Origin of the sequence: Streptomyces sp. NPDC050703, from assembly GCF_040654435.1 — a bacterium.
Classification (GTDB): Bacteria; Actinomycetota; Actinomycetes; order Streptomycetales; family Streptomycetaceae; genus Streptomyces.
Genome location: NZ_JBFAHX010000005.1, coordinates 111,655 through 226,997 on the forward strand (window position 1 = coordinate 111,655; position 115,343 = coordinate 226,997).

80 protein-coding genes, 1 tRNA gene and 2 pseudogenes (1 of these 83 running past the window's edge) are annotated in these 115,343 nt (G+C 73.4%); 66 read left to right on the forward strand and 17 right to left on the reverse strand.

Features of this window, described 5'->3' with window-relative positions; all coding sequences use genetic code 11:
- Both acs and AB0I16_RS06785 read right to left on the reverse strand, forming a co-directional pair.
- On the reverse strand, nt 1-86 hold the start of the coding sequence (gene acs, locus AB0I16_RS06780) for an acetate--CoA ligase (protein WP_363248224.1). The gene continues 1,894 nt to the left of window position 1, outside the view; only the first 86 of its 1,980 coding nucleotides appear in the window; its start codon is at nt 84-86; the stop codon falls past the left edge of the window.
- A 105-nt stretch (nt 87-191) separates the two neighbouring features.
- A complete protein-coding gene (locus AB0I16_RS06785; RefSeq protein ID WP_363248225.1) occupies nt 192-2,540 on the reverse strand; it encodes a SulP family inorganic anion transporter in 2,349 nt (782 codons plus the stop codon).
- 299 nt (nt 2,541-2,839) lie between these two features.
- On the opposite strand from AB0I16_RS06785, the gene AB0I16_RS06790 reads away from it, so the two are divergent.
- Nucleotides 2,840-4,108, forward strand: coding sequence for a hypothetical protein (locus AB0I16_RS06790; RefSeq protein ID WP_363248226.1), 1,269 nt, complete (start codon nt 2,840-2,842; stop codon nt 4,106-4,108).
- 15 nt (nt 4,109-4,123) lie between these two features.
- On the opposite strand, the gene AB0I16_RS06795 is transcribed toward AB0I16_RS06790, so the two are convergent.
- Nucleotides 4,124-5,104: an ATP-binding protein gene (locus AB0I16_RS06795; protein ID WP_363248227.1), complete on the reverse strand. Its 981-nt coding sequence runs from the start codon at nt 5,102-5,104 to the stop codon at nt 4,124-4,126.
- 101 nt (nt 5,105-5,205) lie between these two features.
- Between AB0I16_RS06795 and AB0I16_RS06800 the strand changes: the two genes are divergently transcribed.
- Nucleotides 5,206-6,021: an oxidoreductase gene (locus AB0I16_RS06800; RefSeq protein WP_363248228.1), complete on the forward strand. Its 816-nt coding sequence runs from the start codon at nt 5,206-5,208 to the stop codon at nt 6,019-6,021.
- Nucleotides 6,022-6,360: 339 nt separating this feature from the next.
- Here AB0I16_RS06800 and AB0I16_RS06805 read toward each other — a convergent pair whose 3' ends face one another.
- A complete protein-coding gene (locus tag AB0I16_RS06805) occupies nt 6,361-7,185 on the reverse strand; it encodes an HAD-IB family hydrolase (RefSeq protein ID WP_363248229.1) in 825 nt (274 codons plus the stop codon).
- Nucleotides 7,186-7,751: 566 nt separating this feature from the next.
- On the opposite strand from AB0I16_RS06805, the gene ssd reads away from it, so the two are divergent.
- From ssd to AB0I16_RS06840, 7 genes and pseudogenes are all read left to right on the forward strand, one after another.
- Nucleotides 7,752-8,891, forward strand: coding sequence for a septum site-determining protein Ssd (gene ssd, locus AB0I16_RS06810; RefSeq protein ID WP_363248230.1), 1,140 nt, complete (start codon nt 7,752-7,754; stop codon nt 8,889-8,891).
- Nucleotides 8,888-10,060: a TadA family conjugal transfer-associated ATPase gene (locus tag AB0I16_RS06815; protein WP_363248231.1), complete on the forward strand. Its 1,173-nt coding sequence runs from the start codon at nt 8,888-8,890 to the stop codon at nt 10,058-10,060. The genes ssd and AB0I16_RS06815 overlap by 4 nt, the downstream gene beginning before the upstream one ends.
- An 8-nt stretch (nt 10,061-10,068) precedes the next feature.
- The gene (locus tag AB0I16_RS06820; protein ID WP_363248363.1) at nt 10,069-10,914 is read left to right on the forward strand and encodes a type II secretion system F family protein; all 846 of its coding nucleotides are present in this window, start codon (nt 10,069-10,071) and stop codon (nt 10,912-10,914) included.
- The gene (locus AB0I16_RS06825) at nt 10,911-11,690 is read left to right on the forward strand and encodes a type II secretion system F family protein (protein ID WP_363248232.1); all 780 of its coding nucleotides are present in this window, start codon (nt 10,911-10,913) and stop codon (nt 11,688-11,690) included. The genes AB0I16_RS06820 and AB0I16_RS06825 overlap by 4 nt, the downstream gene beginning before the upstream one ends.
- 138 nt (nt 11,691-11,828) lie before the next feature.
- The gene (locus AB0I16_RS06830) at nt 11,829-12,035 is read left to right on the forward strand and encodes a DUF4244 domain-containing protein (RefSeq protein ID WP_363248233.1); all 207 of its coding nucleotides are present in this window, start codon (nt 11,829-11,831) and stop codon (nt 12,033-12,035) included.
- Complete coding sequence (locus tag AB0I16_RS06835) at nt 12,022-12,474, forward strand: TadE family type IV pilus minor pilin (RefSeq protein WP_363248234.1); 453 nt, start codon at nt 12,022-12,024, stop codon at nt 12,472-12,474. Before AB0I16_RS06830 ends, AB0I16_RS06835 begins: the two co-directional genes overlap by 14 nt.
- A pseudogene (locus tag AB0I16_RS06840) lies at nt 12,471-12,815 on the forward strand (Rv3654c family TadE-like protein); the annotation flags it as partial. The gene AB0I16_RS06835 and the pseudogene AB0I16_RS06840, both read left to right, overlap by 4 nt.
- A 304-nt stretch (nt 12,816-13,119) precedes the next feature.
- Here AB0I16_RS06840 and AB0I16_RS06845 read toward each other — a convergent pair.
- A complete protein-coding gene (locus AB0I16_RS06845; protein ID WP_363248235.1) occupies nt 13,120-15,963 on the reverse strand; it encodes a DEAD/DEAH box helicase in 2,844 nt (947 codons plus the stop codon).
- Between the two features lie 80 nt (nt 15,964-16,043).
- Here AB0I16_RS06845 and bldG point away from each other — a divergent pair, with 80 nt between their 5' ends.
- The 14 genes and pseudogenes from bldG to AB0I16_RS06915 all read left to right on the forward strand — a co-directional run bounded on the left by bldG (nt 16,044) and on the right by AB0I16_RS06915 (nt 35,940).
- Nucleotides 16,044-16,385 carry an anti-sigma factor antagonist BldG gene (gene bldG / locus AB0I16_RS06850; RefSeq protein WP_005475923.1) on the forward strand — a complete coding sequence of 114 codons (342 nt, stop codon included), beginning with the start codon at nt 16,044-16,046 and terminating at the stop codon, nt 16,383-16,385.
- 142 nt (nt 16,386-16,527) lie between these two features.
- The gene (locus AB0I16_RS06855) at nt 16,528-16,965 is read left to right on the forward strand and encodes an ATP-binding protein (protein ID WP_363248236.1); all 438 of its coding nucleotides are present in this window, start codon (nt 16,528-16,530) and stop codon (nt 16,963-16,965) included.
- A gap of 460 nt (nt 16,966-17,425) precedes the next feature.
- Nucleotides 17,426-19,828, forward strand: coding sequence for a sodium-translocating pyrophosphatase (locus AB0I16_RS06860; RefSeq protein WP_363248237.1), 2,403 nt, complete (start codon nt 17,426-17,428; stop codon nt 19,826-19,828).
- A gap of 263 nt (nt 19,829-20,091) precedes the next feature.
- Nucleotides 20,092-20,679 carry a small secreted protein gene (locus AB0I16_RS06865; protein ID WP_363248238.1) on the forward strand — a complete coding sequence of 196 codons (588 nt, stop codon included), beginning with the start codon at nt 20,092-20,094 and terminating at the stop codon, nt 20,677-20,679.
- Nucleotides 20,680-20,972: 293 nt separating this feature from the next.
- Entirely contained in the window at nt 20,973-22,487 is a 1,515-nt protein-coding gene (locus AB0I16_RS06870; protein WP_363248239.1) for a class I SAM-dependent methyltransferase, read from the forward strand.
- A gap of 506 nt (nt 22,488-22,993) precedes the next feature.
- The gene (locus AB0I16_RS06875; RefSeq protein WP_363248240.1) at nt 22,994-23,191 is read left to right on the forward strand and encodes a hypothetical protein; all 198 of its coding nucleotides are present in this window, start codon (nt 22,994-22,996) and stop codon (nt 23,189-23,191) included.
- A gap of 324 nt (nt 23,192-23,515) precedes the next feature.
- Nucleotides 23,516-26,362 carry a type I DNA topoisomerase gene (gene topA / locus AB0I16_RS06880; RefSeq protein ID WP_363248241.1) on the forward strand — a complete coding sequence of 949 codons (2,847 nt, stop codon included), beginning with the start codon at nt 23,516-23,518 and terminating at the stop codon, nt 26,360-26,362.
- 124 nt (nt 26,363-26,486) lie between these two features.
- The gene (gene tmk / locus AB0I16_RS06885; protein ID WP_363248242.1) at nt 26,487-29,735 is read left to right on the forward strand and encodes a dTMP kinase; all 3,249 of its coding nucleotides are present in this window, start codon (nt 26,487-26,489) and stop codon (nt 29,733-29,735) included.
- 479 nt (nt 29,736-30,214) lie between these two features.
- Entirely contained in the window at nt 30,215-31,420 is a 1,206-nt protein-coding gene (locus AB0I16_RS06890) for a DNA polymerase III subunit delta' (RefSeq protein ID WP_363248243.1), read from the forward strand.
- Between the two features lie 124 nt (nt 31,421-31,544).
- On the forward strand, nt 31,545-33,128 hold the full coding sequence (locus AB0I16_RS06895; RefSeq protein WP_363248244.1) for an alpha/beta hydrolase: 1,584 nt from the start codon (nt 31,545-31,547) through the stop codon (nt 33,126-33,128).
- Between the two features lie 95 nt (nt 33,129-33,223).
- A tRNA-Thr gene (locus AB0I16_RS06900) sits at nt 33,224-33,300 on the forward strand.
- Nucleotides 33,301-33,616: 316 nt separating this feature from the next.
- Nucleotides 33,617-34,180, forward strand: a complete 564-nt coding sequence (locus AB0I16_RS06905; RefSeq protein ID WP_363248245.1) for a histone deacetylase — start codon at nt 33,617-33,619, stop codon at nt 34,178-34,180.
- Nucleotides 34,181-34,606: 426 nt separating this feature from the next.
- The gene (locus tag AB0I16_RS06910) at nt 34,607-35,179 is read left to right on the forward strand and encodes a cupin domain-containing protein (RefSeq protein ID WP_363248364.1); all 573 of its coding nucleotides are present in this window, start codon (nt 34,607-34,609) and stop codon (nt 35,177-35,179) included.
- Nucleotides 35,172-35,940: pseudogene (locus AB0I16_RS06915) on the forward strand (glucose 1-dehydrogenase). The gene AB0I16_RS06910 and the pseudogene AB0I16_RS06915 overlap by 8 nt, the downstream one beginning before the upstream one ends.
- Nucleotides 35,941-36,329: 389 nt before the next feature.
- On the opposite strand, the gene AB0I16_RS06920 reads toward AB0I16_RS06915, so the two are convergent.
- The 3 genes from AB0I16_RS06920 to AB0I16_RS06930 all read right to left on the reverse strand — a co-directional run bounded on the left by AB0I16_RS06920 (nt 36,330) and on the right by AB0I16_RS06930 (nt 38,915).
- Nucleotides 36,330-36,983, reverse strand: coding sequence for a response regulator transcription factor (locus tag AB0I16_RS06920; RefSeq protein ID WP_363248246.1), 654 nt, complete (start codon nt 36,981-36,983; stop codon nt 36,330-36,332).
- Nucleotides 36,947-38,281: a sensor histidine kinase gene (locus AB0I16_RS06925; protein WP_363248247.1), complete on the reverse strand. Its 1,335-nt coding sequence runs from the start codon at nt 38,279-38,281 to the stop codon at nt 36,947-36,949. The genes AB0I16_RS06920 and AB0I16_RS06925 overlap by 37 nt, the downstream gene beginning before the upstream one ends.
- Nucleotides 38,282-38,459: 178 nt before the next feature.
- Nucleotides 38,460-38,915, reverse strand: coding sequence for a MaoC family dehydratase (locus tag AB0I16_RS06930; RefSeq protein WP_363248248.1), 456 nt, complete (start codon nt 38,913-38,915; stop codon nt 38,460-38,462).
- 296 nt (nt 38,916-39,211) lie between these two features.
- On the opposite strand from AB0I16_RS06930, the gene AB0I16_RS06935 reads away from it, so the two are divergent.
- The 11 genes from AB0I16_RS06935 to AB0I16_RS06985 all read left to right on the forward strand — a co-directional run bounded on the left by AB0I16_RS06935 (nt 39,212) and on the right by AB0I16_RS06985 (nt 50,537).
- Complete coding sequence (locus tag AB0I16_RS06935; RefSeq protein ID WP_363248249.1) at nt 39,212-40,144, forward strand: 3-oxoacyl-[acyl-carrier-protein] synthase III C-terminal domain-containing protein; 933 nt, start codon at nt 39,212-39,214, stop codon at nt 40,142-40,144.
- A gap of 202 nt (nt 40,145-40,346) precedes the next feature.
- The gene (locus AB0I16_RS06940) at nt 40,347-41,807 is read left to right on the forward strand and encodes a hypothetical protein (RefSeq protein WP_363248250.1); all 1,461 of its coding nucleotides are present in this window, start codon (nt 40,347-40,349) and stop codon (nt 41,805-41,807) included.
- Nucleotides 41,804-43,090: a type III PLP-dependent enzyme gene (locus tag AB0I16_RS06945; RefSeq protein ID WP_363248251.1), complete on the forward strand. Its 1,287-nt coding sequence runs from the start codon at nt 41,804-41,806 to the stop codon at nt 43,088-43,090. The genes AB0I16_RS06940 and AB0I16_RS06945 overlap by 4 nt, the downstream gene beginning before the upstream one ends.
- A gap of 35 nt (nt 43,091-43,125) precedes the next feature.
- Nucleotides 43,126-43,401, forward strand: coding sequence for a phosphopantetheine-binding protein (locus AB0I16_RS06950; protein ID WP_363248253.1), 276 nt, complete (start codon nt 43,126-43,128; stop codon nt 43,399-43,401).
- A gap of 2 nt (nt 43,402-43,403) precedes the next feature.
- Nucleotides 43,404-44,222 (forward strand): hypothetical protein, encoded by an 819-nt coding sequence (locus AB0I16_RS06955; protein ID WP_363248254.1) that lies wholly within the window; start codon nt 43,404-43,406, stop codon nt 44,220-44,222.
- Complete coding sequence (locus tag AB0I16_RS06960) at nt 44,206-44,847, forward strand: hypothetical protein (RefSeq protein ID WP_363248255.1); 642 nt, start codon at nt 44,206-44,208, stop codon at nt 44,845-44,847. Before AB0I16_RS06955 ends, AB0I16_RS06960 begins: the two co-directional genes overlap by 17 nt.
- Nucleotides 44,844-45,971 carry an acyl-CoA dehydrogenase family protein gene (locus AB0I16_RS06965; RefSeq protein ID WP_363248256.1) on the forward strand — a complete coding sequence of 376 codons (1,128 nt, stop codon included), beginning with the start codon at nt 44,844-44,846 and terminating at the stop codon, nt 45,969-45,971. The genes AB0I16_RS06960 and AB0I16_RS06965 overlap by 4 nt, the downstream gene beginning before the upstream one ends.
- A gap of 173 nt (nt 45,972-46,144) precedes the next feature.
- The gene (locus AB0I16_RS06970) at nt 46,145-46,726 is read left to right on the forward strand and encodes a 4'-phosphopantetheinyl transferase superfamily protein (RefSeq protein ID WP_363248257.1); all 582 of its coding nucleotides are present in this window, start codon (nt 46,145-46,147) and stop codon (nt 46,724-46,726) included.
- Between the two features lie 182 nt (nt 46,727-46,908).
- The gene (locus AB0I16_RS06975) at nt 46,909-49,110 is read left to right on the forward strand and encodes an MMPL family transporter (RefSeq protein ID WP_363248258.1); all 2,202 of its coding nucleotides are present in this window, start codon (nt 46,909-46,911) and stop codon (nt 49,108-49,110) included.
- 228 nt (nt 49,111-49,338) lie between these two features.
- Nucleotides 49,339-49,647 carry a helix-turn-helix transcriptional regulator gene (locus AB0I16_RS06980; RefSeq protein WP_363248259.1) on the forward strand — a complete coding sequence of 103 codons (309 nt, stop codon included), beginning with the start codon at nt 49,339-49,341 and terminating at the stop codon, nt 49,645-49,647.
- 185 nt (nt 49,648-49,832) lie between these two features.
- Entirely contained in the window at nt 49,833-50,537 is a 705-nt protein-coding gene (locus AB0I16_RS06985; RefSeq protein ID WP_363248260.1) for an AfsR/SARP family transcriptional regulator, read from the forward strand.
- Between the two features lie 56 nt (nt 50,538-50,593).
- Here the strand turns inward: AB0I16_RS06985 and AB0I16_RS06990 are convergent, their stop codons facing one another.
- Nucleotides 50,594-57,703: an amino acid adenylation domain-containing protein gene (locus tag AB0I16_RS06990; protein ID WP_363248261.1), complete on the reverse strand. Its 7,110-nt coding sequence runs from the start codon at nt 57,701-57,703 to the stop codon at nt 50,594-50,596.
- A gap of 207 nt (nt 57,704-57,910) precedes the next feature.
- On the opposite strand from AB0I16_RS06990, the gene sbnA reads away from it, so the two are divergent.
- From sbnA to AB0I16_RS07065, 15 genes are all read left to right on the forward strand, one after another.
- Nucleotides 57,911-58,951, forward strand: a complete 1,041-nt coding sequence (gene sbnA, locus AB0I16_RS06995) for a 2,3-diaminopropionate biosynthesis protein SbnA (RefSeq protein WP_363248262.1) — start codon at nt 57,911-57,913, stop codon at nt 58,949-58,951.
- Between the two features lie 38 nt (nt 58,952-58,989).
- Nucleotides 58,990-66,900 (forward strand): amino acid adenylation domain-containing protein, encoded by a 7,911-nt coding sequence (locus tag AB0I16_RS07000; RefSeq protein ID WP_363248263.1) that lies wholly within the window; start codon nt 58,990-58,992, stop codon nt 66,898-66,900.
- A complete protein-coding gene (locus AB0I16_RS07005) occupies nt 66,897-74,270 on the forward strand; it encodes an amino acid adenylation domain-containing protein (RefSeq protein WP_363248264.1) in 7,374 nt (2,457 codons plus the stop codon). The genes AB0I16_RS07000 and AB0I16_RS07005 overlap by 4 nt, the downstream gene beginning before the upstream one ends.
- A 17-nt stretch (nt 74,271-74,287) precedes the next feature.
- Nucleotides 74,288-74,491: an MbtH family protein gene (locus AB0I16_RS07010; protein WP_062771482.1), complete on the forward strand. Its 204-nt coding sequence runs from the start codon at nt 74,288-74,290 to the stop codon at nt 74,489-74,491.
- Between the two features lie 4 nt (nt 74,492-74,495).
- Nucleotides 74,496-75,488 carry an ATP-binding cassette domain-containing protein gene (locus tag AB0I16_RS07015; protein ID WP_363248265.1) on the forward strand — a complete coding sequence of 331 codons (993 nt, stop codon included), beginning with the start codon at nt 74,496-74,498 and terminating at the stop codon, nt 75,486-75,488.
- A complete protein-coding gene (locus AB0I16_RS07020; RefSeq protein WP_363248266.1) occupies nt 75,485-76,342 on the forward strand; it encodes an ABC transporter permease in 858 nt (285 codons plus the stop codon). Before AB0I16_RS07015 ends, AB0I16_RS07020 begins: the two co-directional genes overlap by 4 nt.
- Before the next feature lie 157 nt (nt 76,343-76,499).
- Nucleotides 76,500-76,751, forward strand: coding sequence for an acyl carrier protein (locus tag AB0I16_RS07025; protein ID WP_363248267.1), 252 nt, complete (start codon nt 76,500-76,502; stop codon nt 76,749-76,751).
- Nucleotides 76,752-76,864: 113 nt separating this feature from the next.
- Nucleotides 76,865-78,118 carry a beta-ketoacyl-[acyl-carrier-protein] synthase family protein gene (locus tag AB0I16_RS07030; RefSeq protein WP_363248268.1) on the forward strand — a complete coding sequence of 418 codons (1,254 nt, stop codon included), beginning with the start codon at nt 76,865-76,867 and terminating at the stop codon, nt 78,116-78,118.
- Nucleotides 78,119-78,120: 2 nt separating this feature from the next.
- Entirely contained in the window at nt 78,121-79,272 is a 1,152-nt protein-coding gene (locus AB0I16_RS07035) for a beta-ketoacyl synthase N-terminal-like domain-containing protein (protein WP_363248269.1), read from the forward strand.
- On the forward strand, nt 79,269-79,997 hold the full coding sequence (fabG, locus tag AB0I16_RS07040) for a 3-oxoacyl-[acyl-carrier-protein] reductase (RefSeq protein ID WP_363248270.1): 729 nt from the start codon (nt 79,269-79,271) through the stop codon (nt 79,995-79,997). The genes AB0I16_RS07035 and fabG overlap by 4 nt, the downstream gene beginning before the upstream one ends.
- A 28-nt stretch (nt 79,998-80,025) precedes the next feature.
- Nucleotides 80,026-81,741: an NAD(P)/FAD-dependent oxidoreductase gene (locus tag AB0I16_RS07045; RefSeq protein WP_363248271.1), complete on the forward strand. Its 1,716-nt coding sequence runs from the start codon at nt 80,026-80,028 to the stop codon at nt 81,739-81,741.
- A 35-nt stretch (nt 81,742-81,776) separates the two neighbouring features.
- Complete coding sequence (gene sbnB / locus AB0I16_RS07050) at nt 81,777-82,823, forward strand: 2,3-diaminopropionate biosynthesis protein SbnB (protein ID WP_363248272.1); 1,047 nt, start codon at nt 81,777-81,779, stop codon at nt 82,821-82,823.
- Between the two features lie 115 nt (nt 82,824-82,938).
- Nucleotides 82,939-83,703 carry a response regulator transcription factor gene (locus tag AB0I16_RS07055; RefSeq protein WP_363248273.1) on the forward strand — a complete coding sequence of 255 codons (765 nt, stop codon included), beginning with the start codon at nt 82,939-82,941 and terminating at the stop codon, nt 83,701-83,703.
- A complete protein-coding gene (locus AB0I16_RS07060; protein ID WP_363248274.1) occupies nt 83,693-85,699 on the forward strand; it encodes a HAMP domain-containing sensor histidine kinase in 2,007 nt (668 codons plus the stop codon). The genes AB0I16_RS07055 and AB0I16_RS07060 overlap by 11 nt, the downstream gene beginning before the upstream one ends.
- A gap of 234 nt (nt 85,700-85,933) precedes the next feature.
- Complete coding sequence (locus AB0I16_RS07065) at nt 85,934-89,329, forward strand: BTAD domain-containing putative transcriptional regulator (RefSeq protein WP_363248275.1); 3,396 nt, start codon at nt 85,934-85,936, stop codon at nt 89,327-89,329.
- A gap of 238 nt (nt 89,330-89,567) precedes the next feature.
- Here the strand turns inward: AB0I16_RS07065 and AB0I16_RS07070 are convergent, their stop codons facing one another.
- From AB0I16_RS07070 to AB0I16_RS07080, 3 genes are read right to left on the reverse strand one after another with little or no spacing between them, the layout of a single operon-like run.
- The gene (locus AB0I16_RS07070) at nt 89,568-91,268 is read right to left on the reverse strand and encodes a bifunctional 3'-5' exonuclease/DNA polymerase (protein ID WP_363248276.1); all 1,701 of its coding nucleotides are present in this window, start codon (nt 91,266-91,268) and stop codon (nt 89,568-89,570) included.
- Between the two features lie 36 nt (nt 91,269-91,304).
- Complete coding sequence (locus AB0I16_RS07075) at nt 91,305-93,452, reverse strand: ABC transporter permease (RefSeq protein WP_363248365.1); 2,148 nt, start codon at nt 93,450-93,452, stop codon at nt 91,305-91,307.
- Complete coding sequence (locus AB0I16_RS07080; RefSeq protein WP_363248277.1) at nt 93,452-94,282, reverse strand: ABC transporter ATP-binding protein; 831 nt, start codon at nt 94,280-94,282, stop codon at nt 93,452-93,454. Before AB0I16_RS07080 ends, AB0I16_RS07075 begins: the two co-directional genes overlap by 1 nt.
- A gap of 82 nt (nt 94,283-94,364) precedes the next feature.
- Here AB0I16_RS07080 and AB0I16_RS07085 point away from each other — a divergent pair, with 82 nt between their 5' ends.
- Nucleotides 94,365-95,513, forward strand: coding sequence for a DUF2786 domain-containing protein (locus AB0I16_RS07085; protein ID WP_363248278.1), 1,149 nt, complete (start codon nt 94,365-94,367; stop codon nt 95,511-95,513).
- Between the two features lie 68 nt (nt 95,514-95,581).
- Nucleotides 95,582-98,473 (forward strand): FUSC family protein, encoded by a 2,892-nt coding sequence (locus AB0I16_RS07090; RefSeq protein ID WP_363248279.1) that lies wholly within the window; start codon nt 95,582-95,584, stop codon nt 98,471-98,473.
- Between the two features lie 46 nt (nt 98,474-98,519).
- Here AB0I16_RS07090 and rpsN read toward each other — a convergent pair whose 3' ends face one another.
- Both rpsN and rpmB read right to left on the reverse strand, forming a co-directional pair.
- On the reverse strand, nt 98,520-98,825 hold the full coding sequence (rpsN, locus tag AB0I16_RS07095; RefSeq protein ID WP_363248280.1) for a 30S ribosomal protein S14: 306 nt from the start codon (nt 98,823-98,825) through the stop codon (nt 98,520-98,522).
- Nucleotides 98,826-98,853: 28 nt separating this feature from the next.
- The gene (rpmB, locus tag AB0I16_RS07100) at nt 98,854-99,090 is read right to left on the reverse strand and encodes a 50S ribosomal protein L28 (protein WP_363248281.1); all 237 of its coding nucleotides are present in this window, start codon (nt 99,088-99,090) and stop codon (nt 98,854-98,856) included.
- A gap of 71 nt (nt 99,091-99,161) precedes the next feature.
- Between rpmB and rpmG the strand changes: the two genes are divergently transcribed.
- From rpmG to AB0I16_RS07125, 5 genes are all read left to right on the forward strand, one after another.
- Nucleotides 99,162-99,326, forward strand: coding sequence for a 50S ribosomal protein L33 (rpmG, locus tag AB0I16_RS07105; protein WP_363248282.1), 165 nt, complete (start codon nt 99,162-99,164; stop codon nt 99,324-99,326).
- Between the two features lie 5 nt (nt 99,327-99,331).
- Nucleotides 99,332-99,577 carry a type B 50S ribosomal protein L31 gene (locus AB0I16_RS07110; RefSeq protein WP_363248283.1) on the forward strand — a complete coding sequence of 82 codons (246 nt, stop codon included), beginning with the start codon at nt 99,332-99,334 and terminating at the stop codon, nt 99,575-99,577.
- 8 nt (nt 99,578-99,585) lie between these two features.
- Nucleotides 99,586-100,716, forward strand: coding sequence for a GTP-binding protein (locus AB0I16_RS07115; RefSeq protein ID WP_363248284.1), 1,131 nt, complete (start codon nt 99,586-99,588; stop codon nt 100,714-100,716).
- A 2-nt stretch (nt 100,717-100,718) separates the two neighbouring features.
- Nucleotides 100,719-100,958, forward strand: coding sequence for a 30S ribosomal protein S18 (gene rpsR / locus AB0I16_RS07120; RefSeq protein WP_363248285.1), 240 nt, complete (start codon nt 100,719-100,721; stop codon nt 100,956-100,958).
- Nucleotides 100,959-101,198: 240 nt separating this feature from the next.
- Nucleotides 101,199-101,438 carry a DUF397 domain-containing protein gene (locus tag AB0I16_RS07125; RefSeq protein ID WP_198503329.1) on the forward strand — a complete coding sequence of 80 codons (240 nt, stop codon included), beginning with the start codon at nt 101,199-101,201 and terminating at the stop codon, nt 101,436-101,438.
- A gap of 109 nt (nt 101,439-101,547) precedes the next feature.
- On the opposite strand, the gene AB0I16_RS07130 is transcribed toward AB0I16_RS07125, so the two are convergent.
- Complete coding sequence (locus AB0I16_RS07130) at nt 101,548-102,033, reverse strand: ATP-binding protein (RefSeq protein ID WP_363248286.1); 486 nt, start codon at nt 102,031-102,033, stop codon at nt 101,548-101,550.
- Nucleotides 102,034-102,334: 301 nt separating this feature from the next.
- Here AB0I16_RS07130 and AB0I16_RS07135 point away from each other — a divergent pair, with 301 nt between their 5' ends.
- The 6 genes from AB0I16_RS07135 (at nt 102,335) to AB0I16_RS07160 (ending at nt 107,941) form a co-directional block, all read left to right on the forward strand.
- Nucleotides 102,335-103,198, forward strand: coding sequence for a helix-turn-helix transcriptional regulator (locus AB0I16_RS07135; protein ID WP_363248287.1), 864 nt, complete (start codon nt 102,335-102,337; stop codon nt 103,196-103,198).
- Nucleotides 103,199-103,277: 79 nt separating this feature from the next.
- Nucleotides 103,278-104,735 carry an aldehyde dehydrogenase family protein gene (locus tag AB0I16_RS07140; protein ID WP_363248288.1) on the forward strand — a complete coding sequence of 486 codons (1,458 nt, stop codon included), beginning with the start codon at nt 103,278-103,280 and terminating at the stop codon, nt 104,733-104,735.
- Nucleotides 104,736-104,915: 180 nt separating this feature from the next.
- Nucleotides 104,916-105,464, forward strand: coding sequence for a DinB family protein (locus AB0I16_RS07145; RefSeq protein WP_363248289.1), 549 nt, complete (start codon nt 104,916-104,918; stop codon nt 105,462-105,464).
- 96 nt (nt 105,465-105,560) lie between these two features.
- Nucleotides 105,561-106,214 carry a PadR family transcriptional regulator gene (locus tag AB0I16_RS07150; protein ID WP_363248290.1) on the forward strand — a complete coding sequence of 218 codons (654 nt, stop codon included), beginning with the start codon at nt 105,561-105,563 and terminating at the stop codon, nt 106,212-106,214.
- Nucleotides 106,215-106,297: 83 nt separating this feature from the next.
- On the forward strand, nt 106,298-107,056 hold the full coding sequence (locus tag AB0I16_RS07155; protein WP_363248291.1) for a MerR family transcriptional regulator: 759 nt from the start codon (nt 106,298-106,300) through the stop codon (nt 107,054-107,056).
- A gap of 192 nt (nt 107,057-107,248) precedes the next feature.
- Nucleotides 107,249-107,941: a VTT domain-containing protein gene (locus AB0I16_RS07160; RefSeq protein WP_363248292.1), complete on the forward strand. Its 693-nt coding sequence runs from the start codon at nt 107,249-107,251 to the stop codon at nt 107,939-107,941.
- Between the two features lie 39 nt (nt 107,942-107,980).
- Here AB0I16_RS07160 and AB0I16_RS07165 read toward each other — a convergent pair whose 3' ends face one another.
- Both AB0I16_RS07165 and AB0I16_RS07170 read right to left on the reverse strand, forming a co-directional pair.
- Complete coding sequence (locus AB0I16_RS07165) at nt 107,981-109,651, reverse strand: threonine/serine exporter family protein (protein WP_363248293.1); 1,671 nt, start codon at nt 109,649-109,651, stop codon at nt 107,981-107,983.
- A 120-nt stretch (nt 109,652-109,771) separates the two neighbouring features.
- Nucleotides 109,772-110,263 carry an inorganic diphosphatase gene (locus AB0I16_RS07170; RefSeq protein WP_030785786.1) on the reverse strand — a complete coding sequence of 164 codons (492 nt, stop codon included), beginning with the start codon at nt 110,261-110,263 and terminating at the stop codon, nt 109,772-109,774.
- A 133-nt stretch (nt 110,264-110,396) separates the two neighbouring features.
- Between AB0I16_RS07170 and dacB the strand changes: the two genes are divergently transcribed.
- From dacB to hpt, 4 genes are all read left to right on the forward strand, one after another.
- Nucleotides 110,397-111,929 (forward strand): D-alanyl-D-alanine carboxypeptidase/D-alanyl-D-alanine-endopeptidase, encoded by a 1,533-nt coding sequence (gene dacB, locus AB0I16_RS07175; RefSeq protein WP_363248294.1) that lies wholly within the window; start codon nt 110,397-110,399, stop codon nt 111,927-111,929.
- Between the two features lie 327 nt (nt 111,930-112,256).
- The gene (locus AB0I16_RS07180; RefSeq protein ID WP_363248295.1) at nt 112,257-113,387 is read left to right on the forward strand and encodes a zinc-dependent metalloprotease; all 1,131 of its coding nucleotides are present in this window, start codon (nt 112,257-112,259) and stop codon (nt 113,385-113,387) included.
- Between the two features lie 238 nt (nt 113,388-113,625).
- Nucleotides 113,626-114,696 (forward strand): tRNA lysidine(34) synthetase TilS, encoded by a 1,071-nt coding sequence (tilS, locus tag AB0I16_RS07185; RefSeq protein WP_363248296.1) that lies wholly within the window; start codon nt 113,626-113,628, stop codon nt 114,694-114,696.
- 53 nt (nt 114,697-114,749) lie between these two features.
- Nucleotides 114,750-115,310, forward strand: a complete 561-nt coding sequence (gene hpt / locus AB0I16_RS07190; protein ID WP_062771551.1) for a hypoxanthine phosphoribosyltransferase — start codon at nt 114,750-114,752, stop codon at nt 115,308-115,310.
- Nucleotides 115,311-115,343: the final 33 nt, after the last annotated feature.

Here is a 115,343-nt window from a genome sequence, read left to right on the forward strand (position 1 = left end):
AGCTCCGCCGGCGGCGCGAAGCGACGCTCCTCCTTCAGAAGGTTGGCCAGGCTTTCGTTGCTCACGACATCTCCCTTTCGCTGCATTGCCGGCGGCGACCGTTGTGTCCGAAGCCACAGCTCATCAGACACAACCCGGCGTGACAAGGGTCTGCCGAAAATTGGTTTAGACCTTTACGGGGCTCACGGTCCTCACGGCTGCGGCGCCGCCGCCCGCTTGGACCCCAGCCGGGTCGGCGCCACCTGGTCGAAGACCTCATAGGGTGGTTTCCCCACCCCGGAGCCCTCCGTCAGCAGATAGGCCTGCGCCTCTCCGACGTGGAAGTACATACCGTGCAGCTCAAGATCACCGGTCGCAAGCCGACGCGCCACCGACTCGTGCGCCCTGAGGTGCTCCAACTGCTGGATCACGTTGGTGAGGCACAGCTGCTCGACCGGGTCCGCCGGCGCCTGGCCCGCGAGGCGCGCCCAGTCCTCTCCCTGGGCGGCCACCCGCTCCAGGCTCGGCCGGCCGTGGCGCAGCCACCGCCACAGCGGGGTCCGCGCGTCTCCCTGCGGGATGCTGAGCAGGGCCTGCATCGCCCCGCACCCGGAGTGCCCGCACACCGTGATCGACCGCACCTTCAGCACGTCGACCGCGTACTCGATCGCGGCGCCCACCGAGTCGTCGCCGCTCTCGGCACCCGGCAGCGGCACCAGATTGCCCACATTGCGTACGACGAAGAGGTCACCGGGGCCGCTGGAAGTGATCATCGAGGTGACGACCCGGGAGTCGGCACATGTCAGGAAGAGCTGCGCGGGCTGCTGTCCCTCGCGGGCGAGCCTGGCCAGTTCGCCGCGGACATGAGGTGCCGTGTTCCGCTGGAAGGCACTGATACCGCTGGCCAGTTGGTGCCCGCGCGGCTCCCCCGTCCTCCGCTCCTCCTGCGGACGGTCGCAGTGGTGGTTGCGCCACGGGGTCCACGGCCTGCAGCACGAGTGCGCGGCGCTCGCGGGCTCGGCGATGCGCGTCCCCGCGCGGCCGGTGACCTCGACGCTGCCGCCGTGCGCGGCGTGCGCGTCCTGCCAGCACTGCAACGACTCGAAGGCGGCATGGTCCATGAAGGAGCCGTCCAGCTCCACGACGACGTCCTCCCCTTGCGGGACGAGGTGCAGGGTCCTGCTGAGCCGGGGCACGGCGAGGAACGTCAGCTGCCCGCGCACGCGGACATGGTGGACGCCGGCCACCTTCTCGTGGGTGATACGGGTGCGGGCGAGGCGGTGCAGCGCGACGGTGACGGCCACGGCGATGCCGAGCGCCACGCCCTCCAGGACGCCGAGGACGACCACGCCGAGGGTGGTGGTCGCGTACACGACGATCTCGCGGTGACGGGTGATGGTGCGGATGTGGTTCAGGCTGACCATCTGGATGCCGACGGCCATGACGAGGGCGGCGAGGGCCGCGAGCGGGATCAGCTCCAGGGCGGGGACCAGGAGCAGCGCGGCCACTACTACCCAAACGCCGTGCAGCATCGTGGAGTTCCTGCTGACGGCTCCCGCTCGCACATTGGCCACACTGCGCACGGCGACCCCGGCGACGGGCAGGCCGCCGAGCGCGCCGGAGACGATGTTGGCGCCGCCCTGGCCGAGCAGTTCGCGGTCGAGGTCGGAGCGCCGCACGCTGGTGTTCAGCTCGGGCCGCTGAGAGGTCAGCTTGTCGATGGCGACGGCTCCGAGCAGCGACTGCACGCTGCACACCAGGGTGGTGGTGAGCACGGCGGTGACGATGCCCAGTGCGGGGCCCTCGGGGAGCCCGGCGAGCGCGTGGCTGCGCCAAGAGGGCAGGTCGACCCGGTCGAGGTTGAGCCGGGTGACGGAGGCGAAGCAGGTCGCGACGGCCACCGAGACCAGGGCGGCGGGCAGGACGCGGGTCATGCGCCCGGCCCGGCCCGGGATGCGGGGCCAGAGCAGTAGGACGACGAGGGTGAGCAGGCTGATCGACAGGGCGGCCGGGTGCAGGGTGGCCAACTGGGCGGGCAGCGCGCGGAGGTTGTCGAGGACCGCGCTCTGCGGGGTGCCGCCGAGCACGATGTGCAGCTGGGCCATGGCGATGGTGACGCCGATGCCGGCCAGCATGCCGTGCACGACGGCGGGGCTGACGGCGAGGGCCGAGCGGGCCACCCGGAGGCAGCCGAGGCCGAGTTGGGCGAGACCCACGAGGACCGTGATGGCGCAGGTGGTCCGCCAGCCGTAGCGCTGGATGATGTCCGCCGTCACGACCGTGAGGCCGGCGGCGGGGCCGCTGACCTGGAGGGCCGATCCGCCGAGGCGCCCGGCGACGAGGCCGCCGACGGCGGCGGCGACGAGGCCCGCCTGGAGCGGGGCTCCGGTCGCGAGGGCGATGCCGAGGGAGAGCGGCAGGGCGATCAGGAAGACGGCGATCGACGCCGAGACGTCGGCGCCCGCGATGCGGAATCTCTTCGCGGGCGGCGGGGCGTGCGGCTTGTGGGCACGGGGTTCGTGGGCCGAGTCGGGTGTGTCGGTGGGGGCGAAGGCAGTCATGTTCCCGTCTCCTCCGGGGCAGCGCGGTCGCGGACAGAGGGGGCCTCCGGACAGTGTGCGGAAGGCGGGGTCGCGGCCGTGGGTCACGGCGTAAAGCGGCGGGGAGCTATCAACGTTCGGTAAACGAATCGTAATGCAGAGTAAAGGTCGTGGATGGATTTTCGGGGCAAATGGGGCAGGCGATCACCCGGATGAGCGAATAAAAACTTTTATCGGCTTGTCGGATCGGAGATTTCAGGCCACCCGGCGAGGCTGCTGTCCGTTCTGTCCCGACTTGCACGGAAGAAGGTGGGCGGAAGATGGCCGCCACCCGGAGAGTCACCGCGAGCCTCACCGCCCTCGTGGCCTGCGCGGCAGCATTGGCCGGCTGCGCCGAGAGCGGCAATGGCGTGAAGGAGGGCGTGCACGGCGCGAAGGAGGGCGCCGGCGCACCGCCCAAGAGTCCCGTCCGGCTGATCGGGGACGGCTCCACCGCCTACACCGGGAAGCAGCCGCATCTGCCGAGGCCGGAACGGCTGAAGCCCGGCCAGAAGCCACCGCAGTTCGTGGTCTTCTCCTGGGACGGCGCGGGCGAGGACAGCCAGAAGCTGTTCTCCCACTTCCGCGAGGTGGCCAAGCGGAACGACGCCACCATGACGTACTTCCTCAGCGGCGTGTACATGCTTCCCGAGAAGAAGCGGGAGCTCTACAAGCCGCCGCGGCACCTCACGGGCAGCTCGGACATCGGCTTCAACGACCGCCGGGGGATCGAGGACACCGTCGAGCAGCTCCGCGGCGCGTGGCTGGAGGGCAACGAGGTCGGCACGCACTTCAACGGGCACTTCTGCGGCGCGGGCCGCGGTGTCGGCGAGTGGTCCGTCGCGGACTGGAAGAGCGAGATCAGGCAGGCCAAGTCCTTCGTGAAGTCCTGGAAGACGAACACGGGGATGACGAAGGCGAAGCCACTGCCCTTCGACTACGAGAAGGAACTGGTGGGCGCCCGCACGCCCTGCCTCGAAGGCCGGAAGAACTTCATGCGGGCGGCGCGCGAGCTGGGCTTCCGCTACGACACCAGTGGCGTCAACAACCAGGTCTGGCCCAAGAAGAAGGACGGTCTCTGGGATCTGTCGATGCAGCTCGTGCCGGTCCCCGGCCGTAAGTTCGAGACGCTCACCATGGACTACAACTTCATGGTCAACCAGTCCGGCGCGACCTCACAGGGCGACCCCTCCATGCACGAGTACTGGGGCGACCAGATGCGCGACGGCCTGCTCCAGGGCTTCGACCGGGCCTACGAGGGCAACCGCGCCCCGCTGATCATCGGCAACCACTTCGAGTCCTGGAACGGCGGCGCCTACATGCGCGCCATCGAGGAGACCATCGAGAAGGTGTGCACGAAGTCCGAGGTGCGCTGCGTCTCCTTCCGCCAGCTCGCGGACTGGCTCGACGCGCAGGACCCGAAGGTCCTCGCGCGCCTGGAGAAGCTGCCGGTCGGCCGGGCGCCGAAGGAGGGCTGGGCGAGATACCTCTCCGCCCAGCCCGCACCGGCCCCGAAGGGCGTACCGGGCGCTCCGGCGCACAAGCCCTGAGCCCGGCGGCCCCGTTCAGGCAGTGGCCACCATCTGCTCGCACAGGATGAAGGCGGGGTCGACCTGGCCCGCCAGGTCGGCGCCCGTCCGTTCGTTGCCCCAGCTCTGCGCGTTCTTCAGGTGGAAGTGCACCATCTGGCGCGTGTACCGCTCCCAGTCCCTCCGTGCGTACGAGGCGTCCACCGTGTCCTGGAGCGTCCGCAGGGAGCGGCGGTTCTCCTCTTCGAGCAGCTCGAAGCGCGGCGGGCGGCCCTTCTCCATGGCGCGCACCCAGTCCGAGTGCCCGACGGTCACCAGGAGGTCGTCGCCGACCTGCTCACGCAGGAAGTCGACGTCGTCCTGGCCCTGCACCTTGTTGCCCACGACCTTGAGCTCCACGCCGAAGTCGCGTGCGTACTCCTTGTACTGCCGGTAGACCGAGACGCCCTTCCTGGTCGGCTCGGCCACGAGGAACGTCAGGTCGAAGCGCGTGAACATGCCGGAGGCGAAGGAGTCCGAGCCCGCGGTCATGTCGACGACCGCGTACTCGTCGCGGCCGTCGACCAGGTGGTTCAGGCACAGCTCCACCGCTCCCGTCTTGGAGTGGTAGCAGGCGACACCGAGGTCGGCCTCGGTGAAAGGCCCGGTCACCATCAAACGCACGGTGGCGTCGTCGAGTTCCACGGGCCGGGCGCACGCGTCGAACACCGGGTTGTTCTCGCGCACCCGCAGGAGACGCGAGCCTTCACCGGGCGGTGTCGTCTTGATCATCGTGTCGGCGGAGGCGATCCGCGGGTTGGAGCCCCGCAGGTACTCCTTGATCAGCGGCAGGTGCGCGCCGAGGGCGGGCAGCTCGGCGGCGTGCGTCTCGTCGAGGCCGAGGGCCGGCCCCAGGTGCTGGTTGATGTCGGCGTCCACCGCGATGACCGGCGCGCCGGTGGCGGCGAGGTGGCGGATGAAGAGCGAGGACAGCGTGGTCTTGCCGCTGCCGCCCTTCCCCACGAAAGCGATTTTCATAATCACGAAGCGTAGCCGAACGGTCACCACGCGTGCGTGGCCCGGGTGAAGAAGACCACTCCTTCGTGGAGGGTGGCCGTTCAGTACGTAGGGTCGTACTCATGAGTACGACACCCGATCCGCTCGCGGCCCTGGGGACGATCCCCGGCGTGGCCGACTCCGTGGACTCCGTGCGCAAGGCGGTGGACCGGGTCTACGGACACCGGATCATGCGGCGCCGCAGCAACGAGATCACCTCAGAGGCGGCCCTGAGGGGCGCCCGCGGGTCCGCGGCGCTCTCGGGCGCCGAGTGGGCCCTGGAGGAGGTACGCAGGCGCAGCGACTTCAGCGGCGACGACGAGGCGCGCGCGGTCGGCGGGGCCCTGCGGCTGACCGCCGAGGCGGGTCAGCTGCTCTCCATCTGGCGGCAGTCGCCGCTCAGGGTCCTGGCGCGCCTGCATCTGGTCGCGGCGGCCGGCGCCGACGAGGCGGCGGGACGTCCGCGCCTCGCGGGCGAGTCCGTCGAGGAGCCGCTGATAGAACTCCCCCTGCCGGACGCGGACGAGGTGGCCGGGCGCCTGGAGGGGCTTTCGCGGCTGATCATCCAGGGCGGCTCGGCGCCGGCCCTGGTGACGGCGGCCGTCGTCCACGGGGAGCTGATCAGCCTGCGGCCCTTCGCCTCGTACAACGGCCTCGTCGCGCGCGCGGCCGAGCGCATCGTCCTGGTGGGCAGCGGTCTCGACCCGAAGGCGGTCTGTCCGGCGGAAGCGGGGCACGCGGAGTTGGGCCGGGCGGCCTACGTGGCGGCGCTGGAGGGGTACGCGTCCGGCACCCCGGAGGGCATGGCGGCCTGGATCGCCCACTGCGGCAAGGCGGTGGAACTGGGCGTCAGGGAGTCCACGGCGGTCTGTGAGGCGCTCCAGCGAGGGGCGGCGTAGGTCCCTGAACAGGGTTGCGGCGGTACGGAATCCGTACCGCCGCTGGCATGTCCACCGTGTTACCAAGCGTCCTCGATATGTTGCCCATCAGGTCGGGTCTTTGCCCGTCACCTGGTGCGGCTGGCCCGTAATCGACGGGTCGACGTCGCGTGGGTGCTCGGTGTTCATGCTTCGGTCCGTGGGGCCGTTACTGCGTTTGAAGGTGATCCTCTCGGATGTCCTTGGTCTCGCGGGCCGTTGACTCCTTTGTACTCCTGTCCTGGGGTAAGCGGAAGTCCTGGCCGCACTTCTTTACTTTTGGCCTCAAATGCACCTGAATCGGGCGCGGGCGGGGACGGGTCAGCCGACGGGGGCCCGGCGGCGGCCGGCGAGCCAGACGAGGCTCGCGGCGGCGGCCGCGGCACCCACGGCTGCCGCCGCGATCAGGGCGGGCCGCGGCGGAGCCGCCAGGCGCTGCTTCAGCCGTACCGGGCGGTGGAAGTCGAGGATCGGCCACGCGCGCGTGATGGCCTCGCGGCGGAGTGCGCGGTCCGGGTTGACGGCGAAGGGGTGCCCGACCGCTTCGAGCATCGGCAGGTCGGTCGCCGAGTCGCTGTAGGCGAAGCAGCGGTCCAGGTCGTACCCCTCCGAGAGGGCGAGCTCCTTGATCGCCTGCGCCTTGGTGGGCCCGTACGCGTAGTACTCCACCTCGCCCGTGAAGCAGCCGTCGTCCCCGACGACCATGCGGGTGGCCACCACGCGGTCCGCGCCGAGCATCTCGCCGATCGGCTCGACCACCTCCGCGCCCGACGTGGAGACGATGACGACGTCCCGGCCCGCCGAGTGGTGCTGCTCGATGAGGGAGGCGGCCTCGTCGTAGATGATCGGGTCGATCAGGTCGTGCAGCGCCTCGGCGACGATCTCCTTGACCTGCTGCACGTTCCACCCGCGGCACAGCGCCGAGAGGTACTCGCGCATCCGCTCCATCTGGTCGTGGTCCGCGCCGCCCGCCAGGAAGACGAACTGCGTGTAGGCGGTGCGCAGCACCGCTCTGCGGTTGATCAGGCCGCCTTGGTAGAACGACTTGCTGAACGTGAGCGTGCTCGACTTCGCAATGACCGTCTTGTCCAGGTCAAAGAAGGCGGCGGTGCGGGGCAAGTAGTGGTTTTCCACGATGCCGAGCATAGGCGCCCACCATTCGGCGTAAGCTGAGGCGTGTGGGTTTGCCTGAGAAGGCTCTCGGGTACACCATGGAAGTCACGGATCGTTCGCGACCGTGCTAACCCGGTCTGGCTCCTCCCCCCCCCGAGTCGGACCGTGGGGACGACCCCCGCTCTCCCCCCCGGCGGGGGTCGTCGCATGTCCGGATGGGTTTTTGGGCCCTCCGTCGATCAGCTTCCGGCCCCGCGGCTCCCCGTTCCGCCCTCTGGGCGCCCCTCCTCCATGCCCGCAGATGGTAACGGTGTGTAGCCGTCGGGATGCGCTGTGAAAGCCCGGCGGAAGTCGGGCGTAAGTCGGCCGCGGGCCTGTGGGAAGTGGGCGGCAAGCCGACGGGCCGTCACCGGTATGGGTGACGGAAATATTCACAGGTAGCGCCCCGTCCACAGTTATTGAGCAAGATCCACACGATTTCCCGCGCCGCCGCACGCTGATTCCACGCGTTCCGCTTGCGAAGTTCATGGCCGGATTGCTTTGTCCGGTTCTTCGTCGATGCGGGGTGCGCCATTCAGCGGTGCTTGCGGTGAAGGGGGATGGAGATCGTGGACGGAGTCATGGCGCGGGACGGGTCCGCGTCGTCCGACGGGCGGCGGGGCGGACCGCTGATCCTGACCGAGGACGTGGAGCTCCTCGACGACCTGCTGCGGCTGTGTGCCGCGGCGGGTGCGCGACCCGAGGTGCACCACGGAGGGCCGGGGTGCGGAGAGGAATGGGATGCGGCCCCGCTCGTCCTGGTCGGCGACGACGCGGCGGACCGGGTGCGCGGAGCCGCCCGGCGGCGCGGTGTCGTGCTGGTCGGGCGGGATCAGGACGATCCCGGTGTCTGGCGGCGCGCGGTGGAGATCGGCGCCGACCATGTGCTGCTCCTGCCCGACGGCGAGCAGTGGCTGGTGGACCGCATCGCCGATGTGGCGGAGGGCGTGGGGCGGCCCGCGCTGACCGTCGGGGTCATCGGCGGGCGCGGCGGGGCGGGCGCCTCCACCCTGGCCTGCGCCCTCGCGGTCACCGCGGCGCGGGCGGGCCGGCGCACGATGCTCGTCGACGCCGATCCGCTGGGCGGCGGTCTGGACGTCCTCCTCGGCGGCGAGACGGCCGACGGCCTGCGCTGGCCGGCGTTCGCCGCGTCACGCGGCCGGGTCGGCGGGGAGGCCCTGGAGGAGTCCCTGCCGGAACTGCACGCGCTGCGGGTCCTGAGCTGGGACCGGGGCGAGGCGGTGGCCGTCGCCCCCGAAGCGGTGCGGGCCGTGGTGTCAGCGGCCCGCAGGCGCGGCGGCGTGGTCGTCGTCGACCTGCCGCGCCGGGTGGACGAACCGGTCGCGGAGGCCCTGGCCCAGGTGGACCTGGGGCTCCTGGTGGTGCCGCCCGAGCTGCGGGCGGTGGCCGGGGCGAGGCGGGTCGCGTCGGCCGCGGGACTGGTGCTGCGGGATCTGCGGGTGGTGGCCGGCGCCGCGGCGGGCCCTGGCGGGCCGGTCGGCCGAGGCGGGCTCGACTCCGAAGAGGTCGCCCGTCTCCTCGGGCTGCCGCTGGTCGGTGACGTGCCTTGGGAGGCGGGTCTGCCGGCGGCGCAGGTGGCGGGAGTGCCGCCGGGCGGGTTCGCGCGCGGGCCGCTGGCCCGGTTCTGTGACGCCTTCTGGGGCCGGGTGCCGGTCGACGCCGTGGGCGGTGGCGCATGAGCGCGGTCGTCGGGGCGCGGATGCTGGATGGGGTGCGCCAGTGGCTCGCGGAGAGCGGCAAGGAGCCGACCCCGGCCAGGGTCGCCGAGGCACTGCGGGCCCAGGGCAGGGTCCTCGGGGCCACGGAAGTGCTCGGCGCAGCCTCGCAGCTGCGCTCGGAGCTGGTCGGGGCGGGGCCGCTCGAACCCTTGCTCGCGGACGGCTCGGTCACCGATGTGCTGGTGTCCGCGCCGGACCGGGTCTGGGTGGACCGCGGCGGCGGGCTCGAACTCACCGGGGTCACGTTCGAGGGCGCCGACGCGGTGCGGCGGCTCGCCCAGCGCCTCGCGGCCGTCGCGGGGCGGCGTCTTGACGACGCGCGGCCCTGGGTGGACGCCCGCCTCCCGGACGGCACCCGGCTGCACGCGGTCCTGCCGCCGGTCGCGGTGGGCTCGACGTGTCTCTCGCTGCGGGTCGTGCGCCCCCGCGCCTTCACCCTCGCCGAACTGGTCGAGGCGGGCACGGTGCCGCCCGGCGGGGACCGCGTGCTGCGCGCCCTGCTCGACGCCCGTCTGTCGTTCCTGATCAGCGGGGGGACGGGCAGCGGCAAGACGACCCTGCTGAGCGCGCTGCTCGGCCTCGTCGGGCCCGATGAGCGGATCGTGCTGGCCGAGGACTCGGCGGAGCTGCGCCCCGAGCACCCGCATGTGGTCCGCCTGGAATCCCGGCCCGCGAACCAGGAGGGTGCCGGTCACGTCGGCCTGGACGACCTGGTCCGGCAGGCACTCCGCATGCGGCCCGACCGGCTGGTCGTCGGCGAGGTGCGGGGCGCGGAAGTGGTCCATCTGCTGGCCGCGCTCAACACGGGACATGACGGTTCCGGCACCGTCCATGCCAATGCCGCCGGGGACGTGCCCGCCCGGCTCGAAGCCCTGGGGACGGCTGCGGGACTCGACAGGGCGGCGCTGCACAGCCAACTGGCCGCGGCCCTGTCGGTGGTGATCCACCTGGTGCGCGACCGGGAGGGACGGCGCCGCGTCGCGGAGGTGCACGTGCTGGAGCGTGAGCCGTCGGGCCTGGTGGTGACGGTGCCGGCGCTGCGGTGGGGCGCGAAGTCCTTCGGCGAGGGTCCGGGGTGGAAGCGGCTCAAGACGCTGCTCGGTGGCGATCCTTTCGGCGATCCGACGTGAGTACGTCGATGTGGGCGGCGGCGGTCTGCGCGGGCGGCGCGGCCTGGCTGATGGGTGGCCGTGACAAGGGAGCCGGAAGGGTCCACGCGGTGCTGGCGGTGCCGGTGTCCGCGCGAACGGACGACTGGTCCTGGTGGCGTGTCGTCACTGCGGCGCGTGCGCGGATGCGGCACGAGTGGTGGTGCCTCGCGGCGGGACTCCTGGTGGCGTTCCTCGGGGCGTCCGTGGTGCCGCTGGTGGCAGGGCCGGTGGCGGTTCCGCTGGTCAGGCGGGTGCGGCGGGCCAGGGACGCGCGCGTTTTGCGGGAGCGGCGCGGCGCGGCGGTCATCGCGCTGTGCGGGGCGCTCGCGAGCGAGGTGCGGGCGGGACGGCAGCCCGGGGACGCGCTGCGGCTGTCCCTCGGCGGGGAGGCCGCGCGTGGGCTCTCCGAGGAGGCCCGGAGCGCGGCCCTCGCGGCGGCGCGCTTCGGCGGGGAGGTGCCGGACGCACTGCGAGAGGCGGCGCGGGAGCCGGGGGCCGAGGGATTGCTCGGTCTTGCGGCGTGCTGGCGGGTGGCGGTCGACCGGGGCGCCGGTCTCGCTGCGGGGCTCGAACGGCTGGAGGCGGCACTGCGCTCCGAGCGCGATCAACGAGCTGAGCTGCGCGCACAGCTGGCCGGCGCGCGTTCGACGGCGGTGATGCTCGCGGGCCTGCCGGTGCTCGGACTGCTGATGGGCAGCGCGCTGGGAGCCGAGCCGCTGCGGGTGCTGCTGCACACGGGGGCGGGCCTCGGATGCCTGGCTGCGGGCGCGGTGCTCGAAGGCGCCGGCATGTGGTGGGCGCTGCGGATCGTGCGGGGGGCGGAGGGGCGATGAACGATATCCACAGCCTGGGGGTAACGGTGTGGGGAATCTCGGCCGCGCTGTGGGTGGTGTCGGCGCTGCTGGCCGCGCGGCGCGAGAAGACGGCGCGGCACCGCACCGAAGCGGTCCTCGGCGCGGAGACACCGGCTGCGGGGCGCTTGAAGCGGCGGCCGGTGGTACGGGGCGGGGCGCGCGCCTGGCTCACGGCGACGGGCACGGCGGGCGCGGTCTACGCCCTGGTGGGCGGCAGCGTGGGGCTGTTGCCGGCGGTGGCCGCGGGGTACGCCGCGTGGCGCTGGGACCGGAACCGGGCGTCGCCTCACGAGCGCGGCGAGCGGGGCGAGGCGGCCGCTGCGCAACTGCCCCTCGCCGCAGACCTCCTGGCGGCGTGTGTGGCCGCGGGGGCGAGCCCTGTCGTGGCGGCCAGAGCGGTCGGCGAGTCCCTGCGGGGGCCGGTGGGCGAGCGGCTGGCGCGGGGAGCCGCGGAAGTCCGGCTCGGCGGTGAACCGGGCGAAGCCTGGCGCCACGTGCGGGAGATTCCGGGAGCCGCACCGCTGGCCCGCCTCCTGGAGCGCGCCGACGAGTCGGGAGCACCGGCCGCGGAACCGGTGGCACGCCTCGCGGCGGACGCACGGGCCGAGCGAGGCCGCGCGGCCACGGCCAAGGCACGACGGGCGGCGGTCCTGATGACGGCTCCGGTGGGCCTCTGCTTCCTCCCGGCGTTCGTCGCGGTCGGCGTACTGCCGGTGGTGATCGGCCTGGCGGAAGGGCTGCTGGGCGCGGGGTGAGCGCGGCGGGTGCGCAGACCAAGTGCACAGACCGAATAGGCGAACCAGGTGGGCCAACCAAGCGGGGCGACCAAGTGGGCGGACCGAGTGGGCGGACCGAGTGAGCGAATCAAGTGGGCGAATCGATGGAGGTCGGAGATGTTTGGACGCGGGTGTAGTGCGCGGTGGCTGTCGCGGCGGGTCCACGCGGCGCGCGGGGACGCGGGAATGGTGACGTCCGAGTACGCGATGGGGCTGATCGCGGCGGTGGGATTCGCCGGGCTGCTCTACAAGGTCGTGACGAGCGGGCAGGTCAGGGCGGCGCTCCAGGCGATCGTGGAGAAGGCCCTCCATGCGCAGTTCTGAGGTGCGGCGGGCGCGGCGGGCCAGGGGCGGGCTGAGGGGTGGTGCGAGGGTCCGGCCGGGGCTGCGGGGCCGGGCCGGGGGCCGTGGGCGGGACGCCGGGTTCGTGACGGCGGAGGCGGCGGTGGTGCTGCCGACGCTGGTCCTGTTCGCCATGGCGCTTCTCTGGACGCTCCTTGCCGCGTGTGCGCAGGTCCAGTGCGTGGACGCGGCGAGGGCCGGCGCGCGGGCCGCGGCCCGGCAGGACCCGGAGGCGGTGGCCGTCGCGGCGGCACGGCAGGCGGCGCCGCGTGGCGCGCGGGTGTCGGTGCGGCGGGAGGGCGACCTGGTGCGCGTCGAGGTCGAGGCGGACGCCCCGGGGCCCACGGCCCTGGGCCTCGGCCTGCGGCTCCGGTCGACGGCGGTGGCGCTGGCGGAGGAGAGCGTGGGGGTGGGCGTATGACGGGCAGGCCATGGCGCGGGGCGGCAAGGGACCGAGGGACGGCCACGGTGTGGGTGACGGTGCTGATGGCTGTGCTCTGCGTGATCTGCGGGGCGGTACTCGCGATGGGGCAGGCTGTCGTGGCCCGGCATCGGGCGGGCGGGGCGGCGGACCTGGCGGCGCTGGCGGCGGCGGACCGTTGGGCGGTGGGGAGCGCGAAGGCGTGCGAGGGGGCGCGCCGGGTGGCCGAGGCGCAGGGCGCGCGGCTGGTGCGCTGCGCCGTTCGGGGAGAGATCTCCGAGGTGACGGCCTCGGCTTCCGTGGGCCCCTTCTCGCCGCGGGTCAGATCCCGCGCGGGGCCGCGGTCGGGGGTGCCGTTCGAAGGACCGGGGGCAGCATGGCCGCGGGGGCCGGCACCCGCGGCCGAGCTGGGCCGATCGGCCACCCAACCGCCGGCTACCGGGGCGGTCCCGGGGGCGAAGCCGGACCTACGCCAGCGGGCGAAGCCGGACCTACGCCAGCGGGCGAAGCGGGCCCCGCGCCAGAGAGCGAAGCCGGCCCCGCCTCCGAGGCCAGCCCCGCCTCCGAAGTCGGCTCGGAGGCAGGCGTGGGCCCCGAAGCAGACCCCGGCCCGGAAGCCCCCCTTCCCGGAGATGGAGCCGCCCCTCAAGCAGCCCCCGGCTCGGAAGCGGCCCCCGGCTCGGAAGCGGCCCCCGGCTCGGAAGCGGCCCCCGGCTCGGAAGCAGCCCCCGGCCCAGAAGCCGCCCCAGGCCCGGAAACGGCCTCCGTTCCCGGAGGTGGAGCCGCCCCCGGCTCCGAAGCCGCCGTGGGCCCGGAAGCAGCCCTCGGCCCGGAAGCCGCCCCCGGCTCCGAAGCCGCCGCGGACCCGGAAGCGGCCTCCGTTTCCGGAGGCGGAGCTACCCCAGGCTCCGAAGCAGCCCCCGGCCCAGAAGCCGCCGCAGGCCCGGAAGCGGCCTCCGTCCCCGGCAGTGAAGCCACCCCAGGCTCCGAAGCCGCCGCCACCCCCAAGCCACTCCCGCCACTCCCGCCAGAACCGCCAGGACCTTCCGCATCCCGCAGCAACACCGAGAGCAACCGCACCGCCCCCCGCTTGTGCAGCGGTTCGTTGCCGTTGCCGCACTTGGGGGACTGGATGCAGGAAGGGCAGCCGGCCTCGCATTCGCAGGACGCGATGGCCTGGCGGGTGGCCGTCAGCCATTCGCGGGCCGTGTGGAAGGCCCGTTCGGCGAAGCCCGCCCCGCCGGGGTGGCCGTCGTACACGAAGACCGTGGGGAGGAGCGTGTCCGGATGCAGCGGCACGGAGACACCGCCGATGTCCCAGCGGTCGCACGTGGCGAAGAGCGGCAGCATGCCGATGGAGGCGTGCTCGGCGGCGTGCAGGGCGCCGCCGAGGATCTCGGGATTGACGCGGGCCGCGTCCAGTTGGTCCTCGGTGACGGTCCACCAGACCGCCCGGGTGCGCAGCGTACGAGGAGGGAGGTCCAGCTTGGTCTCGCCGAGGACCTCACCCGTGATGACCCTCCGGCGCAGGAAGGAGACGACCTGGTTGGTCACTTCGACGGAGCCGTAGCAGAGCCGCCCCTGACCCCAGGGGACCTCGACGTCGGTCTCCAGGATGGAGATGGCCGTGGTGTCGCGCGCGGTCGTGGAGTACGGCGGCGCGGCCTCCTCGACCAGGGCCACGGAGTCCTGGAGGTCGAGGCGCCGCACGAGATACGTACGGCCCTGGTGGAGGTGGACAGCGCCCTCGTGGACGGTGGTGTGGGCGGCGGACGCGTCGACCGTGCCCAGCAGCCGCCCCGTGCCCTCCTCGACGATCTGGACGGGCTCACCGCCCTCGCCGCGGATGTCCGTGAGGTCGGCGGCCCGCTCCCGGCGGGTCCAGTGCCAGGCCTTGGTGCGGCGGCGCAGCAGCTTCGCGGCCTCCAGCTGCGGAAGCAGTTCCTCGGCGGCGGGGCCGAAGAGGGCCAGGTCGTCCTCGACCAGCGGCAGCTCGGAGGCGGCCGCGCAGAGGTGGGGCGCGAGCACGTAGGGGTTGTCGGGGTCGAGGACCGTGGACTCCACCGGTCGGCGGAACAGCGCCTCGGGATGGTGGACGAGATAGGTGTCCAGCGGATCGTCCCGGGCGACGAGGACGGCCAGCGCGCCCTGGCCGGAGCGCCCCGCGCGGCCGGCCTGCTGCCAGAGCGAGGCCCGGGTGCCCGGATAGCCCGCGATGACGACGGCGTCGAGGCCCGACACGTCGACGCCGAGTTCCAGGGCGGTGGTGGCGGCGAGGCCGAGGAGTTCGCCGGAGTGGAGGGCGCGTTCCAGGGCGCGGCGCTCCTCCGGGAGGTAGCCGCCGCGGTAGGCGGCGACGCGGTGCGTGAGGGAGCGGTCGACCTCGGCGAGGCGTTCCTGGGCGATCACCGAGATCAGCTCGGCGCCGCGCCGGGACCGTACGAAGGCGACCGAGCGGACGCCCTGGACGGTGAGGTCGGTGAGGAGGTCGGCCGTCTCGGCGGTGGCGGTGCGGCGGACGGGGGCGCCCTTCTCGCCGTGGAGATCGGTGAGCGGCGGTTCCCACAGGGCGAAGACGAGGTCGCCGCGGGGTGAGGCGTCGTCGGCGACCTCCTTGACCGGCAGCCCGGTGAGGCGCTCCGCCGACACGGCCGGTTCGGCGGAGGTGGCGGAGGCGAGGAGGAAGACGGGTTCGGAGCCGTAGCGGGCGCAGAGGCGGCGCAGGCGGCGCAGGACCTGGGCGACGTGGGAGCCGAAGACGCCGCGGTAGGTGTGGCACTCGTCGATGACGACGTAGCGCAGGGCGCGCAGGAAGGAGGACCAGCGCGGGTGGGAGGGCAGTATCCCGCGGTGCAGCATGTCGGGGTTGGTCAGTACGTAATTGGCGTACTGCCGCACCCACTCGCGCTCCTCGAAGGGGGTGTCGCCGTCGTACACGGCGGGACGCACGGCGTTGCCGAGGGGAGCGGCCAGTTCGCGGACGGCGCGGCGCTGGTCGGCCGCGAGGGCCTTCGTGGGGGCGAGGTACAGCGCGGTGGCGCCGCGCCCGTTCGGAGCCTCGGAGCCGTCCAGGAGGGCGGAGAGGACGGGGGTGAGGTAGGCGAGCGACTTGCCCGAGGCGGTTCCGGTGGCGACGACCACCGAATCGCCGTCGAGCGCGTGCTCGGCGGCGCGTGCCTGGTGGGCCCAGGGGTGCTCGATTCCCGCCGCTCGGATGGCGGATATGACCTCCGGCCGGATGCGGTCGGGCCAGACTGCATACCGGGCCTCACGTGGGGGCATGTGCTCCGTATGAGTGACGCGCGCAGCACGGCTCGGCCCGGCGGTGAGTCGGTCGAGGACCGCCCGCGGAGAGGCGTGTGCCCCGGCGCCCGCAGAGGGTTCTCCGGGGGGAGAAATGTTGGCCATCGGCATCGAGTGTGTCACTGGTGGGATGGACAATGGTCGTAAGGCGTCGTGCACGCCCGCCGGTAAGTGATTGAATGCCATCGCGGCTGGCGATCCGTCCTGGGGGCTCTGCCGAGGTGTCCCGAGGGATGACCGCTCGATAGCAAGGTGCTGGAGGTTCCGTGGACCTGTCCCTGTCGACCCGTACCGTCGGCGATCGCACGGTCGTCGAGGTCGGTGGCGAAATCGATGTGTATACCGCGCCCAAGCTGCGCGAGCAGTTGGTCGAGTTGGTGAACGACGGCAGTTTCCATCTGGTCGTCGACATGGAGGGCGTGGACTTCCTCGACTCCACCGGACTCGGCGTGCTGGTCGGCGGCCTGAAGCGTGTGCGTGCCCATGAGGGCTCGCTGCGCCTGGTCTGCAACCAGGAGCGCATTCTCAAGATTTTCCGCATCACCGGTCTGACCAAGGTGTTCCCGATTCACACCTCGGTCGACGAAGCGGTCGCGGCCACCGACTGACCGGCGTGCGGCTGAGTGCCGGACGACGGAGGTCCGGCGCACCAGCCGGGCGTCTGGGCCGTTGGCCCGTGTGGCAGTACAGCAGGGGGCCGGGCCTCGGCCCGGTCCCCTGACAGCACGCGTGTAAGTCCGAGGGGGACGTATGGCCACCGTCGAGCTCCGCTTCAGCGCGCTGCCCGAGCATGTGAGGACCGCCCGTCTGGTGGCGGCCGCGGTCGCGCGCAGGGCGGGAGTGGACGAGGCCGTCCTCGACGAGGTCAGGCTCGCCGTCGGTGAGGCCTGCACGCGCGCCGTCGGACTGCATCAGGCCGGCGGCGTCACGGCGCCGGTGCGTGTCGCGCTCATCGAGGACGAGAAGCAGTTCTCCATCGAGGTCGGCGACGAGGCACCCCGTTCGGCCCCCGGTGACCGGGCGCCCGGCACGGCGGGCCAGGGCGAGGGGCTTGAGGCCGAGGGCGAGGACGAGATGGGCCTCGCGGTCATCAGCGGTCTCGTGGACGACGTCGAGGTCACCGCGGGTGAATCCGGTGGCCTGATCCGCATGAGCTGGCCGACGACCCCCGCGCCGCTCCTTTCCTAGGCACGGCGCCCTGAGGGCGCGGACAAGGCCCTGCCCGTCGCCGCAGCGACCGCCTGCCCGTCGCCGCAGTGACCGCCCCCGCGGCACCGCGGTGACCGGCCTATGCAGGGCACCGGGCCGAGCCGTCGCCCCAGCGCCCGCTGCCCCGGAGCCATCGCCTCTGCCCGTACAGGCACCCGGCCCGCGTAGCCCTCACCCCCCGCCATCGCATCCCCTGGCGCCCCGTGATGAACAGGGCTTTTCTTCGGGTGATCTTATTTCTTGTTAGATCGACGATCTTTCGGCAATCACTCGTCAACGGTTTTGAGGCATTACCGCTTTCAGGGCCAACCGGTGACGTGGATCATTTGCTCAGGGGCAATCTCCGGTCAATTGCGTTAGCGGCGCTCTGTTTTGATCAGGTTCCGCTCCCTACAATCCGTCCACATCTTGAGCTCAGGTCAAGCGTCAAGGAGGACGAATGGCGGGGCTTTCTACCCCTCATCAGATTGACCAACCCACAACCTTCGCAGCCGCAGTACTGACGGATGACAACCGTCTCATCGTCATGGTGATCGCGGCCGTCGCGCTCGCGGCGCTCGTCGTCGCGGGCGTGCTGGTACGCCAGGTTCTCGCGGCGGGCGAGGGAACCGACAGCATGAAGAAGATCGCGGCAGCGGTCCAGGAAGGCGCGAACGCCTATTTGGGCCGGCAGCTCCGCACACTCGGTGTATTCGCCGTCGTGGTGTTCTTCCTGCTCATGCTGCTGCCCGCGGACGACTGGAATCAGCGCGCCGGACGATCGATCTTCTTCTTGATCGGAGCGGCGTTCTCGGCGACCACCGGCTATATCGGTATGTGGCTCGCCGTACGCAGCAATGTGCGCGTGGCAGCCGCCGCCCGGGAAGCCACTCCGGCGGCGGGTGAACCCGAAAAGGATCTCACCGCCGTCTCGCACAAAGCCATGAAGATCGCTTTCCGTACGGGCGGTGTCGTCGGCATGTTCACGGTGGGGCTCGGTCTTCTGGGCGCCTCCTGTGTGGTGCTCGTCTACGCCGCCGACGCGCCGAAGGTGCTGGAAGGTTTCGGCCTCGGCGCGGCGCTGATCGCGATGTTCATGCGTGTCGGCGGCGGCATCTTCACCAAGGCCGCCGACGTCGGCGCCGACCTGGTCGGCAAGGTCGAGCAGGGCATTCCGGAGGACGATCCGCGCAATGCCGCGACCATCGCCGACAACGTGGGCGACAACGTCGGCGACTGCGCGGGCATGGCCGCCGACCTCTTCGAGTCGTACGCCGTGACGCTGGTCGCCGCGCTGATCCTCGGCAAGGTGGCGTTCGGCGACTCCGGGCTCGCCTTCCCCCTGCTCGTCCCGGCCATCGGTGTCGTGACGGCGATGATCGGCATCTTCGCGGTGGCGCCCCGGCGCGCCGACCGCAGCGGCATGAGCGCCATCAACCGCGGCTTCTTCATCTCCGCGGTGATCTCGCTGGCCCTCGTGGCCGTCGCCGTCTTCGTCTACCTGCCGTCCTCGTACACGAAGCTGGACGGCGTCACGGACGCGGCGATCAAGAGCCACGACGGCGATCCGCGGCTGCTCGCACTGGTCGCCGTGGCCATCGGCATCGTGATGGCCGCCCTGATCCAGCAGCTCACCGGGTACTTCACCGAGACCAGCCGGCGTCCCGTCAAGGACATCGGCAAGACCTCGCTGACCGGTCCCGCGACGGTCGTCCTCGCCGGCATCTCGATCGGTCTGGAATCGGCCGTCTACACCGCGCTGCTCATCGGGCTCGGTGTGTACGGGGCGTTCCTGCTCGGCGGTACGTCGATCATGCTCGCCCTCTTCGCGGTCGCCCTGGCCGGTACGGGCCTGCTGACCACCGTCGGCGTCATCGTCGCCATGGACACCTTCGGCCCCGTGTCCGACAACGCGCAGGGCATCGCGGAGATGTCCGGTGACGTCGAGGGCGCGGGCGCGCAGGTGCTCACCGACCTGGACGCCGTCGGCAACACGACCAAGGCCATCACCAAGGGCATCGCCATCGCGACCGCGGTCCTCGCGGCCTCGGCGCTCTTCGGGTCGTACCGCGACGCCATCGCGACCGCGGCCAGGGACGTCGGCGAGAAGCTCGGCGACGGAGCCCCGATGAACCTGGTCATGGACATCTCGCAGCCCAACAACCTGGTCGGCCTGATCCTCGGTGCCGCGGTCGTCTTCCTCTTCTCGGGGCTCGCGATCAACGCGGTGTCGCGGTCGGCGGGCGCCGTGGTCTACGAGGTGCGGCGGCAGTTCCGCGAGAAGCCCGGGATCATGGACTACAGCGAGCAGCCCGAGTACGGGCGCGTCGTCGACATCTGCACCAAGGACGCGCTGCGCGAGCTGGCCACACCGGGTCTGCTCGCCGTGCTCACGCCGATCGCGGTCGGCTTCTCGCTCGGGGTCGGCGCGCTCGGCTCGTTCCTCGCGGGCGCGATCGGCACGGGCACGCTGATGGCGGTCTTCCTCGCCAACTCGGGCGGGGCCTGGGACAACGCGAAGAAGCTCGTCGAGGACGGCCACCACGGCGGCAAGGGCAGTGAGGCCCATGCCGCGGTGGTCATCGGCGACACCGTGGGCGACCCGTTCAAGGACACCGCGGGCCCGGCGATCAACCCCCTGCTGAAGGTGATGAACCTGGTGGCGCTGCTCATCGCGCCCGCGGTCATCAAGTTCAGCTACGGGGACGACGCCAGCGTCGGCATGCGGGTGCTGATCGCGGCGCTCTCCATCGCGGTCATCGTCGGCGCGGTCTACGTCTCCAAGCGGCGTGGCATCGCCGTGGGCGACGAGGGCAACTCCGAGCGGGCCGCCAAGCCGGCCGATCCCGCGATCGTCTCCTGAACCCTCCGGTCCCTGTCCAACGTGTGGGCGGGCGGCGCGTCTTGACGCACCGTCCGCCCACACGTCTGTACAAACACTCACCGGCCGCCCGTCACCCGTCCGTCACCCGCCTGCCGTACGCCGACGCGCGCGTGGAGCCGTGAGCCTTCTCTCCCGCTCCAGGCCCTGTCCGGCTTGGTGCAAATGGCTGCAATAGGGGTTGTAGCGGACGCTCGGCATGCGGATGTAGCCCAGTTGGCGTGTAAGTTCCGGGGCCGAGAGCCATGGAAGGGACCAATCCGGTGAACAAGAAGCTTGCAGCCGCACTGTCCGGCGGTGCGGTACTGGTACTCGCTCTGTCAGGGTGCAGCAGCGACGACGGCAACAAGGAGCTGGACGACTGGGCCAAGAAGGTCTGTGACTCCGTTCAGCCGCAGTCGAAGAAGATCGCGGACGCCAACGCCGCGATCCAGCAGGAGACCTCGGACAACAGCTCGCCGGCCGACGTCCAGAAGACGGACTCCAAGGCGTTCCAGGACATGTCCGACGCCTACAAGGCGATGGGCGACTCCGTGAAGAAGGCGGGGGCCCCGCCGGTCGACGACGGCAAGAAGAAGACGGACGACGCCGTCAAGGAGCTCAACGCCATCTCCACGTCGTACGGAGACCTGAAGAAGCAGGTCGACGGCCTGGACACGAAGAACCAGGCGGACTTCGCCGACGGCCTCAAGGACGTCGCGGGCGAGCTGGACAAGCTGAGCAAGAGCGGCAACAGGGCGCTGGAGAAGCTCCAGGAGGGGGAGGTGGGCAAGGCGATGGGCCGGCAGGACAGCTGCAAGAGCGCGTCCGCCACGCCTTCCACGAAGGGCTAGCCCTTCCCGGCGGCGCGTGCGGCGGCCACCACAGCCACCATCGCCGGCACGACTGCGACAGCCACCATGGCCGGTACGTCTGCCACAGCCGCCACGGCGGTACGTCTGCCTCAGCCACCACGGCCGTCACGTCTGCCGGGGCCGCCACAGCGGTCACGACCGCCACAGCCGTCGGCCGCGGTGTACGTGCGCACGCCGTCCGTCCCGCCGCTTTTCGGCCGTACGTTTCTCACGCCCTCGGTGCCCTGTGCGGCGCCGAGGGCGTCGGCGTGGCGGCGGGCCACAATGGAGGGGTGAGTAACGCCAGCCTCCCCCTGCCCTCGTCCGACCGCGCCGACGTGGCCGCCTCCCTGCGGGAGGCCCTGCTCGACGCCGCCTTCACCGCCGACGGGCTGCTCGAACTGCTCGGGGCCTCCGCGTACGCCGCGCTGGCCCGCAGTGAGACCGTCCCCGCGCTGCGCGCCACGCGCGGCGACGGCGCGCTCGCCGCGCTCGTACGCCTCTTCCTGCTCCAGGAAGCCGTCCCGCACGCACGCGTGGCCGGCGTTCTGCCCGTAGACGCCCTCCTGGAGAGCGGTTGGCTGACCGGACGGGACGGTGAGCTCCGGGCGACCGTGGACGTGCGGCCCTACGGCGGGCCGAGCGGCGAGGACTGGTTCATCGTGTCCGACCTGGGCTGCGCGGTCGGCGGCGCGGGCGGCATCGGCAGCCATGACGAAGGCGTCGTCCTCGGGGTCGGCGGGGCGTCCACGACGCTCGCCGGGATCACCGTGCGCATGCCGGTCGAGAGCGCGCTCGACCTCGGCACCGGCTCCGGCATCCAGGCGCTGCACGCCGCGCAGCACGCCACGCGCGTGACGGCCACCGACCTCAACCCGCGGGCGCTGGAGTTCACGCGGCTCACGCTGGCGCTGTCCGGTGCCCCGGCGGCGGACCTGCGGGAGGGCTCCCTCTTCGAGCCCGTGGCGGACGAGACGTACGACCTGATCGTCTCCAACCCGCCCTTCGTGATCTCGCCCGGCGCGAGGCTCACCTACCGCGACGGCGGGATGGGCGGGGACGATCTGTGCCGCTCGCTCGTTCAGGAGGCGGGGGAGCGGTTGAACGAAGGGGGGTACGCGCACTTCCTGGCCAACTGGCAGCACGTGGACGGCGAGGAGTGGCAGGACCGGCTGCGCTCCTGGGTGCCGCGCGACTGCGACGCCTGGATCGTGCAGCGCGAGGTGCAGGACATCACGCAGTACGCCGAGCTGTGGCTGAGGGACGCGGGGGACCACCGCCAGGACCCCGCGCGGTACGCGGAGCGGTACGAGGCGTGGCTGGACGAGTTCGAGGCGCGGGGCACGCGCGCCGTCGGGTTCGGCTGGATCACGCTCAGGAAGTCCGGTTCCGACGAGCCGTCCATCACCATCGAGGAGTGGCCGCACCCCGTCGAGCAGCCGCTCGGCGACACGGTGCGGGAGTTCTTCGCGCGGCAGGACTATCTGCGCGCGCACGACGACGCGGCGCTGCTCGCCGGGCACTTCAAGCTCGCCGACGAGGTCGTGCAGGAGCAGGTCGGGCTGCCGGGCGCGGAGGACCCCGAGCATGTCGTGCTGCGCCAGCACCGCGGGATGCGGCGGGCCACCAAGGTGGACACGGTGGGCGCCGGCTTCGCCGGGGTGTGCGACGGGTCGCTGAGCGCGGGCCGCATCCTCGACGCCATCGCGCAACTGGTGGGTGAGGACCCGGTGTTGCTGCGGGACCGGACGCCCGCGCAGATCCGGCTCCTCGTTGAGCAGGGCTTCCTGCTGCCGGTCGAGGCGTAGGCGCGCCCTCGCGGTCGGCGCAGGAGCGCTGCCGTCCCGACTCCGGGCCGGCGTAGGGGCGGTTCCAGTGCCGGAGGGGTGGCTCCGGTGTCGGCGTAAGGGGTGGTTCCCGTTCGGGACGGGTGGCTTCGGTGTCGGTGCAAGGGGCGGCACCAGTGACGGCGTCGGGCCACCGGAGCCCTGGTGTGCCGCTGTCTCCGGCCGTTCCGGCGGGGCCCTGGGCCGCTTTCGGGCGGTCGGCCGCGGTGTTCCGGCCAGAGCGGGCGGAACCGGCCAACCTGCCGTACAGATCCGGCAATTCGGGTTCGGTAGGCAGAGTCGTCGGGCCGCCTCCCGAGGGCCACGTGGGTCGGGCGGCCGTCGGCCGCCCGTCGGCAGGGGGCGGAGCGTCCGGGCCCGGCGTGGGGCCGCCGACCGTTCACCCCGATTTAGCGCTCCCGATTCCCGCGCGTGTCAGCCTCCGAGCGGGGACCGTGAAGGAAGAGCTGTACGGGGAGGCAAGGGCAATGGAGAGCGCACCAGCGATCTTCGCCGGAACGGTGTTCGCGCTGTTCGGCGCCGGGCTGCTGCTGTGGACCGGGGTGCGCGTCGCGCACCGCGCACCCGTCGCCCAGGGTGTGAGTCCCGTCGCATCGGCGACGCTCGCCGCACTCGCGGGCGCGGTCGCGCTCCTCCTCGCGGCGTGGTGCTTCACGCGGCTGTGAACCCCGTGCGCGGCCGCCCTCCTCCGGTGGGGCGGAACGACGCGCTCCGGTGATCGCGCCGACGGGCCGCGGCCACGACCATGGCACGGCCCCGGAATGGAGGGTCCACCCTCCGGGCGGCAGGAATGGCGGTAGTCGGGTTACCGTTCGAGTGGCCGTTGCGGGCTTTTACCGTTTGACACGGGGGCGGGATGTACCGTCACACTCCGCAGCGTCAGCGCAACGCAAGCCATGCGAGCACTGCCACCGCACTGTCACGAGCACTGCGACCGAGCGGTGCCACCGCGCACTGCCACCGAGTGTCGACCGGAGAGAAGAGCGAAGTTGTCCCCGACCAGCGAGACCGCACAGGGCGGCCGCCGACTCGTCATCGTCGAGTCGCCTGCCAAGGCGAAGACGATCAAGAGCTACCTCGGCCCCGGCTACGTAGTCGAGGCGAGCGTCGGGCACATCCGTGACCTCCCCAACGGCGCCGCGGAGGTGCCCGAGAAGTACACCGGCGAGGTGCGCCGCCTCGGCGTGGACGTCGAGCACGACTTCCAGCCGGTCTATGTCGTCAACGCCGACAAGAAGGCGCAGGTCAAGAAGCTCAAGGACCTGCTCAAGGACTCCGACGAACTCTTCCTCGCCACCGATGAGGACCGCGAGGGCGAAGCCATCGCGTGGCACCTCCTGGAGGTCCTGAAGCCCAAGGTCCCCGTCCACCGCATGGTCTTCCACGAGATCACCAAGGACGCGATCCGCAGCGCCGTCGCCAACCCGCGCGAGCTGAACAAGCGCATGGTCGACGCCCAGGAGACCCGCCGCATCCTCGACCGCCTCTACGGCTACGAGGTCTCTCCGGTCCTGTGGAAGAAGGTCATGCCGCGCCTGTCGGCGGGCCGCGTGCAGTCCGTGGCCACCCGCCTCGTCGTCGAGCGGGAGCGCGAGCGCATCGCCTTCCGCTCCGCCGAGTACTGGGACCTGACCGGCACCTTCGGCACCGGCCGTGCCGGTGACGCCTCCGACCCGTCGCAGCTCGTCGCCCGCCTCACCACGGTCGACGGCAAGCGCGTCGCCCAGGGCCGCGACTTCAACTCCGTCGGGCAGCTGAAGGCCAACAGCACGGGCACCCTCCACCTGGACGAGGCCAACGCCCGCGCGCTGGCCGCCGCCCTCCAGGACACCGCCTTCTCCGTGCGGTCGGTCGAGTCCAAGCCCTACCGCCGCTCGCCGTACGCCCCGTTCCGTACGACGACCATGCAGCAGGAGGCCTCGCGCAAGCTCGGCTTCGGCGCGAAGGCCACCATGCAGGTGGCCCAGAAGCTGTACGAGAACGGCTTCATCACGTACATGCGTACGGACTCCACGACCCTGTCGGACACGGCGGTCGCCGCCGCCCGCGCGCAGGTCACCCAGCTCTACGGCAGCGACTACCTGCCGGACAAGCCGCGCACGTACGCGGGCAAGGTCAAGAACGCGCAGGAGGCGCACGAGGCGATCCGCCCGTCGGGCGATCGTTTCCGCACCCCCGCGGAGACCGGTCTGACCGGGGACCAGTTCCGGCTCTACGAGCTGATCTGGAAGCGGACCGTCGCCTCCCAGATGAAGGACGCGACCGGCAACTCCGTCACGGTCAAGATCGGTGGCCGCGCCGCCGACGGCCGCGACGCCGAGTTCAGCGCGTCCGGCAAGACGATCACCTTCCACGGCTTCCTCAAGGCCTACGTCGAGGGCGCCGACGACCCGAACGCCGAGCTGGACGACCGCGAGCGCAGGCTCCCGCAGGTCGACGAGGGCGACGCGCTCTCCGCCGACGAGATCTCCGTCGACGGCCACGCGACCAAGCCGCCGGCCCGCTACACCGAGGCCTCGCTGGTCAAGGAGCTCGAAGAGCGCGAGATCGGCCGCCCGTCGACGTACGCGTCGATCCTCGGCACGATCCTCGACCGCGGGTACGTCTTCAAGAAGGGGACGGCGCTCGTCCCCTCGTTCCTGTCGTTCGCCGTCGTCAACCTGCTCGAAAAGCACTTCGGACGGCTCGTCGACTACGACTTCACCGCCAAGATGGAGGACGACCTCGACCGCATCGCGCGCGGCGAGGCGCAGGCGGTGCCGTGGCTGCGGCGCTTCTACTTCGGTGAGGGCGAGGGCTCCGGCTCCGCCGCCGAGGCGGGCAACGGCGACGGCGACCACCTCGGCGGCCTCAAGGAACTCGTCACCGACCTCGGCGCGATCGACGCCCGTGAGGTGTCCTCCTTCCCCGTCGGCGACGGCATCGTGCTCCGCGTGGGCCGCTACGGCCCCTACATCGAGCGCGGCGAGCGTGACTCCGAGAACCACCAGCGCGCGGACGTGCCGGAGGACCTGGCGCCCGACGAGCTGACCGTGGAGTACGCGGAGGAGCTGCTCGCCAAGCCGAGCGGTGACTTCGAGCTGGGCACGGACCCGCAGAGCGGCCACCAGATCGTCGCCAAGGACGGGCGGTACGGCCCGTACGTCACCGAGGTGCTCCCCGAGGGCACCCCGAAGACGGGCAAGAACGCGGTCAAGCCGCGCACGGCGTCGCTCTTCAAGACCATGTCGCTCGACACGGTCACCCTTGAGGACGCGCTCAAGCTGATGTCGCTGCCGCGCGTGGTCGGCACCGACGCCGAGGGCGTCGAGATCACCGCGCAGAACGGGCGCTATGGCCCCTACCTCAAGAAGGGCACGGACTCCCGGTCCATCGACACCGAGGAGCAGCTCTTCACCATCACGCTGGAAGAGGCCCTGGAGATCTACTCCAAGCCGAAGCAGCGTGGGCGTGCCGCGGCGAAGCCGCCGCTGAAGGAGCTCGGCGAGGACCCGGTCAGCGGGAAGCCGGTCGTCGTCAAGGACGGACGCTTCGGGGCGTACGTGACCGACGGTGAGACCAACGCGACCCTGCGCGCGGCGGACTCCGTGGAGGAGATCACCCCGGAGCGGGGCTACGAGCTGCTCGCGGAGAAGCGGGCGAAGGGCCCCGCCAAGAAGACGGCGAAGAAGGCTCCCGCCAAGAAGGCCACCGCAAAGAAGACCGCCGCCAAGAAGACGGCGGCGAAGAAGACGACGGCCACGGCCAAGAAGACCGCGGCCAAGAAGACCACCACCAAGAAAACCGCCGCAAAGAAGACGGCCGCTTCCGCGAAGAGCGCTGCTTCGGAGAGCTGACGTCCTGCCGCCGGGCGCCCTGTTTCCGGGGCGCCCGGCAGCAGCGGCGACGCGCCCGGTCACCGGACGTTCGTTTGTTCGGGTGGGGACGCATGGACATCGGGCGTCCGGATAGGCTGGACGGATGACGCGTGCCGAGCAGCCAACGGCCGGAATCCCGGCCCCCGACGACGCCCTGGTCGCAGATTCCCGAGAGCGTGCCGTCCGCGCCTTGCTGCGCGTACCGCAGCTGAAGCGCTTGTGGAGCGCACAGTTGGTGGGCAGCGTCGGTGACGCGCTCGCCCTGCTCGTCCTGGTGATCCTCGCGCTCCAGTCGGCCATCTCCGAAGCCGCCTTCGGCGGTGGATACCGTGGCGTCGCCCTCGCCATCACCGCCGTCTTCGGAGCCCGCGTCCTCGCCACGCTGCTCTTCGGGGCCGTGCTGCTCGGCCCCCTGACCTCCCTCACGGCGCCGGACGGGCCGCTCGACCGGCGCTGGACCATGGTCGGGGCCGACGGCGTGCGCGCCGCGCTGCTCGTCGTCGCGCCACTGTGGATCGACTGGACCCCGGACAACGCCCTCGCGGTGATCCTGGTGACGTCCTTCGTGATCGGCGTCGCCGAGCGGTTCTGGACGGTCGCCAGGGAGTGCGCCGCGCCCGCGCTGCTGCCCGCGCCGCCCCTGGAGGGCGCGACGGTGCGGCCGCTGCCCGACCACATGGACGCGCTGCGGCGCCTCTCCCTGCGTACGGGATTCGTGGCGCTGCCCGTCGCGGCCGTCGTGCTCGTGGCCATCACGCTCGTCGGCAACCTGCTCGGCGCCGGTCTCGAATGGTTCGCACTGCACCAGGCGGGGCTCGCCTCGTTCGTCGCGGCCGGGCTGTTCGCCGCGTCGCTCTCCATCGTCTACTTCCTCGTCCTGCCCGGCAGGCAGACGCCACGCGCGCGTAGCCCGCTCGAAGGACTGCGCAGGCCCCGCACCGGCACCGGCCCCGACAAGGGACGTACGGGCGCCATCCCGCTGCTCGTCGTCGCCTGCGCCGCGGTCGCCACCGCCATCGCCGCGGCCGTCGCCGTGGCCCTGCTGCACGCCAAGGACCTGGGCGGCGGGCCCGTCGCGTACGGCCTGTTCGTGCTCGCCCTGACCGGCGGCACCGTCGCGGGCATCGCCGGCGCGCCGTCCCTGCTGCCCTCGCTCTCGCGCCGCCGGCTGCTCGCGCTGGCGCTGACGCTGACCGGCGTCGCGCTGCTCGTGGCGGGCCTCGTGCCCGACGTGACGACCGTGCTGCTGCTCCTGGCCCTCGCCGGAGCCGCCGCGGGCGTCGCCGCGAACACCGGGCACGCGCTGCTCGACCAGGAGGTCGAGGACTACCGCAGGATGCGCATCGCGGAGCACCTGCAGGCGGTCGTACGCCTCTGCGTCGCGCTCGGCGCCCTCGTGGCCCCGGTGGTCGCCGCCCTGATCGGGCCGCACCGCGTGGTCAACGGCAAGTTCGTCTTCGACCACGGCGGCGCCGCCTTCACGCTGATGCTGGTCGGCGCGCTGCTCCTGCCGGTGGCCGCGCTGCTGCTCGCCAAGACCGACGACCGGCAGGGCGTACCGCTGCGGCACGACCTGCGCGACGCCCTGCGCGGCGGTGACGACCCGGCGCAGGCACCCTGCGCCACGGGCTTCTTCATCGCCCTTGAGGGCGGCGACGGAGCGGGCAAGTCCACCCAGGCCGAGGCGCTCGCCGAGTGGATTCGCGCCAAGGGCCACGAGGTCGTCGTCACACGCGAGCCGGGCGCCACGCCCGTCGGCAAGCGGCTGCGCTCGATCCTGCTCGACGTCTCGTCGGCAGGTCTCTCGCACCGCGCGGAGGCACTGCTGTACGCCGCCGACCGCGCGGAGCACGTCGACACCGTCGTGCGGCCCGCCCTGGAGCGCGGCGCCGTGGTGATCTCCGACCGGTACATCGACTCGTCCGTCGCCTACCAGGGCGCCGGACGCGATCTCTCGCCCACCGAGGTCGCCCGCATCAACCGCTGGGCGACCGGTGGCCTCGTACCGCATCTGACCTGCCTGCTCGACGTGGCGCCCGAGGCTGCGCGCGAGCGGTTCACCGAGGCGCCCGACCGCCTGGAGTCGGAGCCCGCCGAGTTCCACGCACGCGTGCGGTCCGGTTTCCTCACCCTCGCCGCGGCCGACCCGGGGCGCTACCTCGTCGTCGACGCCTCCCAGGCGCCGGAAGCGGTCACCACCGTGATCAGGCACCGCCTCGACATGGTGCTCCCGCTCTCCGAGGCCGAGATCAAGGCCAGGGAAGAGGCCCGCAAGGCCGCCGAGGAGGAGGCCAGGCGCAAGGCCGAGGAAGAGGCTGCGCGCAAGGCGGAGGAGGAGCGCCTGGAGCGCGAGCGCCAGGCGCAGCTCGCCAAGCTCCGCGCCGAGGAGGAGGAGCGCAAGCGCCGCGAGCTGGAGGAGGCGCAGCGCCGCGAGGCCGAGCGGCAGGCAGAGGAGGCGCGTAAGCGTGCCGAGGAGGCGCGCCGCAAGGCCGAGGAGGAGAAGGCGAGGCTGCTCGCGGAGGAGAAGCTCCGCGCGGCCGAGGAGGAGCGGCGCCGCCGCGAGGCCGAGGAGGAGGAGCGCAGGCGGGCCGAGGCGGAGGAGCGCCGCCTGGAGAAGCAGCGCAAGGCGGAGGAGGCCCTGCTCCGGGCCGAGGAGGCGCGGCGGATGGCGGCGGCTTCCGCGGCCGCGGCGGCCGCGGAGGCGGAGACCGCCAGGGCCGCGGCGGCTGCTCGGGCGGCCGAGGCCGCCGCGGCGGCGCCGAAGCGGGCGGACCTCACCAAGGCTTCCGGGTCCGCATCGGGCTCCGCTTCGGCTGCTCCGGCGACCGGCGGTGCGTCCGGGGCCCGGTCCGGTGGCCGTTCCGGCGGCCGGTCCGTCCCCGACAACGAGACGACGGTGCCCACGCCCGTGGTGAAGCCGTCCGCCGGTCCCACCGGCCCTGTCGGCCCCACAGGCCCCACTGGTCCTGCCGACGAGACGGCCGTGCTGCCGCGGGTGCGGCCGGACGGGCCGGGTCCTGAGGACACCGAGGTGCTGCCGCAGCCGCAGGTGCCGGGCGCGGCGGACGAGACGGCGGTGCTGCCCGCCGTTCAGGAGGACCGGGTTCCGCCGGGCTACTTCCGTGACGAGCGGCCCTCGCCCGACGGTCCCAACGAGCGGACGGCGGAGCTCCCGCAGGTCGACGAGCAGGGCGTGCCCCGGCGGCCGCGGCCCGACTGGGCCGAGGAGACCCCGCTGGACGACATGCCGACGCTGGCCGACGAACTGCTCGGCGGCCAGGACGGCCAGGGCGACGAGGGTGACGTGAGCGACGAGGGCGGCCGGCGTCGTCGGGGCGGCCGACGGGGCTGACGGTTCTGGCGCGGGGGCCTTGGGCGGTCTGCGGCTTGGGCCCCGCTTCGGTCCGGCCCCGTCGGGGTCGGGCCGGGCTCTCGCCCGGCTCCCGCCGGGTTCGCGCCGGGGCGGGCACGGCGTCGCTCGGTGTGGGCGGCGTGGGCGTGGCTGGGCTCGGCAGAGCGGGCTTCGCGTGGCGTGAGCGGGCTGCGCTCGGCAGGGCGGGCTTCGCGTGGCACGGCTGGGCTTCGCTCGGCGTGAACGGGCTTCGCGTGGCACGGCTGGGCTTCGCTCGGCGTGAACGGGCTTCGCGTGGCACGGCTGGGCTTCGCTTGGCGGGGGCGTGCTTCGGTGGCGTGGCTGGGCTTCGCTCCGTGCGAGTGGGTTGCGGAAAAGCCCACGTCAGCGTCCGGGCGGCCCGCGTTGTCAGTGCCGTGTCCCACAATGGGCAGTCCGGCAACAGCACAGAGCAGTGAGCGGCGTAAGGCGGTGACCCCATGAGCGTGTGGGACGACCTGGTGGGGCAGGAGCGGGTGAGCGAGCAGCTGGCGGCTGCCGCCCGGGACGCCGACGCGCAGGTGACGGCGGTCGCGGCGGACACCCCGCTGCCCGACTCGTCGAAGATGACGCACGCCTGGCTGTTCACGGGCCCGCCGGGCTCCGGGCGGTCCACCGCCGCGCGCGCCTTCGCCGCGGCCCTGCAGTGCACCAGCCCGGACCGCGCGCTGGGCGGCGCCCCCGGATGCGGGTTCTGCGACGGCTGCCACACCAGCCTGATCGGTACGCACGCCGACGTGGAGGTGGTCCGCACCGACCTGCTCTCCATCGGCGTGAAGGAGACCCGCGACCTCGTGCGGCGGGCCCAGCTGTCGCCGGCGGTGGGGCGCTGGCAGGTCATCGTCCTGGAGGACGCCGACCGCCTCACCGAGGGCGCGGGGAACGTCCTGCTGAAGGCCGTGGAGGAGCCCGCTCCCCGCACGGTGTGGCTGCTCTGCGCGCCCTCCCTGGAGGACGTGCTGCCGACCATCCGTTCCCGCTGCCGGCACCTGACGCTGCGTACGCCTCCGGTGGACGCCGTGGCCGACGTGATCGTACGCAGGGACGGCATCGAGCCGGACGTCGCGGCCGTCGCCGCGCGGGCGACGCAGGGTCACATCGGCCGTGCCCGGCGCCTCGCCACCGATCCGCGCGCGCGTGAGCGCAGGGCCGCCGTGCTCAAGCTGCCGCTGCGGGTGCAGGAGATCGGCGGCTGCCTGAAGGCCGCCCAGGAGCTGATCGACACGGCCGCCGAGGACGCGAAGCAGCTGGCCGAGGAAGTCGACGTCAAGGAGACCGAGGAGCTGAAGGCGGCGCTCGGGGCGGCGCAGGGCGGCCGGATGCCGCGCGGCACGGCGGGCGTGATGAAGGAGCTGGAGGACAAGCAGAAGCGCCGCAGGACCCGTACGCAGCGCGACAGCCTCGACCTCGCGCTCATCGACCTGACCGCGCTCTACCGCGACGTGCTCGCCCTGCAGCTCGGCTCCCGCGTGGCCATCGCCAACACCGAGGTGCAGGACATGCTGGAGCGCATGGCCCTGGGCACCTCGCCCGAGTCCACCCTGCGCCGGATAGAGGCGATCGGTGCCTGTCGCACCGCTCTGGACCGCAATGTGGCACCGCTCTTGGCGGTCGAGGCGATGACGGTGGCGCTGCGGGCGGGTTGAAGCAGCCGCGGCACCACCCAGGGGTGAACTCCGGACACGAGGGGGCGGATGGACGACTCACTCGTACGAGTAACGCGTGAGTACGTTGGGTGATGTGGCGCTGGCGGAGAGTTAGTGTCATCTGATGGACACCAGCCGTCACCGCAGTCGCCGCACCCTCGGCCGTCACCTCACCTTCCGTACGTGCGGCACCCTGCTCGTGGCCGCGGGGCTGCTCGCCTCCGGCTGTTCGTCGGGCGGTACGACGACGGACGCCTCCCTGGTCGCCGCGTTGCCCGAGTCGACGCCCACGGAGCTGGCTCCGTACTACGACCAGAAGCTGAGCTGGCGCGCGTGCGGCGTGGAGGGCTTCCAATGCGCCTCGATGAAGGCGCCGCTCGACTACGACAGGCCCGCGCGGGGTGACATCAAGCTGGCCGTGGCCCGCAAACAGGCCACGGAGAAGAGCGGGAAGCTGGGGTCGCTCCTGGTCAACCCGGGCGGCCCCGGCGGCTCGGCGATCGGCTACCTCCAGTCGTACGCGGCGCTGGGGTACCCCGAGAAGGTCCGCGCCCGTTACGACATGGTCGCCGTCGACCCGCGCGGCGTGGCCCGCAGCGAGCCCGTCACCTGCCTCGACGGCAAGGAGATGGACGCGTACACGCAGACGGACGTCACCCCGGACGACCGGCGCGAGACGGCGGCGCTCCGCACCTCGTACCAGCGGTTCGCGGCCGGCTGCCAGAAGCGCTCGAAGAAGATCCTTCCGCATGTCTCCACGGTGGAGGCGGCGCGGGACATGGACGTGCTGCGGGCGGTGCTCGGTGACGAGAAGCTGTCGTACGTGGGCGCGTCGTACGGCACGTTCCTGGGCGCCACGTACGCGGGCCTCTTCCCCAAGCGGGTCGGCCGGCTGGTCCTGGACGGCGCGATGGACCCGTCCCTGTCGGCGCGCCGGATGAGCCGCGACCAGACGGCGGGCTTCGAGACGGCGTTCCAGTCGTTCGCGAAGGACTGCGTGGGACGCGGCGCGAAGTGCCCGATCGGCACGGGCGGCACCCGTGACGCGGGGAAGCGCCTGAAGTCGTTCTTCGAGGCGGTGGACCGTGAGCCCCTGCCCACCGGTGACGCCTCGGGCCGCAGGCTCTCCGAGGCGGTGGCGACGACCGGCGTGATCGCGGCGATGTACGACGAGGGGGCCTGGCCGCAGCTCAGGGACGCGCTCACCTCGGCGATCAGGGACAAGGACGGCTCGGGCCTGCTCGCCCTCTCCGACAGCTACTACGAGCGGGACAGCAGCGGCGAGTACGCGAACCTCATGGCCGCCAACGCGGCCGTGAACTGCCTGGACCTGCCGCCCGCCTTCACCACGCGGGAGCAGGTGAAGAAGGCCCTGCCGGACTTCGAGAAGGCCTCCCCCGTCTTCGGCGAGGGCCTGGCCTGGTCCTCGCTGAACTGCGCGTACTGGCCGGTCAAGGCCACGGGCAAGCCGCACCGCATCGAGGCGAGGGGCGCGGCGCCGATCGTGGTCGTCGGCACGGTCCGCGACCCGGCCACCCCCTACCGCTGGGCGAAGGCCCTGGCCTCCCAGCTCTCCTCGGGACGCCTCCTCACGTACGAGGGTGACGGCCACACGGCGTACGGCCGCGGCAGCCGGTGCGTGGACTCCACGATCAACGCCTACCTCCTGAAGGGCACGGCCCCGGCCGAAGAAAAGCGCTGCTCATAGCCGCCGGGAGCCGCCCGCGCGGGGGTGTGCGGAGCACCCCCGGAAACTGTGTAGACTTGGGCGCGTTGCCGATCGCATCATGGTGCGGACGGCGCGCCGCCTTAGCTCAGATGGCCAGAGCAACGCACTCGTAATGCGTAGGTCTCGGGTTCGAATCCCGAAGGCGGCTCCATTGAACACCCCAGGTCGGTTTTATGGCCTGGGGTGTTTTTGTGTCCAGATCCACAACGGGTGTCTGCGGGTGTCTGGGCGGGTGTTCGCGGGTGGTGGGCGATGGGCGTTGGGCGTTGGGCGACGGGTGGTGGGTGGTGGGTGGTGGCGTGAGGTCGGGGTCTGTTTGGTATGCGGCTTATGGGTCGAATATGCATGTGGGGAGGCTGGCCGCCTATATCCGTGGGGGGTGTCCCGTCGGTGGGGGGCGGGCGTATCCCGGGTGCCGGGATCGGGCCATGCCCGTCGCGTCCGTTCCCGTGGAGCTTCGCGGGGTCATGTACTTCGCGACCACTTCGGCCGTCTGGGGCGGAGGGCGGGCCTTCTACGATCCCGGGGTGCCGGGGCGGGTGCTGGGCAGGGCGCATCTCGTCACCGTCGAGCAGTTCGGTGACATCGTGGCTCAGGAGATGTACCGGGAGCCGGGCGGGCCGGGGGCCGAGGCCGGGGTGCGGGAGGTGCTTGCTCGGGGGCGTGCCGTGCTGGGGGACGGGCGGTACGAGACCTTGGTGTGCGCCGGGGAGATCGACTCCGTGCCCGTGGTGACCTTTACGGCGCCCTGGGGGGTGCGTGACGTTCCGGGGGTCTCTCCCGCTGCCTCGTACCTGCGTCATCTCGGAGCGGGGCTGCTCGCCACCGGGGCGTGGGAGGACGAGGTGGTCGCTTCCTATCTCGCGGGCTGTCCTGGGGCCGCTGGGTGCTGGTCGGAGCGGGGGGTGCTGGAGCTGCTGCGGTCCGGGGAGTCGGAGTCGGGGGGTCCGCTGAGTGGGCTTGAGGAGGCGGGAGGCCGGGGTGATGTGGCTGTCACGCGGCTTTCGGGGTGGCCGCCCGCATCGTCGTGAGTTCCGCGTGGGCCCGGCGGAGGAGTCGGCTGAGCGTTTCCGGTTCCGTGAGCGCCAGCAGGTGCGGCCTGGGTACGCGGACCAGGCGGGCGGGGTGCCCGCCGCGCGCAGGGTGTGCAGGGACTGGCGTTCCTTGCGGTGGAGGAGCGGGGCGGCGCGGCCGTTGGCCGGGGTGACGGGGGGTGGTCTCCCGGGACGCGACCGCGAGGGCGGCTCAGCGTGACGGTTCGTCGATGACCTCGCCGGACGCGTGCGGCGAGATGCCGTCGGCCGCGAACTTCCGGAAGGTTCCGGAAGGTTCCGGAAGTTCGCGGGTAGCGGGTAGCGCGCGGCGCGGGACTCCTGGGAGCAGCTCTTTTCCTTTTGACGCCATGCGTACGGGGTTGGGGGGTTGTCGGAGCGGGGAGCGATCTCGGCATGGGTGCGATGGGTGAGACGGCGGGGGAAGTGGCCACGCGGTATGGGCTGCGGCCCCTGCCGGTCGAGGGCGGGATGTTCCGGCGGACCTGGGTGGGGGCGGAGGGTGAGGACGGGCGGCCCGCGGGTTCCGCGATCATCGTTCTGCTGAGTACCGCTCCCGGTGACTTCTCCGCCCTGCATCGGCTGCCGGTCGACGAGGTCTGGCACTTCTACCGGGGGGACGCGTTGGAGCTGCTGCTGCTCGCGCCCGACGGTTCCGATCGCCTCGTCCTGCTGGGGGAGAGCGGGGAGGTGCAGTACGTGGTGCCCGCGGGGACCTGGATGGGGGCGCGGGTCGTCGGGGGTGGGCGGTACGGGTGGGGGCTCTTCGGGACCACGATGGCGCCTGGTTTCGTACCCCGGGACTACGAGGGCGGGGACGCGCAGGAGCTGTGCGCGCGGTATCCGGGCCGGGCGGCGCTCATCCGGGAGCTGTGCCGGGATGAGGGGGCGGGGCCGATGCCCGAGGACGTGCACGGGGTGTTCGAGACGCCCGCGGCACCCCCGGCGCGTCGCCCGGGCGGTGGTTCGGATGCGTGACGGGGCCCTGCCCGGGCTGGGCGGTCGCGTCGCCCTCGTCGCAGGGGGCAGCGGCGGCATCGGCGCCGGGATCGCGGTGCGGTTCGCGGAGGCGGGTGCGGCGGTCGTCGTCCACTACCGGGGTGGCGCGGCGCGGGCCCGGGCAGTGGTCGAGCGGATCGAGCGTGGCGGCGGTGAGGCCATCGCCGTAGCGGCGGATCTGGCGCGGGAGGAGGAGTGCCGGCGCCTCGTCGCAGAGGCGTGCGGCTGGCGGGGGCGCCTGGACTCCGTGGTGAACAGTGCCGGGGTGCAGCCCGTACGGGAGCTGCCGGGCATGACGGCGGAGGAGTGGAGGGGCGTGGTGGACGCGAATCTGACGTGCGCGTTCTGCTGTACGCAGGCCGCGGCGGAGGTCATGGGACGGTGGCGGGTCCGTCACGCACGTCGCGTCCATCGAGGGGACGAGCCCGGCGCCGGGCCATGCGCACTACAGCGCGTCCAAGGCCGCGCTGATCATGTTCGCCCGGTCCGCGGCGCTGGAGTACGGGCCGCGGGGTGTACGGGTCAACACCGTCTCGCCCGGCCTCGTCGACCGGCCCGGCCTCGCCGAGGACTGGCCGGAGGGGGTGGCCCGGTGGCGGGCGGCGGCTCCCCTGGGGCGGCTCGGCCGCCCGGAGGACGTCGGCAACGCCTGCGTGTTCCTCGCGTCGGAGGCGGCGGCCTGGATCAGCGGGACGGATCTGGTGGTCGACGGAGGGGTGGGGGCACGGCCCACGTGGTGACGGTTCCGCGCCTGGACCTTGCGGCTCTGGCTCGGGCTCCGGCTCCGGATGGCCGGCCGGCCGAAGCCGCCTTCGTCTGGCGAGGTCGCCTCCGTCGGTGACACCGCCGCTGCCGGGCGAGGCCGTCCTGCCCAGCGAAGCCGCCCTTCAGGGGGCCCGCCTGCTCAGCGAAGCCGCCCTCTAGGGGGCCCGCCTGCCCAGTGAGGCCACCCCGCCCAGTGAGGCCACGCCGCTCGGCGAGTCGCCGCCGTCAGGCGAAGCCACCTCGGCAGGCCAGACCGCCCCGCCCAGTGGAGCCGCCTCCGTACAGCGAGGCCGCCTCCCTCGGGTAAGGCCACCCCCACCCAACGAAATCACCCCGCTTGGCGAAGCCCCCCCAGCGAAGCCCTCTACACCCCATCCGCATCCAGATAAGCCAACACCGCGAGCACCCGCCGGTTGTCCGTGTCCGACTGGGGGAGTCCCAGCTTCGGGAAGATGTTGCTGATGTGCTTCGCCACGGCCTTCTCCGAGATGAAGAGGGCCTCCGCGATGCCCGCGTTGCTGCGGCCCTGGGCCAGGCACTCCAGGACCTCGCGTTCGCGGTCGGTCAGCGTGCTCATCGGCTCGTCGCGCTTCTTGCCGGTCAGCAGCTTCGAGATGACCTCGGGGTCCATCGCCGTGCCGCCGTCCGCGACGCGCTGGATCGTCGATATGAACTCGGCGCCGTTCGACACCCGTTCCTTGAGGACGTAGCCGACGCCCTCCGATCCCGTCGAAAGCAGCTCGTGCGCGTACAGGGGCTCCACGTACTGGGACAGGAGCAGGATCGGGAGGTTCGGCTTGCGCGTGCGGGCCTCCACCGCCGCCCGCAGGCCCTCGTCGCTGAAACCCGGCGGGAGCCGGACGTCGACGATGGCGACGTCCGGCTCCTGCTCGGTGAGGCTGCGGAGCAGCTCGGGGCCGTTGTCCACGGCCGCCACGACTTCGTGGCCGAAGGCCTGGAGGAGGCGGGTCAGGCCGTCCCTCAGGAGGAAGTGGTCTTCGGCGAGGACAACACGCACGGCAGCTCCATCGTCACCATGGTCGGGCCGTTGAGCGGGCTGCTCACGGCGAGGACGCCGTCGAAGGTGGCGAGGCGGCGCTCGATGCCCCGCAGCCCCGTACCGGCGCTGATGTCGGCGCCGCCGCGGCCGTTGTCCGTGATGGTGATGCGCAGCATCCCCGCGTCGTGCCGGACGTCGACCCAGCAGCGCTCGGCGCCGGAGTGCTTGGCGGCGTTCGTGAGGATCTCCGAGACGGCGAAGTAGGCCGCCGACTCCACCGGGGGCTCCGGACGGGCCGGCAGGTCCACCTGGACGTCGGTCTTCAACGGGCTGATCATCGCCAAGGAGCGTACGGCATCGCCGAGTCCGCGGTCCGCGAGCACCGGCGGGTGGATGCCGCGGACCAGGTCGCGCAGCTCCTCAAGAGCCTTGTTCGAGGACTGGCGGGCCTCGACGAGGAGGGCGCGGACCGCCTCGGGGTTGGACTCCAGGAGGTGTTCGGCGGCGTCCAGCGTCATGCCCATCGCGACCAGGCGGGCCTGGGCGCCGTCGTGCAGGTCGCGCTCGATGCGGCGGATCTCGGCCATCTGCGTGTCGACGGCGTCCGACCGCGTGGTGGTCAGGTGCTCGATGCGCGGGGCGAGGAGCTCGCCCTCACTGGGGGACAGCATCGCCCGCAGGTAGCGCGAGTGCTGGTTGACGGCGCGCGGGCCGGCCCAGAGGAACGCCAGCGGGAACTGGACCAGGCCGAGCACGCCCGCCAGGATCGCCGTGCCCCAGCCGTCGACCGGGATGAACAGGTACCAGATGCTGTCCCAGTCCTCGGAGAGCCGCGCGCCGAAGACGGCGGTCGTCAGGCCCCAGAGGCCGCTGAGGACCAGGAGCAGCGGGCCGAAGGATATGGCGCCGCCCGCGATCGGGTCGATCGTGGCCCAACGCCAGTCGCGGTGGACCTGGTTGTCCTTGGCGAGGAGCTGGGCGCGCAGGGCCTTGCCGCGGTCCTGGGCGGGCACGTCCTTGTACGGGGCGGGGATCTCGATGCCCGAGTACTCCTTGGCGAGGGCCCGCTGCCGGTCGGCCAGGCGCCGGACGCGGGAGACCGCGTTCGGCATCAGCTTGACGCCCAGCGGTCCGCTCAGCGTGAGGTAGACGAAGAAGAGCCAGAGGGACAGCCAGAACGCGCGGCACGAGAGGCCCCACAGCACCAGCGAGCGCCGGAAGCCGACGGGTCCTGAGGAGAGGGGGAGGTTCTGGTCGGGGTGGTTCCCGGTGGTGGTCTGCGGCCTGGTGTCCGCGAACTGTCGCGTGCTGTCCATCTGGCCAACGCCTTTCTGCCTGCTTCTCTTGCGGGTGGTGGAGCGACGAGCTGCTGCGGTTCCGCTCGACCATTATGAAAGGGGGCCTGGCCAGGAGTCGGTGGTAATAACTCCCCTCTTGGACCCCTGTGGACAGCGACAAAACTCCCCCCTCCGCCGGTGCCGTGGGGCCCGCGGTTCAGGCGGTGAGGCGCGACAGGGTGTCCGCCGTGCACACCGAACCGGGCTCGCCCTCCACCTCCACTGTCACGCGCATCGCGTAGATGCAGCCGTTGGGCAGGATGCGTACGTTGGTGAGCTTCCCGGAGCCGCGGATGCGGGAGCCGACCTTGATCGGGCGGTTGAAGCGGACCTTGTCCAGGCCCACCAGAATGGCGAGGGATATCCCCTTCACCTCGAAGAAGGGGCGCATGATCTCCGGCAGCATGCCGAGCGTCATATAGCCGTGCGCGATGGTGGTGCCGAATTCGCTCTCCTTGGCAGCGCGTTCGGGGTCGGTGTGTATCCACAGCAGGTCGCCCACCGAGTGCGCGTACTGGTTCACGTTGTCCTGCGTCACGTCGAACCAGCGGCTCGGGCCGAAGGTCTCACCGGTGGCCTTCGCCAGTTCGTCGAGGTCGTTGAAAGTTCGCATGGCGTCGATCCTGGGCGGCGGCGGCCCGGCGGGACAAGCGCCGAGGGCCCCGCGGGGCCGTGTGGTCAGCAGACCGTCACTTGGTTGTCAGCGCACCCGACGAATCTAGTCGTCAGGCCGTGCGCGGCACGTCCGTGCCCTGGCCCCACGGGGCGTCGCGGGGCACGCCCGTGCCCGGCGTCCCACCAGGCGTCGCGGGGCACATCCGTGCCCGGCGTCCCACCGGCCGTGCGCGGCACGTCCGTGCCCACCGAACCACGACCCATCGGCTCTGCCAGGACGACCGGAAGGCTCTGATGACGTCGATCGCGGCAGTCTCCAGCTACCTCCCCGACACCGTGCCGCTCGCCTCGCTCCAGGAGCAGGTCGGGCTGAGCGATGTGCAGCTCCGGCGGTACCAGCGGTTCTACGGCCTCGCGGACGTGTGCAGGGACGAGGGCGGCACCGAGACCGACCTGCTGCTCAGGGCCGCCGCCAAACTGACGGAACTGCGCGGCCAGGAGCAGCGGGTGAAGTACGTGCTGCAGGCGCGCACCATGCCCTCGCCGCTGCCGTACCCGCTGACGTCGGTCGGGCCCCTGCGCGAGGAGCTGGGCCTCGGGCACGCGGCGGGCTTCGTCGTCTCCCACCACGCCTGCGCCTCGGGGCTGCTCGCCGTCGACATGGCGGGGATGCTGCTCGCCGCCGACGGCGACCCGGACGCGCTGGCCCTCGTCCTCGCCGGCGAGAAGGCCTGCACGTACCGCACGCAGTCCATCCCGGACGTGACGGTCATGGGTGAGGGCGCGGTCGCCATGCTGGTGAGCGGGGAGGACGCGGGGCCCAACCGGATGCTGGGGTACGCGGCCCGTACGCACGCGCGGTTCCACTCCGACTTCATCCTGGGCGGCGACGCGGCCAAGGACTTCCAGGCGCAGTACCTGCCGGGGCTCTGCGAGGTCGTCGTCACGGCCCTGGAGGAGGCGGGGTGCGGCCTCGACGAGCTGGCGCTCGTGCTTCCGCACAACGTGAACCGGCTCTCCTGGATGGGCGTGTGCAAACAGCTCGGCATCCCCATGGAGAAGGTCTTCCTCGACCTCGTGGGGGCGGCGGGGCACTGCTTCTGCGCCGACCCGTTCCTCAACCTCCAGCACGCCCAGGAGCTGGGGCGGCTGCGTCCCGGCGACCGCTATGTGATGACGAGCGTGGGGCTCGGGGCGACCTTCTCGGCCATGGTCTTCGAGCACTGAGGCGGCGCCGGGCCGCCGGCCACCGAGCGCCCCGCCCCACCCGTGTCCCCGCTCCACCCGTGCCCCCGCCCCACCCGTATCCCCGCCCCACCCGTATCCCCGCCTCCCGCACCCCACATCCCGCACCCCACATCCCGAGCACCGAGCGCTGCCTACCGCGTACCGCCTACCGCGTACCGAGACGACTGACGAGGTCCCCACCATGACCACACCGCCCCCAGGGCCCGGCTTCACCGGCCGACTCAAGCGCGCCGTCACCGGCGACGCCGGCACCCCGCTGGTGTTCCTCGGCAACTTCGAGGTCGAGAACCAGTGGGCGCAGGGCGAGCCCGCCCTGCCCCGCGTCGCCTCGCACGCGGGCAGTGCCGTGGTGAACAGCATGGACGAGTTCGCGCTGCTGCTCGGCGGCAAGGACGACCACGTGGTCCTCAAGGCCGCGCCCGACGAGGGGTACCGCCGCTATCTGGAGGGCCTCGGCATGGCCCTGCCGACCGTGCACGTCGTCGCGGACGCCGATCCGCGCCGCACGGTCACCGAGGACGCCCTCGCCGACCCCGCGCTGATCGCGTCCCTGGCCGGGCTCGCCGCCGAGGGCGCGCGGCTCTCCGCGCACGGCATCTCCGAGGTCGAGGAGCGGCTCTCGGCGGCCACCGGGCTCGCCGTCGCGGGGCCGTCCGCCGCCCTGTGCAAGCGGGTCAACTCCAAGATCTACAGCCGCCGTGCCGCCGACGAGCTGGGGCTGCGGCAGGCGCGCGGCTGGGCCTGCGACACCCTGGAGGAGCTTGCGGCGGCCGTGGCGGCGGCCGGTGAACTGCTCGCGGCCGGGCGCAAGGTCGTGGTCAAGGACGCCTTCGGGGTGTCCGGCAAGGGCATCGTCGTACTCGACAGCGAGAAGCGGCTCGCGCGGCTGCACCGGATGGCCGTCACCCAGGCGAGGAAGCAGGCCGGGGGCGAGGGAGAGGGCGCGGGTCTTGGCGACGGCGCCGGCGTGCGGACGTCGCTGGTCATCGAGGAGTGGGTCGCCAAGCGGTGCGATCTCAACTACCAGTTCACCGTGGGCCGCGACGGCTCCGTCCACTTCGACTTCGTCAAGGAACTCCTGACGGAGAACGGCGTCCACAAGGGGCACCGGATTCCCGCCCGGCTCTCCGAGGCGCAGATCGGGGAGCTGACCGAGGCCGCCGCGGCGATCGGCGGACGCCTCGCCGCGGACGGCTACTTCGGCGTCGTCGGCGTGGACGCCATGGTCGCGCCCGACGAGAGCCTCTACCCCGTCATCGAGATCAACGCCCGCAACAACATGTCCACGTACCAGTCCGTGGTGCACGACGGGCCCACCGCCCTGGTCGGCCCGGCGGACGTGGCCGTCGCCCGGCACTACACCGTGCGGCTCGACCGCCGGTTCCCCTTCGACGCGATGCGGACCGTGCTCGACGGGCTGCTCCTGACCGACGGGCGGCCCACCGGCCTGTTCGTGAACAACTACGCGACCGTCAACGCGGCGGCGGACCAGGCGTCCGCGCCCGGGGGCGGCGCCCCGGCGGAGGGCTTCGAAGGGCGCCTGTACGGCGTGCTCGTGGAGAGCTCGGCCGAACGCGTCGACGCGCTCGACGCCGACATCACTCGCCGCCTGGCGGCCCTGACAGAACGGAGCTCGGTGTGAGCGTCGCATTCGAGGTGCAGGGGATCGGGATCACCGACCTCGCCGCGGAGTTCGGAACCCCGATGTACCTGTACGACGGGGAGGAGATCCGCGGGCGGTTCGCGAACCTGCGCGCGGAGCTGCACGACCGCCTGGAGGTCTTCTACTCCCTCAAGGCCAACCCCAACGTCTCCATCTGCTCGCTCCTGCACACCTGCGGGGCGCGCGCCGAGGTGTCCTCCCTCACCGAGCTGGTCACCGCCCGGCGCGCGGGCGTCGCGCCGCGGGACATCATCTTCCTCGGGCCCGGCAAGAGCCGCGCGGAGATCGAGGCCTGCGTCGGCGAGGGCATCTACGCCATCGTCTGCGAGTCCGTCGGCGAGCTGGAGCTGATCGACGAGGTCGCGCGCGAGCGCGGCGTCACCGCGCCGGTCGCGCTGCGCGTCAACCCCAGCTTCTCCGTCAAGGGCTCGGGCCTGACCATGGGCGGCAAGCCGCGCCAGTTCGGCATGGACGAGGAGCAGCTCCTGAAGGAGCGCGGCCTCGCGGCGCGCTTCCCCGGCGTGCGCCTCATGGGCGTACAGGTGTACCTGGGCACCCGCATCCTCGGCGAGGAGACCGTCGCGGAGAACACCCGGCGCATCCTGGAACTCGCCGAACGGGTCGGCACCACGCTGGGGTTCGGCCTGGAGATGGTCGACATCGGCGGCGGCCTCGGCATCGCCTACTTCGACAACGAGAAGGACCTCGACGTCGCCGAGCTGGCCCGCCTGGTCAACCCGCTTGTCCAGGAGTTCGCCGCCCGGCACCCCGAGACCCGCATGATCATGGAGCTGGGGCGCTTCCTGACGGCGGCGTCCGGCACCTACGTGACGCGCGTGCGCTATACGAAGACGTCCATGGGCGAGAAGTTCGCCGTCACCGACGGCGGGACCAACCACCACATGGCCGCCGTCGGCATCGGCTCGTACGTGAAGCGCAACTTCCCCATCGTCGCCCTGGAGCGGCTCGACGAGCCCGCCGACGGACCGTGGAACGTGACGGGCCCGCTCTGCACGCCGAACGACGTCGTCGGCAAGAAGGCCCCGCTGCCCGACCTGCGCCCCGGCGAGCTGGTCGGCGTCCTGCGCTCCGGCGCGTACGGGCCCACCGCGTCGCCCGTGCACTTCCTCAGCCACGGCTATCCCGCCGAGGTGCTGGTCGACGGCGGGCGCGCGCACCTGATCCGCGAGCGCGACGACGTCGAGGTGATGCTCGGCCGCCAGCGCCTCTTCACGCACGACGCGGCCTCCGCCCCCGCCTGACCCCTCTGCCCGTACCTCATACCAAGGAGAACGACATGACCGAGAACACCGCAGTCGCCGCGCCCGACGCCCAGCACGTCGACGCCGTGCGCAGCGCCCTCGGAGAGGTCCTGAACAAGGACCTGTCCGACGCCGCGGAGAGCGTGCGCCTCTTCGACGAGCTGGGCCTTGACTCCTCCAGCGCGCTCGAACTGCTCATCACCATCGAGGAGATCCTCGGCGTGCAGTTCGACGCGGAGGAGCTGGAGATGACCCACTTCGAGACGGTCGGTTCGCTGGCCGCCTTCGTGTCGGCGGAAGCGGGCGCGTAGGCATGTTCCGCACGACGGCGCCGGTGCGGCGCAGGGGCGCGGGCCACGCGCCGGACCCCGCCACGGCCGTGCCCCGCCTCGTGCGGGCGGCGTGGCGCACCGCCTCGGGCCCCGGCAGGGCGTACGACCCGGCGGAGGTGCACGAGGACTTCCTGAAGGAGGCCGCGGACCCCTACGGCGTGGAGTTCCGGCGCGATCTGTTCGCCGCGTCGGGCCGCCGTACGTCGGTGGAGCTGGCGGACGCGGCGCTGCGCGGCCTCGGCCCGCTCACCGCCGACGAGGCGCCCGAGGTCGTCGTGGTCGCCTACGCGACGCCCGACTTCGAGCACGGCGAACTGGTCGCCGCCTACCTCAAGCACCACCTGCCGGGCGAGCCGCTGGCGTTCGCCGTCTCCGACCAGGGCGTGCTCGCACCGTTCACCGCGCTGCGCGTGGGCATCGAGTACGCGCGCCGGGGCGGCCTGCGCCGCGTACTGCTCGTGGTCGTCGACCAGAGCTCGCAGCCGTACGAGATGCCGACGTCCGGCCGCGGCGCGGTCACCGAGGACTCGGCGGTGGCGCTCCTGTTCGCCTGGGACGGCGGCCGGGAGGCGCCGCTCGGCGGCTTCGGCCTCGGCCCCGCCGACCGGACCGCGCCGCCCGAAGGGGAGGTGGTCGGGCCGCTGCCGGGGCTGCCGTGCACCGGGGTGTGGGCGGCCCTCCTGGGCGGGGCGCCCGCGAGCGGCCGTGCCGTGCTCGCCGACCGCGACGACAGCCGGGGCCAGGCCGCGTACTGCACCGTCGACGTGGGGGAGTGGAGAGCCGATGCCGGCACGCACTGAGTGGCAGGAGTGCAGGGAGAGAGCCCGCGAGGACGGGCTCGTCCCCGCGCTGACCCTGCTCGGCAGGGCACTGTCCCCGGGCGCCCTGCCGAGGGGCCTCGGCGGCCACGCCGTGGTGCCGCGGGCCCTCCTTGAGGAGCGGGCGGCGGAGCGCGTCGAGACCGCGCCGCACGTGCCCGCGCCCCTGCTCGGCGGGGAGACGGGCCTGGCGGTGCTCGCCCCGCCGGCCGACGGGGCGGCGGAGCCGCCGGTGCCCGAGGAGTGGCGGACCGGCCTCGCCTGGCTGCGGCTCGGCGCCTCCGAGGCGCTGCGGGACGCCTGCGTGGCGTATCTCGCGGGCCGGGAGTCCGAGGGCACGGCCCTGCTGATGAAGCAGATGGTCAAGGGCACGCTCGCCGAGGTCCTCATCGAGCACCTGGAGATCGAGGGCGCCCTCGGCGAGGGCCCCGGCGGCGACGCGGTCCGGCGCCTCCAGGAACAGATCACCCGCACCGACCGGACGATCCTGCGCCTGCTCGGCGCGCACGGCTTCACGGGCGACGGGCCCGGCAGGGACGCCTACGTCTCGGAGCTGCTCGCCGACGTCTACGCCACCACCGAGGGCGCCCGGGAGGAGACCCCGTGATCGCACTGCCCGAACCGCTGGCCGCGCTGCGCGAGCAGGTGGCGGACTGGTCAGGTGAGCTGCGTGCGGGCGCGCTCGACATCGACCGGGACCCCGAGGCCGTCCGCGACCGGCTCGGTCTGCCCGCCGTGCGGTTCCTCGCGGAGCTCGGCGGCGGCAGGCCCGCGGCGCCCGGACACGAGACCCTGGAGCGGGTCGTCGTCGCCGAGGAGCTGGCACGCGGCGACGCGGGCACCATGCTCGCCTCGCCGGGACCGTCCATGAGCGGCGTGCTGCTCGACGTGCTCGGCAGCGAGGAGCAGCGCGCCTGGTTCTACGGGCGGCTCGCCGAGCGGCCCACCTGGACCTGCTTCGCCCTGACCGAGCCCGAGCGCGGCTCCGCCATCGGCGAGATGGGCGCCACGCTCACCCCGCAGGAGGACGGCTCCTACCTCCTGGACGGCACCAAGCGGTACGTGGGCAACGCCACCCGCGCCGGGATCGGCGCCGTCTTCGCCCGCGTCGCGGGCACCGAACGGCTCGGGGTGACCGCCGTCCTCGTCGACACCGCGGACCCGGGCTTCCGGGCCGAGCCGCTGCCGATGCTCGGCCTGCGCGGCGCGCGGTTCTCCGCGCTCACCCTCGACGGCGTGCGGGTGCCCGCGGACCGGGTGCTCGGCGCCCACCTGTCGCCCACGCGGCGCGGCATGTGGAGCATCGTGCAGGTCTTCAACCGGCTGCGCCCCAGCGTCGCCGCCATCGCCCTCGGCATCGCCCGCGCCGCCCACGAGTACGTCGGCGAGGAGCGGGGCACGCTGCGCGGTGCCGAGCGGGAACGCTTCGACGCCCTCGGCCAGCGCATCGACGCCGCACGGACCCTGACCTACCGCGCCGCCATGGCCGTGGACGCCAAGCCGGCCGCGGGCCATCTCGCGTCGGCGGCCAAGGCGCGCGCCGCCGCACTCGCCGAGGACGCCACGCTGGAGGCGCTGGCCTTCTTCGGGCCCGCCGCGCGCCTCGAACACCCGCTGCTCGACAAGCTGGCGCGGGACGCAAGGGGCGTGGAGTTCATGGAGGGCTCGGGCACCGTGCAGAAGCTGAACCTCTTCCAGGGACTGCACTCCGGAAAGGTGGGAAGACCCTGACCGCCGGCGGCGCCGCGGCGGCCCCCGGGGCCCCGGACGTCGTCGAGGTCTGGCGCATCCCGCTGGGCCGGGACGACGCCCCCGCGGACCTGGCGGACCTCCTCGGCGTACTGGACGCGGAGGAGCGCTCGCGGGCCGCGCTCGCCTCCCGCGAGGAGCTGCGGAGGCGGTTCGTGATCGCGCACGGAGCGACCCGGCACGTACTCGGCCGCAGGCTGGGCACGGCGCCGGGCGCGCTGCGTTTCTCGCGCGGGCCCTGGGGCAAGCCGGAGGTCGCCGGCGCCCCCGGGCTGCGCCACAGCCTGACGCACTCGGGGGACCTCGCGCTGCTCGCGGTGACCGCGTCGGGGCGTGCCGTCGGCGTCGACGTGGAGACGCTCAGGCCGGACGGCGACGCGCTGCGGCTCGCGCGGCGGTTCTTCCCCGCCGCCGAGCGCGACCTCGTCACGGGCGGTGCGGCGGGCCGCGTCTTCACCCGGCTCTGGACGCGCAAGGAAGCGTGCGTGAAGGCGGCGGGCGGCCGGCTCACCCAGGGTTTCGCCGTGCCCGTGGGGCACGGCGGGGGACGGGAAGCGGAGGAGCACGCGGAACCGGTGACCGTGCACGGTCCGGATTCCGGTCTCCGCGGCCCCTGGACGCTCTCCGATCTCGTACTGCCCGACGCCGGATACACCGCGGCGGTCGCACTCGACGGTGCGGGCCCCTTCCGTACGCGATTGCGCGGCTGGCACGTCACGGCGACGACGGATCAGTAGTGCCTGCGGAATTCCATAAAGAACTGGCACCAATTCGTCATGGCGGTTGTGCACGGATGTCAAGTAGAAGAAACTCCCCCTCACCTCGGGGTAGTTGTACCCGTGTGTGATCAGCGGCCCATCACTAGTTTTGGGCACATCGGAAGTGCGCGGCAGTACAGCACCGGAGGGGAAAGGTAATCGTGGGCAGCAAGAACCTGATCACGCGGATGGCGCGGTGGAGCGCCACACATCCGTGGTGGGCGATCACACTGTGGGTGGTATTCGTGATCGGCGCTCTGGCGGCCGGCAGTGCGACGGGAACGCAGCGCGCCACCAACGCGGACCTCGCCATCGGGCAGTCGGGACGGGCCGCCGAGATCGCCAAGAGCGGCGGTCTGGAGGACCGGGCCGTGGAGAACATCCTCGTCACCCCCTACGAGGGCAGGAAGTTCGACCGCGAGGCGGCGGGCCGCGCCGCCGACGCCGCGGTCGCCGAGCTGCGGGACGTCAAGGGCATCGCCTCGATCGGTGACCCGGTGCCCGCGCCGAACGGCTCCGCGCTCGTGGTCCCCGTGGTGCTCAAGGGCGACCCCGAGACGGCGGACACCCGGGTGCAGCCGCTGATCGACGGCGTCGCCGCCGCCCAGAAGGAGCACGACGACGTCCGCGTCGAGCTGGTCGGCGCCGGCTCCATCAAGGCCGGTCTGAACGAGATGCTCAACGAGGACCTCGGCAAGGCCACCGTGCTCAGCCTGCCGGTCACCCTCCTGGTGATGGTCTTCGTCTTCGGCGCCATCGTGGCGGCGGGCGTGCCCGTGCTGCTCGGCCTCTCCGCGGTGCTCGCGGGGCTCGGCCTGTGGGGCGTCGCCTCCCAGCTCGTGCCGGACCCCGGCCCGGTGACCCACATCATCGTCCTGATGGGCATGGCCATCGGCGTCGACTACTCCCTCTTCTACCTGAAGCGGCAGCGCGAGGAGCGGGCGCTCGGCTCGAACAACGTCGACGCCATCGAGATCGCCGCCGCCACCTCCGGACACGCCGTGATGGTGTCGGGCCTGGTCGTGATGGTGTCCATGGGCGCCCTCTACCTCGCGGGCCACGTCGCCTTCGAGTCGATGGCCACCGGAGCCGTCCTCGTCGTGGCCATCGCGATCGTCGCCTCGCTGACCGCCCTGCCCGCGCTGCTCTCCAAGTTCGGGCGCTTCCTCGACAAGCCGCGCGTGCCCCTCGTCTGGCGGCTGACCGCGCGCAGCGGCAAGCCGCGCCTGTGGTCGGCCATGCTGAAGCCGTCGCTGCGCCACCCGGTGATCTCGCTGGTCGTCTCCGTCGGCGCCCTGCTCGCCCTCGCGCTGCCCGCCCTCGACCTGAAGCTGAAGGCCACCGGCATCGACGACCTGCCGCGCTCCATCCCCGCGATGCAGGCCAACGACCGGCTCGTGCAGTCCTTCCCGAGCCAGGCCGACACGCACACCGTCGCCGTCAAGGTCCCCGAGGACCGGCGCGACCGGCTCGCCGCGGTCATGGCCGAGCTCGTCGAGAGGGCGGGCAAGGACAGCCTGTTCACCAGGACGCCCGAACCGGAGGTGCGGATCTCCGAGGACGGCACCATCGCCACCGTCGCCATCGGCACCCGCTTCAACAGCAGCTCGCCCGACGCGCAGAAGTCCCTCGCCAGGCTGCGCACGGACATCGCCCCCGAGACGGTCGGCAAGGTGCCCGGAGCCGAGTTCGCCGTCGGCGGCAGCGACGTCGCCTACGACGTGGACTACCGCGCGAACGTGGTCGAGAAGATGCCGTGGGTGCTCGGCATCGCCCTCGCGCTGACCTTCCTCGTCATGGCGATCGCCTTCCGCTCGGTGATGCTGGCGCTGATCACCGTGGTCCTCAACGTCCTGTCCGCGGTCGCCTCGTTCGGACTGCTCGCGCTGATCTTCCAGCGGACCTGGGCCGAGGGCATCCTCGACTTCGAGTCGACGGGCCGGGTGGTGGCGTGGCTGCCGCTGATGCTCTTCGTCATCCTGCTCGGCCTCTCGATGGACTACCACGTCTTCGTCGTCAGCCGTATCCGCGAGGCGGCCCGCGGCGGACTCGGGGTCCGCGAGGCCGTCGAGCAGGGCATCACCCGCACCGCGGGCGTGGTGACCAGCGCGGCCGTGGTGATGGTGTCGGTGTTCGCGCTCCTGGCCTCGCTGAACTTCATCGAGATGAAGCAGATGGGCGTGGGCATGGCCTGCGCGGTGCTGCTCGACGCGACGCTGATCCGCATCGTGGTGCTGCCCTCGGTGGTGACGCTGCTCGGCTGGAAGACCTGGTGGCCCTCGCGCCTCGCCCACCAGGACGACTCGCAGCAGGTGCGGGTACCGGCCGCGGCCCGGGTGGGGGCGTTGGCCGAAACGAAGTGATCCGTGACGGCCGGTGACCGGCCGGCCGCAGGGGGGCCCGAGACCACTCGGGCCCCCCTGAACTGCGTTCATGTGCCATCAGCTCACGATCCGCCGCGCTCGTCACCGTGATCGGGAATGATGGGCATGGTGTGAAACGTGTGTGCCCTGTGGCGAAAGTTGTACACTCGCGGTGCGCCCATTGGCCGATATCCGGGGGTCCGTGCTAGGGCGCACGGGGGTGTTCTCATGGCTGAACCAGCGGCCGATCCGGCCGACGTGACCGCGGCCGCAGCGCGCTGGCGCCCGGAGCTCGACCGGGTGGACCTGCTGTCCGAGCGGGAAAGACAGGTGTTCTCGCTGCTCGGCGCGGGCTTTTCCAACCGGGGTATCGCGAGCAGGTTACGCGTCACCGAACGCACGGTGAAGGCCCATGTCGCAAGCATACTCGCGAAATTGGGAGTCGAGTCGCGCCTGCAAGTCGGCCTCGTCGCGCAGGTTTACCAGCTCATGTACCAAGGTACAGTTTCGGATTCTGCCGCCCTGCCCGAGAATTGAGGTGCGCACCGAATCCCTCACTTCTCTTTCGTAGCCGGACCGCGCGGGCCACCCCCGCAACGGGGACCGGCCCACGGGCGTGAGTTGGGGGCTTATCGATGCGCTGACCGGTTACAACAGGGGGATTAGTGCAGATTTCCATTCTGGGTCCGCTACTCGTGGGGGACGGCCACAAAACGGTCGGCATGCGGGCGAAGAAGATCCGCGTCATGGTCGCCATGCTCGCGCTCAATCCGGGGCAGGTCGTCTCCTTCGACGAGCTGATAGACGAGATGTGGGGAGAGGCCCCGCTCAAGAACGCCAGGAACGCGCTCCAGGCGAACGTGAAGCGCATGCGGAAGTCGCTGGGGGAACTCGGCCTCGACGATTCCGACCAGGGTCTCGTCCGGACCGTCGACAACGGCTACGTGCTCAACGAGACCGAGGACGCCCTCGACGCCTACCGCTTCCTGCGCACCGCCGAACGCGGCGCGGGACTCGTCAACGACCGGCCCCAGGAGGCCATCGGCCTGCTGCGGGAGGCGCTCGGCATGTGGCGGGGGCCGGCGCTCCTCGACGCGAGCGACGGGCCGCGCTGCCGCGCCGTTGCGCTGCGCCTCGACGAACAGCGCAAGACCGCCCGTGAGGACCTGATCTCCGCGCAGCTCCAGGGCGGCGACGCGGCGGTCGTCATCCCGGAGCTCAAGCAGCTCCTCGCCCAGTACCCCGAGCGCGAGCGGTTCAGCGAGCAGCTGATGCTCGCGCTGTACCGCTGCGGCAGGCAGTCGGAGGCGATCGACATCTTCCACCGCACGCGCAAGCAGCTCGACCGTGACCTCGGCCTCAAGCCGAGCCGCCGCCTCGCCCACCTCTACCAGGCGATCCTCACCCAGGACCCGTCGCTCCAGTAGCGGCGCACCCGCGACACCACCGCGCCGGCGGCCCCGACGGGACCGCCGGCGCTCCGTCATGCCCGCCGCAGTGCCGCCTCCGTCGCCTCGCCGATGAGCCGCGCCGCCGCGGGGCCGAGCATCTGCTCGTGTCCGCACGGCACGTCGCGTACGTCGAGCGGCCCGCCGACGTGCGGGGCCCACCGGGCGGGCAGGTCGCCGGCCGGGCGGTCGCCGGTCGCCGCGAACAGGGTGAGCCCGCCCTCGAAGCGGCCGGGCGTGAACTCCCAGGCGATGTCGGTGTGGTGCCGCATCACACCCATCAGCCGCCGCAGGTCGTCCTCGCCGAACGCCTCGGCGTCCCCGAACTCCCCGACGTGCTCCAGGAAGTTCGCGAGGATCTCCTCGTCGGACGGCGGTACGTCCCCCGCGGCCACCGGGAAGCTGTCCAGGGCGCCCAGGAACGCCGTGCGCTCACCGGCCTCCTGGAGCTGCACGGCCATCTCGTGCGCCACGAGACCGCCGAACGACCAGCCGATGAAGTGGTACGGGCCGTGCGGCTGCACCTCCCTGACGCGCGCGACGTACGTGGCGGCGAGGGCGCGCACGTCACGCGGCCGGTCCCAGGCGGCGTCCGGTGCGATGCCCTCCGACTGGAGCGCGTAGACCGGGCGGCGCTCGTCCAGGTGCCGGGCGAGGTTCGCGTACGGCAGGCCGAAGCCCACGCCGCCGTGCACGCAGAACAGCGGGGCGGCGTCCCCGGTGGGGCGGATGGCGAGGACCGGCGTGAGCGCGCCGGAAGCGGAGGCGGAAGCGGAATCCGCCGCGGTGGCGGCAGCGGCCAGGGCGGCCACCGTCTTGTGGGTGAACACGTCCGCCAGGGAGATCCGCAGCCCCGCCTTGGCCGCGCGGCTCACCACCCGCACCGAGCGCAGGCTGTCGCCGCCGCTCGCGAAGAAGTCGGCGTCCGCGTCGGTCACCTCGTGGCCGAGCACTTCACTGAACACCTCCGCGATCACGGCCTCGGCCTCCGTCGCGGGGGACCGCCCGCCCGCGGCGACCGCGGCGGCGGCTGCGCCGGGCGCGGGCAGCGCCGCGGTGTCCAGCTTGCCGTTGGCGGTGAGCGGCAGGGCGGGCAGGGTGACCAGGGCCGCGGGGACCATGTGCTGGGGCAGCGCCGCGGCGACGTGGGCCCGCAGGACGGGGACGTCCACCTGGGCCACGCCGGGGAGCGGCACCACGTACGCGGTGAGCTGGGCGGGCCCGTCACCGTGCCGGGTGACGCGGACCGCCGCCTGCTCGATCACCGGGTGGCGGGTCAGGACGGCCTCGATCTCGCCGGGCTCGATGCGGTAGCCGCGCAGCTTCACCTGATGGTCGGCGCGGCCCACGTAGTCGAGCTGGCCGTCCCCGCGCAGTCGCACCCGGTCGCCCGTGCGGTACATGCGGGTGCCCGGCGGCCCGAACGGGTCGGCGACGAAGCGGTCGGCGGTGATGCCGGGCCGGCCGAGGTAGCCGCGCGCGAGCCCCGCGCCCGCCACGTACAGCTCCCCGGTGACGCCGGGCGGGACGGGCGCGAGCGCCGCGTCGAGCACGTACGTGCGGAAGTTGTCGAGCGGGCGGCCGATCGGCGGCCTGCCCGCGCCGTCGAGGGGGTCGCTCACGGTGGCGCAGACGGAGGTCTCCGTCGGACCGTAGGCGTTGTGGAAGGTGTGCGTCGCCGACCAGCGGCGCGCCACCGCGGGCGGGCAGGCCTCGCCGCCGACGAGCAGCAGCAGGTCGTCGGGGAGCGTGCACGTCTCGGGGATGCCGGCGACCACGGTGGGCGGCAGGACGGCGTGGTTGATCCGCTGGTCGGTGGCGAACGCGGCCAGCAGCTCGCCGGAGAGCCGTGCCTCGGCGGTGGCGAACACCAGGGTGCCGCCCGCGTACAGCGAGGCGCACAGCTCCCACACGGTCGCGTCGAAGCTGAACGAGGCGAACTGCAGGACCCGTGTGCCGGGGCCCGTGCCGAGCCGTTCCCGCTGGCCCGCGGCGAGGTTCACCGCGCCCGCGTGCGGCACGACGACGCCCTTGGGGCGGCCCGTGGACCCGGAGGTGTAGATGACGTACGCGGCGTCCCGCGGGGAGAGCGGGCGGGTCCGCTCGGCGTCGGACAGGGCGTGGCCGGCGAGGTGCCCGAGCCGTTCGCGGGTGTCCGGCGCGTCGAGGACCAGCGGGGCGCGATGCCCGGCGGGCAGCCGTCCCGCGACGGCTTCGGCGGTGATGACCTCGGCAGGTTCGGCGTCGGTGAGCATGTACGCCACGCGGTCGGCGGGGTAGTCCGGGTCGACCGGCAGATAGGCGGCGCCCGCCTTCAGGACGCCGAGCAGCGCGACGGCCGTCAGCGGCGAGCGCGGCAGGGCGAGCGCGACGACGGAGCCGGGGCCCACGCCGCGGGCCACGAGGTCCCTGGCGAGCCGGTTGGCCTCGGCGTCCAGTGCGGCGTACGTCAGCGTGCGCGCGCCGGCGGCGCCCTCGGGGGCCGGGTCGACCAGGGCCGGGTGGCCGGGGTCCCGGCGGACGTGGCTCTCGAACAGGGCGGGCAGGGTGAGCGGTGCCACTTCGGTGCGCGGTCCCGTGCCGGTGCTCAGCAGGGCGGCGCGCTCGTCGCCGGTCAGCAGGGCGAGGCGGCTCAGCGGGGCGTCGGGGTCGGTCGCCGCGGAGGCGAGCAGCGTGACCAGGGACCCCGCGAGGCGGGCCGCGGTGTCGCGGGTGAACAGGTCCTCGCTGTATTCGAGCAGGACCTCCAGGCCGCCGGGTGCGCCGTCCGCGGCCCTGACCTCGGTGACCTGGAAGGACAGGTCGAACTTGGCGGTCGTGGTGGGCGCCTTCTCCACGGTCGCTGTGAGCCCCGGCAGGCCGGGCAGCGGGTCGGCGCCCGCCTGGAAGGCCAGGATCACCTGGAACAGCGGCTGGCGGCCCAGGGAACGGGCCGGGTTCAGCTCCTCCACGAGGTGCTCGAAGGGCAGTTCGGCGTGGGCGTACGCCGTCAGGTCGGTCTCCCGGACCCGGCCGAGCAGTTCCCTGAAGGTGGGGTCGCCGCCGGTGCGGGTGCGGAGGACGAGCGTGTTCACGAAGAAGCCGACGAGGTCGCGCACCTGCTCGTCGGTGCGGCCCGCGACCGCGGAGCCGAGCGGGATGTCGTCCCCGGCGCCGAGCCGGGTGAGCAGCGCCGCGAGGCCCGCCTGGACGGTCATGAAGAGGCTGGCGCCGTCCCGCCGGGCCAGCTCGGCGAGGCGGCCGTGCACCTCGGCGGGGACGGTGCGGGTGACGTCGGAGCCGCGCCGGGTGGCGCGGGCCGGGCGCGGGAAGTCGGCGGGCAGGTCCAGCTCCTCCGGTATGTCCGCCAACTCCCGGCGCCAGTGCGCCAGTTCGCGGGCGGCGAAGCTGTCCGGGTCGTCCTTGTCGCCGAGCAGCTCGCGCTGCCAGCGCGCGTAGTCGGTGTACCGCACGGGCAGCGGCCGCCATTCGGGCGCCCGGCCCGCCGTCCTGGCCGTGTAGGCGGCGGAGAGGTCGCGGGCCAGCGGGTCCAGGGACCACCAGTCGGCGGCGATGTGGTGGAGGGTCAGGGTGAGGACGTGGGTGTCGGCGCCGAGCGCGAACAGCCGTGCCCGCAGCGGCACCTCGGCCGCCAGGTCGAACACCGTGCCCGCCTCGGCGGCGAGCGCGCCGGGCAGCTCCGCCTCGGTCAGCGGCACGTACTCCAGGCGCGCCCCGGCCTCCGCGGCCTCCGCGGGCGTCAGGACGAGCTGCGAGGGCAGGCCGTCCGCCTCGGCGAAGACGGTGCGCAGGCCGGCGTGGCGGGCCACGACGTCCGCCAGGGCCGCGGCGAGCGCGGCGGCGTCCAGCGGCCCGCTCAGGCGCAGCGCCAGGGGGATGTTGTACGTGCCCGCGCCGGAGCCCGCCGTCTCCTCGATGCCCTGCTCCTCCATGCGGGACAGGAACCAGAGCCTGCGCTGGGCGGGGGAGAGGGGCGCGGGGCCGCCCTCGGCGGAGGGGAGCAGGGGCGGGCGGTCCGGGGTGCGCTGCCCGTCGCCCCCGGCGGTGAGCGAGGCCGCGAGGGCCGCGGCGGTGCGGTGCTCGAAGAGCGCCCGGACGGGGACGTCGTCGCCCAGTTCGGCGCGGAGCCGGTTCGTCACCCGCGTCGCCGAGAGCGAGTGGCCGCCGAGCGCGAAGAAGTCCTCGTCGGGGGCGACCCGGTCGACGCCGAGCACCTCCGCGAAGACGGCGCAGAGCAGCTCCTCGTGCGCGCCGGCGGGCGCCCGCCCCGGCCCGGTGCGCTCACGGGGCGGTTCGGGCAGCGCCTTGCGGTCGATCTTGCCGTTCGGGGTGAGCGGCAGTTCGTCCAGAGGGACGTACACGGCAGGGACCATGTGTTCGGGCAACACCGCTGACGCGCGCTCCCGCAGCCGGTCGCGGTCGGCCCCTGCCGGTACGACATAGGCGGCCAGCAGGGCGTCGCCCCGCGGGCCGGTGCGGGCGGTGACCACGGCCTGGTCCACGCCCGGCTGGGCGGCGAGCACGGACTCGATCTCGCCGAGTTCGATGCGGTAGCCGCGGATCTTCACCTGGTGGTCGGTGCGGCCCGCGTACTCCAGGGAGCCGGTGGCCGGGTCCCAGCGGGCGATGTCGCCCGTGCGGTACATGCGGGTGCCGGGCGGCCCGTACGGGTCGGTGACGAAGCGTCCCGCGGTCAGGGCGGGGCGGCCGAGGTAGCCGCGGGCCACGCCGCCGCCCGCGATGTACAGCTCGCCGAAGGCGCCGTCGGGCACCGGCCGCAGGGCGGCGTCGAGCACGTACACCCGGGTGTTGTCGATGGGGCGGCCGATCGTCGGCGGCTCGCCGGGGCGCACCGCCGCCGAGGTCGACCAGATGGTGGTCTCGGTCGGGCCGTACAGGTTCGTCACCGAGGCGCAGCGCTCGGCCAGCGACTCGGCGAGCGCCTCGGGCAGGGCCTCGCCGCCGACGAGCGCGGTGAGCCCGGCCACGCTGGACGGGGCCTCGGCGACGAGCGCTTGCCAGAGCCCTGGGGTGGCCTGCATCAGCGTGGCGCCGGTCGCGGCGATGGCGGCGGCGAGCGCCTTCGGGTCGCGCACGGTCTCGCGCGGCGCGACGATCAGCTCGGCGCCGGCGGCGAGGGGGACGAAGAGCTCCAGGTTGGCGATGTCGAAGCCGAACGTCGTCACCGCGAGGAAGCGGTCGTCGGGGCCGACGCCGAAGCGCCGCAGCATGTCGCAGACGAGGTTGGTGAGCGCGCCGTGCGGCACGACGACGCCCTTGGGGCGCCCGGTGGAGCCCGAGGTGTAGATGACGTACGCGGGGTGGCCCGGGTGGACTCGCGGGGGGCCCGTGCCGGACGCGGCGTCGGCCGGCTCCTCCCCCCGCTGCCAGGCGCCGTCGCCGCCGAGCAGCCAGGCCCCGCCGGGCACGGCGTCCGCGCCGAGGCGGTCGGCGACGGAGGCGCTGGTCAGCGTCACCACGGGCGCGGCGTCGGCCAGCATGTGGCGGAGCCGGTCGGCGGGGTAGTCCGGGTCGAGCGGCAGATAGGCGGCGCCGGAGCGCAGCACGGCGAGCGCCGCGACGACGAGGTCGACGGAACGGTCGAGCGCGATGGCGACCACCCGCTCGGGCCCGGCTCCTGCGGCCCGCAGGTCGAGGGCGAGCCGTTCGGCCCTGCCGTGCAGCTCCGCGTACGTCAGGCTCCGGTCGCCGTCGCGCACGGCGGGCGCGTCCGGGGTACGGGCGGCCCACTGGGCGAGCAGCGGCGGCAGCCAGGGCGCGGGCAGCGGCCGTTCGGCACCGTCGCGCGCGCTCAGGACCCGGGAACGCTCGGCCCCGTCGAGGACGTCGAGGCGCCCGCTCGGCTCGTCGGGGCGGGCGACGGCGGCTTCGAGGAGCCGCACGAAGCGGGCGCCGAGGCGTTCGGCGTCGGCGCGGGAGAGGCGGGCCGGCACATGGTTGAGGGTGAGGCCGGTCTCGTCGCCGGGGAAGACGGTGAGGGTCAGCGGATAGTGCGTCGCCGACCGGATCTCCGCGTGCGCGCCCGCGTCGAGCGGAACCCTGCCCACCGGGAAGTTCTGGAACATCAGCGCGGTGTCGAAGAGCTCGCCCCGCACGTCCGTGAGCTGCTGGACGTCCGCGAGGGTCAGGTGCTCGTGATCGAGCAGCCCGCCCTGGCGGCGCTGCACGTCGGCGAAGAGTTCGGCGGGGGTGCGGGCCGGGTCGACGGTGACCGGGACGGGCAGGGTGTTGGCGAAGAGGCCCACCATGCGCTCGACGTCGGGCACCTGCGCGGGCCTGCCCGAGGTCACGGCGCCGAACACCACCGTCTCCTGGCCGGTGAGGCGGGACAGGAGCAGCGCCCAGCAGCCCTGCACCACGGAGTTGACGGTCAGGCCCCGGTTCCTCGCGAACGCGGCCAGGGCCTTCGACGAGGCGGCGGAGAGCCGCAGCGGCAGCGCCTCGGGCAGCGCGGCGCCGGGCGGTGCCGCCCGCCGGGCGGGCGGTACGAGGCGGGTCGGCTCGGTCACCCCGGCGAGCGCGGTGCGCCAGGCGGCGCGGGCGGCGTCCCTGTCCTGCGCCGCCAGCCAGGACAGATAGGAGCGGTACGGGGCGGCGGCCGGGAGCGCGGCGGCCGAGGCGCCGGGCCGGGCGAGCTCGACCAGCTCACGGCTGAGCGCGGCCATCGACCAGCCGTCGACGACGATGTGGTGCACCGTCCACACCAGGCGGCACCGGCCGTCCGCCGCGCGCACCAGCGTGAAGCGGTGCAGCGGCGGCTTCGCGAGGTCGAAGCGGCGTACGCGGTCCTCCTCGGCGACCCGGTCGAACGCCGCGCCGGTGTCGTCGGCGGCCGGGACCTCCACCTCCCGCCAGGGCGGCTCCACCCGCGTGGGGACCACCTGGATCGCGTCGCCGGACTTGCGGTGCCTGAAGCACGCCCGGAGGTTGGGGTGCCGTTCCAGGAGCGCGCCGGCCGCGGCCCGCAGGGAGCGCCCGCCCTCCGCAGTGAGGCCGTCCAGATCCGCCACCAGCTGGATGGTGTAGACGTCGAGACCTTCGCGGTCGTACTCGCTGAGGAACAGCAGACCCTGCTGGAGGGGCGACAGCGGAAGGACGTCGCTGATGGTGGCTGGCCGTTTCAAGCCGCGCTCCTCTACGTGCGGACAGGGGTGGTCGGATTCAGAATTGACGGCCCCGCTGACCGTCAACTGACGACGGACTGACCAAGTGCCGACGGGCCCGCGGATGCCGTCAGAGCAGTGTCAGCAGTCCGTCAGTGCATGGTCAGCCGGACCCGGAAGTCTCTACGACGAGGTCAAATCGTTGCTGCCGTCGGCCAGGAGACTCCATTGCCAGTGATATCCGCGTCGCATGAATTCGATGTCAGCGACCTCTTCGTCAATCTCCAGCCGTTCTCCGGGCGCCGTCTCTTTCTGAAGGTCGAGGGCTTCAACTTCGCGGGTTCCATCAAGCTGAAGGCCGCGCGCGAGATCGTCGCGCAGGCCGAGGCGGCCGGTGTGCTCGGCCCCGGCACGACCCTGGTGGAGTCCTCGTCCGGCAACATGGGCGTCGCCCTCGCCGTGCTCGCGGCGAGCCGCGGCTTCCGCTTCCTGTGCGTGACGGACTCCCGGTGCAACGCGGTGACCCGGCGCACGATGGAGGCCTTCGGCGCCGAGGTGCACGTCATCACGGAGCCGCACGAGACGGAGGGCTTCCTCGGCGCCCGCATCCGGCACGTCGAGGCGCTGGTCGCGGCCGACGAGAAGAAGGTCTGGCTCAACCAGTACCGCAGCCCCGGCAACTGGATGGCCCACTACCGCACCACCGCCCCCGCCATCGCCGCCCAGTTCCCCGACCTGAACGTGCTGATCGTCGGCGCGGGCACCACGGGCACCCTGATGGGCTGCGCCCGCTACTTCCGCGAGACGCGGCCCGGCGTCCGCATCGTCGCCGTGGACAGCGTCGGTTCCGTCACCTTCGGCGGCCCCGCGGGCACCCGCCACATCCCCGGGCTCGGCACCAGCGTGCGGCCCGCCCTGCTCGACGAGTCGTTCGTCGACGACGTGGTCCTCGTCCCCGAGGCGGACACCGTACGGACCTGCCGGGAGCTGATGCGGCAGGGCTTCCTCTTCGGCGGCTCCACCGGCACCGTCGTGCACGGCGCCCTCGACTGGCTGCACCGCAATTACCGCGACGAACAGGTGACGGCCGTCACCATCTCGCCCGACCTCGGCGAACGCTATATGGAATCGATTTACCACGACGAGTGGGTGCGCAACTCCTTCGCGCCCGGCGTTCTCCCGGGCGGTGCCGGAATTCAGGAAGGGCCGGATTTCGGTGATCCGGCGGACTTCGCCGCCACCGCGGGACTCGAATCCGTTTCCCGCTGAGCCCGCCGTCGAATTTCAGGTCTGAGGAGAGCATTGCGATGAAGACACCCGGGGGAGTGGCGCTGCCGCTCACGGCCGCGCAGGCCGAGATCTGGTTCGACGAGCAGTTCGCCACCGGGCCGCTGGCCTACAACATGGCGGACTGCATCGAGCTGACGGGCCCGCTCGACGCGGGGCTGCTCGGCCGCGCCCTGCGCCGCCTCGGCGAGGAGGCCGAGGGCCTGCGGGTGCGCTTCACCGATGAGGACGGCACCCCGCAGCAGAGGGTGTGCCCGCTCGGCGAACTGCCGCTCACCGTCGTCGACCTCAGCTCCGAGGCCGAGCCGCGCGCCGCCGCCGGCCGGTGGATGGAGGCCGACCTCGCCGAACCGCTGAAGGTCACCGACTTCCCGCTCTTCCGCAGCGCCCTGCTGAAGCTCGGCCCCGAGCAGCACCTGCTCTACCTGTGCATGCACCACATCCTGTCCGACGGCTACAGCCGCGCCCTGATGTACCCGAAGCTGGCCACGCTCTACGCCCAGCTCGCGGCCGGCCTCCACGAGCGCGACCTCGACGCCGCCGCCATCCCGGCCTTCCACAAGCTGGTGGACGCCGAGCGCGACTACCTCGCGTCGCGGCACGTGGAGCGCGACCGCGCCTACTGGACGGGCCGCCTCGTCGACGCCCCCGACTCCTCGCCCGAGCTGGTCTCCCTCTCCGCCCGTGAGCCCGCCCCCGGCCGCGGCACCCTGCGCCACACCGCACGCCTGACGCCCGACGCCACGAGGGCCCTGCGGGACATGGCGAGCGACGGCAAGGTCACCATGCCGGTCCTGATGGTCGCCGCCATGGCCGCCTACGTGCAGCGCGTGACCGGCGTCGCCGAACCGCTGCTCACCCTCCCGGTCACCGCCCGCGTCGGCGCCGTCAGCCGCGAGATCCCCGGCATGCTCGCCAACTACCTGCCCCTCGCGGTCCGGGTGCGCCCCGGCATGACCCGCAACCAGCTGCTGCGGTCCGCCTGGACGGAGGTCGCGGGCGCGCTCAAGCACCAGCGCTACCGGGGCGACCGGGTCCGGCGCGACATGGGCCTGCGCATCGACGACCGCCGGGCGTTCGGCCCGTTCATCAACGTCCTCAACCAGGACCCGGAGCTGGCCTTCGGCCCCGCCTGCCGCGGCGTCGTCACCAATCTGTCCACCGGCATCGTCAACGACCTGATCATGACGGTCCTGAACGGTGCCGACGGCTCCCTGGAGATCCACCTCGACGGCAACCCCGAGCTGTACGAGGACGATGAACTCGCGGCGCACCTGCACCGCTTCGAGTCCTTCGTCGGCCGGCTCGCCGCGATGGACCCGGAGACCCCGCTGGCCCGCGTCGACGTCGTCGCGCCCGGCGAGACGGCGGGCCTGCTGCACGGTCCCGCACGGGACGACGCGTACGAGGGTGTCGTCGAACTGGTGCGCGCCATGGCCGCCCGTACCCCCGACGCGCCCGCCGTCGTGGACCCCGCGGGGACCGTCACGTACGCGGAGCTGGTGCGGCGCGCGGGCGGTGTCGCGGCACGGCTCGAAGCCGCCGCGGTCCCCGAGCGGTCGGTCGTCGCGGTGCTCGCCGATCCGGGGACGCCGTTCGTCGCGGGCATCCTCGGCGTGCTCGGCGCGGGCTGCGCCTGGCTGCCGCTCGACCCGGCGGCCCCGCACGCGCGCAACGCCGGCCTGCTGCGGGACAGCGGGGCGCGACTGCTGCTCGTCGGTGCCGAGCACGAGGACGTGGCGCTGGCCTTCGCGGGCGAGGTGCCCGTGCTGCCGCTCGCGGCCCCCGAGGACGCGCTGAACACCAGGGAACTCCCCGCCCTCGGCGGCGGTCTCGACCTGGCGTACGTGATGTTCACGTCCGGGTCCACGGGCCGTCCGAAGGGCGCGATGGTGCACCGCGCCGGCATGGTCAACCACCTGTGGGCGAAGGTCGGCGACCTGGACCTGACGGCGGGCGAGGCGGTGGTGCAGAACGCGCCGCTGACCTTCGACGTCTCGGTCTGGCAGATGCTGGCCCCGCTCATCGTGGGCGGCCGGGTGCGGGTCTCGGGCGTGGAGATGGCGGCGGACCCGGCGGCGCTCTTCGGGGCCGTACGGGACGAGCGCGTGGAAGTCCTCGAAGTCGTGCCGTCCCTCCTGCGGGCCGCCCTGGACTCCTGGGACGTCGAGGAGATCACCCCGGAACTGCCGGCCCTGCGGTGGCTGATGGTGACGGGCGAGGCGCTGCCGGTGGACCTGTGCGAGCGGTGGTTCGCGCGCTTCCCGCAGGTGCCGCTGATGAACGCCTACGGTCCCACCGAGTGCTCGGACGACGTCACCCATGCGGTGATCCGTGCCGGGGACCGGCAGCCCAGCGGGCGTGTCCCGATCGGCGGCGCGGTGCGCAACACGCGGCTGTACGTGCTGAGCGACGAGCTGCGGCCGGTGCCGGTCGGTGTCCCCGGCGAGCTGTACGTGGGCGGCGCCGGTGTCGGCCGGGGGTACCTCGACGATCCCGTACGCACGGCGGGCACGTTCATGGCGGACCCGTTCGCCGGGGCGGGCAAGCGGATGTACCGCACCGGTGACCGCGTGGTGCAGCGCCCCGACGGGCAGCTGGAGTTCATCGAGCGCCGCGACCACCAGGTCAAGATCCGTGGCCGCCGCGTCGAGACCGGCGAGATCGAGACCGTCATCCGCTCACTCGGCTCCGTGGCCGACGCCGCCGTGGCCGTGCTGCCCGACGCATCGGGCAACCCGCGCCTGGTCGCCTACCTCACCGGCGAGCACGTCGACGCCTCCCGCGTCCGCACCGAACTCGCGGGCCTCCTCCCCGAGTACATGGTCCCCTCGACCTGGCTCGTGCTCGACGCGATGCCACTGACCGCCAACGGCAAGCTGGACCGCAAGGCCCTGCCCGAGCCCGCCGGGAGCGACCAGGCGAGCACCCGGCGCGGCCCCCGCGACGAGCGCGAACGCCTCCTCACCGGCATCTTCGGCGACGTGCTCGGCATCACCGACCTCGGCATCGACGAGGACTTCTTCGTCCTCGGCGGCGACAGCATCCGCTCCATCCAGGTCGTCAGCCGCGCCCGCAAGGCCGGACTCGCCCTCACCACCCGCGACGTCTTCACCCGCAAGACCGTCGCCGCCCTCGCCGCCGTCGCCACCGAGGCGGACACCGCCGCGAGGACCACGGCCGACGACGGCACCGGCGTCGTCGACCTCACGCCGATCGCCGCCCAGCTCCACGAGGACACCCGCACCCTGAGCGGCCCCGTGGTCAAGTACAGCCAGCACGTCGTCGTCCGCGTCCCCGCGGGCCTCGACGCCGCCCGGCTCGACGCCGCGCTGCACACCCTCGTCGACCACCACGACGCCCTGCGCCTGCGCGCCCACGAGCCGGCGCCCGGCCTCTGGCAGCTCGACGTACTGCCGAAGGGGTCCCTCGCGGGCACCGGGCTGGTCACCGAGACCGACGCGTCGGCCGCCAAGGACCTGCCGGGCTTCGCCGAACGCCAGGCCGCCGCCGCCCGCGCCCGGCTCGACCCCACCGCCGGGGTCATGATCCAGGCGGTGCTGCTGCGCACCGGGGCGGCCGACGACACCGACCGCCTCGTCATCGCCGCCCACCACCTCGTCGTCGACGGCGTCTCCTGGCGCATCCTGCTGCCCGACCTCGCCGACGCCTGCGCGGGCCGCACCCCCGAACCCGTCGGCACCTCCTACCGCGCCTGGTCCCGGCTGCTCACCGAGCAGGCCCGCACCGAGGTGCGGGGCCCCGAACTCGCCCTGTGGCAGCGCACCCTCGCCGGCCCCGACCCGCTGGTCGGCACCCGCAGGCTCGACCCGGCCAAGGACGTGTACGGCACCATCCGCACCCTGCGCCTCGAACTGCCGCCGCACGTCACGGCCCCGCTCCTCACCGACGTGCCCGCGGCCTTCCGCGCCGAGGTCAACGACGTCCTGCTGACCGGCCTCGCGCTCGCCGTCGCCGACTGGCGCAGGCGCCACGGCCACGCCCACTACACGCAGACCCTCATCGAGCTGGAGGGCCACGGCCGCGAGCAGCTCGCCGACGACCTGGACCTGTCCCGCACCGTCGGCTGGTTCACCAGCGCCTTCCCCGTCCGGCTCGACCCCGGCACGCTGGACTGGGACGAGGTGTGGGCCGGCGGCCCCGCCCTCGCGACCGCCCTCAAGCGCGTCAAGGAGTGCCTGCGCGAACTGCCCGACCGGGGCGTCGGCTTCGGCCTGCTCCGCTACCTCAACCCGCACGCCGCCCGCACCCTGGCCGCGTACGACAGGCCGCAGATCGGCTTCAACTACATGGGCCGCTTCGACACGCGCGACGCGGCCCTGTGGGAGCCCGCGGGCGGTGACGGCGTCGTCGGCACCGGCGCGCACCCCGGCATGCCGCTGCCGCACCTCCTCGACGTCACCCCGGCGACCGAGGACCGCGCCGACGGGCCGCACCTGATCGCCAACTGGACCTGGGCGGGCGAGTCGGTCTCCGCCGAGGACGCGGCCGACGTGGCGCACACCTGGTTCCGGGCCCTTGAGGTCCTCGCCGCGCACGCCCCGCGCGCCGGCGGCCTGACGCCATCGGACCTGCCGCTGGTCGCGGTGGAGCAGACGGAGATCGAGACGTACGAGCGCGAGCTCGCGGAGCTGGCACCGGCCGCCCGCCTCACCGACGTGCTGCCCCTGACCCCGCTCCAGCAGGGCATGCTCTTCCACGCCGAGCTGGCGGAAGCGGCCGGGGGCGCGGACGGTGCCGACGCCGACGCCGTCGATGTGTACACCCTCCAGATCGTCACCGACCTCGAAGGCACCGTCGACCCCGCGGCCCTGCGCGCCGCCGGCGCGGAGCTGCTGCGCCGCCACCCCAACCTGCGTGCCTGCTTCCGGGCCAGGGAGTCGGGCGAGCCCGTGCAGCTCGTCCCCGACACCGTCGAGCTGCCCTGGTGCGAGGCCGACCTGACCACGCTGCCCGAGGCCGGGCGCGCCGCCGCCCTCGCGCGGCTCACCGAGGAGGAGCGCACCCGCCGCTTCGACCTGACGAGCCCCCCGCTGCTGCGGTTCACCCTGGCCAAGGTGGCCGAGGGGGAGTACCGCTTCATCTGGACGAGCCACCACGTCCTCGTCGACGGCTGGTCGATGCCGCTGCTCGTCCGCGAGCTGTTCACGCTCTGCGAGGACGGCGCGAGCGCCGCCCTTCCGGACGTCGTCCCCTATCGGGACCACCTCGCCTGGCTCGCGGTCCAGGACCGCGACGCCGCCCGCGCCGCCTGGCGCGCCGCGCTCGCCGGGGTCGACGAGCCCACCCTCCTGACCGCGGCCGACCCGCACCGCGTCCCCGCCCTGCCGGACTCCGTGCACCTGGAGGTCCCGCGCGACCTCACCGCGGAACTGGCCGCCTGGGCGCGCGGCCGCGGCCTCACCCTGAACACCGTGGTGCAGGGCTGCTGGGCGGTGCTCGTCGGCCGGCTCACCGGGCGCCAGGACGTGGTGTTCGGGGCGGTCACCTCCGGGCGGCCCGCCGAGGTGCCCGGCGTCGAGTCGATGGTCGGCATGTTCCTGAACACCGTGCCCGTACGGGCCCGCCTGGCCCCGGACACGACACTGGCCCAGCTGCTCACCGCCCTCCAGGAGCAGCAGACCGAGCTGCTCGCGCACGAGCACCTCGGCCTCGCCGAGATCCTGAAGGCGGCCGGGCTCGGCGGCGAGGTCTTCGACACCGTCCTGCTCTTCGAGAACTTCCCGCTGGACGCCGACGGCATGGACAGCGGCTCCTCCGGCGTGCGGGTCGTGCGCGCCGAGGCCAGGGACGCCAGGCACCACCCGCTGTCCATGGCCGTGTACCCGGGCGAGAGCCTGAGCCTGCGCCTGGACTACGCCCCCGACCTGTTCGGGCGCGCGGACGTGGAACAGCTCGCCGCCCGGTTCACCCGGCTCCTGCGCACGGTCGCCGACACCCCCGAACTGCCGCTGGCCCGCGTCGACGTGGTCCTGCCCGACGCGCGGGACGGCCTGCTCGGCGAGTGGGACCCGGCGCAGGTGGAGGAGAGCGTCGGCGTCATGGAGCGGGTGCGGTCCGTGGCCGCGCGCATCCCCGACGAGACCGCGGTCACCGACCCGGACGGGTCCGTCACCTACGGGCGGCTCGTGGCGCTCGCCGGCGGCCTCAGCACCGCCCTGACCGGGGCCGGGGCCGAGGTGGGCACGGTCGCGGCGATGCTCTGCGACCCCGGTGTGCCCTTCGTCGGCGGCATCCTCGGCGTGCTCGGCGCGGGCGCCGCGTGGCTGCCGCTCGACCCGGCGGCGCCCGACGCGCGCAACGCGGGCCTGCTACGGGACAGCGGGGCCCGGTTCCTCCTCGCGGGCCCCGGCCACGAGGCCCGCGCCCACGAGCTGGCGGCCGGTACGCCCGTCACCGTCCTGTCCCTCGCGGAGACGCTCACGCCCGCCGCCACCCTGCCGCCCTGCCTCGGCGGCGGTCTCGACCTGGCGTACGTGATGTTCACGTCCGGGTCCACGGGCCGTCCGAAGGGCGCGATGGTGCACCGCGCGGGCATGGTCAACCACCTGTGGGCGAAGGTCGGCGACCTGGACCTGACGGCGGGCGAGACGGTGGTGCAGAACGCGCCGCTGACCTTCGACGTCTCGGTCTGGCAGATGCTGGCCCCGCTGGTGGTCGGCGGCCGGGTCCGCGTCTCCGGCGTGGAGATGGCCGCCGACCCGGCGGCGCTCTTCGGCGCCGTACGGGACGAGCGCGTGGAAGTCCTCGAAGTCGTGCCCTCGCTGCTCCGCGCGGCCCTCGACGCCTGGGACCTGGAGGACGCCGCCCCCGAACTGCCTGCCCTGCGGTGGCTGATGGTGACGGGCGAGGCGCTGCCGGTGGATCTGTGCGAGCGGTGGTTCGCGCGCTTCCCGCTGGTGCCGCTGATGAACGCCTACGGCCCGACCGAGTGCTCGGACGACGTCACCCATGCGGTGATCCGTGCCGGTGACCGGCAGCCCAGCGGGCGTGTCCCGATCGGCGGCGCGGTGCGCAACACGCGGCTGTACGTGCTGAGCGACGAGCTGCGGCCCGTACCCGCCGGCGTCCCCGGCGAGCTGTACGTGGGCGGCGCCGGTGTCGGCCGGGGGTACCTCGACGATCCCGTACGCACGGCGGGCACGTTCATGGCGGACCCGTTCGCCGGGGCGGGCAAGCGGATGTACCGCACGGGCGACCGCGTGGTCCAGCGCCCCGACGGGCAGTTGGAGTTCATCGAGCGCCGCGACCACCAGGTCAAGATCCGTGGCCGCCGCGTGGAGCTCGGCGAGATCGAGGCCGTGCTGCGCTCCCTGGAGCCGGTGACCGACGCGGCCGTGGCCGTGCTGCCCGACGCCTCCGGCAACAGCCGCCTCGTCGGCTACCTCACCGGGGACGGGCTCACCGGGCCCGACGACGCGGAGCCGGTGCGCGCCCGCGCCGCCGCCCTGCTGCCCGAGTACATGGTCCCCTCGACCTGGCTGATCCTGGACGCGATGCCGCTGACGGCCAACGGCAAGCTGGACCGCAAGGCCCTGCCCGAGCCCGCCGGGAGCGACCAGGCGAGCACCCGGCGCGGCCCGCGCGACGAGCGTGAACGCCTGCTGACCGGCATCTTCGCTGACGTGCTCGGCATCACCGACCTCGGCATCGACGAGGACTTCTTCGTCCTCGGCGGCGACAGCATCCGCTCCATCCAGGTCGTCAGCCGCGCCCGCAAGGCCGGACTCGCCCTCACCACCCGCGACGTCTTCGCGCACAAGACCGTCGCCGCGCTCGCCGCGGTGGCCGGTGCCGCGGACGACGTGGTGGAGACGGCCGTGCCGGACGTCCCCGAGGGCGGGCTCGTCACGCTCGACGACGACGAGCTGGCCGACCTCGAACTCGAACTGAGCGAGGAGTTGTCGTGACCGGACAGGTGACACCGGCCAAGGGCCGGGCGCGGATCAGCGAGGTCCTGCCGCTGTCCCCGCTCCAGGAGGGACTGCTCTTCCTCACCGGGCAGGCGACCGGGCAGGCGACGGCGCACGCCGCCGGGCCCGACCCGTACACGCTCCAGTTCACCGCCGACATCGAGGGCGGGGACGCCGGGGGCGCCGAGGGCGGGGACGTCGCGGGGCGGCTGCGCGCCGCGGCGACCGTGCTCCTCACGCGCCACCCGAACCTGCGGGCCTGCTTCCGCAACCGCAAGAACGGCGAACCCGTCCAGCTCGTCCTGCACGCCGATGACGTGCCGCTCCCCTGGAGCGAGCGGGACCTGACGCACCTGACGGGCGACGCCCTCGAAGCGGAGGCCGGGCGCATCGCCGCCGAGGACCGGCTGCGCGGCTTCGACCCCGCGAAGCCGCCGCTGATGCGCTTCACGCTGCTGCGGCTCGGCGGCGGCAGGCACCGCCTGCTCTGGTCCGTGCACCACATCCTGATGGACGGCTGGTCGCTGCCGCTCGCGGTGCGCGAACTCCTCGAACTCGCCGCCGCCGGCGGCGCGGACCGCCTCCCCGCGCCCGCGCCCTACCGCTCCTTCCTCGGCTGGCTCGGCGGCAGGGACCGCGAGGCGGCCCGCCGCGCCTGGGCGCGGACGCTCAGCGGCGTGGAGGACCCCGTGCACCTGGTGCCGCCGAGCCCGGCCGGTACCGCCCGCGCGCTCCCGCTGGACCTGCGCCGCACCCTCGGCGCGGACCGCACCGCCGCGCTCACCGCCTGGTGCCGCACCGCGGGCGTCACCCTCAGCTCCGTGGTACAGGGCTGCTGGGCGGTGCTCCTCGGCCGCCTCACCGGGCGCCAGGACGTGGTATTCGGGGCGGTCACCTCGGGGCGGCCCGCCGAGGTGCCCGGCGTCGAGTCCATGATCGGGCTCTTCGCCAACACCCTGCCGGTCCGCGCGGACGTGCGGCCGGGGCTGCGCGCCTCGGAGCTGTTCCGGGCCCTCGCCGCGCAGCGCCTGGAGATGATGCCGCACGAGCACCTGCCGCTCGCCGAGGCCCAGGCCGCCTGCGGGGTGCGGGGCGAGCTGTTCGACACCGTCCTGGCCTTCCAGAACTATCCGCTGGACGAGGAGAACCTGCTCCGGGGCGGCGGAACCGGCGTGAGCGGCGCCCGGGCGCACACGGCCACGCACTACCCGCTCGGCCTGACGGTGCATCCCGGCGACGTCATCGACGTACGGCTGTCGTACGCGCCGGACCGGGTGGCGGCCGACCGGGCCGCCGACATCCTCGGCCGGCTCATCGGGGTCCTCGCCGCGGTCGCCGACGACCCCGAGGTGCTGCTGGCGCGGCTCGGCGGCATCGCGGAGGCCGAGCGCCGCCGCATCCTGGACGAGTGGAGCGGCGGTACCGCGGAGCCCGGCGCGGGCGCCACCATCCCCGAGCTGTTCGCGGCGCGGGCCGCCCGTACGCCCGACGCGACGGCCCTCACCGTCCCCGCCGACGGCACGGCCGCGCGCGTCGAGCTGAGCTACCGCGAGCTCGACGCCCGCGCCAACCGGCTCGCGCACCACCTCGTCGAGCACGGCGCGGGCCCCGAGACGTTCGTGGCGCTCGCCCTGCCGCGCGGTGCCGACCTCGTCGTCGCCGTCCTCGCCGTCCTGAAGGCGGGCGCCGCCTATCTGCCGGTCGACCCGTCCTACCCGGCCGACCGCATCGCCCACACCCTCGCCGACGCGCGGCCCCCGCTCGTCCTGACCACCTCCGGCGCCGGTCTGCCGGAGGTGCCGGGCGCAAGGGCCGTGCACCTGGACTCCGCCGCCGTACGCGACGCGGTCGCCGCCCGCCCCGCCACGGCCCCGCGCACCCGGGTGCGGCCCGAGCACCCCGCGTACGTCATCTACACGTCCGGCTCGACGGGCCGCCCCAAGGGCGTCGTCGTGCCGCATGCCAACGTGGCGCGGCTGCTCGGCGCCACCGACGCCTGGTTCGGGTTCGGCGGCGACGACGTGTGGACGCTGTTCCACTCCATCGCCTTCGACTTCACGGTCTGGGAGCTGTGGGGCGCGCTGCTGTACGGCGGCCGGCTCGTCGTCGTGCCGTACGACGTGTCGCGCTCGCCCGACGCCTTCCTCCGCCTGCTCGCGAGCGAACGCGTCACCGTCCTCAACCAGACGCCGTCCGCCTTCTACCAGCTCATGCGCGCCGACGCCGAGCACCGGCCCGAACTCGCGCTGCGGTACGTCGTGTTCGGCGGGGAGGCGCTCGACATCGGCAGGCTCACGGGCTGGTACGAGCGGCACGCGGACGACGCGCCGCGCCTGGTCAACATGTACGGCATCACCGAGACCACGGTCCACGTCTCCCACCAGGAACTCGACGCCGCCCGCGCGGAAGCCGGCGAGGGCAGCACCATCGGCCGCGGCATCCCCGACCTGCGGGTGTACCTCCTGGACGGCGCGCTCCAGCCGGTGCCCGCCGGGGTGCGCGGCGAGCTGTACGTCGCCGGGCCCGGCCTCGCGCGCGGCTACCTGAACCGGCCCGCCCTGACCTCCGGACGGTTCGTGGCCTGCCCCTTCGGCGGGCCCGGCGCCCGCATGTACCGCACGGGCGACCTCGCGCGGTGGCGCGCCGACGGCACCCTGGAGTACCTCGGCCGCGCCGACCAGCAGGTCCAGCTCCGCGGCTTCCGCGTGGAGCCCGGCGAGATCGGCACCGTCCTCGAACGGCACCCCGCGGTGGCGCAGGCCGCCGTCGTCGTCCGCGAGGACCGCGAGGGCGACCAGCGGCTCGTCGCCTACGTGGTCCCCACCGGGCAGGGCGCCGACGCCGACGCGCTGCGGGCCTTCGCCGGTGAGCGGCTGCCCGGCCACATGGTCCCGTCCGCCGTCGTGCCGCTGGACGCGCTGCCGCTGACCGCCAACGGCAAACTGGACCGGGCCGCCCTGCCCGCGCCCACGTACGCCACGACCGACCGGGCCCCGCGCACCGCCGACGAGCGGCTGCTGTGCGGTGTCTTCGCGGAGGTGCTCGGCCTCGAACGCGTCGGCGTGGACGACGACTTCTTCGCGCTCGGCGGCCACTCGCTGCTCGCCACGCGGATCGTGAACCGGGCCCGCGCCGAACTCGGCGCCGACCTCGGGGTGCGCGACCTCTTCGAGGCGCCGTCGGTGGCACGGCTCGCCGCCCGCGTCGACGAGCGGCGCGCCGAGGCCGGGCAGCGCGCCGAGGGCGAGCGCGGGCGTCCCGAGCTGGTTCCCGTCCGACGCCCCGACGTCGTCCCGCTGTCGTACGCGCAGCAGCGCCTGTGGTTCATCGAGCGGCTCGGGGCGCCCGCCGGGCTCTACAACATCCCCCTCGCCGTGCGGCTCACCGGCCACCTCGACGCCGGGGCGCTGACCGCGGCGCTGCGTGACGTCGTCGCCCGGCACGAGGCGCTGCGCACCGTCTTCCCGGCCACCGCCGGGACCACCGAGACCTCCGGCGGCGGGTTCACCCCCGGGCGCGCCGCCGGAGCCGAGGAAGGCGCCACCCCCCCAGGTGCCGCCTCCCGGGGCGTCGGCCGGGCCGGGCAGCAGGTGCTCGCCCCCGCCGACGCCCCCGTTCACCTGCCCGTCACCGAGATCGCCGGGGCGGCGCTCGACGCCGCGCTCGCCGCCGAGGCCGCCCGCGGCTTCGACCTGGAGCATCAGCCGCCGCTGCGGGCCCGCCTGTTCGCCACCGGGCCCGACGAGCACGTCCTGCTCATCGTGGTGCACCACATCGCCGCCGACGGCTGGTCCCTCGCCCCGCTCGCCCGTGACCTCACCGAGGCGTACGCGGCCCGCCGCGCCGGAGCCGCGCCGGCGTGGGCACCGCTGCCGGTGCAGTACGCCGACTACACGCTCTGGCAGCGGCGGCTCCTCGGCGACGAGAGCGACCCGCGCGGCGAACTGTCCCGGCAGCTCGCCCACTGGAGGACCGCGCTCGCCGGGCTCCCCGACGAGCTCGACCTGCCCTTCGACCGCCCGCGCGGCGCCCGCGCCGACCACCGCGGCGGCTCGGTGCGCATGGCCGTGCCCGCCGAGGTGGCCGCGGGCCTCAGGGCGGCGGCGCGGGAGTGGGGCGTCAGCGTCTTCATGCTGCTCCAGGCGGGCCTCGCCGCGACGCTGACGCGGCTCGGCGCGGGCACCGACATCCCGCTCGGCAGCCCCGTCGCGGGCCGCTCCGACGAACGCCTCGCCGATCTCGTCGGCGTCTTCGTCAACACCCTCGTGCTGCGCACCGACACCAGCGGCGACCCCGCCTTCCGCACCCTCGTGGAGCGGGTCAAGGTGTACGACCTCGCCGCCTACCAGCACCAGGACGTGCCGTTCGAGAAGCTCGTCGAGGCCCTCAACCCCGAGCGGTCGCGCGCCCGCCACCCGCTGTTCCAGGTCATGCTCGGCCTGGAGAACGCGGACCGTTCCGCCACGGTGACCGTCGACCCCGAACTGTCCATGGACGTCGTCCCGGTGGCCGGGGCCACGGCCAAGTGGGACCTGTTCTTCCAGCTCACCGAGGACGCGGGCGACGAGGGCCGGATCGGCCTCGCCGTCGAGTACAGCGCGAGCCTCTTCGAGGAGAGCACCGCACGCCGCATCGCCGACGCCTACCTGCGGCTGCTCGCCGGAGCGCTGGCCGACCCCGCGCGCCCGCTCTCCGGCCTCGACATCCTGCCGGCACGGGAGCGCGCCGCCCTGCTCGCGCTCGGCACCAACGACGCGCCCGCGCCCGCCGGAACCGTCACCGCGGCCTTCGCGCGCCAGGCGCGGGCCACGCCGGACGCGGTGGCCCTGCTGCACGGCGAAGGAGGCGCGCTGACCCTCACATACGGGGCCCTCGACGCCCGCGCCAACCGCCTCGCCCAGCACCTGATCGCCGCACACGGCGTGCGCCGCGGCGACGTCGTCGCCCTGCGCCTTGAGCGCGGCCCGCTGACCGTCGTCACCCTGCTCGCCATCGCCAGGACGGGCGCCGCCTACCTGCCGCTGGACCCGCAGCACCCGGCCGACCGCGTGCGCGCCATGCTGACGGACAGCGGCGCCCGGCTGCTCCTGACCGAGGAGTCGGCGGGGGACGCCGCGTACGACGGCGTGCGGACCGTCGTCCTCGACGCGTCCGCCACCCGCGCCGCCGTCGAGGCCGCCCCCGCCACGGCCCCGGACGTGCGCCTCGCGCCCGACGACCTGCTCTACGTCATCTACACCTCCGGCTCCACGGGACGGCCCAAGGGCGTCGCGGTGTCGCACCGGGCCGCGCTGCGCCTCGTGCACGGCCTCACCCACCTCGGGGTGGGCGGCGACGACACCTTCGTGTACTTCGCGCCCGTCGCCTTCGACGCCTCGACCTTCGAGATCTGGGCGCCGCTGCTGCACGGCGCCCGGCTCGCCGTGACCCCCGCGGGACCCGCGGAGCCCACCGCGATCGGCGCGTTCCTGCGGGCCACGGGGGTGAGCGTCGCGTTCTTCACCACGCAGCTCGTCAACGTCCTCGCCGACACCGCGCCCGACGCCCTCGCCACGCTGCGGCTGCTGCTCACCGGCGGCGAGGCGCACTCCGTCGACCACATCGCCCGGCTGCGGGCCGCGCTGCCCGGCCTCACCCTCGTCAACATCTACGGGCCGACCGAGGTGACCACGTTCGCGCTCTCGCACACCGTGGCCGACGACCCCTCCGGCGCCTCGAACATCCCGGTCGGCCTGCCCATCGGCGGCACCCGCTGCTACGTGCTCGACGCGGCCCTGCGGCCCGTGCCGCGCGGCGTGGTCGGCGAGCTGTACCTGGCGGGGGCCGGGCTCGCGCGCGGCTACCTCGGCAGACCGGGACCGACCGCCGAGCGCTTCGTGGCCGACCCCTACGGGCCCGCGGGCACCCGGATGTACCGCACGGGCGACCTGGTGCGCTGGAACACCGCGGGGCTCATCGAGTACGTCGGCCGCGACGACCACCAGGTCAAGGTCCGCGGCTACCGCATCGAACTGACCGAGATCGAACGCGCCCTGACCGCGCACCCCGCCGTCGCCCGCGCCGCCGTCCTCGCCCCGCGCACCGCCACCGGACGCGAACTCGTCGCGTACGTCGTGCCCGCGTCGCCCGGTGCCCGCCCCGAGGCCGAGCGGCTCCGAGCCCACCTGGGCCGGACCCTGCCCGGCTACATGGTCCCGGCCGCGTACGCCTTCCTCGGCGAGCTTCCGCTCACCGTCAACGGCAAGCTCGACACCCGCGCCCTGCCCGCCCCCGGGACCGTCGACCGCCCTGCCTCCCGGACGGCACGCGCACCCCGCGACGCGGCCGAACGCGCCCTGGCCGAGGCCGTGCGCGAAGTCCTCGGCACCGCCGACGTCGGCCTCGACGACGGCTTCTTCGCCCTCGGCGGCGACAGCCTCAAGGCCATCCGCCTGGTGAACGCCGCCGCCCGCCGCGGGCTCCGGCTGAGCCTCGGCGACGTCTTCGAGCACCGCACCGTCGAAGCCCTCGCCGCGGCGGGCGGCACCGCGGGCGACGGCCTCGACACGCTGGCCCCCGTCCTGCCGATCAGGGCGGGCGGCACCCTGCCGCCGCTGTTCTGCGTGCACGGCGGCCTCGGGTTCGCCGTCCCGTTCGCCGCGCTCGCCGAACACCTCGACCCGCGCCGCCCCGTCATCGGCCTCCAGGCGCGCGGCATCGCCGCCGCCGAACCGCTGCCGGCCGGCCTCACCGAGGTCGCCGACGACTACGTGCGCAAGATCCGCGCCGTCCAGCCGCACGGCCCCTACCACCTGCTCGGCTGGTCCTACGGCGGCGTCGTCGCCCACGAGATGGCGGTACGGCTGCGCGAGGCGGGCGAGGACGTCGCGTACCTCGCGAACCTCGACGCCTACCCCGACGACGCGCGCGGCGCCCGGCCCGACGACGCGGAGTTCCTCGCGGAATTCCTCACGGAGGCGGGCGTCGACGCGGGAGCGCTCACCGAACTCACCCCCCGGACGGTCACCGCGCTGCTGCGCTCCGACCCCGGCAGCCCCCTCGCCGCCTTCGACGTCGCCACCCTGGAGCGCCTCCTGAAGGTGATGCGCAACAACCTGAACCTCTTCCGGCGCTTCACGCCGGGCGTTCTCGACGGCCCGATGACGCTCTTCGTCGCCGCCGAGGGACTCGACGCCGACGAGCGCGGCCTGAAGGCCAAGAGCTGGGAGCCGCACCTCACCGGCGCGGCGGGACGGCTCCGCACCCACGACGTGCCCTGCGGACACCAGGACATGATGCGGCCCGCCCCGGCGGCCCACATCGGGCGCCGCGTCGAAGAGGCCCTCGCGGCCCTCGACCGCGCCAGGACCACCACGCACACCCACTGAACAACGGGAGATCAGTCATGGCCAACCCCTTCGACGCCGAGGACGGCACGTTCCTCGTCCTGGTCAACGACGAGGGCCAGCACTCGCTGTGGCCCTCCTTCGCCGAGGTGCCCGCGGGCTGGACGGTGGCGCTCGACGCGAGCGAGCGGTCGGCGGCCGTCGCGTACGTGGAGGAGAACTGGACCGACATGCGGCCGCTCAGCCTGCAGAAGCAGGGCTGAACCGGTGGCAGCGGACACAGCGATCCTCGCCGAGGGGCTCGGCAAGCGGTACTCGTCCCACACCGCCCTGCACGGCATCGACCTCTCGGTGCCCGCCGGGTCGGTCCTCGGCGTGCTCGGGCCCAACGGGGCCGGCAAGACGACCACCGTCCGCATCCTCGCCACGCTCATCACGCCGACGGCGGGACGCGCCAGCGTCGCCGGGTACGACGTGGTGGGGCAGAGCAAGGAGGTGCGCCGCCGCATCGGCCTCGCCGGGCAGTACGCGGCCGTCGACGAACTGCTCACCGGGCGCGAGAACATGGTCCTGCTCGGCCGGCTGCTGCGGTTCGGGCGGCGCGGCGCCGCCCGGCGGGCCGTGGAGCTCCTGGACCGGTTCGGCCTCACCGAGGCCGCCGACCGCCCCGTCGGCACGTACTCGGGCGGCATGCGCCGCCGGCTCGACCTGGCCACCTGTGTGATCGGCGAGCCCGAGGTCCTCTTCCTCGACGAGCCCACCACCGGGCTCGACCCGACGAGCCGCGCCGTGCTGTGGGACGTCGTGCGCGGCCTGGTCGCCGACGGCGTCACGATCCTGCTCACCACGCAGTACCTGGAGGAGGCGGACGAGCTGGCCGACCGCATCGCCGTCATCGACACCGGCCGCGTCATCGCCGAGGGCACCCCGGACGCCCTCAAGCGCAAGGTCGGCAGCGAGCGCCTGGAGGTGACCGTGGCGAAGCCGGAGATGCTGGCCGACGCCGTCGCCGCGCTCGCGATGGTCGGCGGCGGCCAGGAGCCCGTCGCCGACGAGGCGGCGTTCCGGGTCTCCGTCCAGCTCACCCACGGCCTCGACGACGTGGCCAGGGCCGCCGCCGCGCTGCGCGACAAGGGCGTGTCGACCACCGACTTCGAGCTGCGCAAGCCGTCGCTCGACGACGTCTTCTTCGACCTGACGGGCGGCGCGGAGACCAGGACGGCAGGCGCCGTGAAAGCACACCAGGGGGACAAGGGATGACGACCGCCACGGCCACCACCACGGCCAAGCCCGCCGCACCGCGGGACGGGGGCGGCGCCCTGCTCGGCTACGCCTCGGACACCCTCGCCCTCGCCGGGCGCCACCTCGTGCACCTGCGCCGGTCGCCGGGGCGCCTCGTGCTCGTCACGATGAACCCGCTGGTGATGCTGATCGCCATCGGCTACCTCTTCCGCGAGTCGATGAACATCCCGGGCAACGTGGCCTACGAGGACTTCATCATGGCCGGCATCGCGATCCAGGTCGGCCTGACCAGCGTGGGCCCGACCGCGATCGGTGTCGCCATGGACCTCCGCAACGGCCTGGTGGACCGCTTCCGCTCGCTGCCGATCGCGTCGAGCACCGTACTGATCGGGCGGACCCTCTCCGATCTCTTCGTCGGCGCGGTCAGCCTGACCGCCGTCTCCCTGGTGGGGCTCGGCGTCGGCTGGCGGCCGCACAACGGCTTCCTGCAGACCCTCGCCGGATTCGGTGTCCTGCTCGCGTTCATCTACACCATGCTGTGGCTCGGCATTCTGCTCGGCACCGCCATGAAAAACGTCGAGGCAATTGACGGCTCGGGCGCACTCGTCCTGGTGATCCTGTCGTTCCTGTCCAATGCGTACGTGGGTGTGGGCGGCCTTCCCGGATGGCTCCAGCCGATCGCGGAATGGAATCCGGTCACGTCCGTCATCACCACCACGCGCCGCCTGTGGGGCAACGACCCCGTGGGCGCCACCGGAACCGGCTTCCCGTCCGAGCACCCCGGTCTCGTCACGGCCATCATGCTGACGACGCTGCTGGTCGTCTCGGTCATCGGCAGCCTGCGCGGCTTCCGCAAGGCCGTCGGCAACTGACCGCCGGCCCACAAGCGGAACCGTCAGTCAGGAGTCAGTTGAACGTCACTGGCGCTGGCTAAATTCTTGAGCCAAGAGCCGTGAGTTCTCACACGGGTTCCCACTTCCCGCTCTTTTTCTTCGTATTCCCCACGCCGTCCTTTCCCCGAGGAGAGAAATGACCACCGTCGCGCCCGACCGCCTGGCCCGCATCAAGGAAATCGTCGCGGAGAACATCGACGTGGACGCGGAAGACCTCAGCGACACCGCGCTGTTCATCGACGAGCTCGGCGCGGACTCGCTCAAGCTCATCGACATTCTCGGCGCCATCGAGATGGAGTACTCCATCGTCATCGACATGGACGAGCTTCCCAAGATGGTCAACGTGGAGGCCACGTACCAGGTGGCCGCGGCCGCCGCCGGCTGGTGACGGAGCCCTTCCAACCAGGGCTCCCCCTGACAGGGCCCGAGCACTCCCGCACACCCGAGAACGTCGACACCCCCGCCACCACAGACAGCGAACCGCGTCAAAGGAGTCCGTCCATGTCCACCGCACAGTCGCCAGCGGCCGGGGACCGCCGGAGGGTGGTCCTCACCGGCCTCGGCGCGATCACCAGCATCGGCACCGGCCTGGAGGAGTTCACGGCGGGGCTGCGGGCCGGCCGTTCGGGCGCCGCGCCCATCACCCGCTTCGACACCACCGGCTTCGAGCAGACGTACGCCTGCGAGGTCAAGGACTTCGACGCCGAGCGGTGGATACGCAACATCCCGCTCGACCACGTCGGCCAGGCCGGTCAGTTCGCCGTCGCCGCCGCCCGCATGGCCGTCGAGGACGCCGGGCTCACCGAGGCCGAACTCGGCGGCACCCGGGCCGTCATCAGCATCGGCACCACCGACGGCGAGTCCCACGACCTCGACCGGCTCGTCGCCATGGACGTCGAGGCGGGCGACCCCGAGGTGATGGACCCGGTCCTCGCCGGGCGCGTCAACGCGGGCCGCCTCTCCACCGCCGTCGCCCGCGAACTGCGCATGCCGGACGTCGAGGCCACCACCATCACCACGGCCTGCGCGGCGGGCAACTACTCCATCGGCTACGGCCTGGACACCATCCGCTCCGGCGAGGCCGACCTCGCGATCTGCGGCGGCGCCGACGCCGTGTGCCGCAAGGCGTTCGTCAGCTTCTACCGGCTCGGGGCGCTCACCTCCGAGGACCGCGTACGCCCCTTCGACGTCAACCGCAAGGGCATCCTGACCGGTGAGGGCGCCGGCATGCTCGTCCTGGAGAGCCTGGACTCCGCGCTCGCCCGCGGCGCCCGCATCTACGCCGAAGTGCTCGGCTACGGCCTCTCCTGCGACGCGAGCCACCCGACCGCGCCCGACCGCGAGGGCATCGCGCGCGGCATCGAGCTCGCGCTCGACGACGCCGGGGTGAAGAAGGACGAGGTCGACTTCATCTCCGCGCACGGCACCGGCACCAAGGCGAACGACAAGACGGAGTCGGGGGCCATCGTCGACGTGTACGGCAGCGCGCCGCCGCGGACCGTCGCGCTGAAGTCCATGCTCGGCCACTCCATGGGCGCGGCCAGCGCGCTCGGCGCCATCGCCTGCGCGCTCTCCATCGAGCACGGCTTCATCCCGCCGACCATCAACCACGTGGAGACCGACCCGGAGTGCCCGGTCGACTGCGTCCCCAACGAGGCGGTCGATGCGGACGTCCGCATCGTGCAGAACAACTCCAGTGCCTTCGCGGGCAACAACGCCATCCTGATTCTCGGCAAGTACGGGGAGCGAGTCTGATCATGAGTACCGCAGTGTCCGAAGCGGCTGGGAAGACCGCGGAGTTGGCGGCGGACCAACTCGTCATCACCGGCTGGACGGCCGTCTCCCCGTACGGCGTCGACCGCGCCGCGTTCACGGCGGGGCTGCGCGCCCGCGAGGCCACGGCCGCCCCGGCGGACGGCGTGGCGGGCACGCTGCCGTCGCCCGAGGCCTGCCTCGTGCCGGGCTTCGACATCCGCGAGCTGCTGGGCAAGAAGGGCACGGCCAAGCTCGACCGGCTCTCCGCGCTCGTCATGGTCGCCTCCGACCAGCTCCTGTGCGACGCCGACGGCGAGCGCGCGGTGGAGACCGACGACAGGACCGGAGTCGTCGTCGGCATCTCCATGGGCAGCCTGGAGACCATCACCGACGGCATGCGCCAGTCGCTGACCAACGCCAGGCCCTTCTACGTCGACGCGGGCAAGATCCCCGTGGGGACGCTGAACCACGCGGCGGGCGCCGCCGCGATCCGCCACGGCCTCAAGGGCCCCAACACCACCCTGGGCGGCGGCCGGGTCAGCGGGCTCCTCGCCCTCAACTACGCCCGCAAGCTCATCGGACAGGGCCGCGCCACGAAGTACCTGTGCGGCAGCGCCGAGGAGTTCAGCGCCGCCCACGCCTGGCTCGAACACGTCTCGGTGGAGCAGGGCGAGAAGACGCCGCTGCTCGGGGAGGGCTGCGGCCTGCTCCTGGTCGAGCCCGCGGGCCTCGCGCAGGGTGAGCCCGTCGCGGCCGTCCTCGCCGTGGAGTCGCGCATCGACATCGACGACGACCCGGCCGCCGCCGTCACCGCCTGCGTCGGACAGGCCCTCGACCGCGCGGGGGTGCGCGCCGACGAGGTCTGGGCGGCGTGCCCGTCGGCCGCGCCGGGCAGGGCGGGCCGCGCCGAGAGCGCCGCCGTCGCCTCCCTCGTGCCGGCCGCGGCCCTCGACCGGGTGCCGTCCATGGCGCTGCTCGGCGACACCTCGGCCGCCGCCGCCTCGCTCCAGCTCGCGGCGGTGCTCGCCGTGGCAGAGGGCGACGCGGAGTCGGCGGGGCGCGTCGCGCTCGTCACCGCGGTGGACCGGGACGGCGCGGTCGCCTGCGCCGTGCTGCGGCTCCTCGGCACCACGGGCCAGGGCGGTGCCGCGTGATCGCGCTCGTCAGCGGGGGCTCCCGCGGCATCGGCAAGGCCGTCGTCCAGCGCCTCGCCGAGGACGGCCACGACGTCGCCTTCTGCTACCACTCCCACCAGGACGCCGCCGAGCAGCTGGCCAAGGAGGCCGCCGAGCACGGCACGCGGATCACCGCCACGCGGTGCGACGTCGCCGACGGCGAGGCCGTGCGCTCCTGGTACACCGCCACCGAGCGCGAACTCGGGCCCGTCGACGTGGTGGTCACCTCCGCGGGCATCACCCGCGACCGGCCGCTCGTGCTCATGCGGGACGAGGACTGGCAGGCGGTGCTCCGCACCAACCTCGACGGCGTCTACAACGTCTGCCGCGCCGCCGCGTTCTCCATGAGCAAGCGCCGGTCGGGAGCGATCGTCAACCTGTCGTCGGTGACGGGCATCTCCGGCAACGTCGGCCAGGCCAACTACGCCGCCACCAAGGCCGGGATCATCGGCTTCACCAAGACGCTGGCCAAGGAGCTGGGCCCGCGCGGCGTGCGGGCCAACGCGGTGGCGCCGGGCCTCATCGACACCGACATGGTCGGCGGCATGCAGGAAGCGGCCGTCACGCGGCTCCTGAAGAACGTGCCGCTCGGCCGGTTCGGCCGCCCGGAGGAGGTCGCCGACCTGGTGGCCTTCCTCGCCTCGGAGCGCGCCGCGTACATCACGGGTTCCGTCTTCGAGATCCACGGCGGCATCACCGTCTGAGAGGGACGCGCACCTGATGGGGGATTCAGTGGGTACAAGCCGCACGGCCGGCGCGCCGGCGGGCGGTCCGGCCGGCCGGGGCCACGACTACGACGCCATCGTCGTCGGCAGCGGGATCGGCGGCCTCGTCAGCGGCGGCTATCTCGCCGCCGACGGGCGCCGCGTCCTCGTCCTCGAACAGCACGACATCGCGGGCGGCAACGCGCACGTCTTCCGCAGGCGCCGCAAGTACGAGTTCGACGTCGGCACGCACTACCTGGGCGACTGCGGGCCCGACGGCCTCATCCCCGCGGTCCTCTCCGGCCTCGGCATCCGCGACCGGGTGACGTTCCGGCCGATGGACAACGAGGGCGGCTTCGACCGGATCGTCACGCCCACCACCACGGTGGACGTGCCCGCGGGCTGGGACAACTACCGCGAACGGCTCAAGCAGGCGCTGCCCGACGAGGCGGCGGGCATCGACACGTTCATCGACCTCGCCAAGGGCGTCACGGAGATGAGCAGGGCCGGCCTCCTCGGCGAGCCCATGGTGCACCTGTTCCGCAAGTCACCGCGGACGATGCGCTGGAGCCGCCGCACCCTCGGCCAGGCCCTCGACCACTGCGGCCTCTCCCGCAGGGCCCGCACGGTCCTCGCCGCGCAGTCGGGCAACTACGGCGCCATGCCGGACGAGATCGGCTTCGCCGAGCACGTCAACATCATGGACCACTACCTGCGGGGCGCGTACTACCCCGAGGGCGGCGGCCAGGCCCTCGTCGCCGCCTTCGTGGAGGCCCTGGAGTCGTACGGCGGAGAGCTGCGCACACGCTGCGAGGTGCGGCGCATCCTCATCGAGGACGGCCGGGCCCGCGGCGTGGAGCTGAGCACGGGCGAGCGGATCACGGCGCCGCTCGTCATCTCCAACGCCGACTACCGGCGCACGGTCCTTGACCTGTGCGGCGGCACCGACGCCTTCCCCGAGGAACTGGTCACCCAGACCCGCGAGGCGACGATGCGGGGCGCGGTCGTCGCCGTGTACGTGGCACTCGACACCGAGCTGCCCGGACTGCCCAACGCCAACATCTGGTGGCACGACAGCGACGACATGGAGGGCTCGCACGCGGCGATGCAGCGCGGCGAGTTCGAGAAGATCCCGCAGCTCGCGTTCTCCTTCGCCTCCCTGAAGGACGCGGGGGCCCCCAATGTGTGCCCGCCGGGCCACAGCAACTTCCAGCTCATGACCGGCTGCCCGCCCGGCTACGAGTTCTGGGGCGTGGAGAAGAGCCCCGTGGACGGCGAGCGCTACCGGCGCAACCCCGGCTACCTGGCGCGCAAGCGGCAGATGCAGGAGATGATCCTGGACACCGCGGAGAAGGTCATCGGGCCCTTCCGCGACCGCATCACGCACGTGGAGACGGCGACCCCGCTCACCAACGAGCGCTACATCCGCGCGAGCGGCGGCACCCCGTACGGCATGTGCCGCTGGGGCGCCGTCGGCCAGCGCCCCGACGTGCGCACCGGCGTGGAGGGCCTGTACGTCGTCGGGCAGTCCGTGCGCTACGGCAGCGGCGTCGGCGGCGTCGCCACCGGCGGCGTCGCCTGCGCCTCGCACATCCTCGGCCGCGGCCTGCTGGCGGAGGTGTTCGACGGGACGGTCATCGGCGACGCCGGGCTGCTGCCCGAGCGGGCGGCCGGCTGGGACCCGCTGATGGTGTCGCGCGGCAGGTCGCGGCAGCGGGCCAAGGGCCTCGCGCGCATCGGCTGACGGAACCCTCAAGAACCCCAAGGAGCAGTGTGTCCATGAACAAATCGGTGCCGCCGTTCTCGGTGATCTCCGGCGCACAGGTGCAGCAGGCGCTCGGCGGGCGCGAGAACGAGGTGATCGACGCCGTCGGGGCCGCCTACCGGCTGCACGGGCGGGGCGAGACCGTCAACCCCGACTCGTACTTCCTGCGCTTCCCCGACCGCCCCTCGTCGCGCATCATCGCGCTGCCCGCGTCGGTTAAGGGCGACGTCGGCGTGCACGGCATCAAGTGGATCTCCAGCTTCCCGGAGAACGTCGCGGCCGGCATTCCCCGGGCGTCGGCCGTCCTCATCCTCAACGACGCCGAGACCGGGTACCCCTTCGCGTGCCTGGAGAGCTCCATCATCAGCGCCGCCCGCACCGCGGCGTCGGCGGCGCTCGCCGCGCGCACGTTCAGCGAGCAGCGCGGCACGCGCCCGCGCCGCGTCGGCTTCTTCGGCGTCGGCCTCATCGCCCGCTACCTGCACACCTACCTGGCGCGCGGCGGCTTCGCGTTCGACGAGATCGGCGTGCACGACCTGTCGGCCGAGCACGCCGACGGCTTCAAGGGCTACCTGGAGCGCACGCGGGAGGAGGCCGGCGGCCCCGCTGCCCGGATCACCGTGTACGACAAGGCCGAGGAGCTGATCACCTCCAGCGACCTGGTCGTCTTCGCCACGGTGGCCGGCGAGCCGCACGTCACCGACCCGGCGTGGTTCGCGCACAGCCCGCTGGTGCTGCACGTGTCGCTGCGCGACCTCTCCCCGGAGATCATCCTGGACTCCTGGAACGCGGTCGACGACATCGAGCACTGCATGAAGGCGAACACCTCGCCGCACCTGGCGGAACAGCGGGTGGGCCACCGGGAGTTCGTGGCGGGCACGCTGTTCGACGCCCTGGAGGGCCGGATCTCGGCGCCCGCCGACCGGCCGGTGGTCTTCTCGCCGTTCGGCCTCGGGGTGCTCGACATGGCGGTCGCCAAGTACGTGTACGACCAGGTGGCCGAGGCCGACCAGCTGCACACCGTGCCGGACTTCTTCCACGAGCTGAAGCGGTACGGCTGAGCGGTGCGGCCGGGCGGCCCGCGGACGTCCGGCAGTTGTGAGGATCTTGTCAGGGCGGCGGCCCCGAGCGGCCTCGCCGTCCTGACCGCGGCGGCCCGTGCCTATCCTCGACCCCATGTGCGCTGCTGTCCTGGTCGCGGAGGACGACGAGAAACAGGCCGAGCTGGTCCGCCGCTACCTGGAACGCGAGGGCCACTCGGTCGCCGTCGTCCACGACGGGATCGCCGCCCTCCGCGCGGTGCGGAACCAGCCGCCGGACCTGCTGATCCTCGACGTGATGATGCCGGGCACGGACGGCCTGACCGTCACGCGGACGCTGCGGGACGGCGACGGGCCGCCGGAGCTGACACAGCTGCCGATCCTGATGCTGACCGCGCGCTCCACGGAGGACGACCTCCTCGCGGGCCTCGACCTCGGCGCCGACGACTACCTCACCAAGCCGTACAGCCCCCGCGAGCTGATGGCCCGCGTACGGACGCTGCTGCGCCGCGCGTGCGGCATCCACCCGCAGCCCGAACCCGACCGGCGGGTGCTGCGGGCGGGAGACCTCGTGGTCGACCCGGTGCGGCACGAGGTGACGGTCGAGGGCCGGCCGATCGACTGCACGCCGGGGGAGTTCGACCTCCTCACCGCCCTGGCGGGCGACCCGGACCGCGTCTTCACCCGCCCCCAGCTCCTGGACCGCATCCACGGCTCGTCGGGCTACATATCGGCCCGCACGGTCGACGTGCACGTCCTCAACCTCCGCAAGAAGATCGAACGGGACCCGCGCCACCCGACGCGGCTCCTCACGATCTTCGGGGTGGGCTACAAGCTGACGTCCGCGCCGGCCGGCGGGACGGGCCCCGCCGCCGAGGACCCGGTACGCCGTGGCGCGTGACATCCCCCTGCGGCGCAGTCTGCTCGCCCGGCTGCTCGCCGTCTCCGTGCTCGTGTCCGTGGGGTCCATCGCCGCCACCACCTGGCTCGCCGCGCAGACCACGTCCGGCGCGCTCCGGCAGGAGCAGGGGCAGGTGCTCGCCGACGACGCCCGCGTCTACGACCGGCTCCTCGGCGTCGGGGCCGGCGCGCCCGAGTGGCGCGGGGCCGACGAGGCGGTGCGCGAGCTGTCCCGGCGCACCGGGCGCCGCATCGCCCTCACCACCCAGGACCGCAAGGTCATCGCGGACTCCGCGGCCCCCGCCAAGCACACCCCGCTGCCCCCGAACGCCTCCGCCGTCCTCGACCCGCTCGCCGTGGACACCACGCTGACGCCCGGCCGCTCCGGCGAGGACACCGCAGCCGACCGCATCGACCCGCGTGCCGTCGGCCCCTACCGCCTCACCCGGGCCGAGCGCGCCGGCCTGAAGGCCGCCGCCGACCGCAGCGCGGCCTGCCTGACCGAGATCGGCATGACCCCCGAGGTCGTCACCGCGCCCGGCGGCCGACCCTCCGTCCGCGTCGGCGGCGACCCCACGGCGGTCACCAGGATGCGCTGCGGCGACCCGCTGCTCGACGTGCCCACCGAGACCGAACGCAAGGCCCTCAAGAAGCTCGACGCCGTCGCGGGGGCCTGCATGAAGCGCAGCGGCCTCCAGCACATCCCCGTCGGCCTCGACCTGAGCGGACGGTCGGGCCCGAAGCCGGTCGGGGCGGTGCCCACGTACGCGGCGTACGTACTCCCCGTGGACCCGGTCCCGGGCGACCCGACGGCCTCCGGCGCCCCCGAGACCCCCGGGGCCCCCGAGGTCTCCGAGCCTCCCCGGACCCCTGACCCCACCGAGGGCTCCGGGACGGAACGCGACGGAGCCGAGCCGGCCACCACCCCCGACCCCTTCGCCGCCCGCTCCTTTGACGACGCCGCCCGCGAGGCCTGCGTCGACAGCGCGCGGCGCGAACAGCTCGGCCCCTACGTCTCCCCGCCCGCCCTGCTCTTCATCACCAGCCAGGACGGCTCGCGCGGGGAGCCGGGCTTCAGCCTCTCCAGGGACAACACCGCCCGCCTGGCCGGACTCGCGGCGGCCGTCCTCGCCGTCACGGTCGCCGTCACCGCGTTCGCCGCGACCCGGCTGACCCGGCCGCTGCGCGCGCTGACCACCGCGACGCGGCGCATGAAGGCGGGCGAACCCGGCGACCCCGTCCCCGCCACGGCCACCCGCTCGGCCGGCGAGATCAGCCAACTGGCGGCGGCCTTCAACGACATGGCGGCCCACCGCAAGGCCCTTGAGGAGCAGCGCAAGGCCATGGTGAGCGACGTCGCGCACGAGCTGCGCACCCCGCTCTCCAACATCAGGGGCTGGCTGGAGGCCGCCGAGGACGGCGTCGTCGAGACCGACCCGGAGCTGGTCACCTCGCTCCTCGAAGAGGCCCTGCTGCTCCAGCACATCGTCGACGACCTCCAGGACCTCGCCGCGGCCGACGCGGGCACGCTCCGGCTGCACAAGGAGCCCGTGCGGGCCGCCGACATCGCCGAGCAGGTCGCGGCGGCGCACCAGGCCCGCGCGGACGCGGCGGGGGTGAAGCTCAGGGCCACCGCGTTCGGCGACCCCTGGCTGACGGCCGACCCGCTGCGGTTGCGGCAGGCGGTCGGCAACCTCGTCTCCAACGCGGTCCGCCACACCCCCGAGGGCGGCAGCGTCCGCGTCACCTGCCGCGGCACGGCCGACGCCGTCCTGATCGAGGTCGCCGACACCGGCACCGGCATCGAGGCCGCGGACCTGCCGCACGTCTTCGACCGCTTCTGGCGCGCCGACAAGTCCCGTACCCGCGCGACGGGCGGCAGCGGCCTCGGCCTGTCGATCGTGCGGAAACTGGTGGAGGCGCACGACGGCACGGTGACGGCGGAGAGCGTGCCGGGCAAGGGCTCGCAGTTCACGGTGCGGCTGCCGGCGGGGTAGGCCCCGCCCGGCGGTGCGTGCGGGCAGGACAAGAGCCCCGGTCGTTCACCTCCGCCGACCGGGGCTCTCTCTGCCCCCGGACCCGACCGCGGCGGCGACACTCCCCCGAGCCACGCGCTGTGCGCGTGCCGGCGGGTCAGGTCCGATGCAGCGATCAGATCAGGCCGCGCCAACAGATCGCTAACATGTGGCCAACGGTCGGCCGACAAGCGAGGGTCGGCCCCGGGAGACGGCGTGGACGAGCGGCGGAGGCTGCGCGATGACCAGCGGTCGGGGCTGCGGTCCGGACCGCGGGCAGGGCTGCGTTTCGGCCTGCTCGGGGCGCCCGCCGTGTTCGACGCGGCGGGGGAGCCGCATCCGGTGCGCGGCGCCAAGGGGCGCGCGCTCCTCGCCGCGCTCCTCCTGGAACCGGACAGGACCGTCTCCCTCGGCGCCCTTGAGGACGCGCTGTGGGACGACTCCCCGCCCGCCTCCGCGCGGGCCTCGCTCCAGAACCACGTGACGCGGCTGCGGCGGCTCCTCGACGACCCGGACCGGCTGCGCGCGGTGCCGCCGGGGTACCGGCTGCGGGTCGGCGAGGGCGAGCTGGACGTACGCGTCTTCGAACGCCGGGTGACGCGGGCGCGGGCGGCGCACGCGGAGCGGGACTGGGCGCGGGCGGCGGCCGACGCCGCGGAGGCGCTCGCGCTCTGGCGCGGCAGACCGCTGAGCGGCCTCACCGGGCCGCTCGCCGACCACCCCCTCGTACCGCGCCTTGAGGAGGCACGGCTCCTCGCCCTGGAGTGGCGGTACGACGCCGCGCTGCACCTGGGCACGGGCCTGGCGGCGCTGGCCCCCGAACTCACGTCCCTGGTGGCCGAACACCCCCTCCGCGAGGCCTTCCACCGCCAGCTGATGCTGGCCCTGTACCGCACGGGCCGCCAGGCCGAGGCCCTCGCGGTCCACCGCGAGCTGCGCGGCCGGCTGGTGGAGGAGCTGGGGGTGGAACCGGGCGCGGCGGTACGGGCCGCCCACAGAGAAATCCTGCACGCCCCCCACCCCACACCCGAAGCCGGGGGCGGCGCCCTCGAAGCCGCAGGTCACGCCCTTCCAGCCGCGGGCCACGCCCTCGAAGCCGGGGGTCACGCCTCCGCGGTGGCGCGCGGTGGTTGCCGGGTGGTGGGTGCCGACCGCGGGGCGGCGGGTGGCGGCTGCGAAGCAGTGCGAGACGGCCGTGAGGCCACGGGGCACGCCCCCGGAGCCGAGGGGCACGCCCCCGAAGCCGGGTGCTCGCCCGCGACGGGCCCCGTCCCCGGAGCCACGGGCCCCGTCCCCGGAGCCACGGGCCCCGTCCCCGGAGCCGCGGGCCGTGTCTCCGAAGCCGAGCGTGGGGGCCCCGAGGTGCGTCCGCCCGTGGCGAGCGGCGGGGCGGGGGTCGGGGCGCCGCGACTCGCCGCTTCTCCCGCCCAACTGCCGCCCGCGCCGCTCCACTTCACCGGCAGGGAGGCCACCCTGCGGTCGCTCCAGGAGGTTCTGGGCGCGGGGCGGCGGGTGGCCGTCGTCACCGGGATGGCCGGGGTCGGCAAGAGTGCCCTCGCCGTGCACGTGGCGCACCGGCTGCGGGAGGAGTTCCCCGACGGGCAGCTCTACATCAACCTGCACGGTGCGACACCGGGCATGGCCCCCCTCACCCCCGGCCAGGCGCTCGCTTCGCTCCTGCGGGACCTCGGGGCCGAGCCGCGCCCCGTCCCGGAGGGCGGTGCCGACCCGGCGGCGGCCTCGGCGCTGCTGCGCTCGCTGCTCGCGCCCACCCGTACGCTGCTCGTCCTCGACGACGCCGCGACCGCCGCGCAGGTGCGCCCCCTCCTGCCCGCGGGGCCCGGCTGCGCGGTCGTCGTCACCAGCCGTTCCCCGCTGACCACCCTGGACGGCGCCGCGCTCTTCCCGCTGGAACCCCTCTCGGCGGGGGACAGCGCCGCGCTCCTGCGGGCCGTGTCCGGGCGCGAGGGACTGGACGCCGGGCACCCCCTGGTCGAACTGGCGGGCCGCCTCCCGCTGGCCCTGCGCATCGTCGCCGCCCGGCTCGCCGCCCGGCGGGCCCTCAGCCCGGACGCCCTCGCCGAACTGCTGACGGTCAGCGGCGGCCGGCTGCACCACCTGGAGTACGACGACCTGAGCGTCCGCCGCTCCCTGGCCGTCGCCCTCGACGCCCTGCGCACCTCGGAACGCCGGGCCGACCGCGACGCCGCCCGCGCGCTGGCCCGCATCGGCGCGCTGGACCTCCCCGCGTACGGGGTGCCGCTCCTCGCCCGGCTCCTCGGTACCGACGAGCTGCGGGCGGGCGCGGCCCTCGACCGCCTGGTCGACGTGGCGCTCCTCGAAGAGACGGCCTACGGCCGCTATGCCCCGCACGACCTCGTACGCGACTTCGCCAGGGAGACGGCGGCCGGTGACGCCGCCGCCGAAACCGAGGGCGCCGAAGCCGGGAGCGCCGGGGACGCCGGGGACGCGGGGAACGCCGTACGCGAGGCCCTCCTCTGGTACACGGAGTCCGCCCGCCGCACCCTCCTGGCGATCATGCCGGACGGCCTGGACAGGGCGGACCGCCTGCGCGGCGTCGACGCCTGCCTGGCCCGCCACGGACGTACGGCCGACGCGCTCGCCGCCGCCCCGCCCCTCACCCTGGAGTCCGCGTTCACCTGGGGCGACACGGAACTCCCGAACATCGTCGCCCTGGCCGAGCGGACAGAGCCCGACGCCACTCCGGGCGGGGCCCTCCTCCCCGTCCTCGTCCGCTGCCTCTTCCCGTACCTCCAACGCCGTGGCCGCATCACCGAGCTGGCCGTCCTCGGGCGTACCGCCCTGGACGCCGCGCGCCGCGAGGGCGACCGCGCGGCCGAGGCGCAGGCGCTCACCGACCTCGCCGGGATGCACTTCATGTCCGGCCGCGGCGGCGAGGCGCTCGCGCTCAACGACCGGGCGCTAAGCCTCTGGCGCGGCCTCGGGACCGTCTCCTGCGTACGCCGCTGCCTCAACAACCGCGGTCTCCTCCTCGAAAAGCTGGGCCGTCACGCCGAGTCCGGCGAGGCCCTGCGGCAGAGCCTCGCCCTCGCCAAGGAACTCGCCGACCCGCTCAGCGAGGCGATCACCCTCAGCCACCTCGGCAACCTCTACGAGCACACCGACGCCCGCGCCGCCATCACCCAGCACGAGCGCAGCCTCGCGATCGGCGAGCGCATCGGGCACGCGGTCGTCCGCCAGTCCGCCCACTGCAACATCGGCTACGCCCACCTCACCCTCGGCGAACCGGCCGCCGCGCTCACGCACTTCGAGGAGAGCCTGCGCGTCCACGGCGAGTACGGGGACTGGCACGGCGAGTCCCAGTCACGCCTCGGCCTGGTCAGGGCCCTGCGCGAACTGGCACGTGCCGAGGACGCCCGGCGGGAGTGCGCGGCGCTCCTCGACCGCGCCGAGCACCGCGGCGACGCCCACATGACCGGCCTCGCCCGCCACCAGCGGGGCCTGCTCCTCAGGGCCGAGGGCCGCGACGACGCGGCGTACGAGCAGTGGACGGCGGCGCTGCGCGCCCTGGACGGCACGGACAGCGCCGTGGTCGACGAGCTGAGGGCCCTGCTCTCCCGCCCCGTCTAGGGCGTGTGGCGAAAGTCCCGCCTGTCCGGCGACGCCTGGCACGCACACGCGCGGCGTTGTCGGGATCACCCCGATACCACCGGTATCGGGGCGACCCTCCGCCGTGCGATCGCACCCACCGGGCGCCGCCGGACCCGCCCTCCGGGCGGACGATGCCACTGTCGCAACACGCCCTGGCCGCGAGGCCCCCGGCTCACCCCGCCCGCCCGGCGCACCCTCCGGTGACTTCGCGTCCGCGTCACTTCGCGTCCGCGTAGCACTCCACCACCGCCGTGGTGAACGGGAAGCGGACCGGTGTCTCGCCGAAGGCGATGCGGCCCGCCAGGTCGCCCGCCTCCCGCACGGCCGCCGTGACCGCCGCCGCCTCATCGGCCGGGCAGTGCACGATGACCTCGTCGTGCTGGAAGAAGACCAGCTCGGCCCGCATCCCGCGCTCCGACATCGCCCGCCGCAGCGCGGCCAGCATCAGCAGGGCCCAGTCCGCCGCACTGCCCTGCACGACGAAGTTCCGCGTGAACCGGCCGCGCGCGCGGGCGTCGGTCGAGGCATACCCCGGAGTGAACTCCCCGTCGGGGGAAGCCGAACCGTCGGGCTCCCCCTGGGGGATGCCCGCCTCGTCGTCCTCCCCGGCCCCCGCCGCCGGAGGGCTCGTCCGGCCGAGCCAGGTCCGTACGAGCCGCCCCTCCTCGCCCGCCTTCGCGGCGTCGTCGACGTACGCGACGGCCGCCGGGAAGCGGCGGCGCAGCGCGGCGAGGTTCTTGAGGCCGTCCCCCGACGTCTGCCCGTACACCGCGCCGAGCAGCGCGATCTTCGCGTGGTCGCGGTCGCCGGAGAAGGCGCGGTCGGAGAGCCGGGTGTAGAGGTCGTCCTCGCTGCCCGCCACCTCCATCAGGCCCCGGTCGCGGGAGATCGCGGCGAGGACCCTCGGCTCCATCTGGTCGGCGTCGGCGACCACGAGCCGCCAGCCGGGGTCGGCGACGACGGCCCTGCGGATCACCTTGGGGATCTGCAGCGCGCCGCCGCCGTTGGTGGTCCAGCGGCCGCTGACGGAGCCGCCCGGCGTGAACCCGGGCCGGAAGCGGCCGTCGTGCACCCAGGCCGTGAGCCAGCTCCAGCCGTGGGCCGTCCAGATGCGGTACAGCTTCTTGTACTCGATGAGGGGCCTCACCGCCGGGTGGTCGACCTTCTCCAGCTCCCAGCGCCGCGTCGACCTCACCTTCACCCCGGCCCGCGCGAACGCCTTCACCACGTCGGCGGCGAGGTCGGGGCGGACACGGCGGCCGAAGGCGGCGGACACCTCGTCGGCCAGCTCGGCGAGGCGGCGGGGCTCGCCACCGCCCGCGTACCGCTCGCCGAGCAGTTCGTGCAGCACCTCGCGGTGGACGTCGGCGCGCCAGGGCAGCCCCGAGGCGTTCATCTCGGCGGCCACGAGCATGCCGGCCGACTCGGAGGCGGTGAGCAGGCGCATGCGCCCCGGCCGGTCGGTGGTGTCGTGTCTTCGCTGCTGGTCCGCGTACACCTCGACGAGGTCGGCGAGGGACACGTCGGTGCCGCCGGGGCGTGGCTCGAAGAGGGAGTCCTGCGTGCCGGGCTCGGCGGCGCGCGGCGGGGGATCGGGCGGTACGGGGGCGTCGCGCAGCCGGGCGAGGGCCGCCGCGGCGGACCGGGGCTCGCCGAGCCGCCCCGCGTGGCCGAGGAGCAGCAGCTCGGCGGCCTCCACGTCATAGCACCGCTCGACGCGGACCCCGGCCGCGAGCAGCCGCGGATACAGCGCGGGCGTGGACCGCCACACCCACCGCTCGACATCGGGCCGCCGCCGCACGGCTTCGACGAGGTCGCTCTCGCGCCGCACCTCTCCCGCGGGCAGCCCGTCGGCGCCCAGCGGGACCAGCTCGGCCCCACCCCCCTCACCAGCGACGATCCCCCATCGACCCCTCATGCTCCCGAGTCTCGCACCCGGCACTGACAACGCGGCCTACGCGCGGCGCCGCGCCACCGCGGCCCCCACGGCCACCACCGCACAGCCCCCCACGCAGACCCCCATCTCGGCCCACGGCACCGCCACCCCCGCCGGCACCGAGAGGCTCGCGAGTCCCGCCGCGAGGCCCGCGAGCCCGACGGCCGTCACCGCGAGGCCGAGCAGGGCGCCCGCGGTGACGGCCACCAGGGCCTCACCGGCGAGGACGAGCCGGACCTGCCGCCGCGTGGCTCCGGCGAGGCGCAGGGAGCGCAGCTCGGGACCCCGCACGGAACCGGCCATCAGCAGCGTGCTCGCCAGGGAGATCGCCGTGTAGAGGAGGGAGATGCCCAGGAGCATCAGCAGGCCGAGCCGCGTCCGGGCCTTGGTGCGGGGGTGGTTCTCCGCGAGCCACCGCTCCGCCGTGCGCACCTCGCCGCCCGCGCGGGCGAGGGCCGCCGCGGCGCGTGGGGCGTCCGCGCCGGCCGCCAGGCGCACGTCGATCCGGTCCACCGCGGCCGAGGGCGCGTTCGCCGAGGTCACGTACGCCCCGTTGTCGCCGGTGCCGCGCGCGAGGACCGCCGCGACGCGGAGCCTGGCGCGCCGCCCGTCGCCGAGCCAGACGTCGACGTGCTCGCCGACCCGGCGCTTCTCCCACTCCTCGTTGACGACGATCGACCGGTCGTCGAGGTCGCGTACGTCGCCCGCGACGACCGGCAGCCGTGACGTCGCCGCGAGCGCCGCGGGGTCGCGTACCGCGCGCGCGTCGGACCGGATGAGCGCCGACCCCTCCTCGCGTACGAACACGGCGGTGGCGGCGGACGGCGAGACGGCCGCCGCGCCGGGCACGTCACGGCGGCCGGGCGGCCGCAGGCCGTCCCCGGTGGCGACGAGGTCGAAGGCCGCCTTCTCCCGCGCCTCTGCGGCCTTCGCCCCGCTCACGGTCTGCGCCGAGCCGAGCAGGCTGCCCGCGAGGGCGACGGTCACCAGGACGGGCGCGGCGACGGCGGCGGTGCGGCGCACGGACGCGGCGGAGTTCTCGCGGACGAGGGGCCCGACGGCGCCCGGCAGCCGGAAGGCGCGGACGACGGGGCGTACGAGGAGCGGCGCGAACGCGGCGGCCGCGGTGATCAGGAGCATCGGCTGGGTCGTGTACGTCTTGCGCTTGAGCAGCGAGGACGGGTCGGTGGCGAGCGTGTGGAGGAGCAGCCCGAGCCCGCAGGCGAGCAGTGCGGCCCCGACGGTCCGCCGGCTCCACGGCATGACGCCGCTGTCCACGGAGGCGTCGCGCATCGCCTCGGCCGCGGAGACGCGCCCGGCGCGGCGCGAGGCGGCCCAGGCTCCCGTGAGGGCCACGAGGAGGCCGGTCCAGAAGGCGAGCTGGAAGGGCCAGGTGAGCCAGGCGCCCGACATGAGGGCGGCCGACGCGTCGGTGACCGCGAACCAGGGCGGCGCCACGTCGGCGCCGACCAGCGCGTCGGCGAGCAGCGGCCCGCCCCACGCCCCGAGCGCGCACCCGGCGGCGGACGCGGCGACGCCCACCGCGAGCGCCTCCCCGACGAGCTGCCGGCGCACCTGCCCGGGTGTGGCGCCCGCCATCCGCAGCAGCCCGAACTCGCGCCGCCGCAGCGCCACGACGAACGCGAACGTCGACGCCGTGACGAACACCGACACGAAGGCGGCCACCCCGCCCGCCGTGCCGAGGAAGGCGTTGACGGCGACCAGCGCCTCGGCGTCGCGCGCCGCGCCGGGGTCGGCGAGGCGCCGGTCGGCGCCGGTCAGGACGCGGGCCCGCCCGTCGACGACCGCCCGGACGTCACGCGCCGGGGCGTCGAGGCCGACGGCGTCCCGCTCGCGCCCGTCGAACCGCAGCGGCCCGAGTCGCCGCAGCTCGCGCAGGAGCCCGCTGTCCACAGGGTGTGGATGAGCGAGCGGCTTGGAGACGTGGGCGGTGTCGGGTCCGCGCCGGACCGGCACCGTCAGCGTGTCCCGCCCCATGACGACGACGTCCGACCCCGCGAACCGCGCGGGTTCGCGTACGGGGGCCCGGAGGCTCGCGTCGAGCCCGAGCCCCATGGAGGCGACGAGCCCCACGCCGAGCCCGACGGCGACGAAGGCCCCGAGCAGACTGGTCCAGCGGGCGCGGAGGGAGGCGAGGAAGATCATCACGCGCTCACCCCGGCGTCGGCGGCGGTCCGGGTGGCGCCGGACGCGGTGGGGACCGCGCCCCCGCGGGACGCCCCGCCCTCCAGCTCCGCCATCCGCTCGGCCACCGCCCCCGCCCCCGGCGCGTGCAGTTCGCTCGCCACCAGGCCGTCCACCAGGAACACCACGCGGTCCGCGTACGAGGCGGCCACCGGGTCGTGCGTGACCATCACCGTCGTCTGCCCCTCCCCGTCCACCAGGCCCCGCAGCAGGGCGAGGACCTGCCGGCTCGTGCCCGTGTCCAGCGCCCCGGTCGGCTCGTCGCCGAAGAGGACCGCGGGGCGGCTGACCAGGGCGCGGGCGAGGGCCACCCGCTGCTGCTGGCCGCCCGACAGCTCGCCCGGGCGGTGCCGGGCGCGGTCGGCGAGACCCACCCGGGCGAGCGCGTCGCGGACCTCCGTACGCGAGGGGCGGCGGCCCGCGAGACGCAGCGGCAGCGCGACGTTCTGGGCGGCGGTCAGGGAGGGGAGGAGGTTGAAGGCCTGGAAGACGAAGCCGATGTGGTCCCTGCGCAGCAGCGTGAGCCGTCGCTCGCTCAGCCCCGTCAGCCCGGTCCCGCCCACCTCGACGGAGCCGGACGTCGGCCGGTCGAGCCCGGCGGCGCACTGCAGGAGCGTGGACTTCCCGGACCCCGAGGGGCCCATGACCGCGACGAAGGTCCCGGCGCGCACGGTGAGGTCGACACCCGCGAGGGCGGCCACCTCCTGGCGTGCGGCGTCGCGGTAGAGGCGGCGGACGGCGGTGAGCCGCACGGCGGTCGGGGAGGCGGCCGGGGCGGGTATCTCGTTCATGCCCAGAGCCAACCGCGGCCGGGGTCCCCGCACACGACCACTGGTAGGCGTACCGGGGTAGGGCCGGCCCTACCCTTGACCCATGGATTCGGTGATCGACAAGGCGTTCGCGGCGGCGCTCTACGGCGACGGCGACGACGGCCTCGACACCGGAGCCTCCCTCCTCGCGGCGGCCCCCGAAGCCGACGCCGAGCTGTGCCGCAGGGGCGAGGAGTACCTGTCGCGCGCCTGGCGGCACGGCTGGCAGCCCGCGGACGTCGTCCGCCTCGTACGCCGCGACCTCGACGAGCCGCACGTGGGCCTGGCCGCCGCGCTGATCCACGCCGAGACCCGGCGCTACGCCCACCTGCCGCCCCGCTGGGCCGCCCAGCTCGCCGGCCTCGCGCCCGCCGGACCCGCCCCGTCCCGCGACCGCTTCTCCCGCGCCACCACCCACCTGGAGCTCTACCGGCTGCTCCTGCGGCTGCCGCCGGTCGAACCGGTCGGCCCGCCGCCGGGCGAGACCGTGCCCGCACCGGCCGACGGCGAGCCGCGCACGCTGACCCGGGTCCGCGCCCTGCTCGCCAAGGCCGAGGCGACCGGCTACCCCGAGGAGGCGGAGGCGCTCACCGCGAAGGCGCAGGAGCTGATGGCGCGCCACTCCCTCGACGAGGCCCTGCTCGCCGCCCGCACCCACGCGAAGGACACCCCGGGAGCCTGCCGGATCGGCGTGGACGCCCCGTACGAGACGGCCAAGGCGATCCTCCTCGACGCCGTCGCCTCGGCCAACCACTGCCGCGCGGTGTGGAACGAGGCGTACGGCTTCTCGACCGTCGTCGGCTTCGAGTCGGACCTGGAGGCGGTGGAGCTCCTGCACACCTCCCTGCTGGTCCAGGGCACGGCGGCGATGACCGGGGCGGAGGCGGCGCAGCGCGCGGGAGGCCGCAGGCGCACCAGGGCCTTCCGGCAGACCTTCCTCCTCGCCTTCGCCCACCGCATGGGAGACCGCCTGGCCGAGGCGGGCGGCCACGCGGTCACCGAGGCGGCGGCGACCTCCGCGGAGAGCGGCAACCCACTGCTCCCGGCGCTCGCCGCCCGGGACGTGGCCGTCACGGACCACGCCGAGCGCATGTTCCCCGAGACGACCGCGACCCGGGTGCGGGGCGCGACGGACGCCGAGGGCTGGACCCATGGCACGGCGGCGGCCGACCGGGCACGCGTACGGGGCAGGGAACGGCCGCGGCTCCGCTGACGCCCCGGGGGCGGTCCACCCGGCGGCCCTCCGCACGTTATGCCCGGTATGCGCCGTATGATCACAGAGTGACCTGGCTGAGCGCGCTGAAGGAGACAGCCCGCACGGGCCTGACGGTGGAGCGCAAGCGCCTGGAACCCCTCGTGGCCGCGCGAGGTGCCGCGGGGCTGGCCCTGGTCATCGGCCTGAGCCTCACCCTCTTCGGCCCGGCGGTGGCGGCGAGTTCCGCCTTCGGCGCGTTCCAGGCGGCCATCGCCACGTTCCAGCGGAGCTGGCGGCCCCGCCCCGAACTCGCCCTGGCCTCCGGCACCAGCCTCGCGGTCTCGACGTTCCTCGGCTACCTCACCGGCTCCCACCTGCTCCTCTTCCTTGCCCTGCTCTGCCTCTGGACCTTCCTGGCGGGCCTGAGCTGGGCCGCGGGCCCGACGGTCGGCATCATCGCCTCGTCGAACGTGGCGATCATGCTGGTGACGGTCACCCTGCCGACCTCGGTGGCGGAGGCCGCGGGCCACGCGGCGATGATGATCGTCGGCGGCTGCGTGCAGGCGGCGCTGGTGGTCCTCTTCCCCGTACGCAGATGGGGCGCCCACCGCGACGCCCTCGCCGACGCCCTGGCGGCCGAGGCGGACTACGCCCGCAGGCTCCGCCACGACCCCGTGGCCCCCTTCGACCCCGAGCCCCTGATGGCGGCCCGCGACGCGGCGAGGATCACCCCGCGCCAGGCCCGCACCCGCCCGGCGGAGCTGCGCGGCTCGCGCGGCGTGGCCGAACGCATCCGCCCCGTCCTCGCCAGCCTGGCGGACCCGGCGGTGGGCGTCCCCGAGGAGGGCAGGGAGCGCGACCGCGTCCGGGAGATCCTCGCGGCGGCCGGCACGGTCCTCGACGCGGCGGCCCGCGCGATCCGCCACGGCGAACCCGTCCGCGTCGCGCCCGCGGCCCTGGCCGCCCTGAGGACCCCGGACACCGGCGCGATCCTGAAAGGACCGGCCCACCGCGCGGCGGCCCGCCTCTCGGCCCTGCTGAAGGACGTACTGGAAACAGCGGGCGGCACACAGCCCCCACCCACACCGGCGAAAGCGCCGCCGGGTTCCGGAGCGCCGCGTGGCGTGACGCCGGGCTCTGGTGCGCCCCGTGGCGAGGGGACGCCGCCGGGTTCCGAGGTCCCCCGTGACGAGTCGGCGTCAGGCTCGGGGGCGCCGCGTGGTGAGGCGCCGCCGGGCTTTGGGGTGTCCCGTGGTGAGGGGGCGTCGGGCTCTGGGGTGTCCCGAGGTGAGGGGGCGTCGGGCTTTGGGGTGTCCCGTGGTGAGGGGGCACCGGGTTCCGGGGTGCCGTGCGGTGAGGCGCCGCCGGCCTCCGAGGCGTCCCGTGGCGAGGGGACGCCGCCGGGTTCCGAGGTGCCCCGTGACGAGTCGGCGTCAGGCTCGGGGGCGCCGCGTGGTGAGGCGCCGCCGGCCTCCGAGGCGGCCTCGGAGGCCAGGCCAGCCTCCGAGGCGTCCCCGGAGGGCAGGCCGGCGGCCGAAGCGTCCCCGGAGGCCAGGCCGGCGGCCGATGCACCCCCGGCCAGGCCGGCGGCTGAAGCGTCTCCGGAGGCCAGGCCGGCGGCTGAAGTGTCTGCGGAAGCTCGGCCGGCGGCCGAGGGGCCCGCTGACGCCCAGCCGGTGGCCGATGCGCCCCCGGAGGCCCGGCCTGCGGCAGATGCGCCCCCGGAGGCCCGGCCTGCGGCAGATGCGCCCCCGGAGGCCAGGCCTGCGGCCGAGACGCCCCCCGAGGCCCGGCCCGCGGGGGTGCCCGTTCCTCTGTTGCGTCCCACCTTCCCCGCCCTGGTCCCCTCGGGCCTGCGTGCCATGCGGGCCGCCCTGCGCCACGAGTCCCCGATCGCGCGGCACGCCATCCGCGTCACGGCGGTGGCGGCCGCCGGCTACCTCCTGGGCACCTGGCTTCCCTTCGGCCACGGCTACTGGGCACCCATGGCCGCGGTGATGGTGCTGCGCCCCGACTTCTCCCAGACGTACTCGCGCGCGGTGGCCCGCTTCGGCGGCACCCTGGTCGGCGTGGCGCTCGCCACGGGGCTGGTCCAGCTCGCCCACCCCGGCACGGCCCTGTCGGCCGCGGTGGCGGTCGTCTGCGCCGGGCTGATGTACCTGCTGATGCGGACGGGCCAGGTGGCGGCGCAGGCCTGCGTGTCCGCGTACGTCGTGTTCCTGCTCGGCATGGGCGGCCAGCAGTGGACGCAGACGGTCCCCGAGCGGGTGATCCTGACCCTGCTCGGCGGCGTCCTCGCGATGATCGCGTACGCGGTGTACCCCGCCTGGGAGACCCCGCGGCTGCGCACCCGCCTCGCGGACTGGCTGGTGGCGGACGGGCGCTACGCGGCGGCGGTCGTCGACCACTACGCGGACCCCGCGGGCAGCGCGAGCCCCGACGTCCGCGAGGCGCTGCTCGCCGCGAGGGACGCGCGCGTCGCCTGGCACGAGGCGTCGGACCGGGCGAAGAACGAGCCGGTGCGCCACCGCGGCCTGTCGCGCGCCACGGCGGCGGACGCGGAGGAGTGCCTGGGCCAACTGGGCCGCGTGGCCATGCTGATGGAGGCCCACCTGCCGGACCGCGACGCGACCCCCGTACCGGCGGCCGCCCGCCTGGCCGACGCGCTGCGCAAGGCGACGGAGCAGGGCGCGAAGGCGGTGCGCGAACGCCGCGTACCCGAGTGGGACGCGGTCCGCACGGCCCTGGCGGAGTGGGACGGCGAGGGAGTCCCCGACCGCGTGGTCCGCAGGGGCGCGGGCCTGCTCCTCGACGCCCTGGACGACCTCTCCGACGCCCTGGACACGGCACCGCCCCCGATGCTGGTGGACGGCACGTCGGCCCGCACGGAGGCGGACGGCGCGTCGGCCCGCACGGACGCGCCCGGCCGGCCGGAGGACCGGAAGGGCCCCCCGGCGGACGGGCCCGCCGGTCCCTGACATCACGCCGGACGCCGGGCACCGCCCGGCGAAATCGCGCGCCAAGCTACCAGGAGGACTTCCGCACCCCGGGCAGGAATCCGGCGTGCGCCTGCTCGCGCAGCGAGATCCTGGACAGGCCGAAGGCCCCCACGTAGCCGCGCGGACGCCCGTCGACGCTGTCCCGGTTCCGCACCCGCGTGGCGCTCGCGTCGCGCGGCTGGCGCGCCAGCTCCCGCCGTGCGGCCTCCCGTTCGGCGTCCGGCGTGCCGGTCCTGCGGATGGTCTCCTTCAGCTCGGCCCGCCGCGCGGCGTACCGCGCCACGATCTCGCGGCGCCGCTCGTTCTTCGCGATCTTGCTCTTCTTGGCCATCGTTCCCTTCCCGTCTTCCCGGTCCTTCTCAGACCTTCACGCCACGGGCACGGATTCTGGCGACCGCGGCCTCGATGCCGATGCGGTCGACCGTCTTGATCCCCTGCGCGGAGAGCCGCAGCCGCACGTACCGGCCCTCGCTCGGCAGCCAGTACCGCTTGCGCTGGACGTTGGGGTCGAAGCGGCGGGGGGACCGCCGGTGGGAGTGGGAGATCCGGTTGCCGAAGCCGGGCCCGGTCCCGGTGAGCTGGCAGTGGGCGGACATGGTGACGCACCTCTCGGTCGTGACGGTGGACCCGCTATTGAAAACGGGAGTCGTTTTCATATACTAGCCACATGCCCCGCAACGAACTCCGCCCCGTCATCAAGCTCCGGTCCACGGCCGGAACGGGCTACACGTATGTGACCCGCAAGAACCGCCGCAACGACCCCGACCGCCTCACGCTGCGCAAGTACGACCCGAAAGCCGGACGCCACGTCGACTTCCGAGAGGAGCGCTGACCGCCATGCGCAAGGACATCCACCCGCCCTACGGCCCCGTCGTCTTCCGCGACAAGGCCGCGGGCTACGCCTTCCTCACCCGCTCCACCGCGACCAGCGACAGGACGGTCGAGTGGGAGGACGGGCGCACGTACCCCGTCATCGACGTCGAGGTCTCGTCCGCGAGCCACCCCTTCTACACGGGCAACGCGCGCGTGCTGGACACCGCGGGCCGCGTCGAGCGCTTCGAGCGGCGCTTCGGCAAGCGCTGATGGGCCACATGGACGTCGTGATCGTCGGCGGCCTCCACGCGGACGCCCGCGCGGAGGCCGTCGGCCGCCTCCTCGCCGCCGCTCCGGGCGCGGTGGCCCTGCACCACGACCTGTCGACCGCCGTGCGGGGCACCGTCGTGCGCACCGTGCGCGACGCCACGGGCGTGCTCTCCACCGGCGAGACCCCGCTCGTCGACGACTGCGCCTGCTGCGCGCTCCGCGAGGACCTCGTGCCCGAGCTGCGGCGCCTCGCCGACGCGGGGCCGACCCGCCTCGCCGTCGTCGAGCTGTGGGACTCGGTCGAGCCCAAGGCCATGGCCGAGGTGATCGCCGCGCACGCCGGTGACGGCATCGCGCTCAGCGGCGTGATCACCGCTGTGGACCCGGCGCTGCTCCTGCCCTGCCTGGGCAACGGCGACGACCTCGTGGACGCCGGGCTCGCCGCCGCCCCCGCCGACCGGCGCACGGTCGCCGACACCTGGGCGCGCCAGCTCGAATACGCGCCCGTCCTCGCGGTCGCCGCCTCCGCCGAGGCCGACGACGAGGACCGCGCGCTGCTCGCGCAGCTCCACCCGACCGCCCGGCAGGTCGTCATCGGCGAGGGCGACCTCCTCGCCGCCGCGCTGGCGGGCTTCGACGTCGAGGCCGCCGCCGCGGCGCAGCACCCCGCCTGCGCGCTGCTGCCGGCGGAGGCCGACGCGTGCGGGGTCTCCACCCTCGTATGGCACAGGGAGCGGCCGTTCCACCCGGAGCGGCTGTATCAGGCCCTTGAGGACCTGACCTGTGCGGCGGCGCGCAGCCGGGGGCGGTTCTGGCTGGCCGACCGTCCGGACACCCTGCTCGGCTGGGACGCCGCGGGCGGCGCGCTCTGCGTCGAGAGCGCCGGGCCGTGGCTGGCGTCGCTGCCGGACGCGGCGTGGGAGCTCGTCCCGCCGGTGCGCCGCGCCGCCGCCGCGCTCGACTGGCACCCGGAGCACGGCGACCGCTGCAACCACCTGGTCTTCACCTCGCCCGGCCTGGACCGCGAGGGGCTGGAAGAGGTCCTTGAGGCGTGTCTGCTGACCGACGAGGAGTACGCCGCCGGGCGCGACGCCTGGAAGCACCTGCCGCCCGCCTTCGACACCCTCCTGGAGGTCTGACCGTGTCGCCCCGCAAGTCCGCCGCCCGCCCGCAGAAGCCGCGCCCCAACCCCCTGGACGACGCCGGCGTCACGTACATCGACTACAAGGACACCGATCTGCTCAGGAAGTTCCTCTCCGACCGGGGGAAGATCCGCTCCCGCCGGGTCACAAGCGTGACCGTGCGGCAGCAGCGGCGGATCGCCGCGGCCGTCAAGAACGCCCGGGAGATGGCCCTGCTGCCCTACGGCACCACCCGCTGACCCCAATACCGCCTCTCGCGCGCACCGCGTCGTCGTTTTCCGCCTCTCGTGCGGAACACAAACGGCGCGGTGCGCGTCTTTTCATAGAGGCGTGCGCCTCGGCGTGGCCTGTAACCAAGGCAACACCCCGCGTGCACGTGCATCTGCCCATGCATCTGCATGTGAACACAGCTATGATCCCGGACAGTTGACTACTGCATCTAGAGGCCATACAGCCACAGCACCACCGGGGAGCGATCTGTGCACCACGCATTCAATGGCATGGCGGCCACGGAGCTTCACGGGGTGGTCTGGCAGAAGAGCAGGCACAGCAACTCACAGGGCTCCTGCGTGGAGTTCGCGAAGCTGCCCGGCGGCGATGTCGCGGTGCGGAATTCACGCTTCCCCGACGGCCCCGCGCTCGTCTACACGCGCGCCGAGATAGAGGCGATGCTGCTCGGCATGAAGGACGGGGAGTTCGACCACCTGGTCGGCGGCTGACCCTCTGAACGATGGCCGGGAAACGGCAAGCGGGCCCCGCCGGGAATCGGCGGCCCTCCGACCGGCGAGCGACGACCGTTGACCGGCGGCCGGGCGCGGCCCGGTGGCCTCAGCCCAGGCGGAAGAGGGCCCAGACCACCTTGCCGCGCGTCGCGCCGGCCAGCGGATGCCAGCCCCAGCCGTCGCTGAAGGACTCCACGAGGAACAGGCCGCGCCCGGACTCCGCCGAGAAGTCGTCGTCGGTGTCGCGCGCGACCGGGCTCTCGTCGCTGGGGTCGCGCACCGCGCACACCAGACGGGACGCCCAGCGCATCAGGTGCAGCCGCACGGAGGGGTCCTGGCGCTCGGGGGCGTCGGCCGGCAGGGCGTGCCGCAGCGCGTTGGTGACGAGTTCGGAGACGACGAGGGCCACGTCGTCGAAGCGTTCGTCCAGTTCCCACTGCCCGAGCGTCGTACGGGTGAACTTCCGCGCACAGCCCACCGCTTCATAGCGGGCGGGGAGGGCGACGGACGCCGTATCGGAGACCGCAGAGGGGTCGAGTGGGGGAAGCCCCTGCCTTAACGGCTCGAGCATGGTCGATCCATTCGTCCCCATGCGAGGCACTCCCCGGTTTCGCGGTCATAGCGATGGAGCGGTGGCGCGGTCGGTCGCCGATGGTGCGGTCGGTACAGCGGTGGCGCGCGGACCATGGTTCCGAATGCGCAGGGCAGATGCAAGGGCAGATGCACGTGCACGCGCCGGACTTGATGGCTCACGTGCCTCTTCTGCCCATTTCTCCTGTCGACTTCTTGTGGAGAGCTTTCGCGAGCTTTCCGTTTCTGTAATCGAACGTGTACGGGGTGGTGCGTTTAATGGCAGACTGCAGGCTTCCAGTCGATGGGGAGGATTGAGCGAAGTGACCGCAGGGGAGTCGAGCGGCTCGGTGGTACGGCGCATCCTGCTGGGCTCACAGCTGAGGCGCCTGAGGGAGTCCCGCGGCATCACCCGCGAAGCGGCCGGTTACTCGATCCGCGCATCCGAATCGAAGATCAGCCGCATGGAGTTGGGACGGGTGAGCTTCAAGTCCAGGGACGTCGAAGATCTGCTGACGCTGTACGGCGTCACCGACGAGACCGAGCGCGGCGCACTCCTCTCGCTCGCCAAAGAGGCCAACCTCACCGGCTGGTGGCACAGTTACTCCGACGTCCTGCCCGGCTGGTTCCAGACGTACATCGGCCTGGAGGGCGCGGCCTCGCTCATCCGCGTCTACGAGGTCCAGTTCGTCAACGGCCTGCTCCAGACCGAGGCGTACGCGCACGCGGTCGTCAAGCGCGGCATGAAGGGCGCGAGCAAGGCGGAGATCGACCGCCGCGTCGCCCTGCGCCTGGAGCGGCAGAAGCTGCTGGCCTCCGAGCGCGCGCCGCACTTCCACTGCGTCCTCGACGAGGCGGCCCTGCGCCGCCCGTACGGCGACCGCGAGGTGATGCGCGGCCAGATACAGCACCTCATCGAGGTGTCCGAGCGGTCCAACGTCACCCTCCAGGTGATGCCGTTCAGCTTCGGCGGCCACGCCGGCGAGAGCGGCGCGTTCACCATGCTGAGCTTCCCGGAGTCCGACCTCTCCGACGTCGTGTACGTGGAGCAGCTCACCGGCGCGCTCTACCTCGACAAGGCCGAGGAGGTCGCCCAGTACGAGCGGGTGGCCGCACAGCTCCACAAGGACAGCCCGGGGCCGGCGGACAGCCGCGATCTGCTGCGCGGTCTTCTCCAACTCACCTGACGCGCAACTACGATGACGTAACCTCAGGGGTCAGGTTTCGTCTGCTTTCCGTCTGCTGCCGCGGCAAGGGGTCCGTCTCATGTCCTTCTTCTCTGACCTGGCTCACCAGTACATCGACGGGGAGTGGAAGGCCGGCTCGGGCTCCTGGGACATCATCGACTTCAATCCGTACGACGGGGAGAAGCTGGCGTCCATCACCGTCGCCACCGCCGACGAGGTCGACCAGGCATACCGCGCGGCCGAGCGCGCCCAGCGGGCGTGGGCCGAGACCAACGCCTACGCCAGGCGCGGCGTCTTCGAGCGCGCCCTGCGCGTCGTCGAGGAGCGCGAGGAGGAGATCACCGGGGCGATCATCGCCGAGCTGGGCGGCACCCGGCTCAAGGCGGCCTTCGAGCTCCACCTCACCAAGGAGTTCCTGCGCGAGGCCATCCACCTCTCCCTGCGCCCCGAAGGCCGCATCCTGCCCTCGCCCGAGGACGGCAAGGAGAACCGCCTCTACCGCACGCCGGTGGGCGTCGTGGGCGTCATCAGCCCCTTCAACTTCCCGCTGCTCCTCTCGGTCAAGACCGTCGCCCCCGCGCTCGCCCTCGGCAACGCCGTGGTGCTCAAGCCGCACCAGAGCGCCCCGGTCACCGGCGGCAGCCTGGTCGCCAAGATCTTCGAGGAAGCGGGGCTGCCCGCCGGCCTGCTCAACGTCGTGATCACGGACATAGCCGAGATCGGTGACGCCCTCATCGAGCACCCGGTGCCGAGCGTCATCTCCTTCACCGGCTCCGACCGCGTGGGCCGCCACGTCGCCACGGTCTGCGCCTCGCACTTCAAGCGCTCGGTCCTTGAGCTGGGCGGCAACAGCGCCCTGATCGTCCTGGACGACGCCGACATCGACTACGCCGTGGACGCGGCCGTCTTCAGCCGCTTCGTCCACCAGGGCCAGGTGTGCATGGCCGCCAACCGCATCCTCGTGGACCGGTCGGTGCGGACGGAGTTCACCGAGAAGTTCGTCGCCAAGGTCGCCTCGCTCAAGGTCGGCGACCCGGCCGACCCCGCAACGCACATCGGCCCGCTCATCAACGCCTCGCAGGCGGAGGCCGTCTCCTCCGTCGTCGAGCAGGCCGTCGCCGCGGGCGCCGAGGCCCTGCTGCGCGGCACCGCCGAGGGCAACCTGATCGCGCCGTCGGTGCTGACGGGGCTGCCGGCCGACTCCCCGGTCCTCCGGCAGGAGATATTCGGCCCCGTCGCCCTGCTCGTGCCCTTCGACGGCGAGGACGAGGCGGTGCGGATCGCCAACGACACCCCGTACGGACTGAGCGGCGCGGTGCACACCGCCGACGTCGAGCGCGGCGTGCGGGTCGCCAAGCGCGTCAGGACCGGCATGATCCACGTCAACGACGGCACGGTGCACGACGAGCCGGTCGTGCCGTTCGGCGGCGAGAAGAACTCCGGTGTGGGCCGGCTGAACGGCGAGGCGACGGTGGACGCCTTCACCACCCAGAAGTGGATCTCGGTGCAGCACGGCCGCTCGCGCTTCCCCTTCTGACCCGCCGGGCTCCGGCGCCTTCTCTCCTGGCCCCCCCCGCTGGCCCTCGCTGCCCCTGCTGTCCCTGCTGCCCCTGCTGCCTTGCGGACAGGACCTGACCGCAAGGGTCCGTAGCTTGTGAGGTGTCGGAAGGCCCCCAGGGGCGGCCCGCGGAAGCGGGCAGGAGAGAGGCGGAAACCCATGGTCACCCACGTCAGCTCGGAAGCACGCGGCGACGAGCGCGGCGCTCTGATCGCCTTCGTCGAGGCCCAGCGCGGCGGCATCCGCCGGTCGGTGCTCGGGCTCACCGACGAGCAGGCGGCCCAGCGGCCGAGCGCGAGCGAACTCAGCCTCTCGGGCCTGGTCAAGCATGTGGCGGAGACGGAGCTGAACTGGCTGCGCATGGCCCAGCGCAAGCCCAACGAGAGGCAGCGCACCCAGGAGACCTGGGGCGAGAGCTTCCGCCTCGTGGAGGGCGAGACGCTCGCCGAGACCCTGGCCTTCTGGGACCGGGTCGCCGCCGAGACGGAGGAGTTCATCCGCGCGGTGCCGAGCCTGGACGACACGTTCCCGCTGCCCGAGGCGCCGTGGTTCCCGAAGGACGGCGTGGTGTCGATGCGCTGGCTGATGCTCCACCTGGTGGAGGAGATCGGCCGGCACGCCGGCCACGCCGACATCGTCCGCGAGTCCCTGGACGGCAGGACCGCCTTCGAGCTGGTGGCCCTGGAGCGCGGCGAATCCTGGGGCTGACACCGGTACGCCGTATCCCCGCGGAGCGGAATGCCCCGTACCCTAGTCAAAGTTGAGGACTGAGGTACGAGAGGTACGAGCGGAAGGGTGCGGTGCATGTCAGCGATCCGGCTACTGGTTCTCGGGGCCGTGCGCCAGCACGGCCGCGCCCACGGCTACCAGGTCCGCAACGACCTGGAGTACTGGGGCGCCCACGAGTGGTCCAACGCCAAGCCCGGCTCGATCTACCACGCGCTGAAGCAGCTGGCCAAGCAGGGCATGCTGCACGCCCACGAGATCGCCCCCTCCACGGCGGGCGGCCCGCCGCGCACCGAGTACGAGATGACGGAGCAGGGCACCGAGGAGTACCTCTCCCTGCTCCGTTCCGCCCTGACCACGTACGACCAGCGGCCGGACGTCCTCACCTCCGGGCTCGGCCTCATGGTGGACCTGCCGCGGGACGAGGTCGTGGCGCTGCTCAAGGAGCGGGTGCGGCGCATGGAGGAGTGGCGGGCCTCCGTGACGGGCTACTACACGCCCGAGGACGGCCCCGAACAGCTCGGCCACATCGGCGAGATCATGAACTACTGGGTGCACTCGGCCGACACGGGCGAGGCGTGGACCAGGGGCCTGATCGCCCGCATCGAGGGCGGCGCGTACACCTTCGCCGGTGAGGGCGACCCGTTCGTCGGGGTGCTCGCCGACGGGCAGGAGAACCCGTACGCGACGGGGGAGCGGCACGGGGACGAAGCCGGCGGCGACGGCCGGTAGCCGGTTCTCCCGGGCGCGGGCTTGCACCTCACGTGACGTGAGGACGCAGGCTGAGGCGCGTACCGAGAAGAGAGGCGGAGGCCATGGGCCACTCCGTGGGACAGGTCGCCGGTTTCGCCGGGGTGACGGTGCGCACGCTGCACCACTACGACGAGATCGGCCTGCTCACGCCCGGCGGGCGCAGCCGCGCGGGTCACCGGCGCTACAGCGACGCCGACCTGGACCGGCTGCAGCAGATCCTGTTCTACCGGCAGCTCGGCTTCCCCCTCGACCAGGTGGCGGCCCTCCTGGACGACCCGGACGCCGATCCGCGCGAGCACCTGCGGCGTCAGCACGAGCTGCTGACCGCGCGGATCGCCAGGCTCCAGGAGATGGCCGCCGCCGTCGAGACCGCCATGGAGGCGAAGAGGATGGGCATCGATCTCACACCGGAGGAGAAGTTCGAGGTCTTCGGGGACTTCGACCCCGAGCGGCACGCGGACGAGGCGGAGCGGCGCTGGGGCGGCACGGAGGCGTACCGCGAGGCGCGGCGCAGGACGGCCTCGTACACCAAGGACGACTGGAAGCGGATCAACGACGAGTTCGCCGCACTCCACGCGCGCGTGGGCGATCTGCTGGCCCAGGGGTTCGCGCCGGACTCCCCGGAGGCGATGGACGCCGCCGAGGAGCACCGCCGCTTCATCTCGGGCCACCACTACGCGTGCTCGTACGAGATGCACGCCGGCCTCGGCGAGATGTACGTGGGCGACGCGCGGTTCACGGCCTTCTACGAGGCCGTCAGGCCCGGCCTCGCGGCGTACCTGCGGGACGCGATCCTCGCGAACGCGGCCCGCAACGGCTGAGGAGAGCGCGGCGGCGGGTGCGAGACGGCGGGTTTGCCCGGCTTGTCCGGCGGCCGGGTCCGGAAAGGGACGGTGGAACCCGGCCGGGCCGCCCGGCGTTGATAACTTTGGGCGTCTGCACCCGCCGCCGCACCGCCGGGCGGTCGCAGCACCGCCGCCGCACCGCCCCCTCACCCACAGGAGCCCGGAACCGTGACGACGCTTGCGCTCGGACCAAGCTGGCTGGATCCGGATTACCTCCTGAACCAGTTCGGCCTCTGGGGCCTCCTGCTGATCGTCTTCGCCGAGTCGGGGCTGCTCATCGGCTTCTTCCTGCCCGGCGACTCGCTGCTGTTCACCACGGGCCTGCTGATCACGACGCACAAGCTGGACACCCCGCTGTGGCTGGCCTGCGTGCTGATCTGCCTCGCCGCGATCCTGGGCGACCAGGCGGGCTATCTCTTCGGCAAGAAGGTCGGCCCCGCGCTCTTCAACCGCCCGGACTCCAAGCTCTTCAAGCAGGAGAACGTGGTCAAGGCGCACGACTTCTTCGAGAAGTACGGCCCGAAGTCCCTGGTCCTCGCCCGCTTCGTGCCGATCGTGCGGACCTTCACGCCGATCATCGCCGGCGTCTCCGGCATGCGGTACCGCTCGTTCATCACGTTCAACATCATCGGCGGCATCCTGTGGGGCGCGGGCGTCACGCTGCTCGGCGCCTGGCTCGGCAACATCGAGTTCGTGCACAAGAACATCGAGGCGATCCTGATCCTGATCGTCCTCATCTCGGTGGTCCCGATCGCCATCGAGTTCCTGCGGGCCCGCGGCAAGTCCAAGAAGGCCGCGACGAGGGAGGGCGGCCCCCACGGCACCCCCCCGAGCCAGCGCGGCCGCCACGCGAAGCGGTAGCTCCGGGATTGCGCCCGTCCGGCGATCGGGGCCCGGGGGCTAGAAGCCCCTGGTCCGCTTCGCCGCACGGCGATTCGCCGCGGTGGCCGCCCCCGGCAGCTTGAGGATGAGCCGGGACACCTCGCTCCCGAGGTTCACGCCGATCGCGATCGCCAGGGCCGTGGCGACGGCCTTGGTGAGCGAGTTGATCCCGGTGTTGAGGTCGTTCTGGGCCAGGGCGAGCAGCCCGAAGTACGTGGCGCTACCGGGCAGCAGCGGCCCGATCGCCGCCGTGACGTACGGCAGTGACGACGCGAACCGGTAGCGCGAGAAGAGCTGCCCGAACAGCCCCACCAGGCCGGCGGCGATCGCCGTGGCCGCCACGGGCGACAGCGCGATGGGCGTCTGCGCGAGAGCGCCGTACATCACCCAGGCGATGCCGCCGTTGAGCGTCACGATCAGCACCGTGTTGCGCTCCTGCTGGAGCAGGATCGCGAAGGCGAGGCTCAGCGCCATCGACGCCAGGGTCTGGATGACGGGCCGCGACGACGTGACCCCGAACCTCGTCTCGGGTGTCAGGTTCGTCGCGTCCAGCATCACGCCGAGCGACAGCACCAGCAGCACGCCGCAGACGATGCCGACGATCAGGTACATGACCTCAAGAAGGCGTGCGGCCGCGGTGATGTAGTAGCCGGTGAGACCGTCCTGCACGCCCGCCACCAGGGCCCGCCCCGGGATCAGCGCGAAGAGCCCACCGGTGATGACGGCGGACGCCATGGTCGCCTCGGTGTGCGCGAAGCTCAGCGCGACGCCCAGCGCGGCGGGCGGCATCGCGGCCCCCACGAACTGGTAGAACTCCGGCAGCCCGCGCCCCGCGCAGAGCCAGGCGAGCCGGTCGCCGAGCATCGCGCCGACGGCCGCCACGAGGAACACCAGCGCGCCACCGCCGACGAGGACGGACGCGGAGCCCGCGAGCAGCCCGCTGGCCGCCGTGAGCGCCCATCCGGGGTAGGGGTGGCGGTTGCGCCGAATGCCGGCGAGCCGGCGGTACGCCTCTTCGAGGGAGACGTCGAGCTCCGGGTCGCTGATGTCGTCCACCAGGTGGAAGACGGCCGCGAGCCGGGTGTAGTCGGTGCCGCGCCGCCGAACCGTCCGTGAGGCCGTGACGGGGTCCTCGACGAGCGAGGGCTGGTGGGAGATCGACAGGAGCGTGAACGTGACGTTCGGCTCGCAGCGGTCGAGCCCGTAGGAACGGCAGACGGCGAACATGGCCGCCTCGACGTCCTCGGCGCCCTCACCGCCCGCGAGCAGCAGCTCGCCGATACGGAGCGTCAGGTCCAGGACGCGGGGGACGGCGGGCCCCGACTCGTCCTCCTGCTTCTGCGCGGCCTCGGGAGCGGGCCGCTCCGTCACCGGCATCCGCAGCATCGTGCGCATCTGGTCCTGCCAGGGCACTTCCTTGGTGAGCTTCACCAGGGGGATGCCGTGCGCGGGCGTGAAGGCCGGCGGGGCGTTGCGGGAGCTGTAGGTGTTCGGCGTCGTGAACGCCGACTTCTCGGTCTCCTGCGTCGTGGTCGACGGTGTCGCGAGACCGGTCGGTACGGCGAACTCCGACGTCGTCTGCGACTCCTCCTCGGCAGCCTCCTGCGCGAGCACTCCGCTCGGCGGGACGAACGCGCTGCGGGCTTCGTCCGACTGAGGCTTCCGGTCCTCGGCCTCATGCTCGGCCACTGATGCCCTCACTTCTCATACGACTCGTACGCACCTCCGTATGGCCAGTATGGGCACAGATACACGAACGGGCCGCGCGGCCCGGTGATCGGTCCGCGCGGCCCGTACCAGGCCGGAGGCTCAGTGGCCGCCCTGCGCCTCGAAGCGCTTGTACGACTTCTCGATCTCGGCCTCGGCGTCGGCGCGGCCGACCCAGTCGGCGCCCTCGACGGACTTGCCGGGCTCCAGGTCCTTGTAGACCTCGAAGAAGTGCTGGATCTCCAGGCGGTCGAACTCGGAGACGTGGTGGATGTCGCGCAGGTGCTCCACGCGCGGGTCCGAGGCCGGGACGCAGAGCAGCTTGTCGTCGCCGCCCGCCTCGTCGGTCATCCGGAACATGCCGATCGCGCGGCACTTGATGAGGCAGCCGGGGAAGGTCGGCTCGTCCAGGATGACCAGGGCGTCCAGCGGGTCACCGTCCTCGCCGAGGGTGTTCTCGACGAAGCCGTAGTCCGCGGGGTAGCTGGTCGACGTGAAGAGGCGACGGTCCAGACGGATCCGGCCGGTCTCGTGGTCCACCTCGTACTTGTTCCGCGAACCCTTCGGAATCTCGATGGTGACGTCGAACTCCACGGGTGGCTCCTCCATGATCAGCACATACTTCGGGTGGTTAAGTGTCCCTCACGCAGATGTGTGATCGCGAAAGGGGCTGGTCGTCGTGCCGGAGCTCAAGCCTTGGCGTCGGCCTCGACAGCTGCTGAGACAGTTGCCAAGGCCATCCGCCCTCAAGCTCCCCCGGATCTCGGGAAAACTCACGAACTGGCAGCTCACGGCGGGTGCCGCCACCCTCGGCCTGGTGATCTCGGCCGGAGCGGTGGCCGCGGCCGGCCCCTGGGACTCCTCCGGCCAGCGTACGGCGGAGCGTGTCAGGGCCGCTTCCCGGGATGCCGGGGGTGGCGCAGATCACGGTGGTCCGGGCGCCGGCCGGGTGCCGGAGACCGCCCCGAGCGCCCGGACGGTGCTCGCCGGCATCGGCGCGCCGGCGGGGACGGCGCCCGTGCCGACGGAGCGCGCCCTTGCCGACGTTCTCGATCCGCTGCTGCGGGACCGCGCGCTCGGCCCGGAGCGCGCGGCCGTGGTCGTCGACGCGGCCACCGGCAAGCGCGTCTACGGCAAGGACGCGGGCCGGGGCCTGACGCCCGCGTCGACCGTCAAGATCGCCACGGCGGTCGCCGCGCTGTCCGCGCTCGGCCCCGACCACCGCATCGCCACCAGGGCGGTCCTCGAACCCGGCGGGCAGGGGGACACGCCGGGCGTCGTCCTGGTCGGCGGCGGCGACCCCACGCTCACCGCCCGCGAGCACGGCCGGTACACCGACACGGCGGCGAGCCTGCGCCGCCTCGCCGAGGACACCGCCCGCGCGCTCAAGGCCCGGCACGTGGAGAAGGTGAAGCTGTCCTACGACACGTCCCTGTACACGGGCCCCGCGCAGCACCCGATCGGCCCCAACGAGAACATCACCCTCGTCAGCGCCCTGATGGCCGACGAGGGCCGCCTCGACGACTCCTCCAGCGGGCCCGCGCCGCGCTCGGGGGACCCGGCGGGCGACGCGACGGAGAAGTTCGCGGACTTCCTGGAGGACCACGGCATCAAGGCGGAGCGGACGGAGCAGTCGGAGCAGTCCGAGCGGACGGGGGCGAGGAAGGACTCGCGGCGGGCGAGGGCCTCCGAACGGTCGGAACCCCTCGCCAAGGTCGAGTCACCGCCCCTGTCGGCCCTGGTCGAGCGGATGCTGACCCACAGCGACAACGACATCGCCGAGGCCCTGGCCCGCCAGACCGCCGTGGCGGCCAAGGAGAAGGCGAGCTTCAAGGGCGCCGACAGGGCGGTGCGCGCCCGGCTCGCGAAGCTGGGGATGCCCCTCTCGGGTGCGGAGTTCGCCGACGGCAGCGGCCTCGACCGCGCCGGCCGCGTCTCGGCGGACCTCCTCGCCGCGCTCCTGGACAAGGCCACCGACCCGGCCCGCCCCGAACTGCGCTCCGCGGTGACGGGCCTGCCCGTCGCGGGCTTCACCGGCACGCTCGTCGACCGCTACCCCAAGGACTCCCCGGGCACGGGCGTGGTCCGCGCCAAGACCGGCACCCTCACGGGCGTGAACACCCTGGCGGGCACGGTGGTCGACGCGGACGGCCGCCTCCTGGTCTTCGCGTTCATGACCACCGGCACGACGGACCCCCAGGCGGCCCAGAAGACCCTGGACAAGATGGCCTCCACCCTGGCGAACTGCGGCTGCCGCTGACACCCCGCCCCCGAGGGAGCCGCCCCGAGGGAGCCGCCCCGAGGGAGCCGCCCCCGAGGGAGCCGCCCCGAAGGGGCGCTCCAAGGGGCGCGGGGAACGGCGCGACCAGCCACGACGGCGGCAGGGCCGGAACACGACGGTGGCACGGGCCGGCACACGACGGCGGCACGGGCCGGAACGCGCCGACAGCACGGAGACGCGAGAAAGCCAGGGGGGGGGCCGCGAAGCCCCTGAGGCCCACCCGGAGGGGGAGACCGGGCAGAGGTCGGGGAAAAGCCAGGGGTGCAAGCCCCTCCACCAGAGGGAGCGACCACGTACCGTTGACGCATGACGAGCATCGGTGGTGCGGAGATGGTCGACTGGAACCTCGCGGTGGCGACCGCGACCCGGCTCGTGAGGCCGGGCCCAGAAGTGAGCCGCGACGAGGCACGCGCCGTCGTCGCCGAGCTCCGTCGGCATGCCAAGTCCTCGGAGGAGCACGTCCGTTCCTTCACCGGCATGGGCGGGGAGGACACCCACGACACCCCGGTCCTCGTCGTCGACAGAGCGGGCTGGGTCCGGGCGAACGTCGCGGGTTTCCGGGAGCTCCTCAAGCCCCTCCTGGACAAGATGCAGGACAAGCGCTCGGGCACCCCCGGCGGAGCCGTGCTCGGCGCGGTCGGCGGCAAGGTGACGGGCGTCGAGCTCGGCATGCTGCTCTCCTTCCTCGCCTCCCGCGTCCTCGGGCAGTACGAGACCTTCGCCCCGGCCACCCGCGACCTCCCCGCGGGGGCGAACGGCGGCGGCAGGCTCCTCCTGGTCGCACCGAACATCGTGCACGTCGAGCGGGAGCTGGACGTGGACCCGCACGACTTCCGGCTCTGGGTCTGCCTCCACGAGGAGACGCACCGCACGCAGTTCACCGCCGTGCCCTGGCTGCGCGACCACCTGGAGGGCGAGATCCAGGGCTTCCTCGGCGAGACCGAGGTCGACCCGATGGCCGTCCTGGAGCGCGTCAGGGAGGCCGCCCAGACCTTCGTCGCCGGACGCGGCGAGGGCGAGGAGGACACGGACGGCGACGGTGGCCGCTCCATCGTGGAGCTGGTGCAGACCCCCGCCCAGCGCGAGATCCTCGGCCGCCTCACCGCGGTGATGTCCCTCCTGGAGGGCCACGCCGACTTCGTCATGGACGGCGTCGGGCCCGACGTGGTGCCCTCCGTCGCCGAGATCCGGGAGAAGTTCAAGGAGCGCAGGGCACGCGGCGCGAGCCGCCTCGACCAGGTGCTGCGCAAGCTTCTGGGCCTCGACGCGAAGCTGCGCCAGTACCGCGACGGCGAGCGCTTCGTGCGGGCGGTCGTGGAGGAGGTCGGCATGGAGGGCTTCAACCGCGTATGGACGTCACCGAACACGCTGCCCACCAAGGCGGAGATCGCGAAACCCGCGGAGTGGGTCGCGCGGGTGCACCGCAAGGCGGATTGAGGGACCGGTCTCGGCCGATGACAGGGGAACGCCCTCGCAATCACCCGTCCGAGGGACCGTGGGCGGTGGGTAGGCGTGCAATGCTCGGGGAACGGCTCGGCTCTGTCACCATCGACACACTCTGAGTGACCGAATGCTCGGGACTCCGCGGTCCGAACGCCGGATGCGGTCTCCGGAGTGGGTCCTTGAGCGATTGGTCCGAGGCACACCCCCCCGAACTTCACGAAGGGAACCGGACATGGGTCCCCATCCTGCGGTCGCGGCGATACGCCTGGCGGTCCGCCGCGTACTCCACGACGTACTGACCGACGTACAGCGCAGCTCCGAAACCGACCCCCCACCCCCGGCGCGCCCCGCGCACGCCCCCCACGGGCATGCCGCCCCCGAGCGGGCTCCCCAGCCGCTCGTGCTCGTCGCCTGCTCCGGCGGCGCCGACTCCATGGCGCTCGCCTCCGCCCTCGCCTTCGAGGCCCCCAAGCTCGGCGTCCGCGCCGGTGGCGTCACCGTCGACCACGGCCTGCAGTCCGGCTCCGACCAGCGCGCCACCGAGGTCGTCGCGCGCCTGACCGCCCTCGGCCTGACCCCGGTCGAATCCGTCGCCGTGGAGGTCGGCCGCGAGGGCGGCCCCGAAGCCGCCGCCCGCGACGCGCGCTACGCGGCCCTGGACGCCGCCGCCGAACGGCACTCGGCCGCCGCCGTCCTGCTCGGCCACACCCGCGACGACCAGGCCGAGACGGTCCTGCTCGGGCTCGCCCGCGGCTCCGGCATCCGCTCCCTGTCCGGAATGGCCGCGACCTCGGGGGTCGACGGCCGTTACCGCCGCCCGTTCCTGCACCTCGACCGCCAGACGGCCCGCAAGGCGTGCATGGTCCAGTCGCTGCCCGTCTGGGACGACCCGCACAACGCCGACCCCGCCTACACCCGCTCCCGGCTGCGCCACGAGGGCCTGCCCGCCCTGGAGAAGGCGCTCGGCAAGGGCGTCGTCGAAGCGCTCGCCCGTACGGCGCAGCTCTCCCGCGACGACGCCGACGCCCTCGACGCCTGGGCCGCCCAGGCCGAGTCCTCGGTCCGTGACGCCGCCGGCCTCCTGGAGTGCGCCAAGCTCTTCGCCCTGCCCCCCGCCGTGCGCCGCCGCATCGTGCGCCGGGCCGCGATCGACGCCGGTGCGCCGGCCGGTTCGCTGTTCGCCCGGCACATCGAGGAGGTCGACCGCCTCATCACCGGCTGGCGCGGTCAGGGGGCCATCAATCTCCCGGGCAAAGTCGTGGCTCAGCGCCAGGGTGGCAGACTGGTGATCCGGCAAGGCTGACGAGGACCGTGCGCACTGCGGGACCGCGTCGGCCGGTGTGACGACCGAAAGTGATGCGGGTGGACGCGAAAGACATGGGCACCGACCTCAAGTCGGTGCTCATCACCAAGGAAGAGATCGACGCGAAGCTGGCCGAGCTGGCCGCGAAGGTCGACGCGGAGTACGCGGGCAAGGACCTGCTGATCGTCGGTGTCCTCAAGGGCGCGGTGATGGTCATGGCGGACCTGGCGCGTGCGCTGTCCACCCCGGTCACGATGGACTGGATGGCCGTCTCGTCGTACGGCGCGGGCACGCAGTCCTCCGGTGTCGTCCGGATTCTCAAGGACCTGGACACCGACATCAAGGGCCGGCACGTCCTGATCGTCGAGGACATCATCGACTCCGGTCTGACGCTGTCCTGGCTGCTGTCCAACCTCGGCTCCCGCGAGCCCGCCTCCCTGGAGGTGTGCACGCTGCTGCGCAAGCCCGAGGCGGCGAAGGTCGCGATCGACGTGAAGTGGATCGGTTTCGACATCCCCAACGAGTTCGTGGTGGGCTATGGCCTGGACTTCGCGGAGAAGTACCGGAACCTTCCCTTCGTCGGGACGCTCGCCCCGCACGTCTACGGCGGCTGACCGACGGGGGACCGAGCGCGGCGGCGGGAACCC

Excerpts from the sequence above, each read along its gene's own strand:
- AB0I16_RS06785 (WP_363248225.1), bottom strand. The coding sequence starts at position 2,540 with ATGACTGCCTTCGCCCCCACCGACACACCCGACTCGGCCCACGAACCC.
- AB0I16_RS06790 (WP_363248226.1), top strand. The coding sequence starts at position 2,840 with ATGGCCGCCACCCGGAGAGTCACCGCGAGCCTCACCGCCCTCGTGGCC.
- AB0I16_RS06795 (WP_363248227.1), bottom strand. The coding sequence starts at position 5,104 with ATGAAAATCGCTTTCGTGGGGAAGGGCGGCAGCGGCAAGACCACGCTG.
- AB0I16_RS06800 (WP_363248228.1), top strand. The coding sequence starts at position 5,206 with ATGAGTACGACACCCGATCCGCTCGCGGCCCTGGGGACGATCCCCGGC.
- AB0I16_RS06805 (WP_363248229.1), bottom strand. The coding sequence starts at position 7,185 with ATGCTCGGCATCGTGGAAAACCACTACTTGCCCCGCACCGCCGCCTTC.
- ssd (WP_363248230.1), top strand. The coding sequence starts at position 7,752 with ATGGAGATCGTGGACGGAGTCATGGCGCGGGACGGGTCCGCGTCGTCC.
- AB0I16_RS06815 (WP_363248231.1), top strand. The coding sequence starts at position 8,888 with ATGAGCGCGGTCGTCGGGGCGCGGATGCTGGATGGGGTGCGCCAGTGG.
- AB0I16_RS06820 (WP_363248363.1), top strand. The coding sequence starts at position 10,069 with ATGTGGGCGGCGGCGGTCTGCGCGGGCGGCGCGGCCTGGCTGATGGGT.
- AB0I16_RS06825 (WP_363248232.1), top strand. The coding sequence starts at position 10,911 with ATGAACGATATCCACAGCCTGGGGGTAACGGTGTGGGGAATCTCGGCC.
- AB0I16_RS06830 (WP_363248233.1), top strand. The coding sequence starts at position 11,829 with ATGTTTGGACGCGGGTGTAGTGCGCGGTGGCTGTCGCGGCGGGTCCAC.
- AB0I16_RS06835 (WP_363248234.1), top strand. The coding sequence starts at position 12,022 with ATGCGCAGTTCTGAGGTGCGGCGGGCGCGGCGGGCCAGGGGCGGGCTG.
- AB0I16_RS06845 (WP_363248235.1), bottom strand. The coding sequence starts at position 15,963 with ATGGCATTCAATCACTTACCGGCGGGCGTGCACGACGCCTTACGACCA.
- AB0I16_RS06855 (WP_363248236.1), top strand. The coding sequence starts at position 16,528 with ATGGCCACCGTCGAGCTCCGCTTCAGCGCGCTGCCCGAGCATGTGAGG.
- AB0I16_RS06860 (WP_363248237.1), top strand. The coding sequence starts at position 17,426 with ATGGCGGGGCTTTCTACCCCTCATCAGATTGACCAACCCACAACCTTC.
- AB0I16_RS06865 (WP_363248238.1), top strand. The coding sequence starts at position 20,092 with ATGGAAGGGACCAATCCGGTGAACAAGAAGCTTGCAGCCGCACTGTCC.
- AB0I16_RS06875 (WP_363248240.1), top strand. The coding sequence starts at position 22,994 with ATGGAGAGCGCACCAGCGATCTTCGCCGGAACGGTGTTCGCGCTGTTC.
- tmk (WP_363248242.1), top strand. The coding sequence starts at position 26,487 with ATGACGCGTGCCGAGCAGCCAACGGCCGGAATCCCGGCCCCCGACGAC.
- AB0I16_RS06890 (WP_363248243.1), top strand. The coding sequence starts at position 30,215 with ATGAGCGTGTGGGACGACCTGGTGGGGCAGGAGCGGGTGAGCGAGCAG.
- AB0I16_RS06895 (WP_363248244.1), top strand. The coding sequence starts at position 31,545 with ATGGACACCAGCCGTCACCGCAGTCGCCGCACCCTCGGCCGTCACCTC.
- AB0I16_RS06905 (WP_363248245.1), top strand. The coding sequence starts at position 33,617 with ATGTACTTCGCGACCACTTCGGCCGTCTGGGGCGGAGGGCGGGCCTTC.
- AB0I16_RS06910 (WP_363248364.1), top strand. The coding sequence starts at position 34,607 with ATGGGTGAGACGGCGGGGGAAGTGGCCACGCGGTATGGGCTGCGGCCC.
- AB0I16_RS06925 (WP_363248247.1), bottom strand. The coding sequence starts at position 38,281 with ATGGACAGCACGCGACAGTTCGCGGACACCAGGCCGCAGACCACCACC.
- AB0I16_RS06930 (WP_363248248.1), bottom strand. The coding sequence starts at position 38,915 with ATGCGAACTTTCAACGACCTCGACGAACTGGCGAAGGCCACCGGTGAG.
- AB0I16_RS06935 (WP_363248249.1), top strand. The coding sequence starts at position 39,212 with ATGACGTCGATCGCGGCAGTCTCCAGCTACCTCCCCGACACCGTGCCG.
- AB0I16_RS06940 (WP_363248250.1), top strand. The coding sequence starts at position 40,347 with ATGACCACACCGCCCCCAGGGCCCGGCTTCACCGGCCGACTCAAGCGC.
- AB0I16_RS06950 (WP_363248253.1), top strand. The coding sequence starts at position 43,126 with ATGACCGAGAACACCGCAGTCGCCGCGCCCGACGCCCAGCACGTCGAC.
- AB0I16_RS06955 (WP_363248254.1), top strand. The coding sequence starts at position 43,404 with ATGTTCCGCACGACGGCGCCGGTGCGGCGCAGGGGCGCGGGCCACGCG.
- AB0I16_RS06960 (WP_363248255.1), top strand. The coding sequence starts at position 44,206 with ATGCCGGCACGCACTGAGTGGCAGGAGTGCAGGGAGAGAGCCCGCGAG.
- AB0I16_RS06980 (WP_363248259.1), top strand. The coding sequence starts at position 49,339 with ATGGCTGAACCAGCGGCCGATCCGGCCGACGTGACCGCGGCCGCAGCG.
- AB0I16_RS06985 (WP_363248260.1), top strand. The coding sequence starts at position 49,833 with ATGCGGGCGAAGAAGATCCGCGTCATGGTCGCCATGCTCGCGCTCAAT.
- AB0I16_RS07000 (WP_363248263.1), top strand. The coding sequence starts at position 58,990 with ATGAAGACACCCGGGGGAGTGGCGCTGCCGCTCACGGCCGCGCAGGCC.
- AB0I16_RS07010 (WP_062771482.1), top strand. The coding sequence starts at position 74,288 with ATGGCCAACCCCTTCGACGCCGAGGACGGCACGTTCCTCGTCCTGGTC.
- AB0I16_RS07020 (WP_363248266.1), top strand. The coding sequence starts at position 75,485 with ATGACGACCGCCACGGCCACCACCACGGCCAAGCCCGCCGCACCGCGG.
- AB0I16_RS07025 (WP_363248267.1), top strand. The coding sequence starts at position 76,500 with ATGACCACCGTCGCGCCCGACCGCCTGGCCCGCATCAAGGAAATCGTC.
- AB0I16_RS07030 (WP_363248268.1), top strand. The coding sequence starts at position 76,865 with ATGTCCACCGCACAGTCGCCAGCGGCCGGGGACCGCCGGAGGGTGGTC.
- AB0I16_RS07035 (WP_363248269.1), top strand. The coding sequence starts at position 78,121 with ATGAGTACCGCAGTGTCCGAAGCGGCTGGGAAGACCGCGGAGTTGGCG.
- sbnB (WP_363248272.1), top strand. The coding sequence starts at position 81,777 with ATGAACAAATCGGTGCCGCCGTTCTCGGTGATCTCCGGCGCACAGGTG.
- AB0I16_RS07055 (WP_363248273.1), top strand. The coding sequence starts at position 82,939 with ATGTGCGCTGCTGTCCTGGTCGCGGAGGACGACGAGAAACAGGCCGAG.
- AB0I16_RS07070 (WP_363248276.1), bottom strand. The coding sequence starts at position 91,268 with ATGAGGGGTCGATGGGGGATCGTCGCTGGTGAGGGGGGTGGGGCCGAG.
- AB0I16_RS07075 (WP_363248365.1), bottom strand. The coding sequence starts at position 93,452 with ATGATCTTCCTCGCCTCCCTCCGCGCCCGCTGGACCAGTCTGCTCGGG.
- AB0I16_RS07080 (WP_363248277.1), bottom strand. The coding sequence starts at position 94,282 with ATGAACGAGATACCCGCCCCGGCCGCCTCCCCGACCGCCGTGCGGCTC.
- AB0I16_RS07085 (WP_363248278.1), top strand. The coding sequence starts at position 94,365 with ATGGATTCGGTGATCGACAAGGCGTTCGCGGCGGCGCTCTACGGCGAC.
- rpsN (WP_363248280.1), bottom strand. The coding sequence starts at position 98,825 with ATGGCCAAGAAGAGCAAGATCGCGAAGAACGAGCGGCGCCGCGAGATC.
- rpmB (WP_363248281.1), bottom strand. The coding sequence starts at position 99,090 with ATGTCCGCCCACTGCCAGCTCACCGGGACCGGGCCCGGCTTCGGCAAC.
- rpmG (WP_363248282.1), top strand. The coding sequence starts at position 99,162 with ATGCCCCGCAACGAACTCCGCCCCGTCATCAAGCTCCGGTCCACGGCC.
- AB0I16_RS07110 (WP_363248283.1), top strand. The coding sequence starts at position 99,332 with ATGCGCAAGGACATCCACCCGCCCTACGGCCCCGTCGTCTTCCGCGAC.
- AB0I16_RS07115 (WP_363248284.1), top strand. The coding sequence starts at position 99,586 with ATGGACGTCGTGATCGTCGGCGGCCTCCACGCGGACGCCCGCGCGGAG.
- AB0I16_RS07130 (WP_363248286.1), bottom strand. The coding sequence starts at position 102,033 with ATGGGGACGAATGGATCGACCATGCTCGAGCCGTTAAGGCAGGGGCTT.
- AB0I16_RS07140 (WP_363248288.1), top strand. The coding sequence starts at position 103,278 with ATGTCCTTCTTCTCTGACCTGGCTCACCAGTACATCGACGGGGAGTGG.
- AB0I16_RS07145 (WP_363248289.1), top strand. The coding sequence starts at position 104,916 with ATGGTCACCCACGTCAGCTCGGAAGCACGCGGCGACGAGCGCGGCGCT.
- AB0I16_RS07150 (WP_363248290.1), top strand. The coding sequence starts at position 105,561 with ATGTCAGCGATCCGGCTACTGGTTCTCGGGGCCGTGCGCCAGCACGGC.
- AB0I16_RS07155 (WP_363248291.1), top strand. The coding sequence starts at position 106,298 with ATGGGCCACTCCGTGGGACAGGTCGCCGGTTTCGCCGGGGTGACGGTG.
- AB0I16_RS07180 (WP_363248295.1), top strand. The coding sequence starts at position 112,257 with ATGACGAGCATCGGTGGTGCGGAGATGGTCGACTGGAACCTCGCGGTG.
- tilS (WP_363248296.1), top strand. The coding sequence starts at position 113,626 with ATGGGTCCCCATCCTGCGGTCGCGGCGATACGCCTGGCGGTCCGCCGC.
- hpt (WP_062771551.1), top strand. The coding sequence starts at position 114,750 with ATGCGGGTGGACGCGAAAGACATGGGCACCGACCTCAAGTCGGTGCTC.